Raw genomic sequence first — 115,343 nt, 5'->3', positions numbered from 1 at the left:
TGCCGCATTTTTCAATAGGTTTTCAATCACCCAGTCAAAAAGAGGGACATTCAGTAAGGCCCGAACCTGCTCATCACCGGTAATCTTAAAAATGATTTTATCTGAAGTACGTAGTTTAAAGTATTCTACAAAATTATGGATCACTGTGTAGACCACATGGTCCTCTACAATAGGTTTTGATCCGATTTTAGAAAAGCGATCGGTGATGACTTCCAGCCTCTTGATGTCATTTTCCATCTCAGCAATTAATGGGTCATCCTCTGCATTGAATCGGGATTTCATCAACTCTACCCAAGCCATAAGCGAAGATATTGGGGTACCCAACTGGTGAGCAGTTTCTTTAGCCATCCCTACCCATACTTGGTCCTGTTCTGCTTTTCTGGCCGAGCTAAAGGCGACATAAGCGGTGAGGAGGAATAATCCGATTACTGCCAACTGGATATAAGGGAAATAACGGAGTTGCGTTAAAGTGGGAGAGTCTTTGTAATAAATGTACCATCTCGTTTCGTCAAGGCCGATAATAGGCGTTGGCGGATGCTGCTTTTTCATGATATTCAGCTCCCTGAGAAAATAAGCGGGATCATAAGTCAGCCCGTCTATCTTTTGCAAATCGTAATTGGTTTTTGTAGAATCCAGGCCATTATATGAAAGGATTGTCCCTTCAGCATTGATGATCATAATCGGTAATTTGGTATTTGTGCGGATGATGTCAATCAGATCAGTAGTATTCTCATCGTCATACATCGCAAGTGCCTTCTCGGTCACCTTTACATAGAGTTGAAACTGCATTCTCTCCTCACGCTCCATCTTTTTTACGAAGAAATCGCTATACAATACAGAGGCAGTACCAATCACGATGGCAAAAAACAGTAAGAAGAACTTCCAGCGGCGCTTTTTTTCGTAAGGATTCATAGTTATCCGGGCAAATTACAAAATAGCATTCAAAGATTGATGAATAGAAAGGTAACGCGGTAAAAAATATATCTTTGTAATTCGTATGATGGAAAAGAAAGTAAGAGTAAGATTTGCCCCTAGCCCAACAGGCGGGTTGCATCTTGGTGGTGTACGCACCGCTTTGTTTAATTATTTGTTTGCTAAGAAACATAACGGAACCTTCATCCTTAGGGTAGAAGACACCGATCAGACCCGCTTTGTAGAAGGTGCAGAAGCTTATATCGCTTCCTGCCTGGAATGGTGCGGCATGAAGCCGGATGAAAGTCCTGAAGTTGGCGGCCCATTTGCGCCATATCGCCAAAGCGAACGTAAGTCTACTTACAAACAATATGCAGATCAGCTGATTGCTGATGGTTATGCTTACTATGCTTTCGACACCCCGGAAGAACTAGATGCGAAACGTAAGGAAATTCCTAATTTCACTTATGGGCTATCTACTCGTGGTGACATGAGAAACTCGTTAACCTTATCGGATACAGAGGTAAATGCACTTTTGGCAGCAAATACAGCTCATGTAGTCCGTATCAAAATGCCTGCGGATGAAACCGTTTCTTTTACTGATTTAATCAGAGGTCATGTGAGTTTTGACACGAACCTGGTAGACGACAAGGTGTTATTAAAAGCGGACGGAATGCCTACTTATCATCTAGCAGTAGTAGCGGATGATAAAGCAATGGAAATTAGTCATATTTTTAGAGGCGAAGAATGGTTGCCTTCCGCGCCGATTCATATTTTACTTTGGAGATATCTGGGTTGGGGTGATGAAATGCCACAATGGGTACATTTACCATTAATTCTGAAACCAGATGGCAATGGAAAGTTGAGCAAACGTGATGGAGATCGCTTAGGCTTCCCTGTTTACGCGCAAAACTGGACAGATCCTAAAACCGGAGACCTTACTCAGGGATTCAAAGAACTAGGCTTTATGCCGGAAGCTTTTGTGAATCTTTTGGCAATGTTAGGCTGGAATGACGGAACAGAACAAGAGATTTTCTCTATGGATGAGCTGATTGAGAAGTTTTCTATTGAACGCATCAGTAAAGCCGGCGCAAAGTTTGACTTTGAAAAAGCCAAATGGTATAACCACGAATGGATCAAAAATAGTACGGCAGAAATGCTGATCCCAACCATTAAACAAGCTTTTGCAGTAAATGGAACGGAGATCGATGATAATGCTTATTTATTAAAAGTAATTGACCTGATTAAAGATCGTTGTAACCTGTTGACTGATTTTGTTCCTCAAAGTGTTTACTTTTTTGTAGCACCTGTTGAATTTGATCTTCCAGCAGTGAAACCAAAGTGGTCTGAAGAGAAAGCTGCTTTTTTCAATGCTTATGCGGCAGTAATTACCGATGGATTAACAGTGGCTGAATTAGAGGAAAAGTTCAAAGAACTGGCTGCAACGCATAGTTTTAAACCTGGTGAGCTGATGTTACCTTTCCGCATTATGTTGGTAGGTGGTAAATTTGGCCCGGGTGTCTTTGACATCGCAATAGCTCTAGGCGCGACAGAAACTATCCAAAGGATACAACATGCTTTAACTGCTTTTGCATAAAAATAAACTTTTCGTTTAAATTGGTATAACAATTGTCCCAGATTTTTGTAAACCAATTTAAACGGAATTTATATGCAATGGTTCGGTAAAGGAAGTGGAAATATTGAAGACAGACGGGGAATGAGTGGTGGCGCTATCGGTGGTGGCGTAGGAATCATAGTGGTGATCCTCGGATTGCTCTTCGGACAAGATCTAACAGGTCTGGTGAGTCAGCTGCCCATCAGCGAAATGACCCAGAGAACACCGAAAACAGGTGAGCCTACAGATAAAGAAGCCAAATTTGTAGATGGCGTGCTCGAATCTACCAATCTGGTGTGGGAACAGCAATTCCAGGAAATGGGAAAAAGCTATGAGGAACCCAATCTTGTATTATTTACCAATAGTGTTCAATCAGCTTGTGGGAATGCAAGTGCCGCAGTAGGACCGTTTTACTGCCCTGGTGATCATAAAGTATATATAGACCTGAGTTTCTATCAGGAGTTACAAAACCGTTTTGGTGCAGGGGGAGACTTTGCACAGGCTTATGTGATTGCCCATGAAGTGGGGCATCATGTTCAAAACCTTCTGGGGATCTCAGAAAAAGTTCAACGTGCTAGGGCGCAGCTCAGCGAAAAAGAATACAACAGACTTTCCGTGAAACTCGAATTGCAAGCAGATTTCTTCGCAGGCCTATGGGCTAATCATGCAAAAAATTTAAAAGATTTCAAATTAGAGGAAGGTGATCTTGAAGAAGCAATTACCGCTGCAAATGCTATTGGAGATGATAAATTGCAGAAACAGGCTCAAGGAGAAGTGGTGCCGGATGCCTTTACCCACGGGACCTCAGCCCAAAGAATGTACTGGTTTAAAAAAGGTTTTGATACTGGTGATATCCGTCAAGGAGATACATTTAACTCTGCACAACTCTAAGGCCTCCTGCAAGTTTTTTGATATAAAGCGTGTCTAAACATGTTTTATTCTTATAACTTACATAACTTTAGCACTATACTATTTTGCACAATTATGCATTGGCAACTGATAATTCAGTAGCCTTATTTATTTAATAATGATACTAATTGTAGATGATACCCCCGAGAACCTGATCTCATTAAAAAAGGTTCTGGAGAAACATAATTTTGAAGTAGATACCGCATCATCAGGAGAAGAGGCCTTAAAGAAAGTTCTTAAAAACGAATATGTCCTGATTATCCTTGATGTTCAAATGCCTGGAATGGATGGTTTCGAGGTTGCTGAGGCTATTTCTGGCTACAGTAAAGCCAAAGAAACCGCTATTATTTTCCTATCCGCCGCAAACACAGAAACCAAATTTATTACTAAAGGATATTCTTCCGGCGGACTAGACTATATCACCAAGCCGGTAGATATGGGGATCCTCCTGCTCAAAGTGAAAACTTTCTACCGTATTTATGAACAAAGTCGTAAACTGATAGAAATTCAAAAAGCTCTATTGGATGAAATTGAATTCAGAAAACAAGCGGAACGCAAAAAAGATGAATTTATCAGTATTGCCAGCCATGAGTTAAAAACGCCGCTTACCAGTGTTAAAGGCTATGTTCAATTGCTCGACAGGAGCATTGATAAAGGCGATGTACCTACTTTGAAAAAGCATTTGGCGAAAGCTCAGGTACAATTGGAGAAATTAAATGAACTCATCACTGACCTTCTGGATATTTCTAAAATTGAAAGTGGTAAACTAAAATTCAATAAACAACCGTTTATTATTGATGATTTATTGGATAGTGTCATTGAAATTATTCACCAATCCAATCCTGAGTTTAAACTACTGAAAACCGGATTTGTTAGCAGAGAAATTTGTGGAGATGAAATGCGTATTGAACAAGTGGTTATTAATTTTCTAACCAATGCCATTAAATACTCCCCAGGAACCTCTGAAGTGCATATCCACGTGGAGGAACGTGGAAACAATATTTATTTAGGTGTCAGAGATTTTGGAATCGGGATTGATAAAGAATTGCAAAAGAATGTCTTTGAAAAGTTCTACAGAGTAGAAGAAACCGCGATTCATTTCCAGGGATTGGGTATTGGCCTTTACATTTCTGCAGAAATAATCAGGAGACATGGAGGCGAAGTAGGAGTGAAAAGTATTCCAGGAGAGGGTTCCGAATTTTATTTTAGTATCCCATTTAATGCGACATCCGAAAAGGATTAAAAAAGAAAAGTAATTATATGCAAAATAAGCAACGATCTTTAAGAGGAAAACTTCGTATAGGGTTAGGTTTATCTTTATTGGTGCTGTTTATCAGCTCTATGGCTTCTTATAAAAGCATTACCAGTCTGATTATGAGTGCGGAATTGGTACACCATAGTAATGAGGTGATTACCGGGCTGGAAGAAATCATTTCTACTTTAAAAGATGCTGAAACCGGACAACGAGGCTATTTGTTAACTGGTGAGTCCGTTTTTTTAGATCCTTATTCCGGAGCTAAACAACGCGCAATTACCCTGATGCAAAATATTGGTTTTCTAACCAGGGACAATCCTTTGCAGCAAAAGCAGATTGCTAAACTGGATGAGATTATTACTGGACGCTTGGACGTACTTGAAAAGACTATTGATGTCAAAAAAAGAGGCGGAAATGTTAGCGTTTCTGAATTACTCAATGGTAAAACTTATATGGATAGTGCCCGTGCAGTAATCTCCAGCTTGGAAAAGGAAGAAAAAAGACTATTGGAGGAACGTACAGCGGACATGAACAAATTGTCCAAATATACACCAATGCTTATTTTAATTGCAGCATTACTCGCCATCCTGATCACCATCTTCTTTTACCGTAAAGTTATCTTTGACTTCAATGAACGGTTGAAATTGGAAGAGGAGCTTAAGGAAAAAAATGAAGATATCGATCGCAGAATTGAAGTGGTTAGACAAACTGCCGGACAAATTTCTAATGGCGACTATAATATTCGACTGGATCAGGAAGGTGAAGATGGACTTGGGAGTGTTGCGGGGTCGCTCAATGCTATGGCAGAGTCTCTGAAATATTCTTTCTCCCTCCTGGCAGATAAAGAATGGCTCCAATCAGGGATAGCTAGTCTCAACGACCAAATGGTGGGTGAAAAGAGTGTTCCTGAATTGGCAAATGATATTCTGGAAAGCATTGTAGCACATACTAATAGCCATGTTGCTGCTTTTTATTTACTTGAAAACGAATCACACCTGGAACTGATTGCTGGTTATGCTTTGCTGGAAAAAGATAAGAAACAAAGTTTACGAGTAGGGGAAGGTCTTGCGGGACAGGCCTGGAAATCGGCAAAACAGATTTTAATCAATGATATCCCTGACGAAGAGCTAACCATCAGCTATGCAGCCGGCCAAACTAAACCACGTAACGTGGTAGCCGTCCCTGTTTTTCGTCATGAGGAACTAGTTGGCGTGATAGAATTAGGCTCTCTAAACATTTATACGCCTTTACAATTGGAGTTTTTACATACGATCTCCACCAATATAGGAATTGCGGTTCATGTATCGCAAAACCGTAAAAAATTACAGGAATTCCTGGAAGAAACTCAGGCACAAGCGGAAGAGCTACAAGCACAACATAGTGAACTGGAAGGTCTAAATGCTGAGCTGGAAGCACAAACCCAGAAAATACAAACCTCTGAAGAAGAGTTGAGAGTTCAGCAGGAAGAGTTGTTACAAAGCAACCAGGAACTCGAAGAACGCACCAGCTTACTGGAAGAGAAAAATCAACTGATCCAGGAACGCAATCTTGACATTCAGCAAAAGGCAGAGCAGCTGGAACAAAGCACAAAATACAAATCAGAATTCCTGGCAAATATGTCTCATGAGTTGAGAACGCCCTTGAATTCTATCTTACTCCTATCTAAATTGATGTCGGATAATAAAGACCTTGATCCAGAGTATATCGAGTATGCGGAAGTAATTCAGAGTTCCGGGCAAGGACTGTTGGCCTTGATTGATGAAATTCTTGACCTTTCTAAAATTGAGGCAGGTAAAATGAAACTGGAATTTGCGGAAGTCTCGATGACAGAAGTGCTGACAGATATGAGAGCTTTATTTGCCCCTTTGGCCATCGATAAAAAGCTAGAGCTGGAATTAGAACTTGCAGAAAACCTTCCATTGGTAGAGACTGATAAAATGCGTCTGGAGCAAGTATTGAAAAATTTACTTTCCAATGCGATCAAGTTTACAAACAAGGGTAAAGTTAGCCTGAGTATTAAGAAAGACCTGACGGATAAATTTTTGCTATTTAAAGTAACAGATACTGGAATTGGAATTCCTGCCAATAAGCAAGGGATGATATTTGAAGCTTTTCAACAGGCAGATGGTTCTACCAGGCGTAATTTTGGCGGTACCGGTTTGGGGCTTTCTATCAGTCGTGAGTTGGCTAAGCTGTTGGGTGGAGAGATTCAGCTTAGCAGTCAAGAGCAGGTGGGCTCTGAGTTTACCCTAATGTTGCCGATTAAACAGTCAGATGCGCTTCTTTCTGGTTTCGGAGAGGTCGATTCTACTCCTATTTCCAGGCCGTTTTATACAGAACCATTGGTAGAGGCACCTATAGCGCGCTTTACTGTACAAAAAATACCTCAGGAGATTGCAGATGATAGGGACGATATTCTCCCTAATGATAAAGTGATCCTGATTGTAGAAGACGATACCAATTTTGCGAAAACGCTGTTGCAATTCACAAGAAAAAGAGGATATAAAGGAATCGTTGCGGTAAGGGGGGATGTCGGTATTCAACTGGCCAACCAATACAAGCCGCTGGCGATTTTACTGGATATTCAATTACCTGTAAAAGATGGTTGGGAAGTGATGGAAGAGCTTAAATCTAATCCGGAAACCAAACCAATCCCGGTCCACATCATGTCTTCACTGGAAGTGAAAAAGGAAAGTTTACTCAAAGGTGCTGTTGATTTTATCAATAAGCCGGTAGCCCTGGAACACATGAAAGAGATCTTCCAAAAACTGGAAGATGCGTTTAGCAGATCTCCGAAAAAAGTACTGATTGTAGAGGAAAATAAGCAACACGCAGAAGCATTAAGCTTCTTCCTGAGCAATTATAACATTCAGACTGAAGTAGTCAATAACGTAGGAGAGAGCATTGGTGCTCTACATAAAAAAGAAGTAGACTGTGTGATTCTAGATATGGGGATCCCAGATAAAAATGCCTACGAGACATTGGAAACTATTAAAAAGAGCCAGGGATTAGAAAACCTGCCGATCATCATTTTTACTGGTAAAAACTTATCAAAAGGAGAGGAAATCAGGATCAAACAGTATGCAGATTCGATCGTGGTCAAAACCGCACATTCTTACCAGCGAATTTTAGATGAAGCAGGCTTATTTTTACATCTGGTAGAAGAAAAAGAAACAGAAGGAAAACATAAAAAAACAGCATCTGAACAACTTGGCGGACTATATGAAGTCCTGAACAACAAAACTGTTTTAATTGCGGATGATGATGTCCGGAACATTTTTTCTTTAACCAAGGCTTTAGAACAACACAAAATGAAAGTGTTAGCGGCTACGGACGGAAAAGAGGCGTTACAACTGCTTAAAGACAATCCAACGGTAGATGTTGTCCTAATGGACATGATGATGCCGGAGATGGACGGATATGAGAGTACAAGAGAAATTAGAAAGATCCCTGCATTCAAACAATTGCCTGTTTTGGCTGTTACAGCGAAAGCAATGATGGGTGATCGGGAAAAATGTATCGCTGCGGGTGCTTCAGACTATATTTCTAAACCCGTAGACATCGATCAGCTTATCTCTTTACTTAGGGTATGGCTCTATGATAAAGCGTAGCCTTTTGGAAGGTATAAATGGAATGTTCAATTGTTTTTGATATATGGCAGAGAATAAAATATTAATAGTAGACGACGACAACAGGAATATATTTGCTCTTTCGGCAGTATTGAAATCAAAAGGTTTTCAATGTCTTTCCGCAATAGGCGGGGAAGAGGGATTGGATCTTTTGAAAAGAGAAAAAGGAATAGCGGTGGTGTTAATGGACATGATGATGCCAGGTATGGATGGGTATCAGGCAATGGCACAAATGAGTGCACATCCAGAATTAAAAGAGATTCCTGTGATTGCCGTTACCGCGCAAGCGATGCTAGGAGATCGAGAACGTTGCCTGGATGCGGGTGCAGTAGGCTATGTTTCCAAACCCATCAATGTGGATGAATTAACCGATCTGTTAAAGCTTTATATTTAACGCTATTTTGGAACTTGCTACTGTCAACGATGATCAGGTTGAAATCCTGCTTTCAGATCTTCTGGAGCAATATGGATATGATTTTACCGGATATTCAAAAGCCTCATTAAAGAGAAGAATCAACAGGTTGTATTCCCTGGATAAATCGCTCAGTTTTGCCGAATTTCGTTATCAGGTGAACAATGATCCGATCTATTTTAAACGGTTTGTAGAGCAGATCACGGTTAACGTGACGGAAATGTTTCGGGACCCGGAATTCTTTAAAACATTGAGAGATCAGGTATTGCCACAATTAGGGACCTATCCTTTTATTAGAATCTGGCTTGCCGGCTGTTCTACAGGAGAAGAAGCTTATTCTATATCCATTGTTCTTAAAGAGCTGAATTTATTGCACAAATCATTGATCTATGCAACGGATTTAAATCCAACAGTATTGGAAAAGGCGGCTCAGGGGATGTTTTCTCTTGCCCAAATGAAACAATATTCAGAAAATTATATTGCAGCTGGTGGAACACAGGATTTTTCCAGTTACTATAGTGCAAATTATTCTCTGGCAAAATTCGATGATGAGTTGAAGAGCAAAATTATCTTTTCCACGCATAACTTGGTTTCAGACCATTCTTTCAATGAATTTCAGCTGATCCTGTGTCGTAATGTGTTGATTTATTTTGATCGCGACTTACAAAACAAAGTGCTTGAGCTTTTTAATGACAGCCTGGAAGATCTCGGCTATCTGGCATTGGGTACTAAAGAAACCATTGAATTTTCGGATATTCACAAACAATATAAACGATTACCAGGGAATAAGATCTGGAGGAAACAACGCTAATGAAAAAGTGTAAAGCATTTATAATCGGAGGATCGGCAGGTAGCCTTGAAGTACTGTTAAAGGTACTTCCATCAGTTAATCCGGAGCTTTCTTTTCCAATTGTCATTGTCATACACAGAAAGCATGGAGCCGATTCTCTATTGCCGGGATTGCTTTCGTCAAGAACAAAAATGCCGGTTAAGGAAGCCGATGAGAAGGAAAAGATGATTCCTGGAACCATTTACATTGCCCCTTCAGATTATCATTTACTCATTGAAATGGATCGGACTTTCTCTTTAGACTATTCAGAGAAGGTGAACTATTCCAGGCCGGCCATAGACGTGACATTTCAGACCGCAGCAGAGGCTTATAAAGAAGAGTTAGCCTGCCTGTTACTTTCCGGTTCCAATGCTGATGGCGTAAAGGGATTGATGACGGTAAAAAACTGGGGTGGAATCGCTGTGATTCAAGACCCGGACACTGCACAGGTGGCTTATATGCCAGAGCAGGCAAGAAAAAATGTAACTATAGATCGGGTGTTGCGCATCGAAGAGATGGCAGCATTTATAAATTTACTAAGCTAGATAACAAGAAAATAAATGGGGAATTCGAAAAAGGTTTTTGTGTTTGATGATAATGCTGATATTTTAGAATTGTGTACGATCATTCTGGAAGATGCAGGCTATGAGATTAAGACCTCTGCGACTTCTAATCAGATCATCGACCAGGTGCTGGCTTATATGCCAGATATCATCTTTATGGACAATTGGTTGCCGGATGTAGGTGGAATTGATGCGACCAGAGCGTTAAAAGGTGATGATCGCTTAAAAAATATCCCAGTGATTTACTTTACCGCAAATAATGATGTAAAGTCTTTAGCGGCACAAGCCGGTGCTGACGGCTATCTTTCCAAACCTTTTGATATTCAGGAGCTGGAAGATATCATTGTTAGACACCTGAAAGCCTAAACGCGCTATTCAACAATAGACTCTTTAATTAAAAAGGGCAGCAACCATAATCTGGTTTGCTGCCCTTTTTTATGGGGATATAATGGCATTGCTTATTTCACGCCAAGGACATCCACACCCTGTTCAAATATAATATCCACAGGAATGCCTTTCTGAGTCAGTTTGTCTAAGTCTTTTTGCAACTCAGCGCTGATCACCGCATTCTCTTTTTGTACTTTCGCTACAGCCGCCTTATCACCATTTCCCTGTAGGGTAATGATCAGGTTCCCTAATTTATTCATCGCAGTTTCAAACTTCGTAAAATCTACTTTATAGGTTCCATTTGCATTTCTGATAAAAGCACCGTTTTCTTTGAAGAAATTAAAACATTGCATATTGGCTTTTCCATGGGCACTTGATGCTCCAAATCTGACTGAACGTAGGATCCCTGCCATATAAGTAGTGTAAAAGGTCTTTAAATCACCTTCTAGCTCACCTTTTTTCAGTAAACCAGTCACCATGTAAAGTCCCAAAACATCGGCTTTACCTTCTTCTAACCAGGAATATTGCTCTTGTAATGCTTCTTTCACAAAACCTTTACCAGTCACTGTTTTCTTGATTCCAAGACCATGAGCCACTTCATGGAACATCACATTGGCAAAGAAGGCATCGAAATTAATATACTGTTGTTGGTCTTTGTCAATTAGTTCTTTCGAAATTGGAAGCAAGATCTTATCAAACTTGGCTTTCATCGCATTTTTCAATTGAGAACGTCTCGTTCCTTTTTTCTGTTGAATGATTTCATCATTAGGCAGGTTTACTGCAATTGTTTTTGATCCTGCATTACAATCTCCTGCATAGTAAACCACATCATAAGCGTTTAATTCAGAGTCTATTCCCGGTTTTTCTTTCTTGTACTTCGCATCTACTGGCAAACCTTCCTGTAATTGAGGCAGCATAGCTACATATTTGGCCAGGCGTTTACTCCAAACCTTATCTTTTACCAATACGTAAGACTCATAAGAAGATCTGGCATTGAATAACTTATCTTCATAATTTTCAATTGGACCAATAATGATATCTAGGTTATTCGTTTTCATATCTAACCAGGCATAATCACTTGCGGTGAAATCATCAGAGGTTAATGCATCCGCACGAAGGTTCAGATATTTTTTAAATCCAGCATCGTCTGTTAGTAAGGCCGCTTGCTTTAGCAATGAAGACGCATTTTGCAATTCCGAAGCGAATAATACATGGTAAGGAATTTCAACCAGTTTTCCGACACTATCTTTTCGGATCACAGAATATGGATTGAATTTATTTTTTAGATTAGATTTCTCTAGTTCTTCTTTTGTCATCCCAGCAGGATAGAATGATGCACCATCAGGTTTTGCGCCAATACCAGCAATAAAGGGTTTATCTCCATTTAAGCGATCCCATGGGCCATAATTGATCCATACAAAAGCTTTAGTTTTTTCATCTTTTATGGTACTCAATAAGCTGTCACGTTGAGGATAAGCCTGTTTCCAGAACAATTCATCCATAATTTGCGCAGCCTGAATCAATAGAGGCAAGATCTTACGATCAGTTGCGGATAAATCATTCAGGTTGGTACTCAATTTCACCTTTTCATAGATGCCAATGCGTTCGTCTACGTAGTGTTGTAAACTGTCTTCATTGGAACTGATTTCTTTGGCATGGGTATTGGTGTTTCCCTGAGGATTACTACAAGATGAAATCCATGTAGCGACCGCACATCCGGCAATAATAAGCGTTAATTTGCTTAAGTTCTTCATATTGATACTTGTTTTTTTATCGGTAGCAAAGTTACATCAAATGCGGGCATTTTTGTCACGATTCCGCATTGACCTGAGTATAAGATGGCAACTAAATTAGTAAAAAATAGTAATTTTACCACTTCTATCACCTCCACTATGATTCAACGATCACAAATTAAAAGCGCAAGCCTATTCATATGCTCTGTATTCTTTATGGCATCCTGTTCTACAAATAAGTATGCCGCGACCAATAAAATCTATAAAGAACAGGCCACTGGATTTGCTGAAATTATCAAGTCTACACCACCGGTAAAACAGAGTAAAGAGACTTTGGATCCTTCAATGCAAGACTGGATTGGATCCGTAAATTTCGGAATGCGCCGTCCTAACTTTGTGATCCTGCACCATACTGCACAGGATTCTCTGAATCAAACAGTGAAAACCTTTCTTAATAAAAAAGCAGAAGTAAGTGCACATTATGTAGTTGGAAGAGATGGTAAAGTGGTTCAGATGGTAAATGAATACCTGCGTTCAAACCATGCAGGCGTTGGCAAATGGGGGAATGATACCGATCTGAATTCCTCTTCTATAGGTATTGAGTTAGATAATAATGGGAAAGAACCTTTTGCAGATGTGCAAATAAGAAGCCTGGTGACCCTACTGGGCGCTTTAAAGAAAAAATACAACATTCCTGCCGCCAACTTTATTGGCCATTCAGACGTAGCCCCAAGGCGCAAAATAGATCCATTAAACTTCCCTTGGAAGGTTTTAGCAAAAAAAGGATTCGGATTATGGTATGATGACGTCTTAAAAATGCCGCCGTTAGACTTTAATACAGAACTGGCATTGAAAGCAATTGGATACAATGTGAGCAATGTTAGCGCTGCGATTGTAGCTTTTAAGATTCACTTCGTACAAACGGATGTTACACCAGTATTGACGCCCGCTGATAAGCTGATTTTATATAATTTGTATCCAAAATATTTGTAATGCAAAAAAAGGCCAGATCAACGGGTTTCCGCTCATCTGGCCTTTAATCTTTCATCGCCTTTTACAGACGAAGTAATTGTTATTTTTTTGCTTTCGCCCAGGCATCTTTCAATCCAACCGTACGGTTAAAGATCAAGTGATCCGGAGTAGAATCCTTATCTACACAGTAATAGCCTTTACGGATAAACTGGTATCTTGAATCCAGGTCGGCATTCGCTAAATATGGCTCAATATAGGCCTCTTTAATCACGTCAACACTTTCTGGGTTCAGGTAATCTTTGAAATCACCTTCTTCCGAATCCGGAGATTCTACGGTAAACAAGCGATCATAAGTTCTGATTTCTGCTTTTTTAGCATGTTTTGTACTCACCCAATGGATCGTTCCTTTAACGTTAATACCGCTGGTATCTTCACCACTTTTCGATTCAGGGATATAAGTACAGTGTACTTCAGTTACATTACCTTCTGCATCTTTAACGAAGTTTTCACACTGTACAATATACGCGTGTTTCAATCTTACTGTTGCTCCTGGCGCTAGTCTGAACCACTTTTTAGCAGGCTCTTCCATGAAGTCTTCACGCTCAATCCACAATTCATTGCTGAAAGGAATGGCTCTGATTCCGCCTTTATCTTCTGCCTCAGGATTGTTTTCACCGTTAAGGGTTTCTTCTTGTCCTTCAGGATAATTGGTAATCACGAGTTTAATCGGATCCAATACTGCCATTACTCTATTGGCAATTTTATTCAGGTGTTCACGTACGCAGAATTCCAATAAGCTCAGCTCGATTAGGTTTTCTCTTTTAGCGATCCCGATTCTTTCACAGAACTCACGGATACTATCAGGAGTATATCCTCTTCTCCTCAAGCCACTGATGGTAGGCATGCGTGGATCATCCCATCCGGTTACGACACCTTCATTTACCAATTGCAGCAATTTTCTTTTGCTCATTACCGTATAAGAAAGGTTTAAACGGGCAAATTCATATTGTTTAGAAGGGAAAATTTCCAGGTGTTCAATGAACCAATCGTATAGTTCGCGGTGCGATACATACTCTAAAGTACAGATCGAATGCGTGATGTGTTCAATGCTATCGCTTTGTCCGTGTGCAAAATCATACATTGGATAAATGCACCATTTGTTGCCTGTACGGTGATGTTCTGCGTGTTTAATTCGGTAAATAATTGGATCGCGCATGATCATATTGGGGCTAGACATATCAGCCTTTGCTCTTAAAATGCGTGCGCCATCAGGGAATTCACCAGCTTTCATACGGGCAAACAAGTCCAGATTCTCCGCAATGCTGCGGGAACGGAATGGGCTGTCTGTTCCAGGCTCTGTAGGCGTACCTTTTAGTGTTGCAATTTCTTCCGCAGTGCTATCGTCGATATAAGCCAGGCCTTTTTCAATCAGTTTAACTGCGAAATCGTATAAAGTATCAAAGTAATCTGAAGTATACAGTTCATTTTTCCACTCAAAGCCAAGCCATTTGATGTCTTCCTGCTGACTATCTACATATTCGGTTTTCTCAGTTACCGGGTTGGTATCATCAAACCGTAGGTTTGTATAGCCACCATATTTTTTAGTCAGACCGAAGTTCAGGCAGATGGCCTTTGCGTGTCCGATGTGTAAATAACCATTGGGTTCAGGCGGAAAACGAGTAATTAAGGTCTCGTATTTTCCACTGTTCAAATCGTTTTCAATGATCTCTTCAATAAAGTTCAATGATCTTTCCTCACTCATAAAAACTGTAAATTTAGTCTTCAAAGTTAACATAAAACCGCTAATTTACTTACATTTACAACCTACTATTCGTATATTTTATGAGCAACACATTAAACAGACCCATTCGGGTTTTAGTGGCTAAAGTTGGATTGGATGGGCACGATAGGGGGGCAAAAGTCATTGCCACTTCCTTGCGGGATGCTGGAATGGAAGTGATTTATACTGGGCTCCGACAAACACCAGAAATGGTGGTTAACACGGCTTTACAGGAAGATGTGGATGCTATTGGGGTCTCGATTTTATCAGGCGCTCACATGACCGTCTTCCCCAAAATAGTAGAGATCATGAAACAGAAAGGCGTTACGGATGTTCTGCTGACTGGCGGGGGGATCATTCCGGAAAGCGACATGGAAAAGCTAAAAGCAATTGGCGTCGGAAAGTTATTTGCTCCGGGAACCACCATGGAAACCATCACCAATTATATCCAGGATTGGGTAGCTGAAAACAGAAACTTTTAACCTTTAAATTTCCTTAACCGAGCTTATATGGCGTATCAAAATCTTTTATCAGAAATCAGGGAATCCGTATTGTATGTGACCATTAACAGGGAACAAAAGCTGAATGCACTCAATAAAGATACTTTAGCGGAGCTGGCAGATGTTGTTGCATTTGCAGCGCAGAACGATGAAGTACGTGCGGTATTGTTAACTGGTTCAGGGCCAAAAGCCTTTGTTGCCGGCGCAGACATCTCCGAGTTTGCCGCATACTCAGGTCAGGAAGGGGAGGCATTGGCCAGAAATGGACAAAGCCAGGTATTTGATGCGATTGAAAACTGCCCGAAACCAGTTATTGCCGCGATTAACGGCTTTGCTTTAGGAGGTGGATTGGAACTGGCTATGGCCTGCCACATTCGTATTGCTTCAGAAAATGCAAAACTAGGCTTACCGGAAGTAACTTTGGGGCTGATTCCAGGTTATGGAGGTACACAACGCCTTACACAGTTGGTAGGCAAAGGAAAAGCGATAGAAATGATCACTACTGCGGATATGATTACTGCTACAGAAGCTGAAAAAATAGGCCTGGTCAATCATGTCGTCCCTGTAGAAGAATTGTTCCTAAAAGCGGAAGAAATTCTGTCAAAAATCAAGCTTCGCGCGCCATTGGCAATTGGCAGTGCAATTCGTGCTGTAAATGCCGCCATTCGCTTCGATGAAAACGGTTTCGAAACCGAGATCAAGGAGTTTGGTAAGTGTTTTGATACAGAAGATTTTAAAGAAGGTACTTCTGCATTTTTAGAAAAAAGAAAAGCAGTGTTTGTAGGGAAATAATCTCTTTTAAACTATATATAAAGCCCATTTGATCTTTTTCTAATGGGCTTTTTTATGGAATAAGAAATGACCTTTATATAGGTCATCTCATTTAAAAGTGTAGAAAATTTTTCCCATACAAAAAAAGTATTTATATTTATCTGGTTATAATGGAGTAAACTATTTAATTTCCCTATGAGAAAAATATTGATTGTTGACGACGAAATAAACATCGGTTTATTACTTTCGAAGTTTTTAACCCGAAATTCATTTAGCGTCTCAACAGCTACAAGTGGTGTTTCAGCGATGGAATATCTGGCAAAGGAAAGCTATGATCTGGTATTATGCGATTACCGTTTGGAAGATACTGATGGTAAAGAAATGCTGATCAAGATCAAAGAAAGCTATCCCGGCACTGGAGTAATCATTATTACAGGATATTCAGATATTAAGTTGGCTGTGGAACTCATTAAGCTGGGCGCTTACGATTATATCACCAAGCCTTTATATCCTGATGAAATTTTAAATACCATCAATAAGGCGATTGATACACAGATGGCCTTAAATGAAAACAGGCTGGAAATTCCTGCGGAAGCACCGAAACAGAAGGGGCAAAAACAAGCTTACAACCATACCGAGAATTTCGTGATTGGCGCAAGCGGGGCTTCTAAGGAACTGCAAAGGCAGATTCATCTGGTTGCTCCAACTACTTACAGTGTGATCCTGACCGGCGAAAGTGGGACAGGAAAAGAGTCTGTAGCCATGGCTATTCACCTGAATAGTCCCAGAAAAGACCAGCCTTTTGTGGCAATGGACTGCGGATCGTTGACTAAAGAGCTTGCAGGAAGTGAATTTTTTGGTCATGAGAAAGGATCATTTACTGGCGCATTATATACCAAAATCGGGCATTTTGAAATGGCCAATGGAGGAACTTTATTTCTGGATGAGGTTGGAAACCTTTCTTATGAGATTCAGGCGGCCTTATTGAGGACTGTTCAGGAACGTAAGATCAAAAGAATTGGAAGCACCAAAGAAATTGAACTGGATGTAAGGATCATCGTAGCAACTAATGAGAACCTGGCGGATGCGATTCAAAAAGGAAAATTCAGGGAAGATTTATACCATAGATTTAATGAATTCTCTTTGAGCTTACCACCATTGAGACAGCGTGGGAATGACATTATGGTCTTTGCGCATACTTTCTTAAAAGGAGCCAACCAGGAGCTGAACCGTAAAATACATGGTTTCTCTGCAGAGGTAGAAGAATGTTTCATGACCTATAACTGGCCAGGAAACGTAAGAGAATTGAAAAATGTGGTTAGAAGGGCAACCTTACTCACAGAAACGCAGGAAATTCAATTGAAAGCACTGCCATTGGAGATCTCTACTTATGCCAAGGCTTCAGCTATGGAAACCTCCATTGCACGTACAGAAAAACCAAGGGACCTTAAAAACGCGGCTTTAGAAGCAGAATATGAAGCGATTTTGAAAGTCTTGAGAGAAGTGAATTTCAATAAAACTAAAGCAGCGAAAATCCTGAATATCGATAGGAAAACGCTTTACAATAAAATGCGAGCCATCAATTTGGAGAGTTAAACGCTAATGTCTTTATTCACTCATAAACAAAGGAATAACATCAATCTGGTGATTATCGTCGCCCTGGGTTGTTTAATTGCTTATTCCATACAGGGGATCTTTGGATCTATTTTAAGCACCCTGGTGTTGTTTACGATTTTACGACCTGCATATATCTATTTGGTAGAAGAGAAGAAATGGAACAAACGACTTTCTGCTCTTCTACTATTGTTTACCTCTGTGATCGTGCTGATCCTCCCTTTTTATGCGCTAAGTACGATGGTGATCGAGAAAATTGCGGAACTGCAAAGCGATCACATCTATTTCAAAAACCTACTCTTCAAGTTAAAACACCTCATCCCACTGAACAGTGATTTTCAGAACCTGGTGGAAGAAGGCCTGAAAAAGGCTGGGACATGGGCTACCGAGCTATTTCCCTCTTTAATTTCCGGCGCTTTTAACATCATTTTGGGACTGATCATCATGTATTTCCTATTGTACTTCATGTTGGTGGAGCGGGAGACATTTGAGGCTTCCCTACTAAAGTACGCCCCTTTCAGGGAACAAAATGCTTATCGCTTTGCGGAAGAGATGAGAAATACCACCTATTCCAATGTATTGGGGCAGGGCTTGATTACCATTGTTCAAGGTTCGTTGCTGAGTCTGGCTTTCTATGTTTTGGGGTATTCTGACCCCTTATTCTGGGGTGTCATTACCATGTTTATTTCCTTTGTCCCTATATTAGGGCCTCCGGTTATTTTTGTACCAGCTGCTTTACTGCAGTTGGCCAATGGGAATAACTTTGCCGGTTGGGCGATGCTCATCTTTGGCTTTGTCGTGATTATCAATATTGATAATGTATTGCGTTTCATCATCGCTAAAAAAGTTGGAAATATTCATCCCATCATCACCGTAATTGGCGTAGTTATTGGTGTACCCTTATTTGGAATACTAGGTCTGGTCTTCGGTCCTTTGTTGTTGTCGTATTTTGTTTTGTTGATCAAAATATACGAAAACAGCGCACTGGCGGCGGAAAGATTGGAAAGAATTAAAACAATTCCTGAAGAGGAATCGTTATAATTACTATATTCCAAGCATCAACAAAATAAATATTCAACACAAAATGTAAATGTCATGAATGATAATTCAAAAGTATTAATTGGGCTATTAGCCGGTTTAGCTGCGGGTGCGGCATTGGGATTACTATTTGCTCCGGAAAAAGGCAGTGAAACAAGAGATAAATTGAGCCAGTCGTTGAAAGACCTTGGTGATACCATTAGAGATAGAGCTGCGGATGAAATTAATAATCTGGCGAGCTTAAAGGATAAAGTTGTAGGCACTGTGAAAGAGAAACTTCGCAAAGAAGAAGAAGAGTTTGAAGATGATTTAGAACACGCATAAGTAATCGTATAACCACATAGTAATGCAGGAAAATAAAGAAAAAGATCTGGAGGGACTGGTAGGTGATGCCAAAGAGTATGTCAATACGCGATTGGAATATACCCGTCTGTACCTGATTGAGCGGGGCTCGAAAATGTTCGCCGATATGGTTACCAATGCGGCGGTTGCGATTTGCTTTTTGCTGGCTTTCCTGTTTGGTACCTTTACTTTAGCCCTGTTTTTATCTGATGTGCTGGGCAGTTACACCAGAGGTTTTGGCTGTGTGGCCTTGATTTACCTGTTGCTGGCCCTTATCGTTTATTTTGCGAAAGAGAAATACATAGAAAAGGCCATCATTAATTTTACGATCAGGCGCTATTTTAATAAACTAGCAGATAAGGAGGAGGAAGATGAACCGAAAGTATAACATCAACAACCTCGAAGATCTACACCTGCAAGTGCGGTTGTTGAAATCTGAATATACAGCTAAGGGAGAAGCACTGGCAGGAGATTCTAAGCAATACCTTCATCAGTTTACTTTAAATGGGTTTATTAAAAAATATGCGACCCCGTCTGCCTTCCTTAAAATTGATGATAAGTTTAACATCAGTAGCAAGGTGCTTTCTATGGCACTTCCTTTAGTGATGAACAGCACCTTTTTTAAAGGCTCTGGAATCATTACGAAGGCGCTTGTAGGCTTAGCCTCAGGCAAGCTTGGAAAGTCGCTGGACGCGGAGCATTTGTCGGCCATATTTAACTCTGTTACCTCATGGTTTGGTAAATCAAAGAAAACAAAAGAAAAACCACCGCTGGAAGTCGATTATGGCATTCCGCCGGATAGTGAAACTTATTAGTTATAAATAAAAAAGGAAGCCCTAGAGCTTCCTTTTTTTATGACCAAATGGTATTAAAGGGTCGTTTGAATTTTCAATTCTTTCATTTGCTTCTCATCAATGGTCGAAGGACTATCAATCATCACATCTCTTCCTGAGTTGTTTTTCGGGAAGGCGATCACATCACGGATGCTGTCTAGTCCTGCGAAAATAGAACACAACCTGTCAAATCCGAAAGCGATACCACCATGTGGAGGTGCGCCAAATTCGAAAGCGTCCATCAGGAAGCCAAATTGTTTCTGTGCATCTTCCGGAGAGAAGCCTAAGTGCTTGAACATTAGTGCTTGAAGCGTTCTGTCGTGGATACGGATAGAACCACCACCGATTTCTGTACCATTTACCACCATATCATAAGCGTTTGCTCTTACATTTCCAGGGTCGGTATCCAATAAAGCAATATCTTCTGGTTTTGGAGAAGTAAATGGGTGGTGCATGGCATGGTAGCGTTCAGATTCTTCATCCCATTCTAAAAGTGGGAAGTCCAATACCCAAAGGGCGCTGAATTTGTTTTTATCACGTAAACCTAGGCGGGTACCCATTTCCAGGCGTAATTCGCTCAATTGTTTACGTACTTTATCAGTTAAACCTGACATGATCAACACTAAATCACCTGGTTGGGTGTTCATTGCTGCCGACCATTTTTTCAGTTCGTCCTCATTATAAAATTTATCTACAGAAGATTTCAATGAACCATCTTCGTTATGACGCATATAAATCAGGCCTGTTGCCCCAATTTGCTGACGTTTTACAAACTCCGTTAATTCGTCCATCTGCTTTCTGGTATAGCTTGCGCAACCAGTTGCATTGATCCCGATGATCATTTCTGCAGCGTCAAAAACAGGGAAATCTTTTCCTTTTACCAGCTCCGTTAATTCTACAAATTGCATTTCAAAACGGGTATCCGGTTTATCAGAACCATAGAATTTCATGGCATCTGAATATTGCATTCTTGGAACTTCCGGTAAATCAAAGTCTTTAAGGTCTTTGAATAGAGTACGGATTAGGCCTTCGAAAGTATTTAAGATGTCTTCTTGTTCGATGAAAGACATTTCGCAATCAATTTGAGTAAACTCAGGTTGTCTGTCGGCACGTAAATCTTCATCTCTGAAACATTTAACGATCTGGAAATAACGGTCAAATCCAGACACCATTAACAACTGTTTGAACGTTTGTGGCGATTGTGGAAGGGCATAAAACTGACCTTCGTTCATTCTGCTTGGTACCACAAAATCTCTTGCACCTTCTGGTGTAGATTTGATCAATACTGGTGTTTCTACTTCAATGAAGTCCAGTTTATCTAAGTAACGACGAACTGCCTGTGCCATTTTATGACGCAACACCATGTTGTTACGGATTGGATTTCTACGTAAATCCAGGTAACGATATTTCATACGCAAGTCATCACCGCCATCAGTTTCATCATCGATCATGAATGGAGGTAATTTTGCTGCGTTCAGTATTTCTAATGCAGTGATTTTTATCTCGACTTCACCTGTAGGCATTTTCAGGTTTTTGTTAGAGCGTTCTACAACAAGACCGCTGGCTTTAATTACAAATTCCCTGCCCAGGCTACGTGCTGCCTCGCATAATTCCCGGTTGTCGTCCATATTGAAAACCAATTGGGTAATCCCGTATCTGTCGCGGATGTCAATAAAAGTCATCCCTCCTAAATCTCTGGATTTTTGGACCCAGCCACATAAGATTACATTTTCACCTAAATTCTCAATAGTTAAAGCTCCGCAAGTAGTTGTTCTTAACATTATTAAAAGTATTAAGTCCCAAAAATATTGATTTTGAACCGGATATTTCAACCCTCATTGAATTTAGCTCAGTATATTGAAAATATTTTTGCTGGATTGCAACGTTTTAAAAAATCAGTTGTCATATAAGCGAACTCGAAAAACATTGGAAACAGTATACATAGATAAACACATCACACTCGTTCAGGAGTGCCGGCAAGGAAACCGGAAAGCGCAATTTGAAATTTACAAATTGTATGCGAAGGCTATGTATAACGTGGCACTGAGAATCGTAAACTTCGATGATGAGGCGGAAGATGTCTTGCAGGAAGCATTTCTGGATGCATTTACTCGAATAGAGAGCTTCAGGGGAGATACTACTTTTGGCCTTTGGCTGAAGCAGATAGTGATCAATAAATCGATCAATTATCTCCGGAAACGAAAAGTAGAGTTTGTAAGCCTGGAGGCTGTGGATGTGGCAGAACAGATGGATATGGAGGAGGAAGACCTGGAATGGAAGGTAGAAGAAGTAAGAGCGGCCATTGCGGAACTTCCGGATCGGTACCGTGTAGTACTCAGTTTATATCTTTTTGAAGGGTACGACCATGAGGAGATTGCGCATATTTTGAAAATCGCGGAGAGTACTTCCAGGACACAATATATGCGCGCGAAAATGAAATTAAATGGTTTATTAGTAAAGAGAGGGGTATAACGATGAACAAGAGGAGTATTGAAGAGTACATTAAGGAAAACAAGAAGGAATTTGATTTTAAAACGCCATCTGATCAGTTATGGGCAAGGATTGATGCAGGATTAGACAAAGCGCAGGTAAAAAAAAAATCAGGAATGCCATTCTGGTTCGGTATAGCTGCATCGCTGATGCTGATCATGACGGTTACTTTTATTTATACTTATCGTAAAGGAAACCGTCAGGAGCTGGAAATTGCAGACATCAACCCGGTTTACGGGAAAAAGGAAATGAAGTTTGCGAGTCAGATTGAAGAGAAAAAGGACAGTTTGCAGGTATATGCAAAGAAGAATCCGGTGTTGTATGCAAAGTTTAGTGCAGATCTGAATCAACTGGATGGCGATTATGAAAAGATGAAAAAGGAGCTGCAAAATAGCCCGAATCAAGAAGTGGTAGTCCGTGCGATGGTGAAAAACCTGGAGTTACAGCTACAGGTGATCAATCAGCAGTTATCGATCATCAATGAAGTAAATCAATACAAAGAGGAGAATCAAATATGAAAAAATTAGTTTGGGGAATGAGTGGCTTATTAATGGCTGCGAATTTGGCCGGCGCCCAGTCGGTGGTAAAGGAACTCAATAATGCGCCGAGAATGGCGGTCATGGTTCCTTTGCAGGTGAATATGGCCGTAGCACCATTGGTAGCATTGCCGCCATTGCCCCCTACCGCTCCATTGGATCGGTTGGCAAGTAATTTTCAAGATGACGCTGAGGATCCGGGGAAGTCAAAAACTTTTTCTAAGACTTTTTCAGTGGATGCTGGAGATAAGCTGAGCCTGACTAATAAATATGGCGGGATTATCATCAAAACATGGGATAAAATAGAAGTAAAGGTCGACATAGACATTCAAGCTTTTAGTAAGGACGCTGATGATGCACAGAAATTACTGGATGAAACGACAATAGAGTCCGGAAAAACCGGTGATCAGATCACTATCAAAACGAATATTGGCAAAAGAGACGGCCGTTACGGTAGTAGTATGAGGAATGGAAAGGTGATCTGGAGAAGAGAAGTGAAGATCAACTACGTGGTATATATGCCTTCGAGTATAGCTTTAACGGTTAATAACCAATATGGCGGCTTAAAAATGGCTGATTTTTCAGGGGCACTTTCAGTAAAAATCCAATATGGTTCTTTTGTCGCCAGCAATTTAACCAGTAGCAATAACTATGTGAATGTTCAATACGGCCAAACAGACATTGCCAATATGAATAAGGGCGTGATTAAGCAACAGTATGGCGCTTCTCTGAAACTGGGTACCGTTGGTACGCTGGAATTAGATGCACAGTATGTTCCGGTTACGATTACGACGATTAAAGGTGATGCGTTGATCAAGCAGCAATATGGAAAAGGATTGAGTATTGGAGCAGTAAATAACCTGGATCTGGATGCACAATATACGAATGTAAATGTGGGTACCGTGAACGGAAATGCGACCATCAAACAGCAATACAATAACCTTACAGTTGGTTCAGTGAATAAACTGAACGTCAATGCACAATACACTACAGTCAAAGTTGGAACCTTAAAAGGAGATGGGAACTTTGACCTGAATTACAATAAATTGATGCTGGATAATGTCCTTTCAGGGAGTAGAAACTTAACTGTGAATGCGAATTATACCACGGTTTCCATTGGGTTTGCGGGAAATTACCATGGTGATTTTGAGGCAAAAACCAATTATGGAGGATTTAAACCAGGGTCGAATGTAAATTCAAAACTGGTTTCTGAAAGTGGAAGCACAAAAAATTATAGCGGTAAAATTGGAAGCGGTGGAAATGGGAATATCAATATCCGCACAAATTACGGCAGTATATCCTTGAATTAACCCGTATTTAATTAAGCGATTAGCGTATTTAAGGGAAAGCCTGTTGATAAATTCAGCAGGCTTTTTTTATATCTTAGTGGCTTGATTTATTTTATTTCACATGGAAATTTTTAGCAGCCCGGAGGCATGGATCTCCCTCATTACCTTAACCATATTGGAGATTGTATTGGGAATTGATAACATTGTGTTTATCTCCATTTTAGCAGGAAAACTGCCTGCTGATCAGCAGAAAAAAGCACGTCAGGTAGGTTTAGGCCTGGCAATGATTACCAGAGTATTGCTATTATTATCGCTAACCTGGGTGATGAAATTAACCGCGCCATTGTTCAATGTGGGCGATTGGATCGGCATCAGTAATGCGGAATGGCTGGATAAACTGGCAATTTCCGGTAGGGATTTAATCCTCATCATTGGTGGATTGTTCCTGATTTATAAAAGTACGCATGAGATCCACCAAAAGCTGGAAGGCGAAGAAGAGGGGGGTGTCAAAGGAAAAGTTCAGTCTTTTATGGGAATCATTATTCAGATTCTGATTTTAGACGTGGTATTCTCGCTGGATTCTGTAATTACAGCAGTAGGTATGGCAGACCATATTGAGGTCATGATTATAGCAGTAGTGATTGCGGTATTGATTATGCTGGTATCGGCATCAGCGATTAGTAACTTCGTAAACAAACACCCGACAGTGAAAATGTTGGCCTTGTCTTTCCTGTTGTTAATTGGTGTTTCGCTGCTTGCAGAAGGCTTGGATCAACACATTCCTAAAGGATATATCTATTTTGCGATGGCCTTCTCGGTATTGGTAGAAATGCTGAACCTGAAAATGAAGAAAAGCAATAAACCTGTTGAACTTAGAAATACCCCGCACGAAAACCAGTAATTTTACCGCATGATTTCATTTTTTGAAGCCGCATTGGCTGAATTATCTATACACCGCATTGGGAACAAGGGTCAGGACGAATTTTATGTATTGTCTGAAAAGTCTATTCCTGTAAAGGACAATATGCTGAGCAATTTGCTACAGCAGTATTTTTTAGGCCCTTTTGCGAAGGTGAATGAGATTTATCATTTCACACACCCCAATGCCGATTTAAACCTGAATGAGGTGTATCACTTTGCTGCCAAAATTTTTGAAGATGGCACTACATTTCATGAATATAGCATGGAGCTGGCAAAATACCTGTATGATGTTTCGGGACACCCGAAAATTAAGCCAGGAGAGCTGTATGTTGCTTACTTTGAAAATGTGCAGATTGAAGGGGAGCTCCATGACGCGATTGGAATCTTTAAGTCTGAAACTAAAGAATCTTTTCTAAAGGTGTATCCTGAAGATGGCGGATTTGGTTTGGGTTATGAAGAAGATGCGATCAATATCAATAAGCTGGACAAAGGCTGTTTGATCTTTAACACCGATAAAGAAGAAGGTTTCCGCGTAGCGGTGATCGACCAGACCAATAAAAGCGCAGAAGCGGTATACTGGAAAGATGAGTTCTTGAAATTGAAGATCAGAAATGACAACTTTAACCAGACGAATAGTGTATTGGGCGTTTACAAGAACTTTGTAACTGAAAAACTGGATCAGGAATTTGATATTTCTAAAGCAGATAAGATCGATTTGCTGAATAAATCGATGAAATATTTCAAGGAAAAAGAGAGTTTCGACCTGGATGAGTTTTCAAATGAAGTAATCGGTAATGCGGAAGGGATTGAGTCTTTCAAGAACTATAAAAAGAGTTATGAAGAGGAATTTGATACCCCTATTGCAGATACTTTTGACATTTCCGGGGCTGCGGTGAAAAAGCAAACCAGAGCCTATAAAAGCGTATTGAAACTGGATAAGAACTTTCATATCTATATCCACGGTGATAAAGAGTTGATTGAGAAGGGCTATGATGAGGATAAGTCTATGAACTATTACAAAGTGTATTTCAGAGAAGAAGAATAAAGCCTTCTTTTAGTATCAATTTATAATCAAAAGAACCAAATCGTTTAGACTCTCTAAATGATTTGGTTCTTTTTTTGCAAATTCCTTTTATCGGCAGTTAATAGTTAAGAATAAATAGTAGCTTTATTTCTGAAGCCAAATATTTCCTTAACGTATGAACCCGGAACTACAGAAGAACAGTATTTTCAAAGTTATTGGTGCCTCCTCTTTGGGGACATTGATTGAATGGTATGATTTTTACATTTTTGGTAGCCTGGCTACGATTATTGGGGCACAGCTTTTTCCTGCAGATGCAGGGGCTTCAGCGCTGATCAATACCCTCGCCATTTTTGCGGCAGGTTTTATAGTGAGGCCCTTTGGGGCTTTGGTGTTTGGCCGCCTGGGCGATTTAATTGGCCGTAAATACACCTTTCTGCTGACTTTGGTGTTGATGGGTGGTTCTACCTTTTTAATCGGTCTGATCCCTTCTTATTCGAGTATCGGTTACGCTGCACCTATTCTGGTGCTGATCTTGCGCTTGGTGCAAGGATTGGCGCTGGGCGGTGAATATGGCGGTGCTGCGACTTATGTGGCCGAACATGCACCACCCAATAAACGGGGGTTTTTCACCAGTTGGATTCAAACCACCGCCACAGGAGGGCTTTTTCTTTCATTGGGTGTGATCGTATTGACCAAAAACCTGTTGGGAGCGGATGATTTCGCTGCCTGGGGCTGGAGGATCCCATTTTTATTGTCGATCCTACTGGTAGGTGTATCCATTTACATCAGAATGAAAATGCACGAATCTCCGATGTTTACGAAATTGAAAACAGAAGGAAAGGTTTCGAAAAACCCCTTAAAGGAAAGTTTTAATAATAAAGCGAACTTTAAAATGGTCTTGTTAGCTCTGTTTGGTGCCACAATGGGCCAGGGGGTGATCTGGTACACCGGACAATTTTATGCGCAATCCTTCATCGAAAACACCTGTAAAGTGGATTTTAATGATTCCAGGTATATCTTGCTCTGGGGAATCGCCTTTGCGACTCCTTTCTTCGTCGTCTTTGGTTCCTGGAGTGATCGGGTTGGGCGAAAATGGATCATGCTGACGGGCATGCTGCTGGGGATTATCTTTTACCGACCTATTTACCAAATCTTTCTGGACGATACCGATTTTAGTAAAGTAACGCAGGAGGATATTTTAGCAGTTGCAGATCCGCTGATCACAAGAACATCGATTATTGGAACTCCGGATAGCCTGGTCACCACTACCGCAGTGGTTACGCTCGTTGATGGAGCCAGCTACCATAAAGTACAATCATATACGAAATTTGCAGCGGCAGATAAACCAGTTGAAATTCATCCGGAACTGCTGAAAGATAAGAAACTATCTACCTCGGTATTCTGGAAATTTGTGTTACTGATTTTCTTTCAGATTCTATTGGTAACAATGGTTTACGGTCCTATTGCGGCATTTTTAGTGGAGTTGTTCCCAACAAAAATCAGGTATACTTCGATGTCTTTACCGTACCACGTTGGAAATGGAGTGTTTGGTGGTCTGGTGCCTTTTATCGCTACCCTGATTGCCAGTTTCTCCGGATCAACGCCTTTATCCGGTCTCTGGTACCCGATCGGCATTGCCGCATTGAGCTTTGTGATTGGCGCTGTTTACCTGTCTAATAAAAAACCTGTGGAAGCAGAAATTGAAGATTAAACTCCATAAAAACACGATTATGAACGGATTAAAAAAAGGATTAGGGCTGTTTTGGATGATATTGGGACCCGCATCAATCATCTTTCTGTTTATGCAGGCTTATGAAAAAGTAGGCATGGCTGTAGAAGGCGTGCAAAAGACGAATACGGCTTTGCAATGGGGGATTATCTTATTCATTTTTATCCCAATCAGCGCAGGCCTGGTGATATTCGGCTATTATGCGCTGAAAGGGGAATATGATCAATTGTCTGATGGTTCCGAAGAACCCGCCGACTAAAGTACTCTTAGTAACAAACCTTTCAGGTACTCACCTTCAGGGAAAGAAACCCTTACCGGATGGTCTTCTGGCTGATGGAATTGTTTTAGGATCTGCACTTCTCTGCCTGCGTCTAAAGCAGCCCAGGCGATGATTTGCTTGAATGTTTCCATGTCTACTGCTCCCGAACAAGAGAACGTAGCCAGGATACCACCTTTTTCCAATAACAGCATACCTAATCTGTTAAGGTCTTTATAAGCTCTTGCAGCTCTGTCTAATGCAGAACGGGAAGGGGCATATTTAGGCGGATCTAATACGATCACATCAAACTTTTTTCCTTCATCCTTGAATACACGTAGCTGTTTGTTGACGTCCGATTGAATGCTTTCCTGACGGGAAGCTTCCAGACCATTCAGTTCCAGGTTATGTTTTAAGGTTTCAATCGCCAATGCAGAACTGTCTACACTAGTTACATGTGCTGCACCTTGTTTTAAGCTATTTAAAGTGAAACCACCGCTGTAGCAGAAACAGTCCAACACGTTTTTATCCTTGCTATAAGCGGCAAGAATATCACGGTTATCACGCTGATCGCAGTAGAAACCAGACTTTTGTCCGTCAGCAATATTGATATGGTAAGTGATTCCGTTTTCTTTAACTTCAATGAATTCTGGTGGGGTTTCGCCCCAAAGCAAGCCTTGAGTAGCTTCCAGGTTTTCATGTTTACGCGCTCCAGCATCACTTTTATCAAAAACCCCTCTTGGATTTAACTCCTCAATTAAGATCTCAATCAGTTCTTGCTTTGCATTTTCCATTCCTGAACTCAGGATCTGCAGCGAAAGGAAATCAGCGTATTTATCTACGATTAGTCCAGGAAGGAAGTCGGCTTCACTGAATACCAATCTGCAGGTATTGGTGTTGTCGTTTAGCAAATGCTGTCTGGAAGCAATCGCATCGCGAAGTTTTAACTGGTACCATGATTTGTCAATGGCCTTGCTTTCGTCCCATTCCATTAACCTTAATGCTACCCTAGATTCCGCATTGTAATACGCATAGGCAAGAAACTCTGCTGCTGCAGAACAAACTTTAACGATTTCACCATTTTCTGGCTTTCCCTTAATTTTATCAATTGCTCCTGAAAAAATCCAGGGATGGTGAAGCATTGCCGCTTTTTCTTTTCCTTTTTTAAGTATTACATCAATCATGTTGCAAAGTTAGGAAAAACAATGCTCTTTTTAGTTTGGTCGATTTGGTCGAAAAAATAACCACTGAATAGGTAAATAGGAGATATTCGTTAAATGATCCGAACGTCCATAAAACAACTATCAATAATAATTTGATGGTTTGGGAAATCACTATTCCGCAGCGCTCAAGGCCATTTTTATCGCCATACCTGCCAACACACTTGCCATCACCCATTTTTGCACTTTTATCCAGGTCGGATTATTTGCGAAAAACCGGGCAACCTGTGCGGCGGTCAACACAATTAAAAAGTTAATTGAAGCGCTGATACTGACCTGTGTAAGGCCCAATTGGATGCTTTGTAAAAAGACAGATCCGTAGGCGGGTTTAATGAAATAAGGGAATAGGGATAAGTAGAAAACTGCGACTTTGGGATTGAGCATGGTAGTAATCACGCCAATTTTGAAAAGCCTTGCTGGCGGATCATTGGATAGTGTAGTATTGGCTTCAAACAAGGGTTTCCCATTGGGCTTCACTGATTGATAAGCCAGGTAAAGCAGGTAAATAACCCCTAAAACCTTAATCACTGTAAAGGCATGTGGAACGGCAAATAAAACGGCGGTGAGGCCAAAGGCCACCATAAAAATATGAAAGAGGAAACCGCACATTAAGCCGGCTAAAGAAACCAGGCCGGCGTTACGTCCTTGTGTGATAGATCGGGAAATCAGGTACACCATATTTGGCCCTGGACTCAGAACCAGCACTAAGGCTGCTAAAGCAAAATAAGTAAGTTCTTGAATGGGTACCATGGTGTCCTAGTAAGGGCAAAATTAAGAAAATAATTAGGTTTTGTGGCTGTTTACAGAAGAGCTGAAGCTTTGGGATAGCGGTGGGGGGATGTCCGGGAAGAGTGGCAGGTTCGGATAGGGTTCAGTAGGGGTTGAGTAAGGGTTGGCTTAGGGTTGGTATAGTCATTACCTATCTGAACCCCTACTTAACCCTAAGCCAAGCCCTACTGGACAAGGGCCTCTTTCCGAAGGTTCTCAGGTGTTTTAGTGGAAATATCCTTTCTGTCCTTTGATGAAAGTACTTGGCGTTTTGGCAATAAGTCGTAATTTTAGCGCATGGAAGAAATAACCTGGAATGATTTTGAAAAAGTCGAACTTCGTGCAGGGACGGTTCTGGAAGTATTTGATTTTCCAGAGGCCAGAAAGCCTGCTTACAAGCTTAAAGTTGATTTCGGTGATTTAGGCATTAAAATGAGCAGTGCGCAAGTCACCAAGCACTATTCAAAAGAAGAGTTGGTGGGCCAACAAGTTGTAGGTGTCGTCAATTTCCCTAAAAAACAGATCGGTAAGTTTATGTCGGAATTCCTGGTCACAGGTTTTGCAGATGAGGATGGAGATATTGTGCTGACAACATTAAATGGTACCGTGCCGAATGGCAGTAAATTGATATAAATGAGTTATTTTAACTTTTCAGAAGAGGAAGGCCCAGCTGCCGAGGATGAACATTATATGCGCCTTGCTTTGCAGGAGGCTCAGAAAGCATATGATGCGGAAGAGATCCCGATTGGGGCAATTGTGGTGTGTAAAGGTAGGATTGTTGGTCGTGGCTATAACCTTACTGAACAACTGAATGATGTAACTGCTCATGCCGAAATGCAGGCTTTCACTGCTGCGGCGCAGACTTTAGGCGGTAAATACCTCAAAGATTGCACCTTGTATGTCACGATTGAACCTTGCGTAATGTGTGCCGGTGCAAGTTACTGGACGCAAATTGGTCGCCTGGTTTATGGCGCAACAGAGCCTAAGCGTGGTTTCAGCTCTAAAAATGCCAACCTGCTTCATCCGAAAACGGAATTGAAAGCTGGTGTATTGGCGCAGGAATGTGGAGCGCTGATGACGCGTTTTTTCGCTAACAAAAGAGGCTAACTTGACAAAGAATTGAACAAAAACTAACGTTTGAATGTTATATTTGTACAAGAAATAAGTTTTAACCTTAAAATATAATAATATGGCTTTTGAATTACCTGCGTTACCTTACGCAACAGATGCACTAGAACCGCATATTGATAAACTTACAATGGAAATTCACCATGGTAAGCATCACCAAGCATACGTTACCAACTTAAACAAAGCTTTAGAAGGTAAACCAGAAGCGAATCATAGCATTGAAGAAATCGTTAAAAACATCTCTAAGTTTCCTGCAGCAGTAAGAAACAATGGTGGTGGTCACTATAACCACTCTTTATTCTGGACAGTTTTAGGTCCAAACAAAGGTGGTGAGCCTAAAGGAGAATTGGCAGAAGCAATTAATGCTGCTTTCGGTTCTTTCGCAGATTTCAAAACTAAATTTGCTGAGGCTGGTGCTACCCGTTTCGGTTCAGGATGGGCTTGGTTAATCGTTACTGCTGACAACAAATTAGCGGTATGTTCTACGCCAAATCAAGATAGTCCATTAATGGATATCGCTGAAGTAAAAGGTACTCCACTATTGGGTATGGATGTATGGGAACATGCTTACTACTTAAAATATCAAAACAGACGTCCTGATTATATTTCAGCTTTCTGGAATGTAGTGAACTGGGATGCAGTTGCTGATCGCTTCAAAAAAGCATAATCAACGCGTTTTTTCAAAAGAAAAGCCTGTAAGGAATCAAATTCTTACAGGCTTTTCTTTTATAGTCATTTTCTTTTGCTCGAAATGAGGGCTCAGATGAAAGCGGGCATTTGTTTTCATCTGAGATTAGATCCCAACGATATCTTTTCTTTTTTTCTGTTTCATTGTTTTAGGAATCACTGCCAGAATTTCTTCCTTTAGGGCGTTCAGCATGCGTTTCTTAATAAAGTTCTTATGAGTCACCAGACTAATCTCTCTAACCGGTTCCGGCGACTTAAAATGGCGTACTTTGCTAAGCTGTTTGCTGCTCAGGTCTGTCAGGGCCAGCTCTGGAAGTAAGGTTGCTCCATTGTTCACGTCTACCATGCGGATCAAAGTTTCTACACTCCCGGTGTTATAAGTTAGTCCCTGGAGGCGGTTGTCTTTCGTAGAACGGCAGATATTCAATACCTGTGATCGCATACAATGCCCTTCATTTAATAGCCAGATGTTTTCTTCTTCCAGATCATTGGCATCAATGGTTTTCTTTTTATACAGCTTGCTATTCTTGCTGATGTAGGTCACAAAGTTTTCATAGTAAAGCGGAAGCTCATTGATGTTGCTATCGGCAAGAGGAGTGGCCAGAATGCCACAATCCAATACACCAGTCTTCAGGTGGTGAATGATATCTTCGGTGGTATATTCCCAGATCAGCAACTTAAGGTCGGGAAATTTCTCCATCATTCCGGAGATCACTCTCGGTAGTAAATATGGCGCCACAGTAGGAATAATTCCTACTTTTAGCTCTCCCACAACATCTTGCTGCTGACTGCTGATAATTTCTTTGATCTTTTGGCTTTCCTGTAGAACCAGTCTGGCTTGTTCAATAATCTGGGCACCGATTTCTGTAGGCACTACTGGCTGCTTGCTGCGGTCAAAGATCTTCACATTCAGCATTTCTTCCAGCTTTTGTACCTGCATACTTAAGGTTGGCTGTGTCACAAAACACTTTTCCGCGGCGCCAACAAAGCTTCTGTAGGTATCTACGGCTACAATGTATTCCAGTTGAACTAAGGTCATATAGTTAAAATTTATCTTGTTTAGCAAAGATATCAATTTAAGCTATATGACCTCGGTGTAGGTCGGTTTTTGACCTAAATATGTTTTGCTAAAAAGTCCATATAAGCTAGCTTAATGCCTTCTTCCAGCTCTATTTTATGTTTCCAGCCCAGCTCATGTAATTTAGAAACATCCATTAATTTACGTGGTGTTCCATCTGGTTTGCTGCTATCAAAGGTCAATTCACCTTCAAAACCGATCACCTTTTTGATCAATAAGGCCAGGTCTTTGATACTTAGGTCTTCTCCGGTTCCGATGTTCACAAATCCGGCTTCGTTGTAATTTTCCATTAGGAAATAACAAGCTTCGGCCAGGTCATCTGCAAAAAGAAACTCGCGCATTGGCGATCCTGAACCCCAGATGTTAACTTCTGCAGTACCATTTACCTTTGCTTCATGAAACTTACGGATCAATGCAGGGAGTACATGAGAGTTTTGTGGGTGATAATTGTCGTTATAACCATAAAGATTGGTTGGCATAACAGAGATAAAGTTGCAGTTGTATTGCGCTCTGTAAGCTTCACACATTTTAATTCCCGCAATTTTAGCAATGGCATAAGGCTCATTGGTTTCCTCCAAAAGGCCTGTTAGCAGGTATTCTTCTTTCAACGGCTGAGGTGCCAATTTCGGGTAAATACAGCTTGATCCTAAGAACATCAGCTTCGATACTCCAGTTTTGTAAGCCTCATGAATCACATTGTTCTGAATGCAAAGATTTTCATACAAAAAGTCGGCTCTGTAAGTATTGTTGGCAATAATTCCACCCACTTTTGCTGCGGCAAGGAAAACATATTCCGGTTTTTCTGCTGCGAAGAAGTTGGCCACATCCTGTTGGTTGCGTAAATCAAGCTCCGATGAGGTTCTGGTGATCAGTTGGGTATATCCTTCCTTAACCAGCTTACGATAGATTGCTGAGCCTACCATACCGCGATGGCCAGCTACATATATTTTTGCGTTCTTTTCCAATTAAAATTCGATTATAGGCACAAAACTACGAAATAGTTCGCATCATCTTTAAGAGACTGATTTAATTGTATTTTTGCATAAAAATATTTTAGTAGTGGGTAAAGATAAATTAAGAAAATTTGCAGAGATAGATACTTTTTCCAATGTCTATCAGATGGAAGAAGGAAAACCTTTGAAAGGGAAATGGGGTTCAGAACATTTCAAAAATGAAAAACCAATTGTATTGGAGCTTGCATGTGGTAAAGGAGAATATTCGGTAAACATGGCAAAATTCTTTCCGGAGAAAAATTTCATCGGGATTGATTTAAAAGGAAATCGCATCTGGAGAGGCGCGAGAACGGGTGTTGATGAAAATATTGAAAACCTGGCTTTCCTAAGGATTCAGATTGAAGACCTTGCGGAATACTTTGAAAAAGGAGAAATAGACGAGATCTGGATCACTTTCCCTGACCCTCAGCCGCAGGACAGCAGAGAGAAGAAAAGATTAACGTACGACCGCTTCCTGGAGATGTACAAAATCTTACTTAAACCAGGTGGAAGAGTAAACTTGAAAACGGATAATGATGGCTTATATGCTTACACTGTTGAGAAAGTGGAAGAATTGGGACTGATTTGTCATAAGAAAACCGATCATTTGTATACTTCTGAGTATTATGATGACGTTTTAAAGATCAAAACACATTACGAACGCATCTATTTGAAACACGATAAAAATATCAATTATATCCAGTTCTCTTTTGAATAAATAATTGATGGGCTAATAAATATGGAACAATCATTTTATGACCAGGTTTTTGAATTGGTAAGGCTCATTCCTAAAGGAAGGGTGTCTTCTTATGGTGCAATAGCGAAAAGTCTTGGTGCTGGTGGTTCGGCTCGTATGGTGGGTTATGCCATGAGTACTGCCGGAGCTGCGCATCCGCCTGTTCCCGCTCATCGGGTGGTGAACAGCTCGGGTTTGCTGACCGGCAAGTTCCATTTTAAAACACCGGAAATGATGCAGGAATTGCTCGAAGCAGAAGGGATTGTAGTGAAAAATGACAAGGTGCAGAATTTTAAAAACCTAGTCTGGAATCCACTTATAGAGCTTTAACTGCTAAAAGAGGAAGATAGAAAATTGATAACATCAGCTTAATTATGGGAAAATTAGTAGAAGAATTTAACGACTACCGTTCTAAAATGAACGATAGAATTATGGAGACTGCAAACACCAATATCAAACGGTTTTTTGCGTTGGATACCACCACTTATGCGGATGGGGCACTGAATGTGAAAACTAAAGAAATGTTGGGTCTTGTGGCTTCTATGGTATTGCGCTGCGACGATTGTATCAAGTATCACCTGGAAAAATGTTTCAATGAAGGGGTCAGCAATGAAGAAATCAATGAGGTTTTCATGATTGCAAACCTGGTAGGCGGATCTATTGTGATTCCTCATTATAGAAGAGCAGTAGAATATTGGGACGAGCTGAGCCAATAGCAAACAATTCAAGCAATTTAGCAACAGTATTTTTCAATCAATAAATGTCAGAAATTATCAGATGCGGATGGTGTGGTACCGATCCTATGTACGTAAAATACCACGATGAAGAATGGGGGAAGCCCGTTTATGACGATCAGACACTTTTCGAGTTTTTAATTCTGGAAGGTGCCCAGGCCGGACTCAGCTGGATCACTATTTTGAAGCGTAGGGCAGGTTATAAGGCCGCTTTCGCAGATTTTGATGTGCAGAAAGTTGCCGCTTTTACGGAGGTCGATGAAGAGCGCCTGATGAATGATGTCGGGATCATCAGAAACCGTCTCAAGGTAAAAGCAGCCATCAGCAATGCCCGCTTATTTATTGAAATACAAAAGGAATTTGGTTCTTTTTCTGATTTTATATGGGGATTTCTGCCAGACAAAAAGCCGATTGTTAACGTCGTAAAGTCCTTAAGTGATGTTCCTGCGCGTACAGAAATCTCAGATGCCATTAGTAAAGACATGAAAAAGCGAGGCTTTAAATTCTTCGGAACCACGATTTGTTATGCGCATATGCAGGCCACTGGTATGGTTAACGACCATATAGAGGGCTGTATCAGTAAGTAAATTCCCGGGGATTATTCGTTCCCGGATTTTTTATGGGCTTCATTGTAGGCCGTCACAAAAGCGATAATTAACTTTGAATCAAAGTTTTCTGTCGCTTTTATTTTTTCTGCCAGCGCTTCATCATTGGTCAGTTTTTGGAGCAATACATTTTTGATGTGTTGATTTTTCTCTGGGGAACCGGCGCCTTCTGTCGGCATTTCCAGCATTGGCCCAGTGCCAAATTTCTCGATAAAGAAGGTAGCAGGCATTACTTTCCTCTTCGGCGGCTCTTGTCTGCGGCCCCCTCCAATAGAGATTCCACCACCAATTCCTACGCCACCAAAACCACCTGTACCTGCGCCTATGCCGATACTTGGTCTGATCCGCGCTCTTTTTGGCTCAGGAACATCAACACCCACATTTCCGCCAATTGAGTATAAATTGATCGCACCATGTTCGATGATTTTAAAGAACTTATGTTGCATTTTATTGTTGACTACAATTGGTTTACTCACATAAGTTTCCCCATTCCATACAAATTCCTGGATGTCGGTAGCTTTCAATTGCAGCACAGATTCATCTTCTTTAGTGAAAATTACGGTGGAATAGTCTGTTGCCTGTATGGTTCCCCGAAGGAAGTTGCCAGGTTCGATCACTACAATATCCTGCGCCATTGCACCAATACCCGCAATCAATAGTAAAACTAACGCGCTAATCGTCTTTATCGCTTTCATCATGATCAAATAACGGAAATTATTTGCTGTTGTTATGGATAATGACAAACAATTATTTAAGTATTAGTACCTTTATCCGATGTGGTTAATGCCGATATGGACTGAGCAGTTCAGGTCAATTAATCCTTGATAATTAAGTATAAATGTAATGGAGGATCAGCAGCTGATGATTGCTTCCTAATCAATAAAAAACGACATACTGATGAAAAAACTTTTTCTTCTTGACGGCATGGCACTCATTTACAGAGCGCATTTTGCATTGAGTAAAAACCCCCGGTTTACGTCCACAGGGATCAATACATCGGCAGTGATGGGTTTTGCGAACACCTTAATGGAGGTGTTGAAAAAGGAAAAACCAAGTCATATCGCCGTGGTTTTTGACACAGCGGCACCTACCGAAAGACATACGGATTTCGAGGCCTATAAGGCCCACAGACAAGCGATGCCGGAGGATCTTTCTGCAGCATTACCTTATGTATTTAAGCTGATTGAAGGCTTTAAAATCCCGGTGATTACTAAAGATGGTTTTGAAGCGGATGATATCATCGGAACTTTAGCCAAAGAAGGAGAAAAACAAGGTTTTACAGTATTCTGTATGACTCCCGATAAAGACTTTGCACAATTGGTGTCTGAGAATATCTTCATTTACAAACCTGCGCGTATGGGGAATGAAATGGAGATCATGGGTGTAGATGAGGTGAAAGCGAAATGGGAAATTGAAGATGTGAAACAGGTAATTGATATTCTGGGTCTATGGGGTGATGCAGTGGATAATATCCCAGGTATCCCGGGCATCGGAGAAAAAACGGCGAAATCATTGATCCAGAAATATGGCTCAATGGAAAACATCATCGCTCATGCGCATGAGCTAAAAGGAAAACAACGTGAAAACGTAGAGAACTATGCAGAACAAGGCTTGCTTTCTAAAAAACTGGCCACCATCATTCTTGATGTTCCGGTCGAATTTAATGCAGATGAACTGGTATTAGAATCTCCAAGTCGCGAATTACTGGAGCCATTATTTGCAGAATTAGAATTCAGAACCATTGGCAAGCGTGTTTTTGGAGAAGAATTTAATGTAAATGAAGCAAAAGCACCGGCTGTTTCTCAGCAAATAGACTTATTCGGTAGCCCAGTGGATCAACCAGCAGGTAAGACCGGTACATTTGTGTCTGCTCCAACCTTCTCAGAAGAAACACAGGCTTCAAAGACTATAGAAAATACCCCGCACAATTACCAATTGGTGGATAGCCCGGAAGCGCGAAAATCATTGATCGCACATCTGGAAACAGCGGAAAGTATTTGCTTTGATACAGAAACGACCGGTACAGATGCCAACCTTGCAGAATTAGTAGGGATGTCTTTCAGTACCAAACCTGGAGAAGGATATTACATTCCATTATCTGCAGATCGGGAAGAGGTATTGACAATTCTGGAAGAATTCAGAGGCGTTCTTGAAAATGAGAACATCGGAAAAATCGGACAGAACATCAAATATGATATTCTAATCATGAAGTGGTATGACATCTCTATCAAAGGAAAACTTTTTGATACGATGCTGGCGCATTACCTGATTGATCCGGATACCAGACATAATATGGATGTTCTTGCCGAAAATTACCTGGGTTATACTCCGATCTCTATCACCAAACTAATTGGGCCAAAAGGTAAAAATCAAGGGAATATGAGAGATGTTCCTGTAGCCGATGTAGTGGATTATGCTGCAGAAGATGCAGATGTAACCTTGCAATTGGCAGATGTTTTCAGACCAATGTTAAAAGAGCTAAATGTGGAAGAACTGGCCAGGGATGTAGAAAATCCATTGGTTTATGTACTCGCAGCAATTGAAAAAGAAGGCGTGAAAATCGATGTAGACACCCTGAATAACTATTCAAAAGAACTGGAAATCGACATCCGGAAATTTGAACAGAATGTGTTCGAAAAATGCGGGGTTACTTTCAACCTGGCTTCGCCAAAACAACTTGGAGAGGTTCTTTTTGATAGATTACAATTAGATCCTAAAGCAAAAAAGACTAAAACCGGGCAATATCAAACCGGCGAAGATGTCTTATTGGCGCTTGCCAATAAGAGTGATATCGTCCAGGACATCCTTGATTTCCGCCAGTTACAAAAGCTAAAATCTACTTATGTTGATGCTTTACCACTATTGGTAAATCCTAAAACAGGAAGAGTACATACCAGCTATAACCAGGCGGTGGCAGCAACAGGAAGGTTAAGTTCTAACAATCCTAACTTGCAAAACATCCCAATTCGTAGTGATAGGGGAAGAGAAGTGCGCAAGGCCTTTATCCCAAGAGATGAAAACCATGTGTTGCTTTCTGCGGATTATTCTCAAATAGAGCTTAGAATCATTGCTGAAATCAGCAAAGAAGAAAATATGTTGGATGCTTTCAATAACGGAATAGATATCCATACTGCAACTGCTGCACGCGTATATGGAATTGCTATAGAGGAAGTGACTTCAGATCAACGTCGTAATGCGAAAGCGGTCAATTTTGGAATTATCTATGGTCAGTCTGCTTTCGGATTGTCTCAAAACCTGGGTATTCCTAGAAAAGAAGCTGCCGCAATTATTGAACAATATTTTGAGCAATATCCCGGTATTCAGCGCTATATGGCTGATACGATGAATTTCGCCAGAGAAAATGGCTTTGTAGAAACTATCCTAGGTAGAAGAAGGTACCTGAGGGACATCAACTCTGCCAATCAAACCGTACGCGGTTTTGCAGAGCGAAATGCCATCAATGCACCCATTCAAGGCTCTGCAGCTGATATGATTAAAGTAGCGATGCTGAACATCCATAAAGACATTCAGGATCAGGGTTTGCAATCAAAAATGACGATGCAAGTGCATGATGAGTTGGTCTTTGACGTGTTGAAAACGGAAGTGGAAGCCATGAAAAAGATCATTACACACCGTATGAAAACAGCCATAAAAACTACTGTGCCGATTGAAATAGAAATCGGTGAAGGAAATAACTGGTTGGAAGCACATTAAAAAACTGCCCGGAATCTTAAGCCCTTTACAGATTCAGGAAGTTCCGTGCAGGATTAACAAAAAAAGGAGATATGTCAGGAGATTCCTAGGAAATTTTACCCTTCTTCAGGGTAAAAGATTCCAGAATCGACGACATGCCTCCTTTTTTATAGAAAGACCTTAATAAATCCTGCTAATAAACCCTGCTAATAAATACTGCGGATGAACTCTACGGATGAATCCTGCGGATCATCAAGACCTCCGATGCTATAAATCAATCGTTTCGCCAATCGCTGGCAACAACAACACTTTATTTTCTCTGTTAAACTTTGCAATCGCTTCCTCCGTGTCAATTTCAATCACTGGAAAGGTGTTGTAATGTACTCCAATCACCTTATCGCATTCAAAATATTTCGTAGAGATCAGTGCATCATTTACATCCATTGTGTAATTTCCACCAATCGGTAAAATCGCATAATCTAAATTGTAAAGATCTGCAAGTAACTTCATTTCTATAGTCAAAGAAGTATCTCCGGCAAAATAAATGGTCTTTCCGCCAGTTTCAAGTACAAATCCAGCTGGATTTCCGCCATAACTGCCATCAGGCATAGAACTGGAATGTGCTGCCCATACCATTCTTAATTTACCGAACTCAAATTTTTGAGCGCCATAATTCATGTCGTGTGTATGGGTTACGCCTTGTGCTTTCGCCCAGGCAATCACTTCCGGCATGGCAATCACAAGTGCATTGGTTTGTTTTGCCAGGCCTACCAGGTCTGCCACATGATCTCCGTGCCCATGACTAACCAGAATATAATCTGCTTCAATCTTGCTGGTATCAATGTGTTTCGCCAGTCCATTCGGACTAATAAATGGATCAAAAAGAAATTTCTTGCCATCTGCTTCTAATAAAAAGCAGGATTGACCATAATAAGTATACTTCATGAGGTTACGAAATTAAGGTTAAAAACGACTATTTGCCGAACATTCCGCCAAGACCACCCATCATCGACTGAGTTGCAGCTTGCATTTCATGCGCGCTTACCTGCTCTGCTTGTGCTAGTGCTTTGTTGATGGCGGTTAGTAACAGCTCTTCTAATTCTTCTTTATCGGCTTGTTTGTAAAATTCTTCTTCGATTTCTACAGCAGTAATCGCTTTATTAGCGGTTGCAGTAATGCGAATGGCACCACCCTCTACTTCACCAAAAACAGAAACAGTATCTAATCTCTTTTTTATCTCTTCGGCCTGCTTTTGTGCAGCCATTAATTTATCGAACATAAGCTTGTTTATTTTATTATAACAACGAAATTAAGGGAAATTGGTTTAAAGAAATCATTTTATGTAAAGATTTCCTGTGTCGTATTTAAAAAAAACAGCCGTATCCGAATGGATACAGCTGTCGTCATAAGTAGATAAAAGAAGGTTAGATGCCTAAGCCAAGGGTCATTGCGGTTATTGTTTTTGAGAAATCAGCAACTGGTGTGGCTACTCCGCTGGTTAGGTTAATGGTATATATTTTATTGAGGCCGCCAACGGTTAAGATGGCATATGCGGTTCCGGAGCTGCTGGCAATGTCAAAGCCATTTGTGCTTTCTACATTAATGCCCAGACTCCCTACTTCCACTAAAACCCCGTCATTAGGCGGAGTTTGTTTGTAGAGTTTATCGGTTACATGGTCGATGTCAAAAAGCACAGTTTCTGTAGCTCCTGCGAAGTTATTGGTATAAGCTCCGGCAGATACGGAAGGTGTTCCTGGTTTCAGGATGGCATCTATCGCAGCTACAGCGCCTGTTTCAGGATGTAAACGTAAATTCTGACCATTATTGCCAAGTACACGTATACGATCTACCATAGGGTTGAAATCAAAGCCGTAGCTAGTACCGGTGAGTAGTGTAGTCAGCACACCTGAACCTACAAGCGTGAATGCACCTGTAGCGGCATTTACCGTATATAGTCTGCTGGAACTGCCTAATGCATAAATTTGGCCGTTAACCGGTCTGAAATCCATTCCAAGTACGGTTTCTGCCGGAGCTAAGCCTGTAATTGGCTTCGATATCACTGTTGCCGGGCTCATCGGGTTAAAGATTAAGAAATTATTGGCATTGTCTACCGCATAAGCAACAGGATCGGTAGGGATAGCCAGACCTTCAATTGGGCTGGATGCAGGAAACTTCCCTGCAAGCGTAGCTTTTCCAGTTTCCAGATTGATGGTGTAAAGGCTGGATGCACCGGCAAGGGTACCCGCAGCAAGAACTTTGGAATTGTCAGGTGAAATGTCAAACGCAGCGCTGCTTCCGATGTCCAAACCTAAGGCGCCAACTTCTACTAATTTCCCGTCGTTTGGCGGATCTTGTTTATAGAGTTTTTTGCTGTTCAGATCAATATCAAAAAGTACGGTTGTAGCGGCTCCGGCTTTGCTGTTTGTATAGGCTGCACCTGAGATATTTGGATTGGTAACGCCATTGATATTGCCATCTGTGGCAGCTACAGCGCCTGTTTCGGGATGAATTCTAAGATTTTGCCCTGTATTGGTGATCAGTCGGATACGGTCTACGGTTGGGTTAAAGTCCAGACTAACGGCAGTACCGTTAATTACAGGATTAAGGCCTGTCCCGACTGCTCTGGCTACTCCATTTAACCGAATTACAAATAGTTTATTGGTATTGCTTACTCCGTAAAGTTCTCCTGTGGCAGGGCGGAAGTCCATGCTCAGAATTTTTTCATTACCGGCAAGCCCGGTAATGGCAACTGTAGACATTGCTGAGGCTATGTTTTTCGCATTAAATTTAAGGATATTGTTGTTGGATAAGGCGTAGAAAACCTGATCTGGCCCTGCAACAGCTGGAATTAGCGGCTCAATGATTGGGTTTTTATCTTTTTTACAAGCGGTGATGCCTGCCGCAAAAAGCAGCAGTAGCAGCAAGGGTTTCCTGAGGATAAGCCCTTTTAAGGTATAGTTTTTCATAGGTAGGTGTTTTTGTAGAAGGTTATGTGTACCTACGGAAAAACACCTGGACTGGTTTTGTTAATTTAAATTACTCCTCTGTTACCGTTGTAAGAAAACTCTCCCTATAGTTTTTCGAAATTGGAATCGCGCTATCGTCTTCAAGAACCACAATGTTTCCGGTGATGGTTTTGATCGCGTTGATCTGTACAATAAATGATTTATGGGTTCTTACGAATTTTTTATGCTGCAGACGCTCTTCAAAGCCCTTAAACGTTGAATAGGTGACCAGTGTTGCTGTTTTAGTGATGACTTTAACATAATCCCCCATGGCCTCTACATAAAGAATATCGGTAAACAGCACTTTCGTTAGCTTATCATTTTCCTTGATAAAGAGATGCCCGTTTTCATTGGTAGGACCGCCGGTGGATCCTTTGATTCTGGATTGTTCAATCTGTAATTTCGCTTTATTGCAGGCTTTCAGGAACCTGGAAAATGAGATAGGCTTCAGCAGGTAATCTACGATGCCAATATCAAAACCATCCAGTGCATATTCACCAAAAGCGGTGGCGAAGATAATTGCCGGTGGATTTGCTAAAGACTGAACCATTTCTAATCCATTGATTTTTGGCATTTGGATATCGGAGAATAACAGATCAATTTCATTCTTTTGCAGGAAATCAATCGCTTCAAATGCATTTTCACACTTGCCTTCAAACTTCAAATAGTCGACTTTATTGATAAAGCTTTCCATGATTTCTAAATTTAAAGGTTCATTATCAACCACAAGGCATCTTATATATTCGCTCATATTATAGCTTGATTTTTAAATTGGTATGGTAATATTCCGAGGTACTTTTAATTTCTAATATATGTCGGTTCGGATATAAAAGTGCAAGTCTTTTTTTTGTGTTTTCCACGCCAATACCTCCAAAAAACTCTTTTAACTCATTATTGTTCTTTTCGGCTTCTTTACTGTTTTTAATATCAAAATGGAAGGTGTTGTCCATTACTTTAACGTTTATTTCCAGCCATGGATTCTCAATAGAGTTGCCCAAGCCATGTTTGAAGGCATTTTCCAAAAAAGGGAACATCAGTAAAGGAGAAATACTGTGGGCATCCACACCTGAAAGGTCGCAATTGACGATTACTCGGGTCTTTTTATTTAGCCGTACGCGTTCCAGATTCACATAGTTGTTCAGGAAGTCAATTTCTTGCTGTAGCTTGACCTTCTCTCTGTTAGATTCATATAGCGTATATCTTAACGTATCTGACAAGTCTAAGATGACATCAGCAGCTGCCTCGTCCTCCTTCATATTTAAAATATAGATGCTATTTAAGGTATTGAACAAGAAATGAGGATTAAGCTGTGACTTTAAATAGGCGATCTCTATAGCTGCCTTTTCTTTTTCCATTTCCGTAGTCCTATACGCCGATTTAAGCATTTCAACAATGATTTTCAGGCAAAATACGGGAGAAAGGGAATAAATGATGTCTATGAAACCACCAAATAGCCTTTCAAAAGTAAAAATGTGCAGGAATCCATTTTGTAGCCTAATCTCTTGTTTCCTTCTGAGGACTTCATCATCTATATGAAAAAACTGGTCAATTAGTAAGTCGTTTAGGTATCCATTTATTCGCCATAAATAAATTAAGCAAATGATACTTATTATGCTCAGAATGATCTTCTTTTTTCGAATTAATCGCGGGTAAATGGAATAGAAAAAAGGGTAAAAAATGATGAAATTTCCAAGAAGCGTGTTAATGAGGATCAGGAGAGAGGCAGAAAAGGAAAGGTCATAAGTCAGGATTAAGCTTGTTTCTATGATTGCCCCATAGATTAACCACATCATCACATGTAGCAGCGCGCGCCTTTCTTTGGTATAAAAGGTCTTAAACCATAAAATAAAGTCTTGATTAACAGAAGCTGTAGGGATATTCATGATTTAAGATTGATCATTAATTCTATACTGTACTCGTTAGGGGTATTGACAATCTCTAAAATGTGCTTCCCAGGGTATAAAAGAGCCAATCTTTTTTTTGTGTTCGAGACACCTATTCCTCCAGCATACTCCTTTAGTTGTGTGCCGTTGTTCTCATCATTCTTACTGTTTCTGATGTTAAAATGAAAAGTGTTGCCAACTACGCTCGAGTGTATTTCTATCCATGCATCCTTCAAAGAAGTTCCCAGCCCGTGTTTAAAGGCATTTTCAATAAAAGGGAAAGTGAGCAAAGGAGAGATGTTAAGGGCTCCAACAGCAGACCTCTCACAATTGAATTCTATTCTTGTATGTACCGGGTACCGTACACTTTCCAGTTTTACATAGTTTTCCAGAAAATCCAGTTCCCGGTCTAATTTCACTTGTTCTGTATTGGATTCATACAAGGTATATCTTAAGGTTTCTGATAGTTCCAAAATGAGGTCTGATGCCACTTTATCCTTTTTCATATTCAGGATATATAGACTGTTTAGCGTATTAAATAGAAAATGAGGGTTCAGCTGCGACTTTAAAAAGTTAATTTCCATCTGAGCTTTCTCTTTCTCTAATTGTGTTCTTTTATACGCTAATTTCAAAATGTCAACCAATATCTTAATGCAGAAAAATGGGGATAGTGAGGCGATGATGAAAATTAGGTCGCCTATGATATTCTTGAAACTGAAAATATAGAAAAAGCCATGCTCAGCCATTTTTTCGAATTGTATCTTCATAATTGGACTGTCTACTTCTCCATAATGATAGGTGAGCATCATCCCTAAATACTGAATGATCTCCGAAATATATAGTAGTCCAAACGTCAGTAAAACGGCAACTGTGATTTTCCTTCTACGTATAAATTGAGGAACGATCCAGTAGAAAAATAAGTAAAACAGAACGGCATTTAGGGTAATACGGTGCAGCAAAAAAAACAGAGAAGAATAAAATGAGACTTTATGACTCAGGATTAAACCTAGTTCTACGAAGATCCCATACGTCAGCCACATGACTAAGTGCAGGGCAACGCGATTAGTCTTCATGTAAAAATTGTGAAACCATACAATGAATTCGGACATAATTTTAAATTAAATGGGTTTCTGGCAGGCTTGCTTTTATTTCTTATTTTATGTTATTTATGCCTGTAAAGCTAAGTTTTTTCACAAACGCTTTCCTTCCTCTTCGCTGCTTTTCTGCAAAATTTTGGATTTAAATGCTTTTCCCAGATCAAAGTTATAGGTCATTGATACATTAAACGTTCTGGTTTGTCTGCTTTGGCTCAGATTTGAGCTGTAGTCCTTGTAAACCGTGGTTCCTTTTATTTTGTACGTGTAGAAGGGATCTGATATGGTGGTTTTTAGCAGTAATTTATTGTTTAAAAGCCTGTATTGGGCACCAATGTTTAGGCTAACCAGATTCTTTGCAAGAAAGTTGCCGCCAATTAAACTAGAAAGATAGAAGGCATTTAGGTTGAGGCTTGTTTTTGGTGATAACTTGAAATCATGATTCATTTGAAGGGTAACCATGCCTTTACTGATGCTTAAGTCGGGGGCATTGATCTTCTGATGCCTGATCTCAACGTTGGTATTCGATTCCCACCATTCGGTGATGGAAACTGGAACATTAACCGATAAACTTAGATTTTTGTTATTTCCGAAATTTTCATGGGTATAGATAGCTAATAAGGGGTTTTGCTCATCAATTTTGATAAGTTGTGAAACCAGGTCTTTGTCATTTTGATAACCAGCTTTAAAAGAATACTTGCCTTGTAGGGTGAATCCGATTTCATAAACATTGCTGAAAGATGGTTTTAAATATGGGTTTCCACGGCTTACAGCATAATTGTTGAGGTAAGATTCATAAGGGTTTAAGTTGTTGTAGGAAGGACGGGAGATTCTTCGGCCATAGTACAATGACAAATAATTATCTCCATCTTTATTCAGGCCATGTTTCAAAAAAAAAGAAGGAAATAAATTGAAATTAGTGCTTTCAGTTAACATATTGGAGGTGACTAAATTTCCGGATGTTGTGGTATACTCTCCACGCATCCCCAGTTTAACATCAGTATTCAATATTTTTCCAGTATAGTTGAAATAACCAGCAAGGATTTTTTCTTTGTAATCGTAGCGGTAAGCTTGCTCAGGATTATTTTCCCATTCGCCATCTTCCAGCCCTTCAAATGTAGCACTGTTCTTAATCACACTGGAAACGCCTTTTGCTCCAAAAGTTAAGCTGCTATTTTTGCCAAAAACCTTCAGATACCTGGCATCAGCCGTATAAATGGTAGCATTGCTTGGCGTGGTATTTCTGAATGCTGTGTCCGACAAGAGGAGGTCGTTATCATTATAGAAGGTACTATAAGCGGCACTGTTTTTCCTCAGTTCATTGCTGGTGTAATCTGCTAATAATTGGAAGCCGGATCCGGATTTATCGATAGTGATGTTATAATTCAGGCCAATATTATGGTAATTGGTCTTCATATCTACTGGAAATGTGCCGATATTTCGGATGTCCTGTTCGTTATTCGGGTAAGCTACAGTGGCAACAGACTGTGAAGTAGCAGTTTTTTTGTTAAATGAGCCGACATAATCAAGCCCAATGAATTGTGTCTTTGATAAATCATAGATCAACCCGGTATTTATCCTATGTCCAGTGTTATTGTTGATGTAGTTGGCGGTTTCGGCAAATTGATAGGGTTGATTAACATACTGTCTGTTGATCTCACTATCTTCATAGCTTTTTAATTTATTGAAGGTATAGTTGATAAAGAAAACGGTTTTGTCCTCCTTGAAATTTAGACGAATACCTTCATTGGTTCCCGCATATCGACCCTGAGTATAACCCGCATTAATAGATCCGTTAATCCCAGCAGCGTTTTGCTTTTTTAAAATGATATTGAGCATACCCCCTGTTCCTTGTGCTTCGTATTCGGCTGGCGGATGCGCAATCACCTCTATAGATTCGATGTCATCTGCGCGAAGATTGTTCAGGTAATTTGTTAAATCATCTCCGTTAAGGGCTAGAATTTTTCCATTAACCATTACTCTCGTTCCACCATTACCATTAATTGAAATGGCGCCGTTATTCACAAATACACCTGGAGCCAGGCTCAAAATCTCTAAAGAAGATTTTCCCGTACTGAGCGAATTGTTGCTGATGTTTAAGACAAGGCGATCAATCTTTTGTGTAATGAGTGCTTTTCTGGCAGTTATCGAAACCTCAGCAAGGTTGTTTTCCTGAGACTTAAGCGTAAGGCGTAAAGTATCGCTGAGTTTGGATTGAGCAGTTGATAGCATTTTAACTAAGGATATATAACCAAGGTAGCTGACCGTTAATGAGGGATTCTGGTGAGCGTTGTATTGTAATTTGAATACGCCATTTTGATCAGTTAATTTAACAAGGGCAGGAGTGTTGTCATTTGCGGATGACAGTTTTAATGTGGCGAAAGGAATGGCGATGCCAGCTTCATCCAGCACTTTTCCAGTTATAGTGTCCTGGGCTTTTGCGTAACTTAGGGAAAGGAGTAAAATAATTAGGAGGAGGTTTAGCGTCTTCATGATATAATCTTGTTTTTCTTATCGTAAAGATGTGTTCAATAAGAAAATGAAAAGATTTTATTAGTTGAGAGGACGGTTTTGACCTATGAAATCCAATTTTTACCCGACAACAGGATTTAGGAAAATTTAGGCCATATTTTATAAGATTTAGGCGATTTTATCAGGTAGCCTGGCTTATTTCATTAAGCCAGCGTTAAAGTCTACAAACAATTTAAAAAGATCTTCAAACTCTGTCAGAGGTAAGGTTGTGGCCTGGTCATTAATGTCATGATAAGCAGCAATTCCTCCTTGAGTGTACATGAAAAATGCGGGGACACCTTTTTCTGTGAAGTAGTAATGGTCGCTGTTAGCCGCTTTGCCTCTGGAATTGATTTTACTTAGGTATTTTTTATCCTGATTGATCTGTTGGAGCAGGGCGAATTCTTTAGGCAGAATCGTCGCATTGACCACCGTTATGCCATTCTCTCCGGTGCCTACCATATCAACATTCGTTAGAAACCGTATTTTGCTGAGTTCGATTAATGGATGTTCTGTAAAATATTTGGAGCCCTTTAAACCGATTTCTTCGCCAGCGAAGCAAATGAAGGCCATGGTATATGGTTGTGGGTTCTTGCTGTAATATGCGGCGAGATTGAGCAGGAGGGCAATGCCGCTGGCATTGTCATTTGCGCCAGGGAAATAGGTATCCTTACCCATACTCCCTAAATGGTCGTAATGTGCAGTAATTAACAGGATAGAATCGGGTTTGGTATTGCCTTTCACCATTGCACATATATTGGAAGCGGGGAATGCCGGAATCAATTTATTCTCCATGTGGAGTTCTATGTTTTCAGGCGGAGCAGCTATTGCTTTTCGGTCGACCTCAATAATCGTATAATCCGCTGCCTCTGGAGCCACAGACCAGGTCAGTTTATCTTTTAAAATTAACAGCAGGCGATGCTCCGCATTGATGAAAGTGATGCTGTCTTTTTGGATTAAGACTCCTTTTACTCGTTGCCCCATACTTTCCGGACTTACTAAAAAATCCCTTCCAGGCACCAGTAGCTTCCCATTAATGCGCAAGGTCATTGCTCCGGGAAAGGTGTTTGCAGGATAGGTAAAGGTTTGTTTAAAGTCTTTACCAGACATTGGTAACAAGCCATAGCTTGCAAATTCGGAACTGATAAAGTTAGCCGCTTTACCCATCCCATCTTTAGTATAACCACGGCCCCACATCTCCCGGGAACTTAGGGTATCTACAACCTTTCTTGCCGTTTTAAGGTCTTGTCCGAAGGATGATTTGGCAAAGATAAACAGCAAAACGAGCAGGTACTTTTTCATGTGAGGCAGTTATTTGAAAACGAAGATAAGGGATTTAAAGCTGCTGGGGATTAAAACAGATCGCTAAAAGTATTGTTATTGCAGGGACATCGACAGGCTGACCTCTGATTCTTTATCCTTGGTGCCTGATCTGAATTTACTCTTGATACTTGAACTCATAACCTATGAACATTCGATCAAATGAACCTTTTTGGCTAGTAAAAAATGGATTGCTACATACCTATCCTTCTTTGCAGGAAAACATCAGTTGCGAAGTTCTGGTGCTGGGAAGTGGGATCACTGGTGCGTTAATGGCACATGCAATGATCAAGGAGGGATATGATACGGTTCTGATAGATAAAAGAGAAATTGCCAATGGCAGCAGCTCAGCCACAACTTCTATGTTACAATATGAGATTGATGTGCCACTATACAAACTCAGTGAAATGATCGGAGCGCAAGGTGCTATTGCTAGTTATAAGGCCTGTAGAGATGCCATTTATACGCTAAAAGATCTGGTGGCAGAGATTGATTCGCCCTGCGGATTTGAGCGTAAAGATTCACTTTATTTTGCGAGCAAGGGTAAAGAGCTTTCCTGGTTGAAAAAGGAGTTTGAGGCAAGGAAAATGGCCGGTTTTGAGGTACTATGGTTAGAGAAAAAAGAAATTAAGGAACGCTATGGCATCCTGGCAGAAGGAGGGATTTTATCTGAAGATGGGGGAAGTGTGGATGCCTTTTGTCTGGCGCACGATTTACTGCATTACAATGCAAAAAAAGGCTTGCGCGTGTTTGATAAAACGGCGATGAAAAAGTTGAAGTATGAAAAGGACCGCGTGCTGGTTGAGTTGGAAAGCGGTCGGCAGATTAGCACAGGGAAGGTGATTCATTGTACCGGTTATGAAAGTCAGGCGATGTTACCGGAAAAGATTGTCTCCCTAAAAAGCACTTATGCAATGGTGAGTGAGAAAGACAATACTTTATCTCCAGAACTAGAAAACACCCTATTTTGGAATACTGACACCCCATATCTGTATATGCGAACTACTGCCGACGGACGATTATTAGTAGGTGGGGAAGATGAAAACTTTAAAAATCCCAAGTTAAGAGATGCATTAATCGGACGAAAAAGAGATCGGCTGATTAAGGTGTTGAAGCGGTATCTGCCAGATCATCAGTTTGTTGATGATTTTTGTTGGTGCGGGACTTTTGGTGAGACCAAAGATGGACTACCCTATATTGGGGTACATCCAAAGTTCCCCAACAGTTATTTTGTTTTGGGCTTTGGTGGGAATGGCATTACTTTTTCTGTAGCAGGAATGGACATCATTCCCGAGATGATGAAAGGGAGGCCAGGCTTACTTTCTCATTATTTTAGGTTCGGAAGGTAATGTGTTGTTTTTAAGTGGTTTATGTGTTTTTTTGTGTTTTGAGATTTAATGAAAACTTAATGCTTATAGGGATCCTACTTTTATCTATTAGCTTATTTTTGAACGAAAAGTTAAAAGGCGGAGCTTTTCTGTTTTTAGAAAAACGGTCATATTATCGCATTTTAAATGGGTAAAAAATAGAAAGGGGGAGCAAAACCAGAAAGCTTGAAAAAGGGGCTTGATTTTTGATATTTTAAAGCAGCGAAAGGAGAGAAAGGAACTCCGTTTTTAATTTAATCTTTTTTCACGTAAAAATGTAAAAAAATTAAAAACGTATTGCACAACTCAATATTTATTTAAACCTTTGCGCCTCAACTATTTTAAAGAAGTATCAGACACAAGAAATGATTAAGCAAATAATACATAAACTTTCTATTGTAGAAGCAAAGAACATTGCTTCCAAAAGTCTGTTTATTGTCCGTTTGCGACCCATATTTTCTGTGACCACTAATCGGCAAAATTTCACGCCCCGGATTTGAATCATTTCTGAGTAAACCTCAGTACATTTCCATAGAGGATTGCCTCTTAAAAAACAATTAATCAGAACATTTATTTTTTTCGTTAACCTATTAATGAATACAAACGATTTTATAGTGCAAGTTGCACTTCCTGAACATCGTGTCTTTGCCGAAGAAATTTGCGAAGAGATGGCAGAGTCTGCCAAAGCACGTGGTACAGGTATCGCTAAACGCTCTCCGGAGTACGTTGCAGGTAAAATTTCGGATGGAAAATCTGTCATCGCCTTTCATAAAGATGGAAGTTGGGCAGGTTTCTGTTATATCGAAACCTGGAGTCATGGACAATTTGTAGCCAACTCTGGCCTCATTGTAAGTCCTAAATTCCGAAAGGCCGGGTTAGCCCATGCCATCAAAGAAAAAATCTTCGCACTCTCCAGACAGAAATATCCGAAAGCAAAAATTTTCGGTTTAACCACTGGTCTTGCGGTTATGAAGATCAATTCTGACCTTGGTTATGAGCCGGTTACCTACTCAGAACTTACCCAGGATGAAGATTTCTGGAAAGGGTGTCAAAGTTGCGTGAACTTTGAAATCCTGACAATGAAGGAACGTAAGAATTGCATGTGTACCGCAATGCTTTACGATCCTGCAACTCAAAAGCACGATGTGGCAAAGAAATTTGCAGAAGAATTAGAGCGAAAGCCGAAATTGTATGAACGCTTTATGCGCATCAAACAAAGATTGGTGTTAAAGCCTAAGCCTTCGGGAAAAGGGGGATTAAAAGCCCTATTATTATTGTTTACCTTTTTATTTAAATAGCTGTTATTTTAAGATGAAGAAAAAAGTTGTTTTAGCTTTTAGCGGAGGTTTGGATACTTCGTTTTGTTGTATTTATTTGGCACAGGACCGTGGACTGGAAGTACATTCTGTGATTGTTAATACCGGTGGTTTTTCTGAAGAAGAACTTCAGGAGATCGAGAAACGTGCTTATGCCTTAGGAGTAGCTTCTCATGCGGTAGTGGATGAAACTGCCAATTATTATGATGGCTGTGTTAAATATTTAGTGTTCGGTAATGTGTTGAAAAATGCAACATACCCGCTTTCTGTAAGTGCAGAGCGTGTAAGTCAGGCTACAGCGATTGCGAACTATGTGAAAAAAATTGGTGCTGATTATGTTGCTCACGGTAGTACCGGTGCAGGAAATGATCAGGTACGTTTCGATATGATTTTTAACATCATCATCCCGAATGTAGAAATCATCACGCCAATCAGAGATTTGAAATTATCCCGCGAAGCGGAAATAGAATATTTAGCCAATCATGGCGTAGAATACAGCGCTGAAAAAGCAAGGTATTCTATCAATAAAGGCTTATGGGGTACTTCTGTAGGAGGAAAAGAAACTTTAACTTCTAATGAAACTTTACCTGAAGAAGCATGGCCAACGCAAGTTTCAGAAACGGAACCACGTAAATTGGAGCTGACTTTCGAAAAAGGAGAACTGGTAGGTATCGACGGAGAAACTTTAGCTCCAGTTGCAGCCATCCAAAAATTACAAGCTATTGCACAGCCTTATGGCATCGGAAGAGATATTCACGTTGGAGATACCATTATTGGAATCAAAGGTCGTGTAGGTTTTGAAGCTGCGGCACCAATGGTGATTATCAAAGCACACCATACGTTAGAAAAACATACTTTAACAAAATGGCAATTGTCATGGAAAGAGCAATTGGGTTCTTTTTATGGAAACTATTTGCATGAAGGTCAGTTTCACGATCCAATCATGCGCAATATCGAAGCTTTCTTAGCCAATACACAGAAAATGGTGAGCGGAAAAGTGTTCGTAGAATTGTTGCCTTATCGTTTCCAGATTATCGGTATCGAGTCTGCACATGATCTAATGAGCAATAAATTCGGTAGCTATGGCGAAATGAACAATGCATGGAGTGGTGAAGATGTGAAAGGTTTCTCTAAGATTTTTGGTAACCAGGTAATGATCTGGCACAAAGTGAACGGCGATGAAAGTTAGAGCAGGAATCGTAGGCGGTGCCGGTTATACCGGTGGAGAGATGCTTCGATTGCTGATCAATCACCCTTCGGTAGACATTGTTTTTGTAAACAGCAAAAGCAATGCAGGAAACCTAATCTCTGATGTACACACCGATCTTTTTGGAGATACTGATTTACGTTTTACAGGAGAGTTGTCTTCGGATATTGATGTACTGTTTTTATGTGTAGGTCATGGTGATGCGAAAAAGTTTTTAGCCGCCAATCCAGTTGCTGAAGGAATCAAAATCATTGACCTGAGTCAGGATTTTAGATTGAAAGCTGCTGCAGGTCAGGATTGGGTTTATGGTTTACCGGAAATGAATCGCGATCGTATTAAAACAGCCAGTTATATCGCAAATCCAGGTTGTTTTGCCACTTGTATTCAGTTGGGATTATTACCACTGGCAGCAAAAGGATTGTTAAAAGGAGAAGTCCATGTGAATGCAACTACCGGTTCTACTGGTGCGGGACAAAGTCTCTCTGCAACTTCTCATTTTAGTTGGAGAAACAATAACCTGTCGATTTATAAGGCTTTTGATCACCAGCACCTGAATGAAATCGGCGAAAGCCTGGTACAGATGGATCCGGACTTTGATGGCATCCTGAATTTCATCCCACAACGTGGAGATTTCCCAAGAGGGATTTTGGCTTCCATGTATGTGGAAAGCGACCTATCAGCCGAGGAAGCACAAACTTTGTATGAGGAGTATTATGCAGCACATCCTTTTACGCATGTGAGTAAGAAAAATATAGATTTGAAACAGGTGGTGAACACAAATAAAGCATTGGTGCATGTGGAAAAACATGGCAATAAGCTGTTTGTGATCAGTATCATTGATAATTTATTGAAAGGGGCAAGCGGACAAGCGGTGCAGAATATGAATTTGATTTTTGGACTGGAAGAGCGGCAAGGTCTGGCGCTTAAAGCAGCAGGATTTTAATTAAAACCCGCTGTACTGGACGTTGTTCAGGAACCGTTTAATCTTTTAATCACCTATTCAAACCTTCAAAAAATGAACTTATTTGACGTATACCCGTTAAACAATATTGAAATCGTAAAAGCCGCTGGTAGTACCGTTTGGGATGCCGAAGGCCAGGAATATCTAGACCTTTATGGCGGCCATGCCGTGATCTCTATCGGTCATACTCACCCTCACTATGTGAAAAGACTGAGCGATCAGTTGAATAAAGTGGGCTTTTATTCTAATTCCGTTAAAATTCCTTTGCAGGTAGAACTTGCTGAAAAGCTGGGGAAAGTATCTGGAAAAGTGGATTATCAGCTGTTTTTATGTAATTCAGGCGCAGAAGCAAATGAAAATGCATTGAAATTAGCGTCTTTCTATAACGGACGTAAAAAAATTATTGCCTTTAAAGGGGCCTTCCACGGAAGAACTTCTCTAGCAGTCGCTGCTACGGATAACCCTAAAATTATTGCCCCGGTTAATGAAACGGAAAATGTTATTTTCCTTCCTCATAATGATGAAGCAGCTTTAGAAGCAGCTTTTGCTTCCTTTGGTAAGGAGGTTTGTGCAGTAATTATTGAAGGTATTCAAGGTGTGGGCGGTATTAAAGAGGCCTCTGTAAGCTTCCTTCAAAAGATCCGTTCACTTTGTGATCAATATGACGCGCTTTATATCGCGGATAGCGTACAGTGTGGCTATGGCAGAACAGGGAATTTCTATTCTCATGACTATGCAGGCGTTGAAGCGGACGTGTATACAATGGCCAAAGGTATGGGTAATGGTTTTCCGGTAGCAGGAATCTCAATCGCTCCGAAATTTAAGCCTTGGCATGGGATGTTAGGCACTACTTTCGGGGGTAATCACTTGGCTTGTGCTGCAGCATTAGCCGTGTTGGAAATTATGGACCAGGATCAGCTGATGAAAAATGCGGAAGAAGTTGGTGCGTACCTGATCTCTGAGCTTCAGAAAATTGAAGCGGTTACCGAGGTTCGTGGTCGTGGATTAATGATCGGTATTGAACTTCCGGAAAGCTTGCCAAACGTAAAGAAAGATCTGCTGTTTAAACACCATATCTTTACTGGTGAGGCGAAACCGAATGTCATTAGACTATTGCCTGCTTTGAATTTAACAAAAGAACAGGCAGACCACTTTTTAACCCATTTTAAAACGGCTTTAACAGGATCATAAGATGAAACAATTCACTTCAGTAAATGATGTTGAAGACATCAAAGAGTTAGTAGAAGCGGCATTGGCTTTGAAAAAAAGCCCTTACGCGCATCAGGAATTAGGGAAGAACAAGACTTTAGGACTGGTTTTTCTGAACCCGAGTTTGCGCACCCGCTTAAGCACGCAAAAAGCAGCGTTGAACCTAGGGATGAATGTGATGGTGATGAATATGGACAAGGAAGGCTGGGCATTGGAAACACGTGATGGTGTGGTGATGAACGGTACAACTGTAGAACATATTAGAGAGGCTGCCGCAGTAATGGGGCAGTATTGTGATGTATTGGGATTACGTTCTTTTCCGAAATTAGTCAACAGAGACGAAGACTATAACGAAGAGTTTTTTAATAAATTTATTAGCTTTTGTGGCGTTCCAGTGGTAAGTTTGGAAAGTGCTACCCGTCACCCTTTACAAAGTTTGGCGGATCTGGTAACGATCAAGGAAACCTGGAAAGGTGATAGAAAACCGAAGGTGGTTTTAGCTTGGGCACCACATATTAAGGCATTGCCACAAGCTGTTCCGAATTCTTTTTCGGAATGGATGTGTAAAGCACAAGAAGAGGGGATCCTGGATTTTACGATTGTACAGCCAGTAGGTTATGAACTTTCCAAAGATTTTACGCCAGGCGCAAATATCAGTCACAACATTGATGAGGCTTTGCAAGATGCCGACTATATCTACGTGAAAAACTGGTCGAGCTATAAACAATATGGAAAGGTATTGCCTTTTCCAGAGGGTTGGATGATCACCAACGAACGGCTAACGGTGACAAATGATGCGAAAGTGATGCATTGTTTGCCTGTGCGTCGGGATTTGGAGCTATCGTCGGAAGTATTAGACGGACCAAATTCTTTGGTAATACAAGAAGCAGGGAATCGTTTATGGGCCGCACAAGCAGTCCTGAAAGCAGTCCTGGAAGATTTATAAATACCATAGAGGATGTTGGAGTTTTTCCAACATCCTTTTTTTATACGCCCTAGTTTTCTATAAAACCATTGCGCGAACTGTAGGAATGAAATCTTTCCGGAAGTTAAAAGAAGAGATCTTTTTGATCAAAAGAAACCCAGGCTGGTAAAGGCTGGAACATTGAATAAATATTGAGTAGAAATGAAGAAACTAAGTGTAATTAAAATCGGCGGAAATGTAATTGACAACTCAGAGAAACTGCATCAGTTCTTGCTGGACTTTAATGCGCTTCCAGGAGATAAGATTTTAATTCATGGAGGAGGAAAAATTGCAACTGAATTGGGAGTTTCCCTGGGGGTAGAAGCGAAAATGGTAGAAGGTCGCCGCATCACAGATATTGAAACGCTGAGAATCGTGACAATGGTCTATGCGGGCCTGATCAATAAAAATATGGTGGCACAATTGCAGGCTAAAGGTTGCAACGCCATCGGCCTGACCGGTGCTGATGGAAATATCATCAAGGCGGTTAAACGTCCTGTAAAAGATATTGACTATGGTTATGTAGGCGACCTGGATGAGCATTCCGTAGCCTCAGCTACCTTAGATAGTTTGATGAAAGCGGGCTTAGTACCCGTTTTATGTGCAATTACGCATGATGCTGAAGGCCAGTTGTTAAATACCAATGCAGATACGATTGCTTCTGCTGTAGCAGTGGCAATGTCTGATTTATATGATACTGTATTGGTCTATTGCTTTGAAAAAAGAGGCGTTATGCGCGATGTCGAAGATGACGATTCCCTGGTTCCTGAAATCAGAATGCAGGAATTTGATGGATTAAAAGCCGAAGGGGTTGTATCCGGAGGGATGATTCCAAAATTACACAATGCTTTTGAAGCGATAAAAAAAGGAGTAGCTGCGGTATATATCGGCAAGGCCGATGAACTTCCTCAGCTTCATGAACAGGGTTTCGGAACCCGATTAATCCTGTAACTCTGTTTGAATACCTAAAACAATCACCAACCAAACCATAAAAAGATGAAACAGTTTAACGGCAATATCGCCATTTTAGGAAGCGGAAATATCGGCATTTCTTTGGCCAGGGGACTAGTAAAAGCAAATTATGCAAAGCCCGGCCAGATTAGTTTAACCAGGAGAAACGTCGATCATTTAGCCCCCTTTGCAGAACAAGGGTTTGTGGTAAGTGGTGATAATGCTGCTGTTGTTGCCGCCTCAGACGTAATTGTGCTGGCAGTTTTGCCTCAGCAGTTAAACCAGTTAATGGATCAGATTCGCCCTGCGATAGATTTGAAAAAACATCTTTTTATCTCGGTAGCCTCAGGCGTAAGCTGTGCAGACATCAGAAATAAACTGGGCGAAGAAGCTCAGGTAGTTCGGGCAATGCCAAATACTGCCATCGCCATTGGGCAATCGATGACTTGTATTGCAACTGATCAGGCTTCCGTAGAATACATGGAGGAAGTAACCAGAATGTTTGAAACCGTAGGCGCGGTTGTGAAAATAAATGAAGACTTAATGACAGCCGCAACGGCACTTTGTGCCTGCGGAATTGCTTTCTTTTTAAGAGGGATTAGAGCGGCTTCGCAAGGAGGGGTGGAAATTGGCTTCCATGCAGATGAAGCATTGAAAATGGCGGTTCAGACCGCAAAGGGAGCCGCCGACTTGCTGTTACAGATGCAGTCGCACCCGGAACAGGAAATAGATAAAGTAACTTCGCCGAAAGGCTGTACCATTGCCGGATTAAATGAGATGGAGCATAATGGCTTTAGCTCCTCTTTAATCAAAGGCATCAAGCTGTCGGCACAAAAAGCCGGCGCTTTATATACCAAAGAATAAAATTATGATAGAACAACTGCAAAAAGATAGTTTAGAACTGTTGAAACAATTAATTAGCATCTCTTCATTTTCTAAAGAAGAAGATCAAACTGCTGATGTAATTGAACAGTTTTTGCAGACGCGCAATATAAAAACTCAGCGCAAATTGAATAACGTATGGGCTTATAACAAGCATTTTGATGCTAAAAAGCCAACAATGCTGTTAAATTCGCACCATGATACGGTGAAGCCTAATTCCGGCTATACACGTGATCCTTTCGCGCCAATAGTTGACGATGGTAAGTTATATGGATTAGGGAGTAATGATGCGGGAGGATGTCTGGTTTCGCTTATAGCGACCTTTCTTTACTTCTATGAGCAGGAAGGGTTAAGTTATAATGTGTGTCTGGCTGCCACTGCAGAAGAGGAAATTTCCGGAATTAATGGACTGGAATGTATTCTTCCAGATCTTGGGGAACTGGAATTTGCCATTGTAGGTGAACCGACTTTAATGAATTTAGCAGTTGCCGAACGTGGCTTATTGGTTTTAGACTGTGTTTCTACCGGAAAAGCGGGACATGCTGCCAGAGAAGAAGGAGACAACGCGATTTATAAAGCCTTGAAAGATATTGAATGGTTTCGCAGTTACCGTTTCTCTAAGGTTTCGGAAATGTTTGGCCCATTAAAAATGTCGGTAACGATTATCAACGCCGGATCTCAGCATAATGTGGTTCCAGCAACTTGTACTTTTGCAGTGGATGTACGGGTAACGGATGCTTATGCAAATGAAGAGGTTTTGAAAATTATCAGAACAAATGTAGATTGTACGGTAACGCCTAGATCTGTGCGTTTGAAGCCTTCTTCGATTGATAAGGAACATCCGATTGTACTTTCAGGAATCGCATTGGGAAGAACAACTTATGGCTCTCCAACAACTTCTGACCAGGCATTATTGAGTATTCCTTCTTTAAAAGTCGGGCCTGGTGATTCTGCACGCTCTCATATGGCAGATGAATATGTGTTTGTGAATGAGGTAGAAGAAGGGATTAAACTGTATATCGAAATGTTAAAGCCAGTGATCAACGGGAAATAGATAAATGATTATTCTATAAGCACACCGCTTAGAATATTCTTTGAAATAAAGAGGCCGCAACCCTTAAATTGGTGTTGCGGCCTCTTTTCTTTCACTATTCTCCTATGTTTTCAAACGCTCTGGCTTCCAGGTGTTTTTCCAGATCAGAACGATTGATTCCTTTTGCCCACCAATCGGGTGCAGGCTTATCTTTTAACATATAGTCGAAATATTCCATCATCCGTACTGCATAATCCTTTCGGTTTGGTAATTTTGCAATTCCATGGTTTTCACCACGATAGGTGATCATGACTACAGGTTTATTCAATCTTCTAAGCCCATTGTAGTACTCAATTCCTTGTGTGTAGTCCACCGCGCCATCTTTGTCGTTGTGCAACAACAACAATGGGGTTTGAACTTTTTTGATGTGATATATTGGAGAGTTGCGCGTAAAAGCATCCCAATTGTCCCAGTAACCAGGGGTTAGCCTTCCTTGACTCGCTTCAAAAATCGCCTGATTTGTACCACCACTGTTCCAATAAATCAGACTATACATACTGATCATATTGGTTAAAGGAGCACCTGCCGCTGCGGCTTTGAAAATGTTAGTTTGAGTAATTAAGAAGGAAGTTTGATAACCTCCCCAGGAATGGCCATGGATGGCCACTCGTTTCTCATCGACAATGCCGCTAGCAATCGCTGCTTTTACTGCAGGTACCACACAAGCGACCGCTGACATCCCCGGATCGTTTAGTTTATACTTGATATCAGGCATTAAAACTGCATAACCATTGCTGGTATACATCGCCCTGTTGAAGCCACCTCCAGGAAAACCAGGCATGGCATAGGTATTCATTTGATCAGTTAAACGTTCGTATATGTAGGTGATGGTAGGGTAGCTCTTCCCTTCCTGATAATTAGCAGGGAGGTATAACGTGGCTTGCAGAGAGTCGCCGTTAGCACTTACATAGTTGATGAGTTTTACGCTTGGAGACCAGGCATATTTTTCCTGATCAGGAGTGTTTTTGGTAATTTGTTTTGCGTTAGCCAGACTTGAAGAGGTGGTTGCATACACTTCCGGCGACTTTTCATTGCCTTGTTTTGTGTAAATGAAAACATTTCCATCTGTGGCTTTTGTTAAACCACCATAAAGATGAGCATCCATGAAAATAGGCTTGATACTGGTTTTGCCAGCCTCTAAAAGTCCAATGCCTGAATTTTTGTTCTGATTATTGAAAATAAGAAAATATTGGTCTTTAGTTAGGTCTGTTCCTTTCTCTTTCTGATAGATATAGGATTTTCCAAGCACTTGTTGTTTTTTGCTTTTCCAATTGTCAGAAAGGGATACTACAGTCTTTCCATCTGCAGAAATACGCCATAAGTCGTAGTTGTCTTTGATCAGTGCGTATTTGGAGTCTGTAGACCAGCCGAAATTGGAGGTCGCAGGTTTAAGGATATTGTGGTCGTCTAACTCATCTACAAATGATGCTTTGATGTTTTTTGTCAGGTTGTATTGCTCCAGAGTTTCCAAATTGATGCTATAAAAAGCACCGTCGTTGCTAAAACTTGCCCATTTACCATTTGGAGCCATGCTTAATAATCCCCTGCCTTCAGTGTAGAACTTTTCAAAAACACGTTTTTTATTCCCTGTTTTTAAATCAATAACATAGATGTCGGTATAACCTTGTCCGTCGAGATTGCTCACTAATTCATAGTTTGAATCGTCATAACCAATGGCATAAAGGTTTTTTGGACCCATTACAACTGTTTTTAGATTGCTATCTGCCAGTTGACTGATTTTCTGATCCGCAATGCGATAAGAACTAAGATAGCTGTAGTTTTTATCCCTGGTTTCTTGAGTTTGTTGTGCAGATTGAAGGCGCTTATCCTGCCAATTCCAGATGATCATATCTGGTTTTTCAATGTCTGCTTTAGCCAGCGCTTTATTCTCTGGCTTGGCTTTTCCTGTGCTGTCGGTCTTTGTCTTATCTGTGCCAGTGGCTTTGCCTTTGCTCTGGTCTCCGGCTTTATCTTTACTTGTGCTATCTGTTTTCTTTTCCTTAGTGGTGATACCAAAAAAGAGGTTGGATTGGTCTTCTGACCAATAAGGCGTACCATTCCCGCTAATTCCCATGTTGTTCGGGAAGTTTTTGGAAGTTAGCGCACTGAAGGAGATCTTGTTACTTAGTTCCCCGGCAATTTTGTTAATTCCGATAACCGTAAAAATATCCTCTTTGTATTTTTCATTTTTGTTGGATTTTAGTAACGCAAAAGCGTCTCCATTCTCATTCCAGCTGATACTTTTATAGGTTGCTTTGTCATTTTCCAATGCGGTGATGAGCCCGGTTTTCATATCTCTAATGAAAATTCCATTCCCATTTTGTCCGTTGGCATCAATGATATAGGCCAATATAGTTCCTGATTTATTGAAGGAATATTCGGATACATTGCCCAGGTTGAAGCTCTTTTTTGTAGTCAATTGATACAGCAAAAGATCCGTTCCTTTTGAAGCATCCTTATCTTTTGACGCATTTTCAGCAGCCGTAAAATGAATCGCTAACCACTCCGGGTTATCCGCAGAAAAACTGAAAGTCTTCACTTTTTCAAAAGTTGTCTTTTGATTGCCAGGTAAAGAAACCAGTACCAGCTGATCATAAAGTGGTTTCATGGTTTTTTTTACCGCTTTGACTTCCGCGTCCTTTGCCGAAACTTTAAATGCAGCATATTTGGCATCTTTTGAATAAACGACAGTAGAAGCGGTCGCCCCAATAGGGTAACTGAAATTGACAGTATCAGAAACTTTTCTAATGACGGTCTGAAGATCGCCTTCTGTAGGACCTTTAGCCCAGGATAACCATTGTCCGTTAGGGGAAAGGCTATAGGTGTTACTTCTGATGAAATTCCATTTGGAGACATCCTTCCAGCTCAATGCGGGTTTCTGTTGTGCCATCACGCTTGTTGCGAAGGGAAGGATCAACAGTAAGAGTGAATACTTGATTCTATTCATTATGATTACAGGTTTTTACTAAATTATTGTTTTAGTTTAACAATATTCTAATGTGACAAGAATATTGTACAGGGAAACACTATGATTAGCCTGCCCGGTTTATCCTCCTTTATAGCGTAATTATTGTATTTTTGCAAAATACTTTTAGCCTTTAAAGAACCTAAACTATAGATTGATAAATGAAGATTTGGCAAAAAAACGTAGACGTAAATAAGGATATCGAAACTTTTACTGTTGGTAAAGACAGAGAACTGGATTTGCAAATGGCAGCTTTTGATGTGCTGGGCTCTTTAGCTCATGTGGAAATGTTGGAAAGCATCGGACTGTTAACCGCATCGGAACTGGTGGAAATACAAACAGAACTGAAACATATTTACGCAGATATCGCTGCAGGGAAATTTACCATCGAGGATACAGTAGAAGATGTACACTCGCAGGTAGAATGGTTGCTTACCCAACGCATCGGCGAAGCAGGCAAGAAAATCCATAGCGGACGTTCCCGTAATGACCAGGTTCTGGTAGATTTGAAGCTTTATTTCAGAAGCTGTATAGAAGAGATGGTTGGCAATACGACTATACTTTTTGAACAACTTATTGAACTGAGTAATACCCATAAAGATAAATTATTGCCAGGTTATACGCATTTGCAGATCGCAATGCCCTCTTCTTTTGGCTTGTGGTTTGGCGCTTACGCCGAAAGTCTGGTGGATGATATGGAAATGATGTTGGCCGCTTATAAAATTTGCAATAAGAATCCATTGGGATCTGCAGCAGGTTACGGCTCTTCTTTTCCTCTCAACAGAACGATGACGACGGAACTACTAGGCTTTGAAAAACTCAATTATAATGTGGTTTATGCGCAGATGGGTAGAGGGAAGACGGAACGTGTACTCGCACAAGCGATGTCTTCGGTAGCCGCTTCATTGGCTAAAATGGCCATGGATGTCTGCTTGTTTATCAACCAAAACTTTGGATTTATCTCTTTTCCCGATGAATTAACCACCGGTTCGAGCATCATGCCTCATAAAAAGAACCCAGATGTTTTTGAATTGATCCGCTCCAGATGTAATAAGATTCAGGCGCTACCGAATGAAATTGCATTGATGACCACTAATTTACCCTCCGGTTATCACCGCGACCTGCAATTGCTGAAAGAAAATCTTTTCCCAGCCATTACCTCTTTGAATGAATGTTTGGAAATGACTACTTATATGCTGCAACATATCCGCATTAAAGAGGAGATCCTAGCCGATAAAAAATATGCTTACTTATTCAGCGTTGAAGTAGTAAACGAATTGGCTTTAAAAGGTATTCCTTTTAGAGAGGCTTATAAAATTGTTGGAGAATCAATTGAAAATGGCACATTCTCACCGTCGACACAGTTGAATCATACACATGAAGGAAGCATCGGAAATCTTTGCAATCCTGAAATAAAAGCCATGATGGATGAAGTACGCTCCCAGTTCAAATTTGAGAAAACGACTGCCGCAATTGAAAAATTGCTGGCTTAATTATTCATATATAAATAAAATACAATGAAAGTATCAGTATTAGCCAACACGCTCATCGGTTCGGAAATCATTAAAATTGGAAATGAAGTAAATGAAATGAAGAGAAAGGGTGCAGAGATTGCAAATCTGACCATCGGTGATTTCGACCCTTCTATTTTTCCAATTCCTGCCGAACTGAGAGATGAGATTATTGATGCTTATCACCATAATCAAACCAATTATCCTCCTGCAGATGGTATCCTGCCTTTACGCGAAACGGTAGTAGGAGTTTTGAAAGACAGATATGACCTAAATTATACCGCTCAGGATATCTTGGTTGCAGGTGGGTCCCGCCCTTTAATTTATGCAACTTACCTGGCGCTGATTGATCCGGGAGATAAAGTGATTTATCCGGCACCATCATGGAATAATAACCATTATTGTCACCTTTCTTCTGCACAAGGAATTGCTGTGGAAACCACAGTAGAAGATAATTTTATGCCAACGGCAGCACAGCTGAAGCCTCATTTTAAAGGGGCTACACTACTGGCTTTATGTTCTCCGCTGAACCCTACAGGTACAATGTTTACGAAGGAACAACTGGAAGAAATTTGTGATGCTGTGATTGCCGAAAACGACAGCCGATCACCGGATGAAAAACCATTGTACATCATGTATGACCAGATTTATTCGTTATTAACCTTCGGTAAGGAACACATCAACCCGGTAAGTTTACGACCGGAATTGAAAGATTATGTGATTTATATTGATGGGATTTCTAAATGTTTGTCGGCTACAGGAGTTAGAGTTGGATGGGCTTTCGGACCAGAAAACATCATTGGTAAAATGAAATCAATATTGGGCCATATCGGAGCATGGGCACCTAAGGCAGAACAGGTAGCAGTTGCAAAGTATTTTAAGAATGCAACTCTGGTAGACCAATACCTGACTTCATTTAAACAGCAGGTTCAAAATAGCCTTGATGCACTTTACAATGGCTTTCAGCAATTGAAAACAGCTGGTTTGGCAGTAGATGCGGTAATTCCAATGGGTGCAATTTATCTGACATTAAAAATCGATTACATTGGAAAGACTACGCCAGAAGGTGAAGTGTTGAAAAACAGCGCAGATGTGAATTTTTACCTGATCAAAGAAGCCCAGGTGGCCTTGGTTCCTTTCTCCGCGTTTGGAACTGATGAGATGGTGAACTGGTTCCGTGCTTCTGTTGGAGGCTGTTCTTTAAGTGATATCGAAAATATGATCCCAAGGATCAAAACTGCTCTGACTAAACTTAAATAATCAGTAATGGAAAGGAAGTAATCCTGAGCTTTTCTAAATCTTACTAATAAATGCAAATGCCGCATAGAGTTCAGAACTCTATGCGGCATTTGCATTTATAGCTACGGCATTGTGCTAAATGTTTTAATGACTTATTTAAATTCCGAAGTTTTATGGAATTCAATATCTGGATAATCACGCATGGTCATATTGATCATGAAATCATTATCCGCAAGGAATACCGGATTACCATCTTTATCCTCACCAATATGTTGTTGTTTCCTTTTCAGGAATTCTTCTAATTTTTTCTTGTCTTTAGATGTAACCCAGTTCGAGCGGCCATAACTTAAAGTGCGGAAATGGGCTTTCGCACCATATTCATGCTCTAAGCGGAAAGCAATTACCTCAAATTGAAGCTCACCCACTGCACCAATAATTTTACGGTTACCTGGCTGCGCAGTAAATAGCTGTGCTACGCCTTCCTCTGTAAGCTGCTGTATGCCTTTTTCCAGCTGTTTTGTGCGTAATGGGTCTCTATTCTCAACTTCCTTAAATATCTCAGGAGAGAAGCTCGGAATGCCCTTGAACTTTAATTGTTCGCCTTCAGTTAAGGTGTCACCGATTTTAAAGTTTCCGCTATCATATAGTCCAACAACGTCTCCAGGCCACGCTTCTTCTACAATGCTTTTCTCATTGGCCATGAAATCCATCGGATTTGAGAATTTCAGTTTCTTCCCCTGACGTGTATGGTAATAAAACTTATTACGCTCAAACTTACCAGAACAAACTCTTAAAAATGCAATACGGTCACGGTGTTTTGGATCTAAGTTAGCGTGTATTTTAAATACAAAACCACTAAAATTTTTCTCATCTACTTTCACTTCGCGTTCTTCAGCTTCCCTGCTTCTAGGGCTAGGCGCAATCTGAACGAAAGTATCCAGCAATTCTTTAATTCCGAAGTTATTAATCGCACTACCAAAAAATACAGGGGCCAATAGGCCTTCCGTGTACATGCTTTTATCTAGCTGACCATAAACGCCATCTACCAATTCCAGGTCGCCTTTCAGGCCATCCAGCTCTTTTGGTTTCAGGAAGTTGCTCAGGTTAGGATCATTAAGATCATTTACTCCAATTACCGATTCGCTGATTTTAGTTTTATCTGCCTCAAAAAGGTTCAGGTGATTGTTATAGATGCTGTAGACGCCTTTGAAGGTATGTCCCTGACCAATTGGCCATGACAAAGGACAAAGACTGATGTTCAATTTATTCTCAATTTCATCTAATAGATCGAAAGCGTCCTTACCCTCTCTATCCATTTTATTGATAAAGATGATTACTGGGGTATTTCGCATTCTACAAACTGCCATCAACTTTTCAGTCTGCTCTTCTACGCCCTTTACACAGTCGACCACTAAAATAACACTATCTACCGCAGATAAAGTACGGTAAGTATCTTCCGCGAAGTCCTTGTGACCTGGAGTATCTAAGATGTTAATGCGTTTTCCACTATACTCAAAGCCCATTACTGAGGTAGCCACGGAAATTCCACGCTGCTTTTCAATTTCCATAAAATCGGAAGTATTGCTTTGGTTTGCCTTGTTACGTTTAACCGCGCCAGCTGTGTTAATTGCTCCTCCAAAGAGTAGAAACTTCTCTGTAAGGGTAGTTTTACCGGCATCGGGGTGACTGATAATAGCGAATGTTTTTCGTTTTTCTATTTCTGGGTGAATCATAAAGAATTAAGCCTGTTGTGCTTGATGAGGCTGCAAAGATAAATATAATATATAAAAGAAATCGTATCGCTTCCTATAGTGATGCGGATCGGAAATAGGAGATAAGAGAAAACCGGCTATTGCTAACCGGTTTTCAATAATTTTCAAAATTTTATCCTCTTCCTCCTCTGGAAGTTCTTCCACCTTCTGATCTACCTTCGCCACCTCTACTTTCAGAACGGGGAGCTGCACTCTGACGCTCCTGTCTTTCCATTCTTTGTGGCTGTTGTTGAGGCATTGGCCTGCTTTCTTGTCTTTCTACCCTTTGTGGAGGGGCTGATTGTTGCGGCCTTTGCGGTTCCGGTTGACGTTGTTGCTGAGTCTGTGGAGTCTGTTGTTGCCTCACAGGACTTTCTGTTCTTTGCTCACGGTGAGGTCTGTTTTGAGGTTGTGGCGTCTGTTGTTGATATATAGGTTGCTGTTGCGAAGTATTATTTTGCGTTCTTGATGGACGATTTTCTCTTGTCGGATTCGTCCGGTCAATTTGAGGCTGATTTACATCAGTGTTTCTGTTGGGCAAAGTGGCAGGTCTGTTATTCTCCCTTGATGACCTGTTGTTACCTGTACTTTCTCTCGAGGGATTGTTTTCTCTGGAAGGATTTATACTTGCATCACCACGATTTCCTCTTTCTGATCGGTCTACTCCGGGATTTCTATTTCTAGCGGTACCCTCATTTCTGGAAGGACGATTAATCGTAGAAGAATTTGCCGGAGAAGTACGATCCCCTCTGATTAAGTTCGCATCGCCTTTTATCGCAGTTCTTGGTGCTTCAACGGTTCCTCTCGCCGTCCTTGAGGCTCTTGGATTGTAAATATTCAATTCATTGCCCCTAATTTCACTTCTTCCGGATCTGTCTGTTCGGTTAACACGATACACTGGCACATCACCTCTTGTTGCACGCCTTACGTCGTCCACTCTTGGACCAGTATAGTATGTTCTTCTTCCCCTTACATAGGTGTTATTGATGATGGTGGTATTGTGAATAATCGTCACATTTCTTCGAGAATAATACCTTGGAAAGCGATCGTAATAAATATTTGCCTGCGGAATAAATACCCACCAGTTATCCGGTATGCCAATATTGATGTTGATATTCAGTCCGGGGCTTAAAGGAGCCCATCCATAGTATCCGCCACCGCTTCTCCAGCTGACCCAAGCCGGCCCCCATACTGTGTCAGGGATCCATAACCATTGTCTGTAGCGGTTATAAACCCATCTTCCATAATGAAATGGAGCCCATCCCCAGTCGTAATCAGATACCCAGGTATTGCCGTATTCGGTCATAGCCCAGCGGCCATTGCTATAATACGGTCTAAAATCTTGTTGGTCAACGTCAGGTCGCCAGACGTATCCATATTGAGGGTCCTGAATCCAGGTACCATAAGGAGAAAGCTCATCATAAAATGATTGGAGCGATATGTCCTCATCCTGCGCTATAGCGCGTTGTGTGAAACCGGTCATCAGGAGCAGAAGCCCCAACACAATTGCCGGTAATTTGATTAGCTTTTTCATCTGTGTGTGTGTTTAATTTACCTAACGCTTTTGATATATCAATTTGAGTTCCAAATCATGCAGAAAGTTTAAAGCCCTAAAGAAATATTACATTAGGATTAAGAAGGTTTGCCTAATATTATTGGCTTTGATGTGGTTTGTGCGGATATTTAATTTGTTTTTTATGCCGGTCTTTATTAGTAAATAAACTAAAAATATTTTTTATCAGCGTTAAAATAAGGTCAGATTGTAATATTAAATCTCCGGTCTTGCTCTTTCCAAGAATATATTTTCTTCTTTTGTAAACAAAACACAACTTATGCAAAAAGGCACTTTATTTTTAATACCTGTTCCTCTGGCAGAAAATGCTGCTCAGAAATCTTTTACCCCTTTTCTTGGCGATACTATCAACTCTATCAGCACCTATATTGTTGAAAATGAGAAATCCGCTAGAAAGTTCTTAAAAGAGGCTGGATTGAAAATGCCACAGAGTGAGCTGATCGTTCATGATTATGGCAAACATCAGCGTAACGCCTCTTTAGCGCCTTATTTTAAAGAATTAACTGCTGGAAAAGATGTAGGCCTGATGAGCGAAGCCGGATGTCCGGGAGTAGCAGATCCAGGTGCTGAAATCGTTGCCGAAGCTCACAGAAGAGGAATTAAAGTAGTTCCTTTGGTAGGGCCGAGTTCTATTTTACAAGCTTTAATGGCTTCGGGGTTTAACGGCCAAAGCTTTACTTTCCACGGATACCTACCTATTGATAAGGTCGAAAGAGCAAAAAAGATTAAAGAAATTGAGTTATTGTCGACAAAAAACAAGCAAACTCAAATTTTCATGGAGACACCTTTCAGAAATAATCATTTGTTTGAAGATGTATTGAAAAATGCTTCGGCACATGCGATGCTTTGCGTGGCTTCTAATATCAATGGGGAAGAAGAGTACATCAAAACACTATCGGTTACCTTTTGGAAAAAAGAACGCATTGATCTACATAAAAAACCAACGATCTTTTTGCTATATAAACCAGGATAATACTCATTAGAAACTGAAATAATAGCCGTTAATTGGGTTAACGGTACATATTTTTATTGTCCATGAAGGATAGAACATTATCTGGAACAAAATATTGAACATTTCTTCCATCTTTTAACGCTTTGCGAATAAAGGTAGAAGAAATGTCCATTTGTGGGGTATCTGTAATGGTAATTGAAGGATGCTGTTCCCAATCTTTTATATCAATACCTGGTCTTGGGTAGACAAAAATCTCATAATTTTTCAGAAGCGTCTCATAGTTTTTCCACTTTTTCAGGGAAGCGAGGTTATCTGCGCCCATGATCAGCACAAACTCCCGTCCAGGATATTTTTCCTGCAGGTAAGCTAAGGTGTCAATGGTATAAGAGGGTTGAGGTAGCCCAAATTCAATGTCGCTCACTTTAATATGATCAGCGCTTTCAGTGGCCAGCTTCGCCATTTCTAATCGATCATACATATTGGTTAACCCATTTTTATTTTTCAGGGGATTATGTGGAGAAACCACCAGCCATACCTCTTTCAGTCCAGTAAAACCCGCCATGTAATTGGCGATGATCAGGTGACCGATATGGATGGGGTTGAATGAACCAAAAAATAACCCTGTTTTCATTTAATTTTTATTGATAAAATCACCTACCAGTTGTTCGGCTTCTTCACAAGCAGTTTCCAGATCGTAGTTTTTCAAAATAACATCAAATTTATCGGCATAAGCCAACTCTTTTTCCGCCTTTACAAAACGTTCCTGAAGTTTTTCCGGGCTATCAGTACCTCTTCCAGTCAAACGTTCTTTTAAGATCTCCAAAGACGGTGGCTGAACGAATATAGCCAATGCATCTTGCTCATATTTACGCTTAAGGCGTAAACCACCTTCTACATCAATGTCAAAAATTACATGTTTTCCTGTATTCCAGATGCGCTCTATTTCAGACCTCAATGTGCCATAAAAAGTGCCATTGTATACTTCTTCGAATTCTACAAATTCCTGATGTGCTACTTTATGAAGAAAACTTTCCTGAGAAATGAAATAGTAATCTTTTTCATGCTCCTCATCGCCTCTTGCAGGACGGGTAGTCGCAGAAATAGAGAAACTTAATGAAGGGAATTTCTGTAAAAGGTGTTTTACGATAGTGGTTTTACCTGCTCCGGAAGGCGCAGAAAATATAATGAGTTTACCTTGTGTCATGCTTACTTATAAAACGTTTAATAGTTGTTCTTTAATTTTCTCCAGCTCTTCCTTCATCCCTACTACTAATTGTTGTATTTGTGCATCATTTGCTTTAGCACCCATAGTATTGATTTCTCTACCAATTTCCTGGGATATGAATCCTAATTTTTTACCGTTGGCATCTTTGCTTTTTAAAGTCTGTGTAAAATAATCACAGTGACTTTTTAAGCGTGTTTTTTCTTCGGTAATGTCTAATTTATCAATGTAATAGATCAATTCCTGCTCTAAACGATTCTGATCAACGTTGATTTTACCTACGTTTTCTTCTAAAAACTGGTTTAATCTAGCCCTGATTTGTGGAATTCTTAAAGGTTCTAATTCTTCCACTTGCGCAAAAAATTGCAAGATATTTTTAATTCTCAACTCTAAGTCTGTCTTTAAAACATTCCCTTCTGTAAGACGGAACTGATTAAAGCTTTCTAAAGCCTTGTTGAATGTACCGTATAAGATATCCCAATCGCCTTCATTGATTTCTTCCTCCTGGTAGCTAATTACCTCAGGAAAGCTCAGTACAGACTGTAAAAGATTGGTTGAATTTGCGCCCAGATCCACATTAATGGCTTCCAGTTGCTTGTAATACTTGCTCAATAACGCAGCATTGATGGTTGCACCTTTTAGACTTTCTTCACCACGGTCGATGTTAATAGAAACACTTACTTTTCCGCGTTCAATCTCTTTACTGCAAACATTACGCAATAACAACTCCTTTTCAGAGAAAGCCCTTGGAAGTTTTAAGTTGAGTTCTAAAAACTTACTGTTTAAAGACTTAATCTCTACTGCAAACTTGATGTTTTCATGATCAGTAGAGGCCAGGCCAAAGCCCGTCATTGATTTTATCATGTGCAAAGATATAATTTATTGTTAAAATGATTAAACCTATGTTACTTAATGACGCAGAGATCTCATTGGTTGCTAACCTTTTTCTCTTTTTTTTGTTAAATATGCAGCAGATTTTTAGCGTTGGAAATAGTTAAAATAGGGTCATTAATGGTGATTTTAACTTTTTTTAACGCATTTGGGTGAAAAACAATGGTTAAGTTTACAAAAAAACAATACAAAATGAAATTTCTACATCTCCTCACATTGTCATTTGGCGTGTTTTTCTTTACGGCGATGCCATCAGCATTCTCTCAGCAGGAATTTTTACTGAATGGAGTGGTAAAAGAGCGGGGAACAAATGCCAGAATACAAAATGCACAGGTGATCAATAAACGTAATGGTTATACAGTGTTTACCACTGATTTAGGCCTTTTTCAAATAAAATCAGCAGTAGGAGATAGTCTCCTGGTAATTAAAGCAGATTATTCCGATGGAGAAGTTGGTGTGTTTACTGCTGCGGACCTCACGGTTTATCTGAATAGGGGAACCAACTTACAGGAAGTGAGAATCGTAGGGCAGACGAAAAAGCAGGAATTAAACGATGTTAAAAAGGAGTTTAGAAATCAAGGCTCTTTTTACCAAGGGAAACCGCCAGTTTTATCCTATATATTTACTCCATTGACGGCTTTGTACGAGCTATTTGGACGTACGCCTAAAAATGCCAGAAGATTTGGGAAGTATTACGACAATGAGATCAAGCAAACACAGGTAGATGGTGTTTTTAATGAATCTCTCATTCAGCGTCATACCGACCTTAAAGGAAAAGACTTGGAGCAATTCATGCTGAATTTCAGGCCTGACTATGAAAAAACTAAAAATTGGGCAGAATACGACGCTATCAAATACATTCGGGATTCATACAAACAATACATGGAGTCCTTAAAGACGAAACCATAAAAATCTCCTGCATATAATTGCCGAGACTAAATCGACAGTGCCTCACACGCTTTTTCAGCGGCAAGTTTTTCTGCATTCTTTTTATTGTAATCCCTGCCGATTCCATAACTTTCACCTTCTACAACTGCACTGATGGTGAATAGCTTCGCACTATCTCCTTCTGTGTTTTGAATCATATCAAAAGTAATATCCTTTCCATGGCGCTGGCACCACTCAATCAATTTGCTCTTGAAGTTAGTTTCAGTAAGTTCCAGTGTGTGAATGTCTATGTAAGGCTTAATGATTCTTTTCAACAAGAAATCTTTGGTGTAATTGTATCCTTTATCCAGGTATACCGCACCTACTAAAGCCTCAAAAGCATCTCCCAGCATAGAATGATGCTTCGTTTGAATGTTTACCGCCTTTTGATCAAATACCATCAGCTGGTCAAAACCCATCTTACGTGCGAGCTGGTTTAGATTTGCTCGGTTCACGATTTTTGAACGCATTTCTGTTAAAAATCCTTCCTCTTTGTAGGGATATGCTTTGAAAAGCACTTCTGCGATAACAGATCCTAAAATCGCATCTCCAAGGAACTCAAGACGTTCGTTGCTACTTCTGCTTCCGTTCTTCAGAACTTTTGCTACAGACCTGTGCCTGAATGCCATTTTGTATAAAACAGTATTTCCAGGAACAAAGCCTAAAATATTTTTTAGCTTTTTTATAAAGACCTTATCTGTTGAAAAATAAAGCTTGTACAGGTCGAATAACGGCATTAATTGTTACAAAAATTAGTGGATCATATTTGTGAATAGTCTCCTTTTACAGAGACTAATTATTATTCTTCGTACTTTTTGAATATCACAGATGCATTATGACCACCGAAACCAAATGTGTTGCTTTGTGCAGCACGAATGGTGCGTTTTTGTGCCTTGTTGAACGTGAAGTTTAATTTTGGATCACATTCAGGATCATCAGTAAAGTGATTTATTGTAGGTGGTACAATATCATTCTGGACAGCAAGGATTGCAGCAATCGCTTCAATCGCACCTGCAGCGCCTAACAAGTGACCAGTCATTGATTTTGTAGAGCTGATGTTTAGCTTGTAAGCATCTTCGCCATATAAATCAACAATTGCTCTGCTTTCGGAGATATCTCCCAGCGGTGTTGAAGTACCATGAACATTGATATAATCAATATCAGCTGTAGTTAAACCTGCATCTTTTAAAGCATTTGACATTACCATTCTAGCACCAAGACCCTGTGGGTGAGGAGCTGTAATGTGATTCGCATCAGCACTCATTCCGCCGCCTACTAATTCAGCATAGATTTTCGCACCACGTTTTTTCGCATGCTCCAATTCTTCTAAAATGATCGTTCCTGCACCTTCACCGGCAACAAATCCATCTCTGTCCTTGTCGAACGGCCTTGAAGCTGTTTTTGGATCGTCATTTCTAGTGGAAAGTGCATGCATTGCATTGAATCCTCCGATTCCAGCCTCATTAATAATGGCTTCAGAACCTCCGCTAATAATAACGTCACACATATTCAAACGAATATAGTTGTAAGCATCAATCATGGCGTTAGTTGATGAAGCACAGGCAGAAACAGTGGCAAAGTTTGGTCCGCGTAACCCATATTTTATGGAAATATGGCCTGGAACGATGTCAATAATTACCTTAGGGATGAAAAACGGATTTATGCGTGGTGTACCATCGCCTAAAAAAAAGTTCTTCATTTCATCCTGAAATGTTTTAAAACCGCCAATACCTGATCCCCAGATAACGCCGATACGGTTGCAATCTAATTGTGAAAAATCAAAATTACCATCCTTAACAGCCTCATCTGTTGATACTAAAGCGTATTGAACAAATGGATCTAACTTGCGGGCTTCTTTTTTGTCCAAAAAATCTTCAGGGTTGAAGTTTTTAAGTTCACATGCAAACTTCGTCTTGAACTTTGATGTGTCAAAACCTGTAATAGGGCCAGCGCCGCTCACGCCATTCAGCAAACCATCCCAGAATTCTGGGATCGTGTTGCCAATTGGAGTGAGCGCACCCAACCCTGTAACTACTACTCTTTTTAATTCCATTTATACGGATTATACGGAGACCGTATTTTTACTTAACGTTTTTCTCTAAGTAAGCAATTGCTTGACCAACAGTACCAATAGTTTCAGCCTGATCATCAGGAATCGCTACATTGAATTCTTTTTCGAACTCCATAATAAGCTCTACTGTATCTAAAGAATCAGCACCTAAGTCGTTAGTGAAAGAAGCTTCTGGTGTAACTTCGTTTTCATCTACACCTAATTTTTCAACGATAATAGCCTTAACTCTTGAAGCAATATCAGACATAATGTTTATAATTTAATGGTTAAATAATTCAGTGCAAAGAAAAATAAATAATTACACATTTCAAATGTTTTTATTTCTCTTCCAATTTTAATGTTTTTATTTTGAACATTAATGTAAAATTAGTTTTATAATTTTGTAATTCCCGTAAAAAAGTGTGTTTTGAACAAAACTTATTTAAAACTGTCCTTAGATCTTGATTTTGTTTTAATTGCCATTACAGCTTCATTGAAGGATTATATGCTCTGTCATAAGGTCAATACCAGCTTGAATTTTGATTTCGAAAAGATTGAAGATCACGAAGTTTACTTCAATGTGGATGAAAATCCGCTGGCCTTTTCGAAGTATTATTTTTTTGTCGAGCAGGGTGAAATCGAGTACTATATCATCAATAATCGCAATGCTGAAGGATTTTTAATTCCTGAAATGAATAAAGTTGACTTTTTTATGATAATTCATCAGTACATTGACAAAGAAGACCTAAATTTTATTTTAACAGGATTAAACAAACTGGCTGATATTCAGGTTGCTGCGCAAATTGATCCAAAAAAATTGAAGTCCCGGGAAAATTTGGTAATGTAAATTTTATATTGAAGGTGTATTAAATACACTATATTTGATTTTATAAGATTCAGAAATAAAATATTAATAACCAGACCAACATCGGTTTTAGACATCAGAACCTTCATTTTGTTGGTCCATATAAATTTAAGTAACCAAAATGAAACCATTTCATTCCAGAACAAAAATCGTAGCGACGCTCGGTCCTGCTTCAGCTAAACCAGAAGTTTTATTTAGCATGTTTAATGCCGGACTTGACGTATGCAGATTAAACTTCTCTCACGGTTCTCAGGCAGATCACCAGGAAGTTCTAAATACCATCCGCAGTCTTAATAAAAAACACAATTATAACGTAGGTATTCTGGCTGATTTACAGGGTCCTAAGATTAGAATTGGGATGGTTAAAGACGGTGGTATTCACTTAGTTAACGGTAACAAGACGGTCATTACGACTAAAGAATGTATCGGTAACGAAGAGCGTATCTACATCACTTACAATACTTTTCCACAAGACGTTAAACCAGGTGAAATCATCTTGTTAGATGATGGTAAACTTCAAATGAGAGTAATCGAAACTAACCTGATTGATGAGGTAGTTTGTGAGATTGTTCATGGTGGTATCTTGACTTCAAGAAAAGGGGTAAACCTTCCAAATACTAAAGTTTCTATCCCTTCTCTAACTGTAGAAGATCGTAAAAACTTAGAGTTTGTATTGGAAAATGATGTAGAATGGATCGGACTTTCTTTCGTTCGTAACGCTGCAGACATCGTTGAATTAAAAGAAATTATCAAGCAAAGAGGTAAAACTGCACGTGTAATTGCGAAGATTGAAAAACCTGAAGCAATTGCAAATATTGATGAAATCATCGCAGTTTCTGACGGTATCATGGTTGCCCGTGGTGACCTGGGTGTTGAAATGCCGATGGAAGAAGTTCCATTGTTACAAAAAATGATCGTTCAGAAATGTAGAGCAGCTTCGAAACCAGTAATTATTGCAACACAAATGCTGGAAAGTATGATCACTACACCAAGGCCAACACGTGCAGAGGTGAATGATGTGGCCAACTCAGTACTTGATGGTGCAGATGCAGTAATGCTAAGCGGAGAGACTTCAGTAGGTGAATTCCCACTGATTGTTATCGAAACTATGCAGAAAATCATTCAGAACATTGAGGTTAACAACTATCCATTCCACCCGGAAAAGTTCCTTAAACCGAAATCTGAGAGCTTCCTGAGCGATGCAATTTGTGATACTGCTTGTTTCTTATCAAAACAAACAAACGCTGTTGGTATCGTTTCTATGACGGTAAGTGGTTATACTGCTTTCGAAATTTCTAGTCACAGACCGAAGGCATTAACTTATATCTTCACCAGTAATGTATCTCTGCTTAACACTTTAAGTTTATTATGGGGCGTTCAAGGCTTCTATTACGATAAGTTTGACAGTACTGATGATACTATTCAGGACGTAAATAACTTGCTGAAAGAATACAAAATGATAAAAAAAGGTGATGTAATCATCAATACAGCGGCTATCCCAATGGAGAAAAAAGGAAAAACCAATATGTTGAAAATTACTGTAATTGATTAATCTCTTGTAGCAATCAAAATTTTTTCTACTTTTGCAATCCGCAAAAAGGAGAGGTGTCCGAGTGGCTGAAGGAGCACGCTTGGAAAGCGTGTGTACCTCCAAAGGGTACCGAGGGTTCGAATCCCTCTCTCTCCGCGAATTACAAAAGTATAAAAGGGTTATTCCATTAGGAGTAACCCTTTTTTATGTCAACCGGCTTTACCTAATCTGAAAATGTTCAATCAGCTGCATTAATCCCGATGGGTATATCCCAACCCAGAGGATCAATAAGGTTAAAACCGATAATACGATGCTGCTGATCAGGTAGAAAACCGGCTGTACCTTTTTCTCCTGGCTGGATGGGCTCTGTTGTCCGGAAAAGAGCGTAGTAATGATACGGAGGTAATAGTATAAACCAAGGACGCTGCTGAGTACCAAAACCAGCGCAAGTACCCAAAATCCAGTTTTTATGCCCGCAGACAAGATATAAAATTTCCCTATGAAGCCCGCAGTAAGGGGAATTCCCGCAAGAGAAAGTAAAGCGGTACTAAAAATACAGGCCAGAACCGGATGATCCCAAAACAAGGCTTTGTAATTATTTATATTTTCCATATCGTTTTCTTTGCCGGATAGGATCGTAATGATTCCAAATGCAGTTAGCGTGGTCGCAAAATAAGCGGCTAAATAAAAACTAATCGCAGGAATACTCATCGCATTGCCGGGAATGAAAGCAACTAATAAATAGCCAAGGTGAGCAATTGATGAATAGGCCAGCAGACGTTTTATATTTTTTTGTTGCAGGGCAAGGAGGTTGCCAATGATCATAGAGGCAATGGCAATAGCGATTAGGACCAGCATTAATGCCTGGAACCTGAAACCATCAATCGCCATAAAAAAGCGAATCAGCACTGCGAATACCCCTCCTTTAGAGACTGTCGCAATAAAGGCGGTAACGGGCGTAGGAGCGCCCTGATACACATCTGCCGTCCACATATGAAAAGGAACTACGGCGAGTTTAAACCCGATTCCGATCAGCATTAATCCGAAACCGGTAAGAAACAAAGGGGGTAGGGAGGGAACTGTAGCCAGTTTTACGGTCATTGCTGAAAAATTCATGGTACCCAGTTGAAAATAAATTAAGGCCATTCCGAAAAGAAGGAAGGCGGAAGAGAATGCCGCTAAGACCAGGTATTTAATCCCGGCTTCGATATTGTGATAACGGGCCCGTAGGTAGGCGATAAGCGCATATAGGCCAACAGTAAGTACTTCCAGGCCAAGGAATAAAGAAATGAAATGATTGCTGACGGTCAATACACAACCGCCAAGGGTACACAGAAAAAGCAAGACATAATATTCCTTTGGACTTTCTTCTTTACCTTCAAAATAGAGGTAAGAAATGATGTTGACTATCAGACTTGAAAAAATAATCAGGCCTGTCATGAAGGTCGAAAAATCATCAATTACAAACAGGGGGTCAATGAAGTATGGGAGTGGTTTTTGTAACTGGAATACCGCTAAAAAAGAGAGGACAAATAACATTAAACTGCTGATCTGAATGCTACGGTGACTAAATTTCATGGCAATAAGTAGCATAATCAGGACCGCAGATCCTGCTAGTACGATCAATGGCATTAGCGCGGAAAGATCATTAGCCGTCATCATTTTATGGTTTGATTCTTGAATTCTGTTGGGAAAAGATGTTCAATTTGATTGATCATAGGCCTGGCGGTGTTAATGATGGGTTGAGGGTACAAACCAAGCCATATTATGGAAATAGTAAGGACTGCCATGATGAATACTTCTCTCCATGAAAAGTCTGAAATTGGCGCCGTTTCGGGTATAGGGCCAAGAAATACTTTCTGGATCATCCTTAAGGAATATATGGCTGAGAAGATAAGCCCGATGGTAGCAGGCACCGTAAGCCATACGCTCGATTTAAATGCCCCTAATAAGATGAGGAACTCCGCAACAAAATTTCCCAATCCAGGTAAGCCCAGAGCAGCCATTGCAAATAATACCGCTATTGCGCCCATTTTTGGCATCTGGAACCACAGTCCGCCCATCTCATCTAATTGTCTGGTGTGGAGACGTTCTTTTAGCATGCCTGCCATGATAAACAGCGCGCCTGTACTAATGGCATGGGTCAATAGTTGCATCACTACACCCTGCAATGCCAGTTCATTAAAAGCAAAAATTCCTAAAATCACAAAGCCCATATGGCTTACACTGGTATAAGCGATGAGGCGCTTAAGGTCGGTTTGTGAGAAGGCAAGGATAGCACCGTAAATAATTCCGATGACACCCAGAAGCATAGCCCATGGTGCAAATGTTTTTGCCACTTCAGGGAATAGCGGTAAAACGAACCTTAAAATGCCATAAGCTCCGGTTTTTAATAGTAATCCTGCCAGAATTAAACTTCCTGCCGTTGGTGCTTCACTATGTGCATCGGGTAGCCAGGTGTGAAAAGGAACAAGAGGTAATTTTACCGCAAAGGCGATCATGAATCCCATCATCAGCCAAAAGGCCGTCTGTGGGGCCATAACCGTTCCCAGTAACGCGAAATAATCAAAGGTATATCTACCGGTACTCTGCGCATGGGTAAAATATAAAGCAAGGATAGAAATGAACATTAAGAGTCCGCTAGCCTGGGTGAAAATAAAGAATTTGTAGGCCGCATATTCCCGGTTTTTACTCCCCCATATGCCAATCAGAAAATACATTGGAATCAGCATGATCTCCCAGAAAAAGTAGAAAAGGAATAGGTCCATCGCCATAAATACGCCTGAAATACCCGCCAAAATCCAGAGCAAATTGAAATGATAAAAGCCATGATGTTCTGTTATCTCTTTCCATGAGCATAATATGGCTAGAATCCCAAGGAAAAAAGTTAGTATTAACAACAAGAGGCTTAATCCATCAATTGCCAGGTGGAAACTGATCCCAAAAGAAGGGATCCAATCTTGTTGGAAATCAATCAGCCAGGGTTCCATAGAACCGATGTTTATGGCTTCGTAATGTTCAATCCAGAAAGAGATCAGAGCAATAATGCCGATAATCAGGGTATATAGGGAAATCCAGCGGGGCAAGGTTTTATTCCATTGCCCAACCAGGAAGGCTAGTAAGCCTCCTCCCATTAACAGACCGATGAGCCAGACGAGTATCATAACATGATTTGTATACCTAAAATGATGATTGCACCGACAACAAGACCCATAATATACCACCTTAGTGATCCTGATTGCGTAAATGATAAAGACCGGTAGAGCGCAACGGAGATCAAAGTGATGCCCTGATAAATTTTATCTAAGACATCATTTTTGTTGATGGTAGCTATAAAAACAATTGGACGTACGATTAGTGTTTGGTAGAGTTGATCAAAGCCCCAACCGGAATGCCAGAAGGAATAAAGGCGGAGTAACATTTCATTGCGTTTTAATTTTTCAAGATGTTCTGGTTGCTTATACCATAAAATGTAAGCGGTATAAATCCCGCTGAATGTAGCCAAAGCTCCAAGTAGCTGAAAGAAAACTTCTCCGCTTGCGGTAGATTTTAATAGGGTTTCAGGTAATACCTGATGAAGAAAGTCTGAAAAAAGGGTTAAAGAACCAAAATTATGGGGTAGTTCAATAAAGCCGACACAAATACTAAAGAAAGCAAGGATGATTAGCGGAATGGTGATCAGTTTACCGGGAAGTCGGTCTACCTCTGTTTTTACTTCCCCCCAGAAAGTAAGCATGACCATTCTTGTGGTATAAAGTGCAGTAATGAAAGCACCTGAAATGGCGATCAGCCATAGCAATGGGTTTCCATTTTTACTTGCCCATGCAAACCAAAGAATCTGATCTTTACTATAAAATCCGGAACTGATTAATGGCAAGGCAATTAGTGATGCTGAGCCAATAACAAAGGTCAGGAAAACGACCGGGAGTTTAGTTCTGAGCCCTCCCATCTTAAACATATTGTGTTCATGATGTAATGCCTCTATCACTGCACCTGCAGCGAGGAAGAGCAGTGCTTTAAAGAAAGCATGAATCATAAAATGGAAAATAGCCGCTGTCCAGGCACCCAGGCCTAATGCCAAAAACATATAGCCGATCTGGCTGATGGTGGAATAAGCAAGCACCCGCTTGAGATCATACTGAGTTAGCGCACTGAAGCCTGCAATGAATAAGGTTGCGGCCCCGATTGCTGCGATAATCAGCTGCACCGTTGGAGATAATTCGAAGATCACATGCATCCTCGCGATCAGGTAAACACCGGCGGTTACCATGGTTGCCGCATGAATCAGGGCACTTACCGGAGAAGGCCCGGCCATGGCGTCAGGAAGCCAGGTTTGAAAAGGTAGCTGAGCAGATTTTCCTAAGGCCCCGGCAAGTAGCAATAGGGCGGTTATGGTGGCCATTGAAGCCTCCGGCTGCCATAAAGAAGGGGCTTTCGCTAAAATATCCGGAATCAGAAGGGTGCCAAACTGATAAAAGATGACAAAAATTCCAATGGCCATGGCGGTATCACCAATGCGGGTGATGATAAATGCTTTTTGGGCAGCATAACCATTTTCAGGATGCTCATACCAAAAGCCAATCAGTAAGTAGCTGCAGAGTCCTACGCCTTCCCATCCCAGATATAACAGCAGTAAATTATCCGCCAGTACGAGCAGGAGCATAGAACACACGAACAAGTTCATGCAGGCAAAAAAGCGGGAATAGTCTTTGTCAAAGGCCATAAAGGCGACGGAGTAAAGGTGTATCAGGGCGGCGATGAAGGTGATCACAAAGGCAAAAACCAGCGATAAAGCGTCCAGATACAAGCTGATCTCCGGATGGAAATCTGAGATCTCCATCCAGGTCCATAAGGTTTGAACATAGTGAGCGCTGGCTGGAGGTAGACTAAGAAAGGTGATACCTATGATGATGGTAAATATGGCGGAAAGACTAACCGTTCCTGCACCAATTATGGCCACCCATACCGGGGGCATACTTTTCCCTGTCAATGCTAAAACTAAAAAGCCGGCAAGGGGGAAAGCGGGGATAAGCCATAACAGGTGTTCCATAATTATCCTTTCATCTCTTTTAAATTGTCTATGTCCAGTGATTTATGTTGATGGTAAATCTGGAGGATCAGGGCCAGTCCAACGGAAACTTCTGCTGCAGCCATGGCCAGGATAAAGACGAACATTACCTGTCCGTCCGGTTGCCCCCAATGCGATCCTGCAGCTATGAAGGCCAGTCCTGATGCATTCAGCATCACTTCTATGGATAGTAGCATAAAAATGATGTTCTTCCGGATGATGACTCCAGCAATACCCAAGACGAATAGTAAGCCTGCCAGCAGTAAGATCATTTCCATAGATATTGCAGTTTTCATCGCGTTTCCTCCTCTTTTAAAAACCGGTGTAAAGTTGTTTTCTTATGCTGTCCGATATGAGCGGCACCTACTACGCCTGCCATTAATAACATGGCGGCAAGCTCCACTCCAATCAGGTATGGCCGGAACAGGGATATAGCGACTGTTTTTGCATCAACAGTCTGCTCAATAAGGTAGGATGTCCCGGGATTGCTGATCAGGTAAAATAATTCGGCAAAAAGGATGACAGATAAGATGGTCGGTCCAATCCATACCTTAGGCCTGAGCCATTCTTTTTCCTGAATTGCGGTTTCCTTGCCAAGGTTTAACAGCATGATTACAAATATGAAAAGTACCATGATGGCCCCTGCATAAATGATAATTTCCAGCATTGCTGCAAAAGGGGCCCCAAGTAAAAAGAAGATGACCGATAAGGAAAGCAGGGAAATGACAAGGTACAACAGGGCATGCACGGGATTGTGCCTGGTGATGACCATGAGGGTAGAAACCAGGGTCACAAATGCGGTGATGTAAAATATGATATCCATTTTTAAGGTAATAAACTATGTATGTCAATTGGGGGATCTTCATTTTCACCAGTCCCTTTTCCCTTTACACCTGCATCCAGTCCGGCGATTTTGTAATAATTGTACCCTGGATATTTCCCCTGACTATCAATCAGTAAATCTTCTTTTTCATAAACCATATCCTGGCGGTTGTATTCTGCCATTTCAAAATCTGGGATCAGTTGTATGGCATAAGTTGGACAGGCCTCTTCGCAATAACCGCAAAAAATGCAGCGTGAAAAATTGATGCGGAAGAACTCCGGGTACCTTCTTCCATTTTCATCTTCGGTAGCTTGCAGTGAAATACAGTCTACCGGGCAAGCCGCAGCGCAGAGGTAACAGCCCACACAGCGTTCTCCCATATCAGGGTCCCTCGTTAATACAATTCTTCCGCGCCAGCGCGGGTGTAGCGATATCTTTTCTTCCGGATATTGGATCGTCTCTCTTTTCCTGAACATGTGCATAAAAGTGAGTCCGATGGTTCTTAGTAAACTAATCATCATTTCTTTGTTTACAGGTCATAATCCCACCATATGGGGAGATCATTTATTCATCATCAACAGAATTGCTCCTGTGACCAATAAGTTCAATAATGCCACTGGTAATAATATTTTCCAGCCATATTCCATCAGCTGATCATATCTTGGCCTCGGAAGTGAGGCCCTGAGCAAGATGAAAAAAAGGATGAACACAAAAGTTTTCAGTATAAACCAAATCAATGGGGGAAGGAATCCAGGGCCCAGCCATCCTCCAAAAAATAAAGTGACCACCATGGCAGAAATGAGGGTAATTCCCAGGTATTCGCCAATAAAGAACATTCCGAATTTCATGCCCGAATATTCTGAATGGAAGCCGGCAACCAATTCGCTTTCTGCTTCAGGAATATCAAAAGGTAGCCGATGTGTTTCTGCGATGCCGGCAATCATAAAAACGACAAAGGCTACCGGCTGTGTAATGATGAACCAGCAGTCTTTTTGCGCCATTACAATGTCGGTTAACCTGAATGAGCCGGAAATCATGACGATTCCCATTAAAGAGAGCCCCATGAATACTTCATAACTAATCATTTGTGCGGCACCTCGTAAGGCACCTAGCAGGGAATATTTGTTATTTGATGCCCATCCACCCAGCACGATACTATACACGCCGATGGAAGACATTGCGAGGAAGAAAAGTAGGCCTACATTCAGATCTGCGATGAGTATCCCCGGGGCATAAGGAATCACCACAAAGCTCATGAGGACAGTGGCGGCAACAATAGCGGGTGCAATCACGAATATTGTTTTATCCGCAAAGGGAGGAATCCAGTCTTCCTTAAAAAACAACTTGATCGTATCGGCAACAACAATGAGCAGGCCGAAGGGCCCTGCCCGGTTGGGGCCACACCGATTTTGCCATACGGCAAGCATCCGGCGTTCCAGCCAGATCAGCCAGGCGGCAACTGTGGTTAAAACAAACAGCACAATTGCAATCATGAGGATATATTCTAGTACGGTGCTCATGTGTTTCCTTTCGTTAAAATTCCTTTTGCCGGCCATGAAATGCCGGTTAGTCCGGGAATTTGATAGGGAATTCCTGCCAGTCCTTCCGGAAATTCTTCCATGATTCTGACAGGTAAAAAATAACTTTGATCTTGTATTCTTAGCTGCACAAGGTCATTCTCATCAGCATTTAGATTTTTCGCTTCCTTTCTGTTGATGGCGACATAGGGCTTTGGGCTACGCTCATTAATGCCGGGGCTGTAGATGCTGAGCTCTTCAGATCCGAAAATATGTGGTAAAGGGAGTATCAGACATTCTCCTGCTGAGGGTATGAAAGTAGGTGGAATATGATTCTGGTAACTAAGTTCAGCAGTGTTGATTTCGGAAAACAATCTTTCTCCGGGATCACCGCCACGTAAAGAGCCCCCAACTTCCTCCTGGTATTTGTTGACAGATTGTACAGAATTCCAGCCCGGAGCCCAGAAAAATGGGATTAATGGAGCAGGAGGCATTCCTTTATAACCTTCCATTGTAAACGATAATGCGGAATGATGGTCCTCCGGAGGTTTCGGTTCACTGACATTTATGTTGGCCATCATTGCAGTCCGGCCGCTATAACGATGCGGTTCACGGGGGATTTTTTGTCCGGAAATGCGAAAGTCTGCAGCTGGACTCAGGGTCTCTACCCCTTTAAACTGAGGCATTAAACAGACCATTCCGGCCAATAAATTTTCTGGTTCCTGTAGTTCTTCAGGACTAACACCATTTTGAAATTGTCTGAATTCATCGAGCCAGCTCCAGCTTTCCCTGAAGTTCTCATTTTTTGGACTGAGTACCTGGAAGAAGCGCTGTGCGCGCCCTTCATTGTTGACAATTGTCCCTTCCGCTTCTGCAAAGGTGGCTACCGGGATCAGGATACTGGCCTTGTTGCTGGTTTCATGATGCAGATGGTCCAGGACCACCAGATTTTTACTATATTCAAAAAGCAGGTCTATTTCCTTTTTTCCGCCTCGTCGGTACAGGTCGTTTTCAAGTACAATGACGGTATCCATATCACTATTTTCCATGGCCTCCATGGCATAGGTTAAGGAGGGGGCATCCATCATGGCCAGCCCCATGGAGTTGCATTCGGGAACAACAAATGACAAATTTGCTTTCTTTTCTTCCCCGGACAAGGCCATCGCAATGTTCGTTGCAGCACTAATTATGGCCTCATTAAAGAGGCTTGTTCCGCAAATGATCAGGGGATTTTTTGCCTTTTTCAGGCTGTCTGCAATATGTTTGGCAAGTTTCAAGCTGTGTTTACTCAGGCCTTCAGGTGCAGGGCTATTTGTGTTGAGGTACGCGGCAACCGCATAACCCAGACGCGCAATCTCATCGGGAGATAAGTGCAGGGGCTTGCCAGCGAGCTCATCTAGTTTGGTTTTTGTGGGATATGCGATAAATAATTCCCCTTTTTCTTCCTGGGCAAGCTCTCTTAATGCGGCATCATGCCAGGTCGGGATACTGATTTGTGCTGCCTTTTCGAAAGGGACTTTACGTATAGCCTGCCGTACTGCGAGTGCAAGTATGGGGGCGGAATTGGTTAAATCTTCTCCTAGGATAAATACCGCGTCAGCGGCCTCAGTTTCTTTGAGTGAAGGGGAGTGGATATGACCAGCATTCAGGGTAAGTAGGATATTGCGCATCAGCTGTGCTTCTGTTTCGGAAATCCCCTGGTAAAAATTTTCCTTCCCTACCAGTTGTCTGAGAGCAAAATTGGCTTCCAAAGAGGCCCGCGGAGAGGCAATTCCAATTGTGCGTTGCTTTGTTAAAATGGTTGCCAGTTGGCGATATAAGCTATCCTTATCAGCAGAATCTGGTATTTGAGCGCGCACCAGGGGCTGTTGAATCCGGTTAATGCTATTTACAAATTCATAACCAAACCGCCCGCGGTCGCAAATAAAATACCCGTTTACAGCACCATTATAGCGGTTCGTAATTTGACGTAGTTCACCATATCTTTCTCCCGCAATGATATTGCATCCAAGACTACAGTGCTGACAAATGGAGGGAGCCATAGTCATGTCCCATTTTCGGGTATAATGTGACTTCAGACTTTTGTCGGTAAAAACACCTGTTGGGCAAACTTCTGCCAGGTTTCCGCTAAACTCACTCTCCAGTATGCCATCGGTTGCTCTTCCGAAATAAACATGGTTATGGGCTGCAAATACATCCAAATCTTTTCCGCCTGCATAATCTTTATAAAACCGGACACAACGGTAACATTGTATGCAGCGGTTCATTTCATGGTTAATAAAAGGACCCAGATATTGGTTTTTATAACTGCGTTTAGGAAATTGAAAACGACGGTAAGTATGGCCTGTCATTACAGTCATATCCTGTAGATGGCAGGAACCACCTTCATCACAAACCGCACAATCATGAGGGTGGTTGGTCATCAACCATTCAATCACCTGTGTGCGAAAAGCCTTGGCAAAGGGATCTTCAATAGACAAATACATCTGGTCTTTAACCGTTTCCATGCAAGACATGACTAGGCGTCCTTTGGTGTCTTCTTCGTCTTTAAAAAGCTTAATGGCACATTGACGGCAGGCGCCTACGGATCCCATAGCAGGATGCCAGCAAAAATAGGGCAGATCAAAACCTAAGGTAAGGCAGGTTTCCAGCACATTTTTGCCTGGTGTTACTTCGTAAGCTTTATGATCAATATAAATCGTTGCCATTTTCTTTTCACCTCCAGGGACATTTTTTCTCTTTGATATGCTTTTCAAAATCCGCTCTAAAGTATTTTAACCCACTTTGTAAAGGCTCCATCGCGCCTGGTGCGAGTGCGCAAAAAGTGTTGCCGGGGCCAAGGTGTCTAGTATGCATTTCCAGTAATTCCAGGTCTTCCAGGCGTCCTGTTCCGTTTTCAATGGATAGCAAAATTTTTTCTGTCCAGGGTAAGCCTTCTCTGCAGGGCGTACACCATCCGCAGGATTCCTGCGCAAAAAAATGCTCCAGATTATGGATAAAACCAACCGGACAAGTCTGGTCATCGAGGACAATCATAGTCCCTGTTCCGAGGCGACTGCCAGCTGCGGATATAGACTTATAGTCCATTTTGACATCCAGGTGTTCCTCCACTAAAAAATCAGTAGAAGCTCCGCCGGGTAGGACAGCTCTAAAGGAAACTCCTTTTTTCATGCCATCGGCATGCTCTTCCAGAAGCTCCCGAACCGTAGTTCCCATGGGTAATTCCCACAATCCAGGCTTATTTACCCGCCCGCTGATGCCGTAGATTTTTGTTCCAGCATCAGAGCCCGGACTCAGGTCTTTAAACCAGTCGGCACCATGGTTCACAATATGTGGGATATTGCATAGCGTTTCTACATTGTTCACAATTGTAGGTTGACCGAATAACCCGCTTACCTGCGGGAAGGGCGGTTTGGTTCTTGGGGTGGCTCGTTTCCCTTCCAATGCATTCAACAAGGCAGTTTCTTCTCCACACATATAGCGGCCTATGCCGGTATGTAAGTGCATTTCCAGATTGAATCCCGAACCAAGGATGTTTTTTCCAAGGTAGCCGGAAGTATAGGCCTCTTCAATTGCATGTTTAATTAGCCAAGCGGCTTTTTTATAAGCCCAACGTAGAAAAACATAGGAGATATTGGCCTGTATCGCATATGCAGCTACAATCATCCCCTCAATTAACTGATGGGGATTGCCTTCCAATAGCATTCGGTCTTTGAATGTTCCGGGTTCCATTTCGTCGGCATTGGCAATCAGGTATTTTGTTTGCCCAAGGGTATTCATGGGGACAAAGCTCCATTTCGTTCCAGTGCTGAAACCGGCACCTCCACGGCCTTTCAAGTCCGCTTCTATCACCATTTTGGTAATGTCGCCCGGGGCCATGGTGGTTAAGGCCTTCTCCACAGCTTGATACCCGCCCACACTCCGGTAATCCTTAAGATTAAGTGAGCTGCGGTTGAAGTTAATATGTTGTGTGAGGGGCCTTTCCATGTTGCCGTTTATTTGTATTCTTTTAAAATTTCCTGTAGTTTCTCAGTTGTCAAATCCCTGTAGGTATCCTGGTTGATCATTAAAACCGGGGCATGATCACAGCTCCCCAGACAAGGGTTGGGTAAAAGGGTAAACCTGTCATCCGGAGTCGTTTCTCCAAATCTGATATGTAACAGGGCTTGTAAATGCGTATAAATCTGTTCATATCCCATCACATAGCAGCTGATACTATCGCATAGTAAAATGATATTCCTGCCTACAGGTTTACGAAAAATAAGGTTGTAAAACGTAGCTACACTATCAAGTTCTTCGGCCGACATTCCCAGATGTGCCGCAATGGCCTGGAGACTCTCATCCGATATCCATCCCCGATGGTGCTGTACGATTTTTAAGGCCTCAATACTGGCGGCCTTTCGCACAGGAACAAGCGCAATTTCATGGTCTATTCTCCTTATTTCATCCGTTGATAGCATCTTTTTGGTTTTATCTGTCAATATCTGCAAGCACATAATCCATGCTCCCCAGAATAGACAGTAAATCGGCAATGGTATATCCTTTACTGATATAGGGGAGCATCTGCATGTGTGGAAATGAGGGAGTACGGATTCTAACCCTGTAAGGAGAGGTATTGCCATCACTAGTTAGGTAATAGCTGTTGGCTCCTTTGGTTGCTTCAAGACAACTCATCGCTTCACCGGAAGGAATTACGGGTCCCCAGCTGACGTTTAAAAAGTGGGTAATGAGGGTTTCAATATCTTGCATGGTGTTTTTCTTGAGAGGCGGGGTAGTCAAAGGATGATCAGATTTGTAACTTCCCTCAGGCATATTTTTGAGGCATTGATCGATAATCCGAAGGCTTTGCCTCATTTCTTCTACACGAACCAATGCGCGGTCATAGCAATCCCCGTTTTGCGCGGTAGGGATGTCAAAATCAAAATTTTCATAGCCAGAATAAGGTTGCTTTTTTCTAAAATCCCAGTCGAGGCCACAGGCGCGTAAACCAGGGCCTGTAACTCCCCATTCCAGCGCCTCGGCTACAGTATAAATGCCAATGCCAACCGTACGGGCTTTGAAAATGCTGTTTCGCATCACCATCTGGTCGTATTCGCGCAGTTTTTTAGGGAAGTAAGCGACAAATTCCCTGACCAGCTTATCCCATCCTAAGGGTAAATCCTGAGCAACTCCGCCAATTCTGAACCAGTTGGGATGCATTCGGGCACCACAAATGGCTTCTACAATATTAAAAACCTTTTCACGGTCTGTAAACATGTAGAATACCGGCGACAGTTGGCCGAGGTCTTGTGCAAAAGTGCCATACCATACCAGATGACTGGCTATGCGGAAGAATTCACAGAGCATGATGCGCATCACCTTGACGCGGTCAGGGACGATAATGCCCGCTAATTTTTCTACGGCCAGCAAATAGGCCAGATTGTTCATTACCCCACCCAGATAGTCAACGCGGTCGGTATAGGGAATATAAGTATGCCATGACTGGCGTTCTCCCATCTTTTCTGCACCCCGGTGATGGAATCCAATATCAGGAACCGCATCTACAATGTCTTCTCCATCCAGTTGCAGGATAATCCGAAGCACACCATGCGTTCCCGGATGCTGCGGGCCAAGGTTGAGGAACATAAAGTCCGCATCTTCCGTTTGTCTTTTCATGCCCCAATCTTCTGGACGGAACTGTAAGGCTTCCTGCTCCTGGTCTTGCTTTTCATCCCATAATTTAAAAGGCCCCATCTCTGTAGCTCTGGCAGGATGTTCTTTTCTCAAAGGATGTCCTTCCCAGGTAAGTGGCATGAGAATCCGGCGTAAATTGGGATGACCCTCGAAATTTATTCCGAACATATCATATACTTCCCGTTCATACCAGTTGGCGTTTTCCCACAAGGAGGTGATGGAAGGCATCGTAGGATATTCCCCATGTAAGCCTACTTTGAGGCGTATGAAGCAGTTTCGTTGCAGGGAAAGCAAGTGATAAACTATGCTGAAATCAGCAGTGGATGATCCGTTTTTTTTCGCATGACTTCGTTCATCGATTGCGCATAGGTCATACAACAGATCAAAACGTTGCGGAATTTCCAGCTTGAGGTATTTGAGTACCCTGGTTATATTTTCTTTTGCAACCCATAGCGTGACCACCTCGTCAACTGTAAGTTGGGGGTTGAAAAAGGAAGCTCCAAATCTGGAGACCAGTTCGTCAGTCAGGCTTGCATTGTTATCCACGACTTTAAGTTTAGGTAGAAATTTATATCTGATCTGGAGTACGGAAATTAATCATCTTTTTACGCTCAGTTCGCTTCTGTTCTTTCATAGCTACTTGTTCCGGTTTGATCACTCCCTGCGGGCCAATTGCCCAGCTTAGCGGCCTTTGCTCTTTACCTACGGAGTCGGCCAGCAGCATTAATCCTTGTAGAAAGGCATCAGGGCGCGGAGGACATCCGGCAACGTACACATCTACCGGTAAGAATTTATCCACCCCCTGCACCACACTATAAATGTCGTACATCCCACCGGAATTAGCACATGAGCCCATGGAGATCACCCATTTAGGTTCCATCATTTGCTCATGCAAGCGCTTGATAATAGGTGCCATTTTTACAAAAACCGTCCCGGCAATAACCATTACATCGGCTTCTCTTGGCGTACCACGAATTACCTCTGCCCCAAATCTGGCAACGTCATACTTGCTGGTGAGGCTGGTCGCCATTTCTACAAAACAGCAGGAAAGGCCAAAGTGGAAGGGCCATATCGAGTTTTTCCGACCCCATGCCAGTAAGCCTTCTACCGTAGTCAACATCACACTCTGACCAATAGATTCTTCAAAAGAACCTGTCCCTTTTATTGCATTTGCCGGATTGGCAGGATTACTGAGCCACCATTTCATGTTACAGGTTTTTTAGAATGAGTTTATGGTACGCCTTTAAAATTTTCTTGCCATCGGGGCCAAAATCGAGGGCACCCAGGCTCCATTCATAAACAAGTACGACAAAGAGCAGCCCGATAAAAATACAGATGCTGAGGTAGCCCGGCCATCCTAATTCCTTAAATGCCAGGGCCCACAAGACAATAAAAACGACCTCAATGTCAAAAATCACAAACATCATGGCAACCAGATAAAACTGCGCGGAAAAGCGCAACCTTGCCGATCCGGTTTCCAATATCCCTGATTCGTAGGGATGTCCTGTAGCCCGGGCTTTATGCCGCTGACCTAAAAAATAGGATAGCGAAAGAATTAACGTCAGTAAAGCCAACACAAAAGCACCATACACCAGGAATGGCCAAAGTGGGGCAGTAGGAATACTCGATGAGTTCATGACTTACCTTATGAAATAACCAATAAAAAAAGATGCTATACGCTGCCTGTAATGTAGTGTTCCAGATTTCCGATAATAAATTTCTGCTCCTCAATGATGTATTTTACCACATCACCAATGGAGATGATTCCAGTCAGTTTACCATCATCTATGACGGGTAGGTGCCGGATAAATTTGTTGGTCATCAGCCACATACATTCTTCGATGGTATTATCCGAAGTTACCGTTTGCGGGTTTTCCGTCATGATTTCACTAATTGCGATCTTTTTTGAAGATTTACCCTTAAGAATGACTTTTCTGGCGTAATCTCTTTCCGTAAAAATCCCGATGAATTTATCATGATCCATCACTAGAAGCGACCCGATGTTCTTTTCAAACATTAATTCTAAGGCTTCAAAGACTGTTGTTTCCGGACTTACATAGATAGCGGAATGGGTTTTTCCTTGTAAGATGTTCCTAACTTTTCCCATAATTGAGCTCCTTTCTATTACAGATTTCTGCGCAATAATTCAATAGGGTTGGTTCTATTAAAGTTAAGGCTTATTTTAATAAAAAGAAAATATTACCGGGTTAATTTTAAATATATAAATCTAAGTGAATTTACTTGTTTCTCGTTGATTTTCAGTATATTTAGAGATAAGTGTTTCTTCTTTTGGATTGCCTTTTTAACCAATGTGTAGCAATCCCAATTTTGGTGTAAATAACCGTCCCCGTTGCTTTTCTTTCCATGTTAATGAACTTATAGCTGCATAAGCTGCAATAGTTATGAAAAGTAAGATTTTTTTCTTCCTGGTTTTTCTATGTTGCTTTCCCTCTTTTCTTTCCGCACAAAAAGTGGTGCTGATCAAAATTGAGGGGGCAATTAATCCGGTATCAGCTTCTTTTATTCATGAGGAAATTGAAAAGGCAGGGAAGCAGAAGGCGGCCTGTCTGGTGATTCAGCTCAATACGCCAGGAGGTTTAATACAGTCCACTCGTAGTATTGTAAGTGATATTCTGTTATCGCCGGTCCCAGTAGTAGTTTATGTTGCACCTTCAGGGGCACATGCCGGTTCAGCCGGAGTCTTTATTACCCTCGCTGCTCATATTGCCATCATGGCACCGGGAACTAATATTGGTGCCGCACATCCCATCAGCCTGGTTGGTCAGGCAGACTCAGTGATGAATATAAAAGCAACGAATGATGCTGCGGCATTTATTCGAAGTATTGCCGAAAAGCGAAACCGGAACTTGAAATGGTCAGAAGATGCAGTTAGAAACAGTTTGTCTATTACAGAAAATGAAGCACTTAAATTAAGGGTAATTGATGATATCGCAGTAAATGAACGCGCAGTCCTTAATCAGATAGATGGGAGAACCCTGGACTTAAATACAGGGCGCGTAACCTTGCATACCAGGGGAGCAACCATTCAATATGTGGAAATGACTGCCGCCGAAAAGTTTCTTGATTTCATCAGTTTGCCTGATGTTGCCTATATTCTACTGATGATAGGTATGATTGGAATCTGCCTGGAGCTGTTTAACCCAGGGGCAATAATTCCTGGCGTTGTGGGTGTAATTAGTTTGATTCTTGCATTTTATGCAATGAATACCTTACCCGTTAATTATGCCGGCTTATTGTTAATCGGATTTTCATTGCTGTTATTCCTGTTGGAAATTAAAATTGTTAGCCATGGCTTTCTGGCAATTGGTGGTGTGGCTTCTCTTTTCCTGGGTTCTATAATGTTGTTCAAATCAAGTTCATCATTAGATATGATCAAAATCTCCAGTGGAATCATCATCTCAGTAACGCTACTCTGTACATTTTTCTTTCTCATTGTGATTAGTTTGGGTCTAAAGGCACAAGGGCTAAAAACAGTCACAGGCATTCAGATATTACTGGGAAAAACCGGAGAAACGCTCAATGCATTAGATCCACAAGGGCAGGTACAGATAAACGGAGAGGTATGGATTGCAGAATCTCAGACCGGGAAAATCAGTCAGGCCGAAAAAGTAAGAGTCGTTAAAATCAAGGGACTTGTTTTGATTGTGGAGCCAATCGGGCAGGTCTGATCAATATTTATTTAATAGAAGGAGGTGTTATGTTTTTCAATGTATTTGTGTTTGTACTTGTTTTTTTTGCCATCCTTGTGCTGGCCAGTGCAATTCGTATACTTCGTGAATATGAACGGGGTGTTATTTTTCGTTTAGGGCGGGTACTTGATAAAGGTGCAAAGGGACCCGGACTGATTATTCTGATTCCTTTTATTGATAAGATGGTGAGGATTTCCTTGCGTATTGTCGTAATGGATGTACCTCCGCAGGATGTGATCACCAGGGATAACGTATCTATAAAGGTCAATGCGGTAATTTATTTCAGGGTAGTAGATCCTCAGCGGGCAGTGGTAGAGGTCGAGAATTTTTTAACTGCTACTTCTCAGTTTTCGCAAACCACCCTGCGTAGCGTGCTTGGGCAGTCTGAGCTGGACGACCTGCTTTCCCAGCGGGATAAAATCAATCTCCACCTGCAACAAATCATTGACCTGAAGACGGAACCATGGGGGATAAAAGTAACTGCCGTGGAGGTAAAACAAATAGACCTTCCTCAGGAAATGCAGCGTGCAATGGCGAAACAGGCAGAAGCAGAGCGTGAACGCCGTTCAAAAGTTATCTCTGCTGAGGGGGAATATCAGGCTTCACAAAGGCTATCTGATGCGGCAAAAATCCTGAGTGAGCAGCCGAGTGCCCTTACCTTACGTTACCTGCAAACACTTCGTGAAATTGCTACAGAAAACAATTCAACTACCATTTTTCCTGTTCCCATAGATCTGTTGAAGCCCTTTATGCAACCATCTGTTGAACTCCGGCCTAAGGAAGCCGATTCAGCAGAAGACGCTGAAAAAAAAGAACTTTAGAAGGAACAGCAATTTTTCCGTTTAATTTATTATCCAGGGATTTAGGGTCTTTTTTCTCAAATACATGGTTTTTAATTATGCCTTTAAACACCTTTAAAACCGCTTTCTAAAAATAAGCAATTTATTAACCGTACATTGCGCTTTTACCTGATTATGAGCGATATTACAAAAGAGTTGCACCAGGGTGCAGATGAGAAGAAGAGACTGGAGTTTGAGGAAAAGCTTAAACAAATTGCTCTAAAATATGATCGCTGGTTTAGCGGGCATACAAACAAAGATACCGGAGACAAGCCTGATAAAATTCAAAACTATTTCCGTTACTTCCAAAACCACGAAGGATTAACCCAACTTTATATTAAAGATGGTATGCCAATAGAAGTTGATTTGGACTGTAGAGAAGCCTTTAAAGCGACCTTTAAAGCCTAAAAATTCCCATAAATCGCTTTATTCATACCTTGCTGATTTGTCTGTTCTTCCTTTTTCATCCAATGAAACAGGAAGAAGAGATGGGTCTGTCTTGGTTTTAGTGTTTTCTTTTCCCTTATTCGAAAACGAAAAATGGCTTTATTAAAGGAAGGCTTATAAAATCGGAGGGAGGTAAAGCACTTTCTCCTTTCAATTTCCATATTTTGATGTTTTTGATTGCCCCGGTACCATTAAAGGCGAATCCAAGTTGTCCTTTAGGCTTTACAAAACCACTATTATCCTTGAAGGAGATCACTGCTTCCTGATTGATCCAGATAAAAAATTGATTCCCTGATCTTTGTATTTTCCAGTCCTGCCAATCATGTTGTGTGGTTCTTTTTACTTTGGGCATGATACCGACATGGCCGCTGGTATGGATAAATGTACCCCTGCTGTCTATGTTTGCAAACAAGGACCGGTCTTCAATAGCCACTTTGTTTTCCAGTTGATTGAGCAGAATTCCAAGGAATTTTGAGCCATTTAAGTTCAGTAAGACCTCAAACAGATATGTTTTTGGATCCGCGATTGCGGAGAACGTTAAAATATAATCTTCAGGTAGGGGTTTATCGGCGAGTAAAATTGCCCAGTTGATATCCTTAGCTGCATGAAGTTCAGCATCTTTAATTTCCCAATTGCCATTAACAGTCAGCCAGTTCTTTTTGAGCTGATTCTTTTTAAAGCTTTCTTCAAATACCAGTTTACTTTGGGCATTTGCAGTAAAAGTAGTGCTAAATGCTAAAAATGAGGATAAAATAAATACAGGGAACTTCATCATAAAACAAGAATGGGCAGCGTATTGCTTGCCTGGGGGGCAAATATAGGAATTGCAGACCTGGTATCTTCCGGAGAATAAAAACAGACCTGCAATTAAATCATCCAGACCCTTCTAAAAGCTTCGGGAGGACTCTACATATTTTTTGAAGTTATCCAGTATAGCCTGCCATCCAGCCTTTTGCATTTCTATTGGATTCGTATTTTCTGCATCAAAACTTTCGGTAATTTTCACACCATCAGTATTCTTCTCAAAGGTGATTTTCACTTTCCTTTGATCACCAAGCGTATAGTTAATCAATTCATTAGTGATTACCTCATCATAAGTTCCATCAAAGTCGAAACCGAAGCTACCATCCTTGGCTTCCATTCTCGAGCTGAATTTTCCGCCGGGGCGCAAATCATTTTCCGCTATAGGGGTGTGCCAGTCGTCGGAAGCCGCATTCCATTTTTTAATGTCTGATGGATTAGTCCAGGCTTTCCAAACGATATCGATTGGTGCATTTACAGTAGCTGCCACCGTAATCACGGTTTGATCTTGTGTTGTCATAATCGTTTCTTTAATTGGTTGATGAATTAAAGTTAACGCAATTATTGCAGGTTTTCGATGGGTAATGGTGACAATTTGAGGTGTAATTTGCGACAATATCAAAAGGTAATGCCTTAATTAACCAATCTTTAGCCATCCTGTAATGCTCATTCTGGGTTTATTCGTAACCAGCACCTCATGTTCCAGTTCGCTACTTTTAAAGAAAACACTCTTCCCATTCATGGGTGGAATGTTTTGTAGATTGTTGTCGGAATGGTGGACACATAGCTCACCTCCATCGGCTAGCTGCCAGTCTGCATTCAAATACATAATCATGGAATACTGCCTGCTTACATTTGTCCGAAACTGATCCAGGTGCTTTTTGTAAAAACTCCCTTTTTCGTATAAAGTATAATGAAACTCATAACCTGTAATTCCCGTATAGCAAGTGCTGTTCAGGTGGCTTACAAAGCGATCCATCAAGTCAAAAAACGCATTCTCATGGGGGTCATTATGGGCACGATCTAGCCAGTAAATCCGGTCACTTCGAAATAATTTGTCCTGAACAACAACGGTGTCGTTGCCTGTTCCTGCGGATAAAAGCAGGTTTCCCTGGTAAAGCCGTGTTAAGTTGTTTTTCAGATGACTGGATAAATTGTCATTTAAAAAGAGCTCTGCTATGCCAACCTTATCTTTTATAAAGCTGTCAATTAGCGTATTAAATATTTTTTCCAATGGAAAGGTGCGGCGCGATCAAGGCATAATTGCCCTTATCTGGTGAAGGTAGTTTTAATTAATGGTAACTATTTGGATGTCAATGTGATTTATGAAATTATAAAAGTCTATGGGAATAGTAGATTATTTGTCTATCTTTGAAATATTATAAGATTAAAACCAGCTCAATACCATGAACATATTTAAGTTTGCCATTTTAGGACTATTGCTGAGCAGCACTGCAATCCATGCACAGGATGAAAGTAAAGTAACGATTACCGGTACTGTTAAAGACGCTACTTCGGGGAAAGTATACCTTCAGAAGTTTGATAACAAAATGTTTAAAACACTGGATTCTGCCGAAGTAAAAGACGGTAAATTTAAATTCAATAAAAGCCTGAAATTGCCGGAATTATATGGATTGACAGTCGATAAGGAGGAAAGCCCATTGTATGTTTTCCTGGAGAAAGGCCAGATTAATGTAGCGCTTGATCCGGAAAAATACTATAGAAATTCTGTGGTGACTGGTTCTGTTTCAAATGATCTGTTTACCAGTTATAAGAAAGAAAAAGATGTTAACATCGGGGAGTTCATTCAAAAGAACCCAGGTTCTTTAGTGGCAGCCTATGTATTGTACAGAGATTTTTCTTACCGATTGAGTCCTGAAGAAATCAGCAAAAACCTACAACTACTAGACCCTGCTCTTCAGAGTACGCCTTATGTTGCGGTATTAAAAGACCTTGTAAATGTGTTAAATTCAGTGAGTGTTGGGAAGAACGCTCCTGATTTTTCAGGAAATACTCCAGATGGAAAAACAATTAAACTGTCCGATCATTTTGGAAAATACTTACTGCTTGATTTCTGGGCGTCCTGGTGTGGCCCCTGCAGAAGGGAAAATCCAAATCTGGTAAAAGCATATCAAAAATACCATGACAAAGGATTTGACATTTTTGCTGTGTCTTTAGATAAGTCAAAAGCAGCCTGGTTAAAAGGAATTAAAGATGATAACCTGACCTGGAATCATGTTTCAGATCTTGCCTTTTGGAATAGCGCAGCCGCGAAATTATATGGGGTAAGGGCAATTCCATCAAATGTATTGATCGATCCAAATGGTGTCATTATAGCAAGAAATTTGACCGGAGAAGATCTGGATAAAAAACTCGAAGAACTATTGGCTACTCCATTGGTAAAAACACGATAAAAGTTAACTGCGCTGTAGCGCAGCTTCCTATACGAAAATGCCCCTAAAGATGATTACAATTTTTAGGGGCATTTTTATAGATAAAATGAATAGTTGAGTTTCTCAGCTTATGCCTGGTGTAGGTATAAACTAAGCAATGCAGCTAGTGTGGTGCCAATTAGTGGTCCGACAATAGGGACCCAGGCATAACTCCAGCCGCTATCACCTTTCCCATGAATCGGTAAAATGGCATGCATAATCCTTGGGCCAAGATCTCTTGCCGGATTAATGGCATAACCAGTAGTTCCTCCCAAAGACAATCCAATTACCCAAACCAGAAAAGCAACCGGTATAGCACCCAGTGAGCCGAGTCCAATTGCTGTTTTCTCGCTGCCCAATGCGGCATCTGTAAAATGTAGAATCACAAAAATGAGTACAAATGTGCCTATGATTTCAGAGATGAGGTTAGACCATTTGTTTTTGATCGCCGGAGCCGTGCAGAAGGTCGCTTGTTTCGCCCCTTGATCTTCTGTTGGCTTGTAATGATCTCTATAGGTTAACCAAACCAGAAATGCACCTAAAAAGGCACCGATAAATTGAGCTGCGACATAAATGGGTACTTTTGCCCAGCTGAATTTTCCAGCGATCGCAAGGCCGATAGAAACCGCGGGGTTAAGGTGCGCGCCACTATAAGGTCCGGCAACAACAACGCCTACAAAAACAGCAAGTGCCCAGGCAGTTGTGATCACTATCCAACCACCATTATTCCCTTTTGTACCGGATAAGACGACATTCGCGACTACTCCATTTCCCAAAAGTATCATTAACATGGTACCGATTACTTCGGCCGAAAATTCCGACATTTCTATAGATTTAAGGTTTTTTAATGTAAAAGCGTAATTATACGTAAGTATAAACAAACGTTATCGAAACTAAAAGAAAGTGAATTAAAATATTTAACCCGCCTGGCCTTTTAATTTTTAGCCTTTTTTAAGGCCTTACCATCAAATAAGGGTTTCGCTATAAACAGCAGTTTTAAGAATGAGTTCTTGCCCTTTCTTATTGTATCAAATTTGATACAATAAGAAAGGGCAATTGGCCTCCTGGTACCCGCAGTTTATCATCCTCTATTATCAGTTAAGGCGCTTTAAATGAGTTGTTAAGCTCGTTTTTGTCAATTTTGGCTGAATCAGAAGGCTATTGTGGCACATTTCTTTCTAAGCCCATCTAATAAAATAACACATTATGAAAAAAATCATCATTTTGGCAATATGCCTATTCACCGCAGGTGCTGCAAATGCACAAAGCCCTATTAGATTTGGGGTCAAGGCGGGATTAAACGTCCCTAATATTATTAAAGGAGACGGCAATAACGATTATAAAACAAAGGTAAATCCTGGTTTTAATGCGGGTATTACCTTGGATATTATGTTGATCAAAGGCTTGGCTTTTACTCCTGAGCTATTGTATTCGACTAAAGGATATAAATTGGAAACAACCTTTGGGGAGTTTAAGCAGACCACTCATTTTGTAGATATTCCAATTTTGGCCACTATTAATGTAGGTGGTTCTGGATTGAACCTGGTTGTAGGACCTCAGGTTTCTTTCTTAACCTCTACTACAAACAAATATTCAACTGATTTTGGATCCTCTATAGAAGAAGAATATAGAGAAGATTCGGACAAGTTTAAAAAGAGCCTTGTAGGAGGTGTAATTGGTTTTAGATACGATATCAATGACAAATTTGATATTCATGGCCGTTATTCACTAGATTTCCAGAAAAACAATGAAGACGGAACGAAAAGAACTCCTGAATACAAAAACCAAGTGTTTTCAGTGGGTGTAGGTGTAAAATTCTAAACAAATCTACTATTATATTCAGGAAATATCCTGAAGCAGCTTAGGCATAAAAAGCCGGTATCATCACTATGATATCGGCTTTTTAGCTTTCTGGGATGCCGAATACCGAGATAGATACCGGGAAGTATTCTCCCTGTTTTTTTATTTATCTTTGAGATTTAACCGAATTCTTGCTCAATGAAATTTAAGTCCCCAATCTTTGCCTTCTTTTTCTCCTTAACAGCTCTTTCTGCTGTCCAAGCGCAACAACTGCAAACTGAAACTCCGGAACAATCGAAACGGAAAAGCTATATAGAAGCGTTATCCAACCCGAATCCATGGGTAGATTCTGTGTTTAAGAAATTAAACAGACGCCAGAAAATTGCACAGTTGTTTTTTGTGCGGGCGCATACCGACATGGGAAAAGTTTTCGAAGATTCGATTGGCAGAGTAGTTAAAAAGGAACGTATCGGTGGATTGGTGTTTTTTCAGGGAGGTCCTGGCCGACAAGCGATTTTAACCAATAAATATCAGGCATTGGCTCGTGTGCCTCTATTGATCACTTCTGATGGAGAATGGGGATTGGGAATGCGTCTTGACAGTACGATTTCTTATCCTTACCAAATGGCATTGGGCGCAGTTCAGGATAAGGAATTGATTTACAAAATGGGTCAGGAAGTGGCAAAAGACTATAAACGGATCGGGATGCACATGAATCTCGCACCAGATGTTGATGTAAATAATAACCCTAAAAACCCGGTGATCAATTACCGATCTTTTGGTGAAAATAAATACAATGTAACTGCTAAAGCTTCGGCATACATGAGGGGGATGCAGGATGGCGGACTATTGGTTAGCTTAAAGCATTTTCCGGGACACGGGGATACCGATGTCGATTCTCATTACGACCTTCCCAATCTGCCTTTTTCAAAAGAAAGATTAGACAGTTTGGAAATCTATCCTTTTAGAGCCTTGATTAAGGAAGGAGCGGCGGGGGTGATGATTGCGCACATGAACATCCCAGCCTTAGACAATACTCCGAATATGCCTTCTACCTTGTCAAAACCTATTGTTACCGGGATCTTAAAGGAAGAGTTAGGCTTTAAAGGCATTGTTATTTCGGATGCGATGGGCATGAAAGGCGTCGTTAAGTATTTTAAAGATGGGGAGGCCGATGTCATGGGTATTATTGCCGGAAATGACATCCTGGAGCTTTCTGAAAATAGCGCGAGGGCGATTAAACTCGTACGAAAGGCGGTAAAAGAGGGTCGTATTCCTATGGAGCGTATCAATGAGAGTGTAAAGAAAATCCTGACTGCCAAATATTGGGCAGGTTTAAATGTAAAAGATAGTGTTAATGAAAACAATGTTTATGCGGATGTAAACCGACCAGAAAGTAAAGTATTGTTGCAACAGCTTGCAGATGCATCTATGACCTTGTTAAGAGGGAAGCAATACTTGAAAACACTATCGGCGGAAAAGAGAACAATCATCATCAGCATTGGTAGCCCTCAAGTCAGCATTTTTCAAGAGGACTTAGGCAAATATTATAAAAACTCAGTGTTTTTTACGCTTGATAAGACTGCAAATGCGAATGCTATTGCAAAAGTACTTAGAGAGATAGGTAATTTTGATCAGGTAATTGTTGGCATTCATGATACCCGGAATCGTCCAGGAAATGGAATGGTACTCAGTGCGGATCTGAAAATGTTTATTAAAAGCATGGCAGATCAAAATGCCATTTTTGCGTTGTTTGCTAACCCTTATAACATTGCTGCCTTGCCAGGTCTTGAAAATAGCAAGGTATTGCTTGTTGCCTATCAAAAAGAAGATTTTATGCAACGTGCTGCAGCAGCTGTACTTAAAAATCAATTGATACCTTCAGGAAAACTACCTGTTACTGTTAATGCTACTTTTAAATATGGTGCAGGGGAGTAGTTAGATTGACGCTTTAAAAAAGAGAAATGCCCTCTTAATTTGAACGATTAAGAGGGCATTTTTTATAGAAAAATGATGCATTAAAAAGCGCATCATCATGTGGTTTATGATTTGTTGTTTTCAGGCTTCAAAGCGGCAACATTCCAGTTTTTTAGGAATTCTGTTACCTTTTTCACGCTGTGGCCTTTTCCTTCTTCCAGATAAGCCGAGTTTTGAGTGTGTAAAAGCTTGCCATTACCATCAAGAATCAGAAATACAGGAAATCCGAAACGCCCTGGATATTGCAATTTCGCCAATACCGCCTCGTTTTTATTTTCCTTGCTATAGTTGATCAATACGGTTTCATAATTGTCGTTCAGGAGCTTTTTAAGCTCAGGAGTATTGTCTACCAGATTATGAAAGGCAATACACCAGGAACACCAGTTTCCACCTACCTGAACAAATACGTGTTTACCCTCCTTTTTAGCTTTCGCAACGGCGGCATCAAGGTCGGCCTGAGCATTTGCTGTAGGATTATAAATTTTAATGGCTTCTTTTGTTTCCTGCGCAAAAGTGCTGGCAGAAATGGTTACAAATGCGAAAAGAAGTAAAGCTAGTTTTTTCATGAGGATATTATTTGGATAAATACTGCTACATCCAAAAGTAAAAAACTATTCACATCTTTTTGTAATCTGAGTATAAAATTACTCTACTAATTTGGTAGTCTACTATTTTGTGGAAACTTCGCAAGAATCCTTTAGCTTTACCTAATGCCTCAACAGCCGCTAAAAATACTACAAGCTTCCGCAGGATCTGGTAAAACATTCAGTCTTACAGCTCATTATTTGACCCTTTTATTGTCTGGAGAAACCAAGTATCGGGAAATTCTTGCCGTTACCTTCACCAATAAGGCAACAGAAGAGATGAAAACCAGGATCATGGAGGTACTGAAAGGCTTTGCCCTGGGCGAGGAAGAGGTGGAAAGCTATCGGGTATTGGTCTTAAAAGCGCATCCCGATCTTGATAAAACCCTTCTTCAGCAAAGATCAGAGAAGATCTACAAGAGAATCCTGCACGACTATAGTCGCTTTTCCGTGAGTACAATTGACGGATTCGTTCAAAAAGTGATCAGGGGTTTCGCTTTTGAGCTGGGCCTTGATTCTGGCTATGCGCTGGAGATGAATTTTGAAAAGGTAAAGAATGAGCTGGCGGATAAGCTGGATGAGCAAATGGACCACAATCCAAACCTGCTTCAGTGGATCATTGACCTCGCTTTAGACCGCATCAGTAACAATGTAAGCTGGAACTATAGAAACGAGCTGACCGATCTTGCCGGGGAGATTTTCAAAGAGCGTTATCAGCCTTTCGACAATGCCATTCAGGAATTAATCGAGCATAACGACCTAAATGAGATGTTTGGGGAATACAGCAAATCTACCAGGCAACAAATTCAGTTGTTTGAAAGTGACCTCAAAGAACTGGCATTGCGTGCTACCAACCTGTTTGAAGCCGCAAATATTCCTACCGATCAGCTCAAAGGAAAATCCAGGTCGCCTTTACTGGCAATTGCCAAGATCTCTGATGGAGATTTCTCGAAGATTGAAACGATTTCGAGAGTAATTAACGAGCCGGAAGAATGGTTTAAACCAGGTGCCGATGACAGCTTATTCTACACCCTAAACCCTGTTCTGGATAAATTATACCAACATTATATCAATGGTTTGCCGGAATATATCCTGGCCCAAGCCTTCAATAAAAATTTATACTACCTGCGTTTAATGCAGGAAATGGCTGTTTTATTAAAAACTTACCGACAGGAAAGTGGCAACCTACTCATCAGTGATGCGCAAAACCTGTTGAAAGGAATCACCGGAGATGATGATGACAACCCCGCATTTATCTGGGAAAAAACAGGAAGCAGGTACCGACATTTCCTGTTTGATGAGTTTCAGGATACCTCAGCGAATCAATGGGGGAATTTTAAACCATTGTTGAAGAATGCGATGGCAGAAGCCAATGGCAAACTGATCGATCATTTGATTGTTGGGGATGTAAAACAATCCATTTACCGTTGGCGAAATGGCGATTGGAATATCCTTCATCAACAAGCCAAAAAAGACATTGGCGAAACTTATGTGGTAGCCGCAAATCTGGAAGAGAACTACAGAAGTACCGAAAACATCATCTCCTTTAACAATACACTTTTTAAAGCATTGCCGATCCTGATGCAGCGTCGCCTAAATGAAACCATTGGAGAACAAGCGGCCAACCAAAAATTGGCAGACTGGTGGGAAGAAAAAGGCTTCAGTCACATTATGACTGATGTTTATGCCGAGGTAGAGCAGAAGATTACCCCGAAAACGGCAGAGGGTGGTGCCATTGACTTCTCCGTTTTAAAAACAGATGCTGATGGTGCGAGTCTAGGCAGAACAGGCTTCAAACCTGAGGCTTTAAGGCGTATGGTAGAAACCCTAAAACGCCTTACTTTGGAAGAAAAGCGCTATAAAGCAGGTGATGCCTGCGTATTGGTGCGCTCCAATTCGGAAGCCATTGCGGTGGTAGATGCTTTGATGGAGAACAATATCAATGTGATCTCCGGGGAAGCCTTATTGATAGAAAATAATACCTCAATAAAAATCCTGATCAACACCTTAAAAGTGATGGCAGGAATTCCGGGGAATACCGGTTTATACAAAGCCAATATCATTAGCCTGTACGCGCAATTGAGGGGGCTAGAGGTAATGCCAGACCAGCTGTTCAATTTGAAAATTAAAGGACTGGAACACCTGACAGACATTCTTCCACTGGAACTTTGTGAGCATTGGAAGAGCTGGATGCAGCAGCCATTGCCAGAGTTGCTGGAAAAACTCATCCATGCTTATGGGCTGAGTCAGGCCAAACATGCGGCACATTTACCTTACCTATTTGCTTTGAGAGATCTGGCGGGGAACTTCGCCAGACAAGGAGAAAAAGGCATCACTGCCTTCCTGACTTATTGGGATGAAGAGGGGAAAAGAAAAACATTGCCTTCTTCAGAAAGTACAGATGCGGTACAGGTCATTACCATTCATAAATCTAAAGGATTGGCCTTTAAAGTTGTGATGGTACCTTTTTGTAATTGGGAGATCAACGGAAAGCCCAATGGGATTTTCTGGGTGCCTACTGCAAATACAGCTTACCACCAATTACAAAGTATTCCATTGAAATACAATAAAGAACTAGGTCAATCGGCGGTGGCGATCCCTTATTATGAGGAATTGCTTTACAACAATATGGATGCTCTGAATATGTTGTATGTGGCCACCACGAGGACTAAAGAGTACCTGTACATTACTTGTTTGGGTAAAAAGACGGATACCGTAAGTACTATTGGTGATGTGCTGGCGATGACCTTACAAGATCAGCTGGATGAAGAGGGTCGATTCTTTGTGGATGTACCGGTGGTTAAAAAGAGTAAACCTGGCACTATAGAGGAAAACGGGCCAACCCTGATCAATTTGCAGGAGTACCCGACTTCAGAAAGACTTTCAGAAGTTTTTAATAATAAGCTCAAAAGAAAAGAGTTGGAAATGCTAACCGGCACCAATGCGGGGAGGGAAGGAACTATTTTACATGAAATATTGGCCAGGTCTTCCAATGTGGAGGAGATGGAAATTGAATTGAGTAAGATGCTCAATGAAGGGTTTTTCAAGGCAGAAGAAATGCCTTCTCTTCGCAGACAGGCGGGTAATGTACTGGCCCATCAGGAGCTACAGGCCTTGTTGAAAACCAGCAAGGAAACCATTAACGAAAAGAGCATTATTGATATCCGTGGAAAAATGTACCGCCCGGATAAAGTGCTGATCTCTGGAAATGAGGTTATTGTAATTGACTATAAATTTACGCTTAAAGAGAGCGATTCACATATTAAACAAGTGTACGGATACCGCGACTTGTTATTGGCAATGGGTTACCAAAAGGTAAAAACCTATTTGTTTTATGCACATAGTGCCACCTTAAAATCAGTGTAAAGATGAAGGCGTTTTTAAAAGAAGTTGCAGAAGATTTAGTAAAAAGATTGGGTTCGGATCTGCACCATGCCGCAGTAGTTTTTAACAACAAAAGGCCGGTACCTTACCTACAAAACCATTTGGCAGATACCTTGAGGAAGCCTTTTTGGGCTCCTTCGTTTTTCACCATTCAGGAGTTTTTTGCGCTGTCCACACATTTACAGGTGGCGGATGGTTTTACCCAGTTTTTTACCCTGTTAAAAGAATACAATAAGCTCATTATTGAAGAAGGCGGGAAGCCGCTCAATCCGGATGTTTTTTATCCGATTGCGCGAATCATTCTCAGCGACTTTTCACAGATTGATAACGATCTGGTGAATGCTGATCAGTTGTTTCAGGAGCTGGAAGATATTGCGGTGATTGAAAAAGATTTCCAGCACTTAACAGAAGAGCAACAGCAGTTTTTGGAGCAGTTCTGGTCGTCGTTTTCGGCTGGTAAGCAACAATACCATCAGGAACAGTTTATCCGGATGTGGAGAAGGATGCCTAAGCTGTATCGTGGATTTCATGCGGCATTAAGAGAAAAGGGGTATACCACGATGGCTTATATCTATCGCCAATTGGCGGAAGGAAAAGCGGATCTGCCCGAATTTATCGATGATTTTAAAGAAGGGAAAATTGTTTTTGCCGGATTTAATGCACTGAGTAATGCGGAAGCGGTGATTTTCAAGAAATGGAATAAAGATGAGAAAGCCTTGTTCTATTTTGATGTCGACAAATATTACATGGACGATGAAACTCAGGAAGCGGGTTTGTTCCTCAGGAAAAATATCCAGAAACTTGGACTGCCAAATGCCTTAGGAGCTGCGAGAGACTTGATTAGAAATCAGCAGAAAGAGATTAATGTTTACAAAACTCAAGGGCAAACGGCACAAGCGAAGATTCTCCACCAGGAATTGTTAAAGGATTACCCATTATTAGATGTAACAGATAATGCCGGTAAAATTGCACTGATTCTTGCCGATGAAAGCTTGCTATTGCCGGTTTTACAGACCATTCCCACCAAATACCAACATGCAGGTGGCATCTCCAACATCGAACTGAACGTTACCATGGGGTATCCTTTATTGGCAACTTCCATCTTTGGTCTGGCTGATTTATGGTTGAGTGTTCAGGCCCAACTGAATGAAGGGAAAAAAGACACTGTGTACTACCGAGCTGTGGAAGCCTACCTTTCACATCCTTTAACAGGTGTTTTACCTACATTAAGAGACAGCATACAGCAGGACATTCTAAAAGATCAGCTGATTGACGTGCCTGTTGAAGCCTTGCAAAAAGATGCCTTATCAACTTTGTTTTTCACTAAAGTAGCCAAAGGCCTAACTGCTATTGATCATTTGCAGCAGCTATTTAAATTGATACTGGAAAGACAACTGGAAGAGCAGACTTTAAAGCAAACGGAGGCTGATTTATTTGGTGCTACCTTGAAAGAACTGAACAGATTACACGATACTTTAGAGGATTATGCGGCGCATTTACCCCTTTCTTTTGTGCTTTCTCTGATGCAAAAAGCTGTGCAGGGAATCGCTGTTCCATTGAGTGGAGAGCCTTTACAAGGGGTACAGGTGATGGGATTACTGGAAAGTAGGAGTCTGGATTTCGAGCATGTATATGTGCTTGGCGTTACGGAGGGCATTCTCCCGCAGATCAATGTTTCTCCAAGTTTCATCCCTGACAGTATCCGCAGGGCCTATGGACTACCGGTTATTGAGAACCAGGATGCCATTTCCGCTTATATGTTTTACCGTTTATTGCAGCGTTCCAATAAAGTGAGTTTGGTCTATAATGGGCAGGCAGACGACAGCAATACCGGAGAACCCAGTCGCTTTTTAAAGCAGCTCGAATTTGAAAGTGGTTATACCTTTAAATATTTCGACCAGTCGCAATCCCTGGCTATTGAACCGAAAGTAGAATTTGAGATCAAAAAAGAAGGGGAGGTATTGAGGCGATTATATACTTACCTGGACAATCAGGAACAGAATCCGATTAAATTATCTGCCACCAGATTAACGACTTACCTCAACTGTCCGGTGCAGTTTTTCTATAAATATATTGCCAAAGTGGAAGAGCCGGAAGAGCTGGCTGAAAACCTCGAGGCCAACAGCATTGGTTCTACTTTACACCTTGTTTTAGAAAATTTTTATCAAAAATTAAAAGATGAAAGTCCATATATCACAAAAGAACGCATCACTGAAAATAGAAAACAGCTTACAGAAATGTGTAAGCTTGCTTTTGCGAAGGTCATGTTTGATAAGGAAGAAAAACTATTGGAGTACAATGGGATGCAGCAGGTGATGCTGGCTATTGTTGCCGAATATGCCAATGTAATTCTGGATCATGATGAGCAGCAGGCGCCCTTCTCGCTGGTAGAATTGGAAAACGCAGAAGATTACGTGGTTACCTTCCCGATTAGAGTACAAGGAGCAGAAAGAAAGCTGACTTTATTCGGCATTATTGACCGGGTAGATCAACGCAATGGCGTCACCAGGATTGTCGATTACAAAACCGGAAGAGATGAAGTTGGTTTTTCTTCTATTGATGAACTATTTGATAGCGAGAGTAATAAGCAGAATAAAGCCCTTGTTCAAACCTTGTTTTACACCTATGTTTATGAGCAGGCGAAAGGGATTTCCGGGGTAGAACCGAACCTTTATATCGTGCGTAAAATGCGCGAAGAAGGTACCTTGTTCTACCTGAAAGAAAACAGAAAGAGAGTGCTTTTGCAGGCAGAGCATCTGGAAGAACTAAAAGTGAATTTTACGGACTTATTACGCCAAAAGCTGGAAGAATTATTCGATCCAGAGCTTCCTTTTAAGCATACTACCCTGCCCGAAAACTGTACTTATTGTCCTTATCTTACCCTTTGTGGAAAATAATTAAACAAAAAACAGCGCTTATGTTACGATCAGCAGTCCCAATTTTGGCTTCCACCAATCAGGCGGAAACCATTGCTTTTTACACCCAAAAACTCGGCTTTACACTCGATTCAGAATGGGATGGTTACCTGATTTTCAGCAGGGAACAAGTCAGTATTCACCTCTGGTTTACCGAGGATCCAGCCATTCCAAAGCATACAGGCTGTTATATTAATGTAAATAATGTGGAGCAATTGTATCAACAATTTGAGCAGGAAGGGATCATACATCCTAACGGAAAGCTTGCTGAAATGCCCTGGGGAATGCGTCAGTTCTCCATTTTAGACAACAATGGGAACATAATTCATTTCGGTGAACCCTCTGAAAAATCCGGCAATTAATCCCGAAATCAAAGTGTAATTAAAACACTACTTTATAATTAATTTACAATGGTTATATTTGCCATCAGTTAATATTTGAATATACAATGAGAGAAATTCAATTTAGAGAAGCGTTACGTGAAGCCCTAAGTGAAGAAATGCGTAAAAACGAGAACATTTTTTTGATGGGTGAAGAAGTAGCGCAATACAATGGTGCTTATAAGGTAAGTCAGGGTATGTTAGACGAGTTTGGCGACAAACGCGTGATTGATACTCCTATTGCCGAATTGGGCTTTACCGGTATTGGTATTGGCGCAGCAATGAATGGATTAATTCCGGTCATAGAATTTATGACTTTCAATTTCTCATTGGTTGCTATTGATCAGATTATTAACGGTGCAGCCAAAATGCTTTCAATGAGTGGGGGTCAATTCTCTATTCCGATCGTATTCCGTGGTCCAACCGGAAATGCAGGTCAGCTAGGAGCACAACACTCTCAAAACTTTGAGAACTGGTTTGCAAACTGTCCGGGTTTAAAAGTAGTAGTTCCATCTACTCCTTACGAAGCTAAAGGCTTATTAAAAGCAGCTATCCTTGATCCAGATCCAGTAATTTTCATGGAATCTGAGGTGATGTATGGTGATAAAGGTGAAGTTCCTGAAGAAGAATATTACCTGCCTATCGGTAAAGCAAACGTGGTTAAAGAAGGAACTGATGTAACGATTGTTACTTTCGGTAAAATGTTAACCCGTGTGGTAAACCCTGCAGTCGAAGAATTGACTAAAGAAGGAATCAGTGTGGAAGTAATCGATTTACGTACTGTACGTCCTATCGACTATGCAACCATCATCGAGTCTGTTAAGAAAACCAACCGTTTAGTGGTAGTTGAAGAGGCATGGCCATTGGCTTCTATCTCTTCTGAGATTGCTTTTAATGTTCAAAAGAATGCTTTTGACTATTTAGATGCACCGATCTTACGTATCACTTGCGCAGACGTTCCACTTCCATATGCACCAACACTAATCGCGGAAAGTTTACCTAACGCTGAAAAAGTGATTAAAGCAGTAAAAGAAGTGATGTACGTAGCAAAATAAGTTACAAATTACATCGTTAATATAGGATCCCGCTGGTATTTACCAGCGGGATTTTTTTTAGCCTTACCTAACCGAAGGGCAACAATTCATTAACACATTATTTATTTGAGGATACCGATTGTTAGCCTTAATTTTGGCCGCAATTGTACGTTAGCATACCAAAAGATCATTAAATGAGTCATCATTCCAAAATAATCGCTACCGAGCTTGGGGTAGCTGAAAAACAGGTTGTTGCAACCATCGAATTGTTAGATGCAGGCGCAACTGTGCCATTTATCTCCCGTTATCGTAAGGAAATGACCGGAAGTCTGGACGAAGTGCAGGTGGCGGCGATCCGCGATAGATTTCAGCAGCTTCGCGAGCTGGATAAACGTAGGGAAGCGATTCTGAAGGCATTGGCAGCATTGGATAAACTGAGTCCGGAGCTGGAGCGTCAGATCAATGAGGCGACCAATATTGCAGCGATCGAAGACATCTATCTACCGTACAAACCTAAGCGTAAAACGAGAGCTTCTGAAGCTAGAAAGAAAGGCCTGGAGCCATTAGCGTTAACGCTGTTGGAACAAGGCAAGGGTGAGCCAGATTTGGAGGCTAAGGCCTTCCTAAATGAGGAGTTGGGTGTAAATTCGACGGAAGAAGCGCTGGCAGGAGCAAGAGATATCATTGCGGAGATCGTTAATGAGCATGTCGAAGTCAGAACTGCAATGCGTCAGTATTTCCAGCAAAAATCTTCTTTCAAATCTTCGGTAATGAAAGGTAAAGAAGAAGAGGGGATCAAGTATAAAGATTATTTCGAATGGGAAGAACCACTTAAAGCAGCGCCTTCACACCGTGTGTTGGCCATGAGAAGAGGTGAAAATGAATCTATTTTGAAACTGGAGACGATGCCGGAAGAAGAAGGCGCGATCTCTATTATCGAAGGACAATTCATCAAAGGGAACTCTGCGGCGGCGAAACAAGTGAAAATAGCTATTCAGGACTCCTATAAGCGTCTTTTGGGGCCAGCAATGGAAACAGAAATCCGCTCTTTCTCAAAAGAGAAAGCAGATGCAGAAGCCATTCGCGTATTTGCTGAGAATGCCAGACAGCTGTTATTGGCAGCGCCAATGGGACAGAAGAATGTATTGGCGATCGATCCTGGATTCCGTACCGGATGTAAGGTGGTTTGTTTAGACCGACAAGGAAAATTATTAGAAAATACCGCGATATACCCACATACCGGACAAGGGAATGTGAAAAACGCTGCAGATAAAATTATTGAGCTTTGTAAAAAGCATCAGGTAGAAGCCATTGCCATTGGTAATGGTACCGCCGGAAGGGAAACAGAAGTGTTTGTCCGCGGTCTACAAATCCCTGAAGTCACCATTGTAATGGTAAATGAAAACGGAGCCTCTATTTATTCCGCTTCGGAAGTGGCACGTGAGGAGTTTCCGACGCAAGACATTACCGTTCGTGGCGCCGTTTCTATCGGAAGAAGATTGATGGATCCACTGGCAGAATTGGTGAAAATCGACCCTAAATCTATTGGCGTTGGTCAATATCAACACGATGTGGACCAGAGCAAATTGCAGCAATCCCTGGATGATACCGTGATGAGCTGTGTGAATGCGGTAGGCGTTGAATTAAATACGGCCTCTAAACAAGTATTGGCCTATGTTTCGGGTTTAGGCCCGCAATTGGCGCAAAACATCGTGACCTATAGAAATGAAAATGGTGCGTTTAAAAATAGAGAAAGCTTGAAAAAGGTGCCTCGTTTAGGCGATAAAGCATTCGAGCAGGCTGCGGGTTTCTTAAGAATCAGAGATGCAGTGCAGTTATTGGATGCGAGTGGTGTTCACCCGGAGCGTTATGCTTTGGTGAATAAAATGGCCAGAGATTTAAACTGTACCGTTGCGCAACTGATTAAAGATGCGGAATTGAGAAAACAAATCAAGCTGCAACAATATGTAACAGACGAAATTGGTTTGCCTACTTTAAATGACATCATGAACGAATTGGCAAAACCTGGTAGAGATCCAAGAGAGCAATTCGAGGCCTTTAGCTTTACAGATGGCGTAAATGAAATTGCAGATTTAAGGATAGGGATGAAACTTCCGGGAATCGTAACCAATATCACCAATTTCGGTGCATTTGTGGATATAGGTGTTCACCAGGATGGATTGGTACACACCAGTCAGCTGGCAGATCGTTATGTAGCGAATCCTAATGATGTGGTCAAAGTTCATCAAAAAGTTGAGGTGACGGTTGTAGAGGTTGATGCGGCAAGAAAGCGTATTTCTTTGTCGATGAAATCAGCTGAAGCAAAACCTAAATTGAAAACAGCAGGAAAACCCGAAGAACGGAACAAGACTTTCAATAAACCGACTGCGAATAAACCTGTTGGTAGCCGACCTAAACCTGCTCAAAAATCGGAGCAGAAAGGGAAAGCACAACCGGAAGGTGATTTACAAGTGAAGCTGGAAGCTTTGAAAAATATGTTTAAATAATCTATCAAAATGAAAAAAGGTTCGGCAATTTTGCCGAACCTTTTTTCATTCCTATTTGTCCTATGTTTAATCTTTATTCATGCGTACAATTTTTGGCATGAACTTCCCATGCACAGTTACCAGATCCTTTTGCGCCTGCATCACCTTTTCGATGTCTTTATAGGCCATTGGGTTTTCTTCAACACTACCTCCAATTAAACTGACACCTGCATTACTCAATACCTTTTTCAAAGCAGAAGCAGTGGTGTTTGCCTTTGCTTTTTGTCGGCTCATCGCTCTTCCAGCGCCATGAGAGGCAGAATGTAAGGCATTTTCTACTCCTTTGCCCATCACTAAATAAGCAGCGGTGGTCATGCTTCCGGGAATGATGCCCAGCTCTCCCTGATGTGCCGGTGTGGCTCCTTTTCGGTGTACAACTACCTCCCTGCCATCTGCTAATTGCTCTTTCCATGCAAAATTATGGTGGTTTTCTACCTTTGCCAATGCTTGTAATCCCAAAGATTTCAGCAAATTCTGGTGAATCACATCATGACAGGCTTTCGCATAATCTCCGGCAAAGTTCATACTGATCCAGTACTCCTGTCCAGCCTCCGTATTGAGGTCTAGCCAGGCCAAACGCTCCACTTCTCTTGGCAATTTGCAGGTGTTCATGGCAATTTTCGTATAATGTTGCGCCACATTGGCTCCTAAACCCCGACTTCCGGAATGAGAAAGTAAAGCAATGTACTTTTTAGGACTTAAGCCTAGCGTATTGCCTTCGTACAGCTCTATTTCTCCAAATTCCACAAAGTGATTTCCGCCCCCGGAGCTACCCAATTGTCGCCAGGCCTTGCCTTGTAACCGTTTAAGCAGTTCTGTTTCCTGAAAAATTGGGCTATCCAATACTTCATGCGAAGCAGGGTTTGCCGGAACGCCTTCCATTCCAAAATGCGTCTGTTCTTTTAAGGCCATTTTCATTTGATGACTATAACGTTTAAAATAACTACCGCTTTCATCAATAATAGAAAGGGCCATTCTGCAGCCAATATCTACGCCAACTGCATAGGGGATTACCGCATTTTCTGTGGCAAGAACCCCACCAATCGGCAAACCGTAACCGGTATGTGCATCAGGCATTAAGGCACCTTGCGCCACGATAGGCAATGACATGGCCAGTTCCATCTGTTTCTTTGCCCCATGATCAATCTCTTTGCTGCCGTAGATTTTTAGCTGTCCGCTTTCCTGCAGGAGGTCAAAAGTCTTAAAGGAACATTCCTTTACTTTATCCATAAATGTCTCGGCAATTTTGCCGACTTGTTCGTCTGCTACATAGGCTTCCGGGTTGTTTTTGATATTAATTAATAATTCTATGATCTGGTTTTTCGTATGGTGCTTAAAAAATCTGCTCATGATGTTGATCACCAGACTTCTCGCTTTATCATTCGTATAACCTATTTTACTTAGTTCTTTTGTTCTTAAAATGCTCATTGCTTTTAATATTGTTCTTGTTTTTTTAACTCGCATTCTTCCAAAAAGGAAGCTAATGCCTCTTTATATAATAGATTTCGATAGCTGCGGTTACAGTTTTCTCGCCAAGGCTGATAGCGGTAAGCGCCACCAGTTAACTTGTTGATTCTTGGCTGTAAATGCTGGTGATCGATGCGATTGTTCAGCAGTTGAATCTCCTGTTCCAGCGCTTGATCCAGCATTTTTACTTCTGTAATGAAATGAGGTTTTACCTGCAAAACATAGCGCCATGGCTCATTGAAGCGATATCTTAGCAGTTTTTCCTTGCCATTTTTACTGGTTTGTTCATATAAATGGAAATGTGCTTTATCTTCCTCAGTCAGCTTAAGACTGCGGTGCTGCCATTGCCATTCAGTGAAATCCTGTAGAAACTGTCTTCTTTCCAGTGGTATTTTTCTTCTTTTGCGTTTCTTTTTCAATTTGAAAGACTTTTCCGGATGGTATTGTACCGTATTGATCTTTTCCAAAAGTTGAACATAAAAAGCCGCAGAAGGAGACCTTACGATATCATCCCTCAACACAAAATGACGTTTCCATCCTTTCTGGTAGGGATTTTCTAAAGGAACCATTGGCAAAGCAAGTTTTTGCTGCCATTGTAACTCTCTTTTTCTAATGATTTGAATCAGTTGCTTATCGAAATCTTTTTTTTGTAATCGTTTTTTCCTTCTTGCTGATTTTAACTTGTACGGCAAGTTGGAGAACGATAGTTCTTGATTGTCCATCGGA

The 115,343-nt window shown here is 41.0% G+C and carries 104 protein-coding genes and 1 tRNA gene (1 of these 105 cut by a window edge); 58 read left to right on the top strand and 47 right to left on the bottom strand.

The window, feature by feature from the left end; translation table 11 throughout:
• A protein-coding gene (locus R2S10_RS13395) for a HAMP domain-containing sensor histidine kinase (RefSeq protein ID WP_316840929.1) crosses the window boundary here: on the bottom strand, nucleotides 1-912 show its 5' portion. The gene continues 306 nt to the left of window position 1, outside the view; 912 of the gene's 1,218 nt are visible here — the first part of the coding sequence; it begins with the start codon at nucleotides 910-912; its stop codon lies beyond the left edge, outside the window.
• An 88-nt stretch (nucleotides 913-1,000) separates the two neighbouring features.
• On the opposite strand from R2S10_RS13395, the gene gltX reads away from it, so the two are divergent.
• The 8 genes from gltX (at nucleotide 1,001) to R2S10_RS13355 (ending at nucleotide 10,490) form a co-directional block, all read left to right on the top strand.
• Nucleotides 1,001-2,509 (top strand): glutamate--tRNA ligase, encoded by a 1,509-nt coding sequence (gene gltX, locus R2S10_RS13390; protein WP_316841105.1) that lies wholly within the window; start codon nucleotides 1,001-1,003, stop codon nucleotides 2,507-2,509.
• A 72-nt stretch (nucleotides 2,510-2,581) separates the two neighbouring features.
• On the top strand, nucleotides 2,582-3,418 hold the full coding sequence (locus tag R2S10_RS13385; protein ID WP_316840928.1) for a neutral zinc metallopeptidase: 837 nt from the start codon (nucleotides 2,582-2,584) through the stop codon (nucleotides 3,416-3,418).
• A gap of 136 nt (nucleotides 3,419-3,554) precedes the next feature.
• Nucleotides 3,555-4,679, top strand: coding sequence for a hybrid sensor histidine kinase/response regulator (locus R2S10_RS13380; RefSeq protein ID WP_316840927.1), 1,125 nt, complete (start codon nucleotides 3,555-3,557; stop codon nucleotides 4,677-4,679).
• Nucleotides 4,680-4,696: 17 nt separating this feature from the next.
• Nucleotides 4,697-8,302, top strand: a complete 3,606-nt coding sequence (locus R2S10_RS13375) for a response regulator (protein WP_316840926.1) — start codon at nucleotides 4,697-4,699, stop codon at nucleotides 8,300-8,302.
• A 43-nt stretch (nucleotides 8,303-8,345) separates the two neighbouring features.
• Nucleotides 8,346-8,714 carry a response regulator gene (locus R2S10_RS13370; RefSeq protein ID WP_316840925.1) on the top strand — a complete coding sequence of 123 codons (369 nt, stop codon included), beginning with the start codon at nucleotides 8,346-8,348 and terminating at the stop codon, nucleotides 8,712-8,714.
• 4 nt (nucleotides 8,715-8,718) lie between these two features.
• On the top strand, nucleotides 8,719-9,543 hold the full coding sequence (locus R2S10_RS13365; protein ID WP_316841104.1) for a protein-glutamate O-methyltransferase CheR: 825 nt from the start codon (nucleotides 8,719-8,721) through the stop codon (nucleotides 9,541-9,543).
• Nucleotides 9,543-10,106 carry a chemotaxis protein CheB gene (locus R2S10_RS13360; protein WP_316840924.1) on the top strand — a complete coding sequence of 188 codons (564 nt, stop codon included), beginning with the start codon at nucleotides 9,543-9,545 and terminating at the stop codon, nucleotides 10,104-10,106. The genes R2S10_RS13365 and R2S10_RS13360 overlap by 1 nt, the downstream gene beginning before the upstream one ends.
• Nucleotides 10,107-10,121: 15 nt before the next feature.
• On the top strand, nucleotides 10,122-10,490 hold the full coding sequence (locus tag R2S10_RS13355) for a response regulator (RefSeq protein WP_316840923.1): 369 nt from the start codon (nucleotides 10,122-10,124) through the stop codon (nucleotides 10,488-10,490).
• Nucleotides 10,491-10,582: 92 nt separating this feature from the next.
• On the opposite strand, the gene R2S10_RS13350 is transcribed toward R2S10_RS13355, so the two are convergent.
• Nucleotides 10,583-12,265 (bottom strand): dipeptidyl-peptidase 3 family protein, encoded by a 1,683-nt coding sequence (locus R2S10_RS13350; protein WP_316840922.1) that lies wholly within the window; start codon nucleotides 12,263-12,265, stop codon nucleotides 10,583-10,585.
• A gap of 138 nt (nucleotides 12,266-12,403) precedes the next feature.
• On the opposite strand from R2S10_RS13350, the gene R2S10_RS13345 reads away from it, so the two are divergent.
• Entirely contained in the window at nucleotides 12,404-13,237 is an 834-nt protein-coding gene (locus R2S10_RS13345; protein ID WP_316841103.1) for an N-acetylmuramoyl-L-alanine amidase, read from the top strand.
• 79 nt (nucleotides 13,238-13,316) lie between these two features.
• Here the strand turns inward: R2S10_RS13345 and R2S10_RS13340 are convergent, their stop codons facing one another.
• The gene (locus tag R2S10_RS13340; RefSeq protein ID WP_316840921.1) at nucleotides 13,317-14,978 is read right to left on the bottom strand and encodes a glutamine--tRNA ligase/YqeY domain fusion protein; all 1,662 of its coding nucleotides are present in this window, start codon (nucleotides 14,976-14,978) and stop codon (nucleotides 13,317-13,319) included.
• Between the two features lie 80 nt (nucleotides 14,979-15,058).
• On the opposite strand from R2S10_RS13340, the gene R2S10_RS13335 reads away from it, so the two are divergent.
• The 7 genes from R2S10_RS13335 to R2S10_RS13305 all read left to right on the top strand — a co-directional run bounded on the left by R2S10_RS13335 (nucleotide 15,059) and on the right by R2S10_RS13305 (nucleotide 20,076).
• Nucleotides 15,059-15,478, top strand: coding sequence for a cobalamin B12-binding domain-containing protein (locus tag R2S10_RS13335; protein ID WP_316840920.1), 420 nt, complete (start codon nucleotides 15,059-15,061; stop codon nucleotides 15,476-15,478).
• A 27-nt stretch (nucleotides 15,479-15,505) separates the two neighbouring features.
• Nucleotides 15,506-16,288: an enoyl-CoA hydratase/isomerase family protein gene (locus R2S10_RS13330; protein WP_316840919.1), complete on the top strand. Its 783-nt coding sequence runs from the start codon at nucleotides 15,506-15,508 to the stop codon at nucleotides 16,286-16,288.
• Between the two features lie 174 nt (nucleotides 16,289-16,462).
• Complete coding sequence (locus R2S10_RS13325) at nucleotides 16,463-17,863, top strand: sigma-54 dependent transcriptional regulator (protein ID WP_316840918.1); 1,401 nt, start codon at nucleotides 16,463-16,465, stop codon at nucleotides 17,861-17,863.
• A gap of 6 nt (nucleotides 17,864-17,869) precedes the next feature.
• Nucleotides 17,870-18,922 (top strand): AI-2E family transporter, encoded by a 1,053-nt coding sequence (locus tag R2S10_RS13320; protein ID WP_316840917.1) that lies wholly within the window; start codon nucleotides 17,870-17,872, stop codon nucleotides 18,920-18,922.
• Nucleotides 18,923-18,976: 54 nt separating this feature from the next.
• Entirely contained in the window at nucleotides 18,977-19,243 is a 267-nt protein-coding gene (locus tag R2S10_RS13315) for a YtxH domain-containing protein (protein WP_316840916.1), read from the top strand.
• Nucleotides 19,244-19,265: 22 nt separating this feature from the next.
• Nucleotides 19,266-19,649 (top strand): phage holin family protein, encoded by a 384-nt coding sequence (locus tag R2S10_RS13310; protein WP_316840915.1) that lies wholly within the window; start codon nucleotides 19,266-19,268, stop codon nucleotides 19,647-19,649.
• Complete coding sequence (locus R2S10_RS13305; protein ID WP_316840914.1) at nucleotides 19,633-20,076, top strand: hypothetical protein; 444 nt, start codon at nucleotides 19,633-19,635, stop codon at nucleotides 20,074-20,076. The genes R2S10_RS13310 and R2S10_RS13305 overlap by 17 nt, the downstream gene beginning before the upstream one ends.
• A gap of 53 nt (nucleotides 20,077-20,129) precedes the next feature.
• Here the strand turns inward: R2S10_RS13305 and aspS are convergent, their stop codons facing one another.
• Nucleotides 20,130-21,875, bottom strand: a complete 1,746-nt coding sequence (gene aspS, locus R2S10_RS13300; RefSeq protein WP_316840913.1) for an aspartate--tRNA ligase — start codon at nucleotides 21,873-21,875, stop codon at nucleotides 20,130-20,132.
• Nucleotides 21,876-22,020: 145 nt separating this feature from the next.
• Between aspS and R2S10_RS13295 the strand changes: the two genes are divergently transcribed.
• The 7 genes from R2S10_RS13295 (at nucleotide 22,021) to R2S10_RS13265 (ending at nucleotide 28,342) form a co-directional block, all read left to right on the top strand.
• A complete protein-coding gene (locus tag R2S10_RS13295) occupies nucleotides 22,021-22,566 on the top strand; it encodes an RNA polymerase sigma factor (protein ID WP_316840912.1) in 546 nt (181 codons plus the stop codon).
• Between the two features lie 2 nt (nucleotides 22,567-22,568).
• Complete coding sequence (locus R2S10_RS13290; protein WP_316840911.1) at nucleotides 22,569-23,102, top strand: hypothetical protein; 534 nt, start codon at nucleotides 22,569-22,571, stop codon at nucleotides 23,100-23,102.
• Complete coding sequence (locus tag R2S10_RS13285; RefSeq protein WP_316840910.1) at nucleotides 23,099-24,430, top strand: hypothetical protein; 1,332 nt, start codon at nucleotides 23,099-23,101, stop codon at nucleotides 24,428-24,430. The genes R2S10_RS13290 and R2S10_RS13285 overlap by 4 nt, the downstream gene beginning before the upstream one ends.
• Nucleotides 24,431-24,530: 100 nt before the next feature.
• Nucleotides 24,531-25,310 carry a TerC family protein gene (locus R2S10_RS13280; RefSeq protein ID WP_316840909.1) on the top strand — a complete coding sequence of 260 codons (780 nt, stop codon included), beginning with the start codon at nucleotides 24,531-24,533 and terminating at the stop codon, nucleotides 25,308-25,310.
• A 9-nt stretch (nucleotides 25,311-25,319) separates the two neighbouring features.
• Nucleotides 25,320-26,375, top strand: a complete 1,056-nt coding sequence (locus R2S10_RS13275) for a nucleoid-associated protein (protein ID WP_316840908.1) — start codon at nucleotides 25,320-25,322, stop codon at nucleotides 26,373-26,375.
• A gap of 154 nt (nucleotides 26,376-26,529) precedes the next feature.
• Nucleotides 26,530-28,065: an MFS transporter gene (locus R2S10_RS13270; RefSeq protein WP_316840907.1), complete on the top strand. Its 1,536-nt coding sequence runs from the start codon at nucleotides 26,530-26,532 to the stop codon at nucleotides 28,063-28,065.
• A gap of 19 nt (nucleotides 28,066-28,084) precedes the next feature.
• Nucleotides 28,085-28,342: a DUF6814 family protein gene (locus tag R2S10_RS13265; protein WP_316840906.1), complete on the top strand. Its 258-nt coding sequence runs from the start codon at nucleotides 28,085-28,087 to the stop codon at nucleotides 28,340-28,342.
• Here R2S10_RS13265 and R2S10_RS13260 read toward each other — a convergent pair.
• Both R2S10_RS13260 and R2S10_RS13255 read right to left on the bottom strand, forming a co-directional pair.
• Nucleotides 28,339-29,523, bottom strand: coding sequence for a class I SAM-dependent rRNA methyltransferase (locus R2S10_RS13260; protein WP_316840905.1), 1,185 nt, complete (start codon nucleotides 29,521-29,523; stop codon nucleotides 28,339-28,341). The genes R2S10_RS13265 and R2S10_RS13260 overlap by 4 nt on opposite strands.
• A gap of 150 nt (nucleotides 29,524-29,673) precedes the next feature.
• A complete protein-coding gene (locus tag R2S10_RS13255) occupies nucleotides 29,674-30,309 on the bottom strand; it encodes a LysE family translocator (protein WP_316840904.1) in 636 nt (211 codons plus the stop codon).
• 315 nt (nucleotides 30,310-30,624) lie between these two features.
• Between R2S10_RS13255 and R2S10_RS13250 the strand changes: the two genes are divergently transcribed.
• From R2S10_RS13250 to R2S10_RS13240, 3 genes are all read left to right on the top strand, one after another.
• Nucleotides 30,625-30,960, top strand: coding sequence for a tRNA-binding protein (locus R2S10_RS13250; protein WP_316840903.1), 336 nt, complete (start codon nucleotides 30,625-30,627; stop codon nucleotides 30,958-30,960).
• Nucleotides 30,961-31,434: a nucleoside deaminase gene (locus R2S10_RS13245; protein WP_316840902.1), complete on the top strand. Its 474-nt coding sequence runs from the start codon at nucleotides 30,961-30,963 to the stop codon at nucleotides 31,432-31,434.
• Nucleotides 31,435-31,516: 82 nt separating this feature from the next.
• Entirely contained in the window at nucleotides 31,517-32,122 is a 606-nt protein-coding gene (locus tag R2S10_RS13240) for a superoxide dismutase (RefSeq protein ID WP_316840901.1), read from the top strand.
• A gap of 126 nt (nucleotides 32,123-32,248) precedes the next feature.
• On the opposite strand, the gene R2S10_RS13235 is transcribed toward R2S10_RS13240, so the two are convergent.
• Both R2S10_RS13235 and R2S10_RS13230 read right to left on the bottom strand, forming a co-directional pair.
• Nucleotides 32,249-33,181 (bottom strand): hydrogen peroxide-inducible genes activator, encoded by a 933-nt coding sequence (locus tag R2S10_RS13235; protein WP_316840900.1) that lies wholly within the window; start codon nucleotides 33,179-33,181, stop codon nucleotides 32,249-32,251.
• A gap of 74 nt (nucleotides 33,182-33,255) precedes the next feature.
• Nucleotides 33,256-34,185 carry a GDP-L-fucose synthase gene (locus R2S10_RS13230; protein ID WP_316840899.1) on the bottom strand — a complete coding sequence of 310 codons (930 nt, stop codon included), beginning with the start codon at nucleotides 34,183-34,185 and terminating at the stop codon, nucleotides 33,256-33,258.
• 94 nt (nucleotides 34,186-34,279) lie between these two features.
• Between R2S10_RS13230 and trmB the strand changes: the two genes are divergently transcribed.
• From trmB to R2S10_RS13210, 4 genes are read left to right on the top strand one after another with little or no spacing between them, the layout of a single operon-like run.
• On the top strand, nucleotides 34,280-34,930 hold the full coding sequence (gene trmB / locus R2S10_RS13225; protein ID WP_316841102.1) for a tRNA (guanosine(46)-N7)-methyltransferase TrmB: 651 nt from the start codon (nucleotides 34,280-34,282) through the stop codon (nucleotides 34,928-34,930).
• 21 nt (nucleotides 34,931-34,951) lie between these two features.
• Entirely contained in the window at nucleotides 34,952-35,278 is a 327-nt protein-coding gene (locus R2S10_RS13220) for an MGMT family protein (protein ID WP_316840898.1), read from the top strand.
• Between the two features lie 44 nt (nucleotides 35,279-35,322).
• Entirely contained in the window at nucleotides 35,323-35,664 is a 342-nt protein-coding gene (locus tag R2S10_RS13215; protein WP_316819602.1) for a carboxymuconolactone decarboxylase family protein, read from the top strand.
• 44 nt (nucleotides 35,665-35,708) lie between these two features.
• Entirely contained in the window at nucleotides 35,709-36,269 is a 561-nt protein-coding gene (locus tag R2S10_RS13210) for a DNA-3-methyladenine glycosylase I (RefSeq protein ID WP_316840897.1), read from the top strand.
• Nucleotides 36,270-36,280: 11 nt separating this feature from the next.
• On the opposite strand, the gene R2S10_RS13205 is transcribed toward R2S10_RS13210, so the two are convergent.
• A complete protein-coding gene (locus tag R2S10_RS13205) occupies nucleotides 36,281-37,030 on the bottom strand; it encodes a hypothetical protein (protein WP_316840896.1) in 750 nt (249 codons plus the stop codon).
• A gap of 154 nt (nucleotides 37,031-37,184) precedes the next feature.
• Here R2S10_RS13205 and polA point away from each other — a divergent pair, with 154 nt between their 5' ends.
• A complete protein-coding gene (gene polA, locus R2S10_RS13200; RefSeq protein WP_316840895.1) occupies nucleotides 37,185-40,001 on the top strand; it encodes a DNA polymerase I in 2,817 nt (938 codons plus the stop codon).
• Nucleotides 40,002-40,247: 246 nt separating this feature from the next.
• On the opposite strand, the gene R2S10_RS13195 is transcribed toward polA, so the two are convergent.
• From R2S10_RS13195 to R2S10_RS13160, 8 genes are all read right to left on the bottom strand, one after another.
• Nucleotides 40,248-40,925, bottom strand: a complete 678-nt coding sequence (locus R2S10_RS13195) for a metal-dependent hydrolase (protein WP_316840894.1) — start codon at nucleotides 40,923-40,925, stop codon at nucleotides 40,248-40,250.
• A 28-nt stretch (nucleotides 40,926-40,953) separates the two neighbouring features.
• Nucleotides 40,954-41,259 (bottom strand): YbaB/EbfC family nucleoid-associated protein, encoded by a 306-nt coding sequence (locus R2S10_RS13190; protein WP_316840893.1) that lies wholly within the window; start codon nucleotides 41,257-41,259, stop codon nucleotides 40,954-40,956.
• A 145-nt stretch (nucleotides 41,260-41,404) separates the two neighbouring features.
• Complete coding sequence (locus tag R2S10_RS13185; protein ID WP_316840892.1) at nucleotides 41,405-42,946, bottom strand: DUF4394 domain-containing protein; 1,542 nt, start codon at nucleotides 42,944-42,946, stop codon at nucleotides 41,405-41,407.
• A gap of 70 nt (nucleotides 42,947-43,016) precedes the next feature.
• Complete coding sequence (locus tag R2S10_RS13180; protein ID WP_316840891.1) at nucleotides 43,017-43,736, bottom strand: LytTR family DNA-binding domain-containing protein; 720 nt, start codon at nucleotides 43,734-43,736, stop codon at nucleotides 43,017-43,019.
• 1 nt (nucleotide 43,737) lies between these two features.
• On the bottom strand, nucleotides 43,738-44,868 hold the full coding sequence (locus R2S10_RS13175) for a sensor histidine kinase (RefSeq protein WP_316840890.1): 1,131 nt from the start codon (nucleotides 44,866-44,868) through the stop codon (nucleotides 43,738-43,740).
• A complete protein-coding gene (locus R2S10_RS13170; protein ID WP_316840889.1) occupies nucleotides 44,865-45,941 on the bottom strand; it encodes a sensor histidine kinase in 1,077 nt (358 codons plus the stop codon). The genes R2S10_RS13175 and R2S10_RS13170 overlap by 4 nt, the downstream gene beginning before the upstream one ends.
• Before the next feature lie 117 nt (nucleotides 45,942-46,058).
• Nucleotides 46,059-48,455 (bottom strand): outer membrane beta-barrel protein, encoded by a 2,397-nt coding sequence (locus tag R2S10_RS13165; RefSeq protein WP_316840888.1) that lies wholly within the window; start codon nucleotides 48,453-48,455, stop codon nucleotides 46,059-46,061.
• 174 nt (nucleotides 48,456-48,629) lie between these two features.
• The gene (locus tag R2S10_RS13160) at nucleotides 48,630-49,775 is read right to left on the bottom strand and encodes a M28 family metallopeptidase (protein ID WP_316840887.1); all 1,146 of its coding nucleotides are present in this window, start codon (nucleotides 49,773-49,775) and stop codon (nucleotides 48,630-48,632) included.
• Nucleotides 49,776-49,939: 164 nt separating this feature from the next.
• On the opposite strand from R2S10_RS13160, the gene R2S10_RS13155 reads away from it, so the two are divergent.
• The 9 genes from R2S10_RS13155 (at nucleotide 49,940) to R2S10_RS13115 (ending at nucleotide 59,704) form a co-directional block, all read left to right on the top strand.
• Nucleotides 49,940-51,142, top strand: a complete 1,203-nt coding sequence (locus R2S10_RS13155) for an FAD-binding oxidoreductase (RefSeq protein WP_316840886.1) — start codon at nucleotides 49,940-49,942, stop codon at nucleotides 51,140-51,142.
• Between the two features lie 611 nt (nucleotides 51,143-51,753).
• Nucleotides 51,754-52,458 (top strand): GNAT family N-acetyltransferase, encoded by a 705-nt coding sequence (locus R2S10_RS13150; RefSeq protein WP_316840885.1) that lies wholly within the window; start codon nucleotides 51,754-51,756, stop codon nucleotides 52,456-52,458.
• A 13-nt stretch (nucleotides 52,459-52,471) separates the two neighbouring features.
• Nucleotides 52,472-53,665 carry an argininosuccinate synthase gene (argG, locus tag R2S10_RS13145; RefSeq protein WP_316840884.1) on the top strand — a complete coding sequence of 398 codons (1,194 nt, stop codon included), beginning with the start codon at nucleotides 52,472-52,474 and terminating at the stop codon, nucleotides 53,663-53,665.
• The gene (gene argC, locus R2S10_RS13140) at nucleotides 53,655-54,626 is read left to right on the top strand and encodes an N-acetyl-gamma-glutamyl-phosphate reductase (RefSeq protein WP_316840883.1); all 972 of its coding nucleotides are present in this window, start codon (nucleotides 53,655-53,657) and stop codon (nucleotides 54,624-54,626) included. The genes argG and argC overlap by 11 nt, the downstream gene beginning before the upstream one ends.
• 72 nt (nucleotides 54,627-54,698) lie before the next feature.
• Nucleotides 54,699-55,835, top strand: a complete 1,137-nt coding sequence (locus tag R2S10_RS13135; RefSeq protein WP_316840882.1) for an aspartate aminotransferase family protein — start codon at nucleotides 54,699-54,701, stop codon at nucleotides 55,833-55,835.
• A 1-nt stretch (nucleotide 55,836) separates the two neighbouring features.
• Complete coding sequence (locus tag R2S10_RS13130; RefSeq protein WP_316840881.1) at nucleotides 55,837-56,799, top strand: acetylornithine carbamoyltransferase; 963 nt, start codon at nucleotides 55,837-55,839, stop codon at nucleotides 56,797-56,799.
• 180 nt (nucleotides 56,800-56,979) lie between these two features.
• Complete coding sequence (gene argB, locus R2S10_RS13125; RefSeq protein ID WP_316840880.1) at nucleotides 56,980-57,768, top strand: acetylglutamate kinase; 789 nt, start codon at nucleotides 56,980-56,982, stop codon at nucleotides 57,766-57,768.
• A gap of 45 nt (nucleotides 57,769-57,813) precedes the next feature.
• A complete protein-coding gene (proC, locus tag R2S10_RS13120; RefSeq protein WP_316840879.1) occupies nucleotides 57,814-58,632 on the top strand; it encodes a pyrroline-5-carboxylate reductase in 819 nt (272 codons plus the stop codon).
• 4 nt (nucleotides 58,633-58,636) lie between these two features.
• Nucleotides 58,637-59,704: a M20 family metallo-hydrolase gene (locus tag R2S10_RS13115; RefSeq protein ID WP_316840878.1), complete on the top strand. Its 1,068-nt coding sequence runs from the start codon at nucleotides 58,637-58,639 to the stop codon at nucleotides 59,702-59,704.
• A gap of 94 nt (nucleotides 59,705-59,798) precedes the next feature.
• Here the strand turns inward: R2S10_RS13115 and R2S10_RS13110 are convergent, their stop codons facing one another.
• Nucleotides 59,799-62,690, bottom strand: coding sequence for a S9 family peptidase (locus R2S10_RS13110; RefSeq protein WP_316840877.1), 2,892 nt, complete (start codon nucleotides 62,688-62,690; stop codon nucleotides 59,799-59,801).
• Between the two features lie 179 nt (nucleotides 62,691-62,869).
• Here R2S10_RS13110 and argH point away from each other — a divergent pair, with 179 nt between their 5' ends.
• Nucleotides 62,870-64,201, top strand: a complete 1,332-nt coding sequence (argH, locus tag R2S10_RS13105) for an argininosuccinate lyase (protein WP_316840876.1) — start codon at nucleotides 62,870-62,872, stop codon at nucleotides 64,199-64,201.
• Nucleotides 64,202-64,225: 24 nt separating this feature from the next.
• Nucleotides 64,226-65,479 carry a pyridoxal phosphate-dependent aminotransferase gene (locus R2S10_RS13100; protein WP_316840875.1) on the top strand — a complete coding sequence of 418 codons (1,254 nt, stop codon included), beginning with the start codon at nucleotides 64,226-64,228 and terminating at the stop codon, nucleotides 65,477-65,479.
• Nucleotides 65,480-65,610: 131 nt separating this feature from the next.
• Here the strand turns inward: R2S10_RS13100 and R2S10_RS13095 are convergent, their stop codons facing one another.
• Nucleotides 65,611-67,191: a peptide chain release factor 3 gene (locus R2S10_RS13095; protein ID WP_316840874.1), complete on the bottom strand. Its 1,581-nt coding sequence runs from the start codon at nucleotides 67,189-67,191 to the stop codon at nucleotides 65,611-65,613.
• 151 nt (nucleotides 67,192-67,342) lie between these two features.
• Nucleotides 67,343-68,743 carry a DUF6600 domain-containing protein gene (locus R2S10_RS13090; protein WP_316840873.1) on the bottom strand — a complete coding sequence of 467 codons (1,401 nt, stop codon included), beginning with the start codon at nucleotides 68,741-68,743 and terminating at the stop codon, nucleotides 67,343-67,345.
• A 298-nt stretch (nucleotides 68,744-69,041) separates the two neighbouring features.
• Here R2S10_RS13090 and R2S10_RS13085 point away from each other — a divergent pair, with 298 nt between their 5' ends.
• Nucleotides 69,042-69,755, top strand: coding sequence for an SAM-dependent methyltransferase (locus tag R2S10_RS13085; protein WP_316840872.1), 714 nt, complete (start codon nucleotides 69,042-69,044; stop codon nucleotides 69,753-69,755).
• Nucleotides 69,756-69,792: 37 nt separating this feature from the next.
• On the opposite strand, the gene nadD is transcribed toward R2S10_RS13085, so the two are convergent.
• Genes nadD through R2S10_RS13070 form a run of 3 tightly spaced genes read right to left on the bottom strand, consistent with a single transcriptional unit; the run spans nucleotide 69,793 to nucleotide 71,808 of the window.
• Nucleotides 69,793-70,365: a nicotinate (nicotinamide) nucleotide adenylyltransferase gene (nadD, locus tag R2S10_RS13080; protein ID WP_316840871.1), complete on the bottom strand. Its 573-nt coding sequence runs from the start codon at nucleotides 70,363-70,365 to the stop codon at nucleotides 69,793-69,795.
• Nucleotides 70,366-70,938, bottom strand: coding sequence for a guanylate kinase (gene gmk / locus R2S10_RS13075; protein WP_316840870.1), 573 nt, complete (start codon nucleotides 70,936-70,938; stop codon nucleotides 70,366-70,368). It abuts the gene before it with no gap.
• A gap of 6 nt (nucleotides 70,939-70,944) precedes the next feature.
• Entirely contained in the window at nucleotides 70,945-71,808 is an 864-nt protein-coding gene (locus R2S10_RS13070) for a YicC/YloC family endoribonuclease (RefSeq protein WP_316841101.1), read from the bottom strand.
• A 231-nt stretch (nucleotides 71,809-72,039) separates the two neighbouring features.
• On the opposite strand from R2S10_RS13070, the gene R2S10_RS13065 reads away from it, so the two are divergent.
• The gene (locus tag R2S10_RS13065; RefSeq protein ID WP_316840869.1) at nucleotides 72,040-72,756 is read left to right on the top strand and encodes a hypothetical protein; all 717 of its coding nucleotides are present in this window, start codon (nucleotides 72,040-72,042) and stop codon (nucleotides 72,754-72,756) included.
• Between the two features lie 26 nt (nucleotides 72,757-72,782).
• Here the strand turns inward: R2S10_RS13065 and rnc are convergent, their stop codons facing one another.
• The 3 genes from rnc to R2S10_RS13050 form a co-directional block, all read right to left on the bottom strand.
• Nucleotides 72,783-73,511 carry a ribonuclease III gene (rnc, locus tag R2S10_RS13060; protein WP_197286274.1) on the bottom strand — a complete coding sequence of 243 codons (729 nt, stop codon included), beginning with the start codon at nucleotides 73,509-73,511 and terminating at the stop codon, nucleotides 72,783-72,785.
• Between the two features lie 62 nt (nucleotides 73,512-73,573).
• The gene (fabF, locus tag R2S10_RS13055; RefSeq protein WP_265842847.1) at nucleotides 73,574-74,827 is read right to left on the bottom strand and encodes a beta-ketoacyl-ACP synthase II; all 1,254 of its coding nucleotides are present in this window, start codon (nucleotides 74,825-74,827) and stop codon (nucleotides 73,574-73,576) included.
• A gap of 28 nt (nucleotides 74,828-74,855) precedes the next feature.
• Nucleotides 74,856-75,092 (bottom strand): acyl carrier protein, encoded by a 237-nt coding sequence (locus R2S10_RS13050; protein WP_008241990.1) that lies wholly within the window; start codon nucleotides 75,090-75,092, stop codon nucleotides 74,856-74,858.
• A 159-nt stretch (nucleotides 75,093-75,251) separates the two neighbouring features.
• Between R2S10_RS13050 and R2S10_RS13045 the strand changes: the two genes are divergently transcribed.
• The 3 genes from R2S10_RS13045 (at nucleotide 75,252) to R2S10_RS13035 (ending at nucleotide 77,376) form a co-directional block, all read left to right on the top strand.
• On the top strand, nucleotides 75,252-75,671 hold the full coding sequence (locus tag R2S10_RS13045; RefSeq protein WP_182959055.1) for an IPExxxVDY family protein: 420 nt from the start codon (nucleotides 75,252-75,254) through the stop codon (nucleotides 75,669-75,671).
• 139 nt (nucleotides 75,672-75,810) lie between these two features.
• Entirely contained in the window at nucleotides 75,811-77,241 is a 1,431-nt protein-coding gene (gene pyk / locus R2S10_RS13040) for a pyruvate kinase (protein WP_316840868.1), read from the top strand.
• Between the two features lie 47 nt (nucleotides 77,242-77,288).
• Nucleotides 77,289-77,376 (top strand) — tRNA-Ser (locus tag R2S10_RS13035).
• 63 nt (nucleotides 77,377-77,439) lie between these two features.
• Here the strand turns inward: R2S10_RS13035 and R2S10_RS13030 are convergent.
• From R2S10_RS13030 to R2S10_RS12965, 14 genes are all read right to left on the bottom strand, one after another.
• Entirely contained in the window at nucleotides 77,440-78,882 is a 1,443-nt protein-coding gene (locus R2S10_RS13030) for an NADH-quinone oxidoreductase subunit N (protein ID WP_316840867.1), read from the bottom strand.
• On the bottom strand, nucleotides 78,879-80,384 hold the full coding sequence (nuoM, locus tag R2S10_RS13025; protein WP_316840866.1) for an NADH-quinone oxidoreductase subunit M: 1,506 nt from the start codon (nucleotides 80,382-80,384) through the stop codon (nucleotides 78,879-78,881). The genes R2S10_RS13030 and nuoM overlap by 4 nt, the downstream gene beginning before the upstream one ends.
• Nucleotides 80,381-82,270 (bottom strand): NADH-quinone oxidoreductase subunit L, encoded by a 1,890-nt coding sequence (gene nuoL / locus R2S10_RS13020; protein ID WP_316840865.1) that lies wholly within the window; start codon nucleotides 82,268-82,270, stop codon nucleotides 80,381-80,383. Before nuoL ends, nuoM begins: the two co-directional genes overlap by 4 nt.
• A 2-nt stretch (nucleotides 82,271-82,272) precedes the next feature.
• Nucleotides 82,273-82,584, bottom strand: a complete 312-nt coding sequence (nuoK, locus tag R2S10_RS13015) for an NADH-quinone oxidoreductase subunit NuoK (RefSeq protein WP_316840864.1) — start codon at nucleotides 82,582-82,584, stop codon at nucleotides 82,273-82,275.
• A complete protein-coding gene (nuoJ, locus tag R2S10_RS13010; RefSeq protein WP_316840863.1) occupies nucleotides 82,581-83,111 on the bottom strand; it encodes an NADH-quinone oxidoreductase subunit J in 531 nt (176 codons plus the stop codon). Before nuoJ ends, nuoK begins: the two co-directional genes overlap by 4 nt.
• Nucleotides 83,112-83,113: 2 nt before the next feature.
• Nucleotides 83,114-83,629: an NADH-quinone oxidoreductase subunit NuoI gene (nuoI, locus tag R2S10_RS13005; RefSeq protein ID WP_410478978.1), complete on the bottom strand. Its 516-nt coding sequence runs from the start codon at nucleotides 83,627-83,629 to the stop codon at nucleotides 83,114-83,116.
• Nucleotides 83,630-83,671: 42 nt separating this feature from the next.
• Complete coding sequence (gene nuoH / locus R2S10_RS13000; RefSeq protein WP_316840861.1) at nucleotides 83,672-84,631, bottom strand: NADH-quinone oxidoreductase subunit NuoH; 960 nt, start codon at nucleotides 84,629-84,631, stop codon at nucleotides 83,672-83,674.
• Entirely contained in the window at nucleotides 84,628-87,384 is a 2,757-nt protein-coding gene (gene nuoG / locus R2S10_RS12995) for an NADH-quinone oxidoreductase subunit NuoG (RefSeq protein ID WP_316840860.1), read from the bottom strand. The genes nuoH and nuoG overlap by 4 nt, the downstream gene beginning before the upstream one ends.
• On the bottom strand, nucleotides 87,344-88,615 hold the full coding sequence (gene nuoF, locus R2S10_RS12990) for an NADH-quinone oxidoreductase subunit NuoF (protein WP_316840859.1): 1,272 nt from the start codon (nucleotides 88,613-88,615) through the stop codon (nucleotides 87,344-87,346). The genes nuoG and nuoF overlap by 41 nt, the downstream gene beginning before the upstream one ends.
• An 8-nt stretch (nucleotides 88,616-88,623) precedes the next feature.
• On the bottom strand, nucleotides 88,624-89,088 hold the full coding sequence (gene nuoE, locus R2S10_RS12985; protein ID WP_316840858.1) for an NADH-quinone oxidoreductase subunit NuoE: 465 nt from the start codon (nucleotides 89,086-89,088) through the stop codon (nucleotides 88,624-88,626).
• Between the two features lie 10 nt (nucleotides 89,089-89,098).
• Nucleotides 89,099-90,847 (bottom strand): NADH-quinone oxidoreductase subunit C/D, encoded by a 1,749-nt coding sequence (gene nuoC / locus R2S10_RS12980; RefSeq protein ID WP_316840857.1) that lies wholly within the window; start codon nucleotides 90,845-90,847, stop codon nucleotides 89,099-89,101.
• A 22-nt stretch (nucleotides 90,848-90,869) separates the two neighbouring features.
• Complete coding sequence (locus R2S10_RS12975) at nucleotides 90,870-91,421, bottom strand: NADH-quinone oxidoreductase subunit B (protein WP_410478977.1); 552 nt, start codon at nucleotides 91,419-91,421, stop codon at nucleotides 90,870-90,872.
• Nucleotides 91,422-91,509: 88 nt separating this feature from the next.
• Nucleotides 91,510-91,938, bottom strand: coding sequence for an NADH-quinone oxidoreductase subunit A (locus R2S10_RS12970; RefSeq protein ID WP_316840855.1), 429 nt, complete (start codon nucleotides 91,936-91,938; stop codon nucleotides 91,510-91,512).
• Between the two features lie 35 nt (nucleotides 91,939-91,973).
• The gene (locus R2S10_RS12965; RefSeq protein ID WP_316840854.1) at nucleotides 91,974-92,408 is read right to left on the bottom strand and encodes a CBS domain-containing protein; all 435 of its coding nucleotides are present in this window, start codon (nucleotides 92,406-92,408) and stop codon (nucleotides 91,974-91,976) included.
• Between the two features lie 295 nt (nucleotides 92,409-92,703).
• On the opposite strand from R2S10_RS12965, the gene R2S10_RS12960 reads away from it, so the two are divergent.
• The 3 genes from R2S10_RS12960 to R2S10_RS12950 all read left to right on the top strand — a co-directional run bounded on the left by R2S10_RS12960 (nucleotide 92,704) and on the right by R2S10_RS12950 (nucleotide 95,258).
• Nucleotides 92,704-93,990: a nodulation protein NfeD gene (locus R2S10_RS12960; protein ID WP_316840853.1), complete on the top strand. Its 1,287-nt coding sequence runs from the start codon at nucleotides 92,704-92,706 to the stop codon at nucleotides 93,988-93,990.
• 29 nt (nucleotides 93,991-94,019) lie between these two features.
• Nucleotides 94,020-94,832, top strand: coding sequence for a slipin family protein (locus R2S10_RS12955; protein ID WP_316840852.1), 813 nt, complete (start codon nucleotides 94,020-94,022; stop codon nucleotides 94,830-94,832).
• 153 nt (nucleotides 94,833-94,985) lie between these two features.
• The gene (locus tag R2S10_RS12950) at nucleotides 94,986-95,258 is read left to right on the top strand and encodes a hypothetical protein (protein WP_062546460.1); all 273 of its coding nucleotides are present in this window, start codon (nucleotides 94,986-94,988) and stop codon (nucleotides 95,256-95,258) included.
• 115 nt (nucleotides 95,259-95,373) lie between these two features.
• Here the strand turns inward: R2S10_RS12950 and R2S10_RS12945 are convergent, their stop codons facing one another.
• The 3 genes from R2S10_RS12945 to R2S10_RS12935 form a co-directional block, all read right to left on the bottom strand.
• Entirely contained in the window at nucleotides 95,374-96,072 is a 699-nt protein-coding gene (locus R2S10_RS12945; protein WP_316840851.1) for a hypothetical protein, read from the bottom strand.
• Nucleotides 96,073-96,183: 111 nt separating this feature from the next.
• The gene (locus R2S10_RS12940) at nucleotides 96,184-96,618 is read right to left on the bottom strand and encodes an SRPBCC family protein (protein ID WP_316840850.1); all 435 of its coding nucleotides are present in this window, start codon (nucleotides 96,616-96,618) and stop codon (nucleotides 96,184-96,186) included.
• 117 nt (nucleotides 96,619-96,735) lie between these two features.
• A complete protein-coding gene (locus tag R2S10_RS12935) occupies nucleotides 96,736-97,332 on the bottom strand; it encodes a 2OG-Fe(II) oxygenase (RefSeq protein WP_316840849.1) in 597 nt (198 codons plus the stop codon).
• A gap of 172 nt (nucleotides 97,333-97,504) precedes the next feature.
• Here R2S10_RS12935 and R2S10_RS12930 point away from each other — a divergent pair, with 172 nt between their 5' ends.
• Entirely contained in the window at nucleotides 97,505-98,512 is a 1,008-nt protein-coding gene (locus tag R2S10_RS12930; RefSeq protein ID WP_316840848.1) for a TlpA disulfide reductase family protein, read from the top strand.
• Between the two features lie 107 nt (nucleotides 98,513-98,619).
• Here R2S10_RS12930 and R2S10_RS12925 read toward each other — a convergent pair whose 3' ends face one another.
• Nucleotides 98,620-99,354: an MIP/aquaporin family protein gene (locus R2S10_RS12925; protein ID WP_316840847.1), complete on the bottom strand. Its 735-nt coding sequence runs from the start codon at nucleotides 99,352-99,354 to the stop codon at nucleotides 98,620-98,622.
• A gap of 382 nt (nucleotides 99,355-99,736) precedes the next feature.
• Here R2S10_RS12925 and R2S10_RS12920 point away from each other — a divergent pair, with 382 nt between their 5' ends.
• Both R2S10_RS12920 and R2S10_RS12915 read left to right on the top strand, forming a co-directional pair.
• Nucleotides 99,737-100,351 (top strand): porin family protein, encoded by a 615-nt coding sequence (locus R2S10_RS12920; protein ID WP_316840846.1) that lies wholly within the window; start codon nucleotides 99,737-99,739, stop codon nucleotides 100,349-100,351.
• A gap of 177 nt (nucleotides 100,352-100,528) precedes the next feature.
• Complete coding sequence (locus tag R2S10_RS12915) at nucleotides 100,529-102,268, top strand: glycoside hydrolase family 3 protein (RefSeq protein WP_316840845.1); 1,740 nt, start codon at nucleotides 100,529-100,531, stop codon at nucleotides 102,266-102,268.
• Between the two features lie 104 nt (nucleotides 102,269-102,372).
• Here R2S10_RS12915 and R2S10_RS12910 read toward each other — a convergent pair whose 3' ends face one another.
• Nucleotides 102,373-102,873 carry a thioredoxin family protein gene (locus tag R2S10_RS12910; protein WP_316840844.1) on the bottom strand — a complete coding sequence of 167 codons (501 nt, stop codon included), beginning with the start codon at nucleotides 102,871-102,873 and terminating at the stop codon, nucleotides 102,373-102,375.
• 144 nt (nucleotides 102,874-103,017) lie between these two features.
• Here R2S10_RS12910 and R2S10_RS12905 point away from each other — a divergent pair, with 144 nt between their 5' ends.
• From R2S10_RS12905 to R2S10_RS12885, 5 genes are all read left to right on the top strand, one after another.
• Entirely contained in the window at nucleotides 103,018-106,257 is a 3,240-nt protein-coding gene (locus tag R2S10_RS12905; RefSeq protein ID WP_316840843.1) for a UvrD-helicase domain-containing protein, read from the top strand.
• 2 nt (nucleotides 106,258-106,259) lie between these two features.
• On the top strand, nucleotides 106,260-109,172 hold the full coding sequence (locus R2S10_RS12900) for a PD-(D/E)XK nuclease family protein (RefSeq protein WP_316840842.1): 2,913 nt from the start codon (nucleotides 106,260-106,262) through the stop codon (nucleotides 109,170-109,172).
• Nucleotides 109,173-109,192: 20 nt separating this feature from the next.
• Nucleotides 109,193-109,552 (top strand): VOC family protein, encoded by a 360-nt coding sequence (locus R2S10_RS12895; RefSeq protein ID WP_316840841.1) that lies wholly within the window; start codon nucleotides 109,193-109,195, stop codon nucleotides 109,550-109,552.
• 86 nt (nucleotides 109,553-109,638) lie between these two features.
• Nucleotides 109,639-110,625, top strand: a complete 987-nt coding sequence (locus tag R2S10_RS12890) for a pyruvate dehydrogenase complex E1 component subunit beta (protein WP_316840840.1) — start codon at nucleotides 109,639-109,641, stop codon at nucleotides 110,623-110,625.
• 173 nt (nucleotides 110,626-110,798) lie between these two features.
• Nucleotides 110,799-113,111, top strand: a complete 2,313-nt coding sequence (locus R2S10_RS12885; RefSeq protein WP_316840839.1) for a Tex family protein — start codon at nucleotides 110,799-110,801, stop codon at nucleotides 113,109-113,111.
• A 66-nt stretch (nucleotides 113,112-113,177) separates the two neighbouring features.
• Here the strand turns inward: R2S10_RS12885 and R2S10_RS12880 are convergent, their stop codons facing one another.
• Both R2S10_RS12880 and R2S10_RS12875 read right to left on the bottom strand, forming a co-directional pair.
• On the bottom strand, nucleotides 113,178-114,578 hold the full coding sequence (locus tag R2S10_RS12880; RefSeq protein WP_316840838.1) for an RtcB family protein: 1,401 nt from the start codon (nucleotides 114,576-114,578) through the stop codon (nucleotides 113,178-113,180).
• 5 nt (nucleotides 114,579-114,583) lie between these two features.
• Nucleotides 114,584-115,339 carry a hypothetical protein gene (locus tag R2S10_RS12875; protein ID WP_316840837.1) on the bottom strand — a complete coding sequence of 252 codons (756 nt, stop codon included), beginning with the start codon at nucleotides 115,337-115,339 and terminating at the stop codon, nucleotides 114,584-114,586.
• Nucleotides 115,340-115,343 lie beyond the last annotated feature (4 nt).

The organism is Pedobacter gandavensis, from assembly GCF_032678745.1.
Taxonomy (GTDB): Bacteria; Bacteroidota; Bacteroidia; order Sphingobacteriales; family Sphingobacteriaceae; genus Pedobacter; species Pedobacter gandavensis_C.
This window is presented reverse-complemented; position numbering and strand designations above follow the sequence as displayed.

What these genes read in the sequence shown, in the direction of transcription:
- R2S10_RS13095 (WP_316840874.1), bottom strand. Translation starts at nt 67,191, where the DNA reads ATGATTCACCCAGAAATAGAAAAACGAAAAACATTCGCTATTATCAGT.
- R2S10_RS12900 (WP_316840842.1), top strand. Translation starts at nt 106,260, where the DNA reads ATGAAGGCGTTTTTAAAAGAAGTTGCAGAAGATTTAGTAAAAAGATTG.
- R2S10_RS13315 (WP_316840916.1), top strand. Translation starts at nt 18,977, where the DNA reads ATGAATGATAATTCAAAAGTATTAATTGGGCTATTAGCCGGTTTAGCT.
- R2S10_RS13115 (WP_316840878.1), top strand. Translation starts at nt 58,637, where the DNA reads ATGATAGAACAACTGCAAAAAGATAGTTTAGAACTGTTGAAACAATTA.
- R2S10_RS12905 (WP_316840843.1), top strand. Translation starts at nt 103,018, where the DNA reads ATGCCTCAACAGCCGCTAAAAATACTACAAGCTTCCGCAGGATCTGGT.
- R2S10_RS12970 (WP_316840855.1), bottom strand. Translation starts at nt 91,938, where the DNA reads ATGAACTCATCGAGTATTCCTACTGCCCCACTTTGGCCATTCCTGGTG.
- argH (WP_316840876.1), top strand. Translation starts at nt 62,870, where the DNA reads ATGAAGATTTGGCAAAAAAACGTAGACGTAAATAAGGATATCGAAACT.
- R2S10_RS13380 (WP_316840927.1), top strand. Translation starts at nt 3,555, where the DNA reads ATGATACTAATTGTAGATGATACCCCCGAGAACCTGATCTCATTAAAA.
- R2S10_RS13360 (WP_316840924.1), top strand. Translation starts at nt 9,543, where the DNA reads ATGAAAAAGTGTAAAGCATTTATAATCGGAGGATCGGCAGGTAGCCTT.
- R2S10_RS13030 (WP_316840867.1), bottom strand. Translation starts at nt 78,882, where the DNA reads ATGATGACGGCTAATGATCTTTCCGCGCTAATGCCATTGATCGTACTA.
- R2S10_RS13320 (WP_316840917.1), top strand. Translation starts at nt 17,870, where the DNA reads ATGTCTTTATTCACTCATAAACAAAGGAATAACATCAATCTGGTGATT.
- R2S10_RS13070 (WP_316841101.1), bottom strand. Translation starts at nt 71,808, where the DNA reads ATGACGGGCTTTGGCCTGGCCTCTACTGATCATGAAAACATCAAGTTT.
- R2S10_RS13270 (WP_316840907.1), top strand. Translation starts at nt 26,530, where the DNA reads ATGAACCCGGAACTACAGAAGAACAGTATTTTCAAAGTTATTGGTGCC.
- R2S10_RS12925 (WP_316840847.1), bottom strand. Translation starts at nt 99,354, where the DNA reads ATGTCGGAATTTTCGGCCGAAGTAATCGGTACCATGTTAATGATACTT.
- R2S10_RS12910 (WP_316840844.1), bottom strand. Translation starts at nt 102,873, where the DNA reads ATGAAAAAACTAGCTTTACTTCTTTTCGCATTTGTAACCATTTCTGCC.
- R2S10_RS13175 (WP_316840890.1), bottom strand. Translation starts at nt 44,868, where the DNA reads ATGAATATCCCTACAGCTTCTGTTAATCAAGACTTTATTTTATGGTTT.
- R2S10_RS13135 (WP_316840882.1), top strand. Translation starts at nt 54,699, where the DNA reads ATGAACTTATTTGACGTATACCCGTTAAACAATATTGAAATCGTAAAA.
- pyk (WP_316840868.1), top strand. Translation starts at nt 75,811, where the DNA reads ATGAAACCATTTCATTCCAGAACAAAAATCGTAGCGACGCTCGGTCCT.
- nuoH (WP_316840861.1), bottom strand. Translation starts at nt 84,631, where the DNA reads ATGAGCACCGTACTAGAATATATCCTCATGATTGCAATTGTGCTGTTT.
- rnc (WP_197286274.1), bottom strand. Translation starts at nt 73,511, where the DNA reads ATGCCGTTATTCGACCTGTACAAGCTTTATTTTTCAACAGATAAGGTC.
- R2S10_RS13100 (WP_316840875.1), top strand. Translation starts at nt 64,226, where the DNA reads ATGAAAGTATCAGTATTAGCCAACACGCTCATCGGTTCGGAAATCATT.
- R2S10_RS13325 (WP_316840918.1), top strand. Translation starts at nt 16,463, where the DNA reads ATGAGAAAAATATTGATTGTTGACGACGAAATAAACATCGGTTTATTA.
- R2S10_RS12960 (WP_316840853.1), top strand. Translation starts at nt 92,704, where the DNA reads ATGAAAAGTAAGATTTTTTTCTTCCTGGTTTTTCTATGTTGCTTTCCC.
- R2S10_RS12875 (WP_316840837.1), bottom strand. Translation starts at nt 115,339, where the DNA reads ATGGACAATCAAGAACTATCGTTCTCCAACTTGCCGTACAAGTTAAAA.
- R2S10_RS12950 (WP_062546460.1), top strand. Translation starts at nt 94,986, where the DNA reads ATGAGCGATATTACAAAAGAGTTGCACCAGGGTGCAGATGAGAAGAAG.
- nuoF (WP_316840859.1), bottom strand. Translation starts at nt 88,615, where the DNA reads ATGGAAAGGCCCCTCACACAACATATTAACTTCAACCGCAGCTCACTT.
- R2S10_RS13180 (WP_316840891.1), bottom strand. Translation starts at nt 43,736, where the DNA reads ATGAGCGAATATATAAGATGCCTTGTGGTTGATAATGAACCTTTAAAT.
- R2S10_RS13240 (WP_316840901.1), top strand. Translation starts at nt 31,517, where the DNA reads ATGGCTTTTGAATTACCTGCGTTACCTTACGCAACAGATGCACTAGAA.
- R2S10_RS12915 (WP_316840845.1), top strand. Translation starts at nt 100,529, where the DNA reads ATGAAATTTAAGTCCCCAATCTTTGCCTTCTTTTTCTCCTTAACAGCT.
- R2S10_RS13370 (WP_316840925.1), top strand. Translation starts at nt 8,346, where the DNA reads ATGGCAGAGAATAAAATATTAATAGTAGACGACGACAACAGGAATATA.
- R2S10_RS13130 (WP_316840881.1), top strand. Translation starts at nt 55,837, where the DNA reads ATGAAACAATTCACTTCAGTAAATGATGTTGAAGACATCAAAGAGTTA.
- polA (WP_316840895.1), top strand. Translation starts at nt 37,185, where the DNA reads ATGAAAAAACTTTTTCTTCTTGACGGCATGGCACTCATTTACAGAGCG.
- R2S10_RS12920 (WP_316840846.1), top strand. Translation starts at nt 99,737, where the DNA reads ATGAAAAAAATCATCATTTTGGCAATATGCCTATTCACCGCAGGTGCT.
- nadD (WP_316840871.1), bottom strand. Translation starts at nt 70,365, where the DNA reads ATGAAAACAGGGTTATTTTTTGGTTCATTCAACCCCATCCATATCGGT.
- R2S10_RS13110 (WP_316840877.1), bottom strand. Translation starts at nt 62,690, where the DNA reads ATGAATAGAATCAAGTATTCACTCTTACTGTTGATCCTTCCCTTCGCA.
- R2S10_RS13265 (WP_316840906.1), top strand. Translation starts at nt 28,085, where the DNA reads ATGAACGGATTAAAAAAAGGATTAGGGCTGTTTTGGATGATATTGGGA.
- proC (WP_316840879.1), top strand. Translation starts at nt 57,814, where the DNA reads ATGAAACAGTTTAACGGCAATATCGCCATTTTAGGAAGCGGAAATATC.
- R2S10_RS13285 (WP_316840910.1), top strand. Translation starts at nt 23,099, where the DNA reads ATGAAAAAATTAGTTTGGGGAATGAGTGGCTTATTAATGGCTGCGAAT.
- R2S10_RS13185 (WP_316840892.1), bottom strand. Translation starts at nt 42,946, where the DNA reads ATGAAAAACTATACCTTAAAAGGGCTTATCCTCAGGAAACCCTTGCTG.
- R2S10_RS13215 (WP_316819602.1), top strand. Translation starts at nt 35,323, where the DNA reads ATGGGAAAATTAGTAGAAGAATTTAACGACTACCGTTCTAAAATGAAC.
- R2S10_RS13245 (WP_316840902.1), top strand. Translation starts at nt 30,961, where the DNA reads ATGAGTTATTTTAACTTTTCAGAAGAGGAAGGCCCAGCTGCCGAGGAT.
- R2S10_RS13090 (WP_316840873.1), bottom strand. Translation starts at nt 68,743, where the DNA reads ATGAAAAAGCTAATCAAATTACCGGCAATTGTGTTGGGGCTTCTGCTC.
- R2S10_RS12895 (WP_316840841.1), top strand. Translation starts at nt 109,193, where the DNA reads ATGTTACGATCAGCAGTCCCAATTTTGGCTTCCACCAATCAGGCGGAA.
- R2S10_RS13250 (WP_316840903.1), top strand. Translation starts at nt 30,625, where the DNA reads ATGGAAGAAATAACCTGGAATGATTTTGAAAAAGTCGAACTTCGTGCA.
- R2S10_RS13160 (WP_316840887.1), bottom strand. Translation starts at nt 49,775, where the DNA reads ATGAAAAAGTACCTGCTCGTTTTGCTGTTTATCTTTGCCAAATCATCC.
- nuoK (WP_316840864.1), bottom strand. Translation starts at nt 82,584, where the DNA reads ATGAAAACTGCAATATCTATGGAAATGATCTTACTGCTGGCAGGCTTA.
- R2S10_RS13340 (WP_316840921.1), bottom strand. Translation starts at nt 14,978, where the DNA reads ATGAGTGAGGAAAGATCATTGAACTTTATTGAAGAGATCATTGAAAAC.
- fabF (WP_265842847.1), bottom strand. Translation starts at nt 74,827, where the DNA reads ATGGAATTAAAAAGAGTAGTAGTTACAGGGTTGGGTGCGCTCACTCCA.
- R2S10_RS13155 (WP_316840886.1), top strand. Translation starts at nt 49,940, where the DNA reads ATGAACATTCGATCAAATGAACCTTTTTGGCTAGTAAAAAATGGATTG.
- R2S10_RS13165 (WP_316840888.1), bottom strand. Translation starts at nt 48,455, where the DNA reads ATGAAGACGCTAAACCTCCTCCTAATTATTTTACTCCTTTCCCTAAGT.
- aspS (WP_316840913.1), bottom strand. Translation starts at nt 21,875, where the DNA reads ATGTTAAGAACAACTACTTGCGGAGCTTTAACTATTGAGAATTTAGGT.
- R2S10_RS13350 (WP_316840922.1), bottom strand. Translation starts at nt 12,265, where the DNA reads ATGAAGAACTTAAGCAAATTAACGCTTATTATTGCCGGATGTGCGGTC.
- R2S10_RS13290 (WP_316840911.1), top strand. Translation starts at nt 22,569, where the DNA reads ATGAACAAGAGGAGTATTGAAGAGTACATTAAGGAAAACAAGAAGGAA.
- R2S10_RS13050 (WP_008241990.1), bottom strand. Translation starts at nt 75,092, where the DNA reads ATGTCTGATATTGCTTCAAGAGTTAAGGCTATTATCGTTGAAAAATTA.
- R2S10_RS13235 (WP_316840900.1), bottom strand. Translation starts at nt 33,181, where the DNA reads ATGACCTTAGTTCAACTGGAATACATTGTAGCCGTAGATACCTACAGA.
- R2S10_RS13255 (WP_316840904.1), bottom strand. Translation starts at nt 30,309, where the DNA reads ATGGTACCCATTCAAGAACTTACTTATTTTGCTTTAGCAGCCTTAGTG.
- argC (WP_316840883.1), top strand. Translation starts at nt 53,655, where the DNA reads ATGAAAGTTAGAGCAGGAATCGTAGGCGGTGCCGGTTATACCGGTGGA.
- R2S10_RS13190 (WP_316840893.1), bottom strand. Translation starts at nt 41,259, where the DNA reads ATGTTCGATAAATTAATGGCTGCACAAAAGCAGGCCGAAGAGATAAAA.
- R2S10_RS12945 (WP_316840851.1), bottom strand. Translation starts at nt 96,072, where the DNA reads ATGATGAAGTTCCCTGTATTTATTTTATCCTCATTTTTAGCATTTAGC.
- gltX (WP_316841105.1), top strand. Translation starts at nt 1,001, where the DNA reads ATGGAAAAGAAAGTAAGAGTAAGATTTGCCCCTAGCCCAACAGGCGGG.
- R2S10_RS13275 (WP_316840908.1), top strand. Translation starts at nt 25,320, where the DNA reads ATGATTTCATTTTTTGAAGCCGCATTGGCTGAATTATCTATACACCGC.
- nuoI (WP_410478978.1), bottom strand. Translation starts at nt 83,629, where the DNA reads ATGATTAGTTTACTAAGAACCATCGGACTCACTTTTATGCACATGTTC.
- R2S10_RS12930 (WP_316840848.1), top strand. Translation starts at nt 97,505, where the DNA reads ATGAACATATTTAAGTTTGCCATTTTAGGACTATTGCTGAGCAGCACT.
- nuoJ (WP_316840863.1), bottom strand. Translation starts at nt 83,111, where the DNA reads ATGGATATCATATTTTACATCACCGCATTTGTGACCCTGGTTTCTACC.
- R2S10_RS13065 (WP_316840869.1), top strand. Translation starts at nt 72,040, where the DNA reads ATGAAATTTCTACATCTCCTCACATTGTCATTTGGCGTGTTTTTCTTT.
- R2S10_RS13280 (WP_316840909.1), top strand. Translation starts at nt 24,531, where the DNA reads ATGGAAATTTTTAGCAGCCCGGAGGCATGGATCTCCCTCATTACCTTA.
- R2S10_RS13330 (WP_316840919.1), top strand. Translation starts at nt 15,506, where the DNA reads ATGGCGTATCAAAATCTTTTATCAGAAATCAGGGAATCCGTATTGTAT.
- R2S10_RS13385 (WP_316840928.1), top strand. Translation starts at nt 2,582, where the DNA reads ATGCAATGGTTCGGTAAAGGAAGTGGAAATATTGAAGACAGACGGGGA.
- R2S10_RS13210 (WP_316840897.1), top strand. Translation starts at nt 35,709, where the DNA reads ATGTCAGAAATTATCAGATGCGGATGGTGTGGTACCGATCCTATGTAC.
- R2S10_RS13345 (WP_316841103.1), top strand. Translation starts at nt 12,404, where the DNA reads ATGATTCAACGATCACAAATTAAAAGCGCAAGCCTATTCATATGCTCT.
- R2S10_RS12880 (WP_316840838.1), bottom strand. Translation starts at nt 114,578, where the DNA reads ATGAGCATTTTAAGAACAAAAGAACTAAGTAAAATAGGTTATACGAAT.
- argB (WP_316840880.1), top strand. Translation starts at nt 56,980, where the DNA reads ATGAAGAAACTAAGTGTAATTAAAATCGGCGGAAATGTAATTGACAAC.
- nuoL (WP_316840865.1), bottom strand. Translation starts at nt 82,270, where the DNA reads ATGGAACACCTGTTATGGCTTATCCCCGCTTTCCCCCTTGCCGGCTTT.
- R2S10_RS13195 (WP_316840894.1), bottom strand. Translation starts at nt 40,925, where the DNA reads ATGAAGTATACTTATTATGGTCAATCCTGCTTTTTATTAGAAGCAGAT.
- argG (WP_316840884.1), top strand. Translation starts at nt 52,472, where the DNA reads ATGAAGAAAAAAGTTGTTTTAGCTTTTAGCGGAGGTTTGGATACTTCG.
- nuoM (WP_316840866.1), bottom strand. Translation starts at nt 80,384, where the DNA reads ATGATACTCGTCTGGCTCATCGGTCTGTTAATGGGAGGAGGCTTACTA.
- R2S10_RS12885 (WP_316840839.1), top strand. Translation starts at nt 110,799, where the DNA reads ATGAGTCATCATTCCAAAATAATCGCTACCGAGCTTGGGGTAGCTGAA.
- R2S10_RS12890 (WP_316840840.1), top strand. Translation starts at nt 109,639, where the DNA reads ATGAGAGAAATTCAATTTAGAGAAGCGTTACGTGAAGCCCTAAGTGAA.
- R2S10_RS13220 (WP_316840898.1), top strand. Translation starts at nt 34,952, where the DNA reads ATGGAACAATCATTTTATGACCAGGTTTTTGAATTGGTAAGGCTCATT.
- R2S10_RS13305 (WP_316840914.1), top strand. Translation starts at nt 19,633, where the DNA reads ATGAACCGAAAGTATAACATCAACAACCTCGAAGATCTACACCTGCAA.
- nuoE (WP_316840858.1), bottom strand. Translation starts at nt 89,088, where the DNA reads ATGCTATCAACGGATGAAATAAGGAGAATAGACCATGAAATTGCGCTT.
- R2S10_RS13085 (WP_316840872.1), top strand. Translation starts at nt 69,042, where the DNA reads ATGCAAAAAGGCACTTTATTTTTAATACCTGTTCCTCTGGCAGAAAAT.
- R2S10_RS13150 (WP_316840885.1), top strand. Translation starts at nt 51,754, where the DNA reads ATGAATACAAACGATTTTATAGTGCAAGTTGCACTTCCTGAACATCGT.
- gmk (WP_316840870.1), bottom strand. Translation starts at nt 70,938, where the DNA reads ATGACACAAGGTAAACTCATTATATTTTCTGCGCCTTCCGGAGCAGGT.
- R2S10_RS13170 (WP_316840889.1), bottom strand. Translation starts at nt 45,941, where the DNA reads ATGAAGACTAATCGCGTTGCCCTGCACTTAGTCATGTGGCTGACGTAT.
- R2S10_RS12955 (WP_316840852.1), top strand. Translation starts at nt 94,020, where the DNA reads ATGTTTTTCAATGTATTTGTGTTTGTACTTGTTTTTTTTGCCATCCTT.
- R2S10_RS13375 (WP_316840926.1), top strand. Translation starts at nt 4,697, where the DNA reads ATGCAAAATAAGCAACGATCTTTAAGAGGAAAACTTCGTATAGGGTTA.
- R2S10_RS13355 (WP_316840923.1), top strand. Translation starts at nt 10,122, where the DNA reads ATGGGGAATTCGAAAAAGGTTTTTGTGTTTGATGATAATGCTGATATT.
- R2S10_RS13335 (WP_316840920.1), top strand. Translation starts at nt 15,059, where the DNA reads ATGAGCAACACATTAAACAGACCCATTCGGGTTTTAGTGGCTAAAGTT.
- R2S10_RS12940 (WP_316840850.1), bottom strand. Translation starts at nt 96,618, where the DNA reads ATGACAACACAAGATCAAACCGTGATTACGGTGGCAGCTACTGTAAAT.
- R2S10_RS13310 (WP_316840915.1), top strand. Translation starts at nt 19,266, where the DNA reads ATGCAGGAAAATAAAGAAAAAGATCTGGAGGGACTGGTAGGTGATGCC.
- R2S10_RS12965 (WP_316840854.1), bottom strand. Translation starts at nt 92,408, where the DNA reads ATGGGAAAAGTTAGGAACATCTTACAAGGAAAAACCCATTCCGCTATC.
- R2S10_RS13260 (WP_316840905.1), bottom strand. Translation starts at nt 29,523, where the DNA reads ATGATTGATGTAATACTTAAAAAAGGAAAAGAAAAAGCGGCAATGCTT.
- R2S10_RS12975 (WP_410478977.1), bottom strand. Translation starts at nt 91,421, where the DNA reads ATGTTGACTACGGTAGAAGGCTTACTGGCATGGGGTCGGAAAAACTCG.